This window comes from Mesorhizobium tianshanense, from assembly GCF_007830515.1.
GTDB classification, from domain to species: Bacteria; Pseudomonadota; Alphaproteobacteria; order Rhizobiales; family Rhizobiaceae; genus Mesorhizobium; species Mesorhizobium tianshanense.
In genome coordinates this window covers 1-107,848 of the sequence record NZ_VLKT01000027.1, presented here as the reverse complement: position 1 = coordinate 107,848, position 107,848 = coordinate 1, and the positions used below count along the sequence as shown (strand labels likewise).

General features: G+C 62.7%; 98 protein-coding genes, 1 tRNA gene and 2 pseudogenes. 53 read left to right on the top strand and 48 right to left on the bottom strand.

The window, feature by feature from the left end; genetic code table 11:
- Positions 1–556, top strand: a 556-nt coding sequence (locus IQ26_RS21460) for a galactosyltransferase-related protein (protein WP_240547190.1), incomplete at its 5' end; no start/stop codon positions are given.
- On the opposite strand, the gene IQ26_RS21455 is transcribed toward IQ26_RS21460, so the two are convergent.
- Positions 535–1,317 (bottom strand): glycosyltransferase, encoded by a 783-nt coding sequence (locus tag IQ26_RS21455; protein ID WP_145720344.1) that lies wholly within the window; start codon positions 1,315–1,317, stop codon positions 535–537. The two genes, IQ26_RS21460 and IQ26_RS21455, sit on opposite strands and share 22 nt — an antisense overlap.
- Positions 1,318–1,415: 98 nt before the next feature.
- Here IQ26_RS21455 and IQ26_RS21450 point away from each other — a divergent pair, with 98 nt between their 5' ends.
- Both IQ26_RS21450 and IQ26_RS39770 read left to right on the top strand, forming a co-directional pair.
- The gene (locus tag IQ26_RS21450; protein ID WP_145720343.1) at positions 1,416–2,396 is read left to right on the top strand and encodes a glycosyltransferase family protein; all 981 of its coding nucleotides are present in this window, start codon (positions 1,416–1,418) and stop codon (positions 2,394–2,396) included.
- A 412-nt stretch (positions 2,397–2,808) separates the two neighbouring features.
- Complete coding sequence (locus IQ26_RS39770; protein ID WP_145720342.1) at positions 2,809–2,961, top strand: hypothetical protein; 153 nt, start codon at positions 2,809–2,811, stop codon at positions 2,959–2,961.
- Between the two features lie 41 nt (positions 2,962–3,002).
- On the opposite strand, the gene IQ26_RS21435 is transcribed toward IQ26_RS39770, so the two are convergent.
- Positions 3,003–3,371 (bottom strand): DUF982 domain-containing protein, encoded by a 369-nt coding sequence (locus IQ26_RS21435; RefSeq protein ID WP_240547189.1) that lies wholly within the window; start codon positions 3,369–3,371, stop codon positions 3,003–3,005.
- Positions 3,322–3,987 carry a GntR family transcriptional regulator gene (locus tag IQ26_RS21430; RefSeq protein WP_145720341.1) on the bottom strand — a complete coding sequence of 222 codons (666 nt, stop codon included), beginning with the start codon at positions 3,985–3,987 and terminating at the stop codon, positions 3,322–3,324. The genes IQ26_RS21435 and IQ26_RS21430 overlap by 50 nt, the downstream gene beginning before the upstream one ends.
- A gap of 180 nt (positions 3,988–4,167) precedes the next feature.
- On the opposite strand from IQ26_RS21430, the pseudogene IQ26_RS21425 reads away from it, so the two are divergent.
- Together IQ26_RS21425 and IQ26_RS21420 are read left to right on the top strand one after the other, a co-directional pair.
- Positions 4,168–5,371, top strand: a pseudogene (locus IQ26_RS21425) (MFS transporter).
- Positions 5,372–5,412: 41 nt separating this feature from the next.
- A complete protein-coding gene (locus tag IQ26_RS21420) occupies positions 5,413–5,787 on the top strand; it encodes a DUF423 domain-containing protein (protein WP_145720340.1) in 375 nt (124 codons plus the stop codon).
- An 80-nt stretch (positions 5,788–5,867) separates the two neighbouring features.
- Here the strand turns inward: IQ26_RS21420 and IQ26_RS39765 are convergent, their stop codons facing one another.
- Together IQ26_RS39765 and IQ26_RS39760 are read right to left on the bottom strand one after the other, a co-directional pair.
- Positions 5,868–6,017, bottom strand: coding sequence for a hypothetical protein (locus IQ26_RS39765; RefSeq protein WP_167522703.1), 150 nt, complete (start codon positions 6,015–6,017; stop codon positions 5,868–5,870).
- A 62-nt stretch (positions 6,018–6,079) separates the two neighbouring features.
- A complete protein-coding gene (locus IQ26_RS39760) occupies positions 6,080–6,223 on the bottom strand; it encodes a hypothetical protein (RefSeq protein WP_145720339.1) in 144 nt (47 codons plus the stop codon).
- A gap of 145 nt (positions 6,224–6,368) precedes the next feature.
- On the opposite strand from IQ26_RS39760, the gene IQ26_RS21410 reads away from it, so the two are divergent.
- Positions 6,369–7,451, top strand: coding sequence for a LacI family DNA-binding transcriptional regulator (locus IQ26_RS21410; RefSeq protein WP_145720338.1), 1,083 nt, complete (start codon positions 6,369–6,371; stop codon positions 7,449–7,451).
- Between the two features lie 71 nt (positions 7,452–7,522).
- On the opposite strand, the gene IQ26_RS21405 is transcribed toward IQ26_RS21410, so the two are convergent.
- Complete coding sequence (locus tag IQ26_RS21405) at positions 7,523–8,752, bottom strand: OpgC family protein (RefSeq protein WP_145720337.1); 1,230 nt, start codon at positions 8,750–8,752, stop codon at positions 7,523–7,525.
- Between the two features lie 206 nt (positions 8,753–8,958).
- On the opposite strand from IQ26_RS21405, the gene IQ26_RS21400 reads away from it, so the two are divergent.
- Positions 8,959–9,630: an alpha/beta hydrolase gene (locus tag IQ26_RS21400; RefSeq protein ID WP_145720336.1), complete on the top strand. Its 672-nt coding sequence runs from the start codon at positions 8,959–8,961 to the stop codon at positions 9,628–9,630.
- Between the two features lie 158 nt (positions 9,631–9,788).
- Here IQ26_RS21400 and sthA read toward each other — a convergent pair whose 3' ends face one another.
- Positions 9,789–11,177 carry a Si-specific NAD(P)(+) transhydrogenase gene (sthA, locus tag IQ26_RS21395; RefSeq protein ID WP_145720335.1) on the bottom strand — a complete coding sequence of 463 codons (1,389 nt, stop codon included), beginning with the start codon at positions 11,175–11,177 and terminating at the stop codon, positions 9,789–9,791.
- A 205-nt stretch (positions 11,178–11,382) separates the two neighbouring features.
- Here sthA and IQ26_RS21390 point away from each other — a divergent pair, with 205 nt between their 5' ends.
- The 3 genes from IQ26_RS21390 to IQ26_RS21380 all read left to right on the top strand — a co-directional run bounded on the left by IQ26_RS21390 (position 11,383) and on the right by IQ26_RS21380 (position 13,783).
- Positions 11,383–11,853, top strand: coding sequence for an RDD family protein (locus tag IQ26_RS21390; RefSeq protein ID WP_145720334.1), 471 nt, complete (start codon positions 11,383–11,385; stop codon positions 11,851–11,853).
- 138 nt (positions 11,854–11,991) lie between these two features.
- Positions 11,992–12,756 (top strand): arginyltransferase, encoded by a 765-nt coding sequence (locus tag IQ26_RS21385; protein WP_145720333.1) that lies wholly within the window; start codon positions 11,992–11,994, stop codon positions 12,754–12,756.
- A gap of 130 nt (positions 12,757–12,886) precedes the next feature.
- Positions 12,887–13,783, top strand: a complete 897-nt coding sequence (locus IQ26_RS21380; protein WP_145720332.1) for a DMT family transporter — start codon at positions 12,887–12,889, stop codon at positions 13,781–13,783.
- On the opposite strand, the gene IQ26_RS21375 is transcribed toward IQ26_RS21380, so the two are convergent.
- A complete protein-coding gene (locus IQ26_RS21375) occupies positions 13,771–14,970 on the bottom strand; it encodes an AI-2E family transporter (RefSeq protein WP_145720331.1) in 1,200 nt (399 codons plus the stop codon). The genes IQ26_RS21380 and IQ26_RS21375 overlap by 13 nt on opposite strands.
- A gap of 255 nt (positions 14,971–15,225) precedes the next feature.
- Positions 15,226–17,478, bottom strand: coding sequence for a DNA topoisomerase IV subunit A (parC, locus tag IQ26_RS21370; protein WP_145720330.1), 2,253 nt, complete (start codon positions 17,476–17,478; stop codon positions 15,226–15,228).
- A gap of 281 nt (positions 17,479–17,759) precedes the next feature.
- Between parC and IQ26_RS21365 the strand changes: the two genes are divergently transcribed.
- Entirely contained in the window at positions 17,760–18,950 is a 1,191-nt protein-coding gene (locus tag IQ26_RS21365; protein ID WP_145720329.1) for a hypothetical protein, read from the top strand.
- 83 nt (positions 18,951–19,033) lie between these two features.
- Here the strand turns inward: IQ26_RS21365 and aspS are convergent, their stop codons facing one another.
- On the bottom strand, positions 19,034–20,824 hold the full coding sequence (gene aspS, locus IQ26_RS21360; RefSeq protein ID WP_162458033.1) for an aspartate--tRNA ligase: 1,791 nt from the start codon (positions 20,822–20,824) through the stop codon (positions 19,034–19,036).
- Positions 20,825–21,100: 276 nt separating this feature from the next.
- Between aspS and IQ26_RS21355 the strand changes: the two genes are divergently transcribed.
- The 4 genes from IQ26_RS21355 (at position 21,101) to rnd (ending at position 24,848) form a co-directional block, all read left to right on the top strand.
- On the top strand, positions 21,101–21,502 hold the full coding sequence (locus IQ26_RS21355; protein ID WP_145720327.1) for an MAPEG family protein: 402 nt from the start codon (positions 21,101–21,103) through the stop codon (positions 21,500–21,502).
- A 91-nt stretch (positions 21,503–21,593) separates the two neighbouring features.
- Entirely contained in the window at positions 21,594–22,097 is a 504-nt protein-coding gene (locus tag IQ26_RS21350; RefSeq protein ID WP_145720326.1) for a DUF3280 domain-containing protein, read from the top strand.
- Positions 22,098–22,370: 273 nt separating this feature from the next.
- Positions 22,371–23,618, top strand: coding sequence for an MFS transporter (locus IQ26_RS21345; RefSeq protein ID WP_145720325.1), 1,248 nt, complete (start codon positions 22,371–22,373; stop codon positions 23,616–23,618).
- A 72-nt stretch (positions 23,619–23,690) separates the two neighbouring features.
- Positions 23,691–24,848, top strand: a complete 1,158-nt coding sequence (gene rnd / locus IQ26_RS21340) for a ribonuclease D (protein WP_145720324.1) — start codon at positions 23,691–23,693, stop codon at positions 24,846–24,848.
- Between the two features lie 29 nt (positions 24,849–24,877).
- Here rnd and IQ26_RS21335 read toward each other — a convergent pair whose 3' ends face one another.
- The 3 genes from IQ26_RS21335 to IQ26_RS21325 form a co-directional block, all read right to left on the bottom strand.
- Positions 24,878–25,414 carry a hypothetical protein gene (locus tag IQ26_RS21335; protein WP_162458031.1) on the bottom strand — a complete coding sequence of 179 codons (537 nt, stop codon included), beginning with the start codon at positions 25,412–25,414 and terminating at the stop codon, positions 24,878–24,880.
- Between the two features lie 28 nt (positions 25,415–25,442).
- Positions 25,443–26,945 carry an IMP dehydrogenase gene (gene guaB, locus IQ26_RS21330; RefSeq protein WP_145720322.1) on the bottom strand — a complete coding sequence of 501 codons (1,503 nt, stop codon included), beginning with the start codon at positions 26,943–26,945 and terminating at the stop codon, positions 25,443–25,445.
- Between the two features lie 303 nt (positions 26,946–27,248).
- Complete coding sequence (locus IQ26_RS21325) at positions 27,249–27,524, bottom strand: hypothetical protein (protein ID WP_145720321.1); 276 nt, start codon at positions 27,522–27,524, stop codon at positions 27,249–27,251.
- A gap of 331 nt (positions 27,525–27,855) precedes the next feature.
- On the opposite strand from IQ26_RS21325, the gene IQ26_RS21320 reads away from it, so the two are divergent.
- A complete protein-coding gene (locus IQ26_RS21320) occupies positions 27,856–29,274 on the top strand; it encodes an MFS transporter (protein ID WP_145720320.1) in 1,419 nt (472 codons plus the stop codon).
- Positions 29,275–29,346: 72 nt separating this feature from the next.
- On the opposite strand, the gene IQ26_RS21315 is transcribed toward IQ26_RS21320, so the two are convergent.
- The gene (locus tag IQ26_RS21315) at positions 29,347–30,057 is read right to left on the bottom strand and encodes an RlmE family RNA methyltransferase (protein ID WP_145720319.1); all 711 of its coding nucleotides are present in this window, start codon (positions 30,055–30,057) and stop codon (positions 29,347–29,349) included.
- The gene (locus tag IQ26_RS21310) at positions 30,054–31,427 is read right to left on the bottom strand and encodes a Ppx/GppA phosphatase family protein (RefSeq protein ID WP_145720318.1); all 1,374 of its coding nucleotides are present in this window, start codon (positions 31,425–31,427) and stop codon (positions 30,054–30,056) included. The genes IQ26_RS21315 and IQ26_RS21310 overlap by 4 nt, the downstream gene beginning before the upstream one ends.
- Before the next feature lie 326 nt (positions 31,428–31,753).
- Here IQ26_RS21310 and IQ26_RS21305 point away from each other — a divergent pair, with 326 nt between their 5' ends.
- The 11 genes from IQ26_RS21305 to IQ26_RS21255 all read left to right on the top strand — a co-directional run bounded on the left by IQ26_RS21305 (position 31,754) and on the right by IQ26_RS21255 (position 40,582).
- Positions 31,754–32,686, top strand: coding sequence for a lysylphosphatidylglycerol synthase domain-containing protein (locus tag IQ26_RS21305; RefSeq protein ID WP_145720317.1), 933 nt, complete (start codon positions 31,754–31,756; stop codon positions 32,684–32,686).
- A 147-nt stretch (positions 32,687–32,833) separates the two neighbouring features.
- Positions 32,834–32,907 (top strand) — tRNA-Gln (locus tag IQ26_RS21300).
- Positions 32,908–33,251: 344 nt separating this feature from the next.
- Positions 33,252–33,452, top strand: a complete 201-nt coding sequence (locus IQ26_RS21295) for a hypothetical protein (RefSeq protein WP_145720316.1) — start codon at positions 33,252–33,254, stop codon at positions 33,450–33,452.
- Positions 33,452–33,823 (top strand): hypothetical protein, encoded by a 372-nt coding sequence (locus IQ26_RS21290; protein WP_145720315.1) that lies wholly within the window; start codon positions 33,452–33,454, stop codon positions 33,821–33,823. Before IQ26_RS21295 ends, IQ26_RS21290 begins: the two co-directional genes overlap by 1 nt.
- A 15-nt stretch (positions 33,824–33,838) precedes the next feature.
- Positions 33,839–36,184, top strand: coding sequence for a phage/plasmid primase, P4 family (locus IQ26_RS21285; RefSeq protein WP_145720314.1), 2,346 nt, complete (start codon positions 33,839–33,841; stop codon positions 36,182–36,184).
- Positions 36,185–36,605: 421 nt separating this feature from the next.
- Positions 36,606–36,959 carry a hypothetical protein gene (locus IQ26_RS21280; protein WP_145720313.1) on the top strand — a complete coding sequence of 118 codons (354 nt, stop codon included), beginning with the start codon at positions 36,606–36,608 and terminating at the stop codon, positions 36,957–36,959.
- On the top strand, positions 36,956–38,371 hold the full coding sequence (locus tag IQ26_RS21275; protein WP_145720312.1) for a hypothetical protein: 1,416 nt from the start codon (positions 36,956–36,958) through the stop codon (positions 38,369–38,371). Before IQ26_RS21280 ends, IQ26_RS21275 begins: the two co-directional genes overlap by 4 nt.
- Before the next feature lie 8 nt (positions 38,372–38,379).
- A complete protein-coding gene (locus IQ26_RS21270; RefSeq protein ID WP_145720311.1) occupies positions 38,380–38,898 on the top strand; it encodes a hypothetical protein in 519 nt (172 codons plus the stop codon).
- Positions 38,898–39,287 (top strand): hypothetical protein, encoded by a 390-nt coding sequence (locus IQ26_RS21265; protein WP_145720310.1) that lies wholly within the window; start codon positions 38,898–38,900, stop codon positions 39,285–39,287. Before IQ26_RS21270 ends, IQ26_RS21265 begins: the two co-directional genes overlap by 1 nt.
- 12 nt (positions 39,288–39,299) lie before the next feature.
- The gene (locus IQ26_RS21260; protein ID WP_145720309.1) at positions 39,300–40,019 is read left to right on the top strand and encodes a hypothetical protein; all 720 of its coding nucleotides are present in this window, start codon (positions 39,300–39,302) and stop codon (positions 40,017–40,019) included.
- Between the two features lie 2 nt (positions 40,020–40,021).
- The gene (locus IQ26_RS21255; RefSeq protein WP_145720308.1) at positions 40,022–40,582 is read left to right on the top strand and encodes a THO complex subunit 7 family protein; all 561 of its coding nucleotides are present in this window, start codon (positions 40,022–40,024) and stop codon (positions 40,580–40,582) included.
- Positions 40,583–40,591: 9 nt separating this feature from the next.
- On the opposite strand, the gene IQ26_RS21250 is transcribed toward IQ26_RS21255, so the two are convergent.
- Complete coding sequence (locus tag IQ26_RS21250; protein WP_145720307.1) at positions 40,592–40,924, bottom strand: hypothetical protein; 333 nt, start codon at positions 40,922–40,924, stop codon at positions 40,592–40,594.
- Positions 40,925–41,178: 254 nt separating this feature from the next.
- Between IQ26_RS21250 and IQ26_RS21245 the strand changes: the two genes are divergently transcribed.
- The gene (locus IQ26_RS21245; protein ID WP_145720306.1) at positions 41,179–41,370 is read left to right on the top strand and encodes a hypothetical protein; all 192 of its coding nucleotides are present in this window, start codon (positions 41,179–41,181) and stop codon (positions 41,368–41,370) included.
- Here the strand turns inward: IQ26_RS21245 and IQ26_RS21240 are convergent.
- Positions 41,367–42,545, bottom strand: coding sequence for a tyrosine-type recombinase/integrase (locus tag IQ26_RS21240; RefSeq protein ID WP_145720305.1), 1,179 nt, complete (start codon positions 42,543–42,545; stop codon positions 41,367–41,369). The two genes, IQ26_RS21245 and IQ26_RS21240, sit on opposite strands and share 4 nt — an antisense overlap.
- A 299-nt stretch (positions 42,546–42,844) precedes the next feature.
- On the opposite strand from IQ26_RS21240, the gene IQ26_RS21235 reads away from it, so the two are divergent.
- Both IQ26_RS21235 and IQ26_RS21230 read left to right on the top strand, forming a co-directional pair.
- Positions 42,845–43,333 (top strand): hypothetical protein, encoded by a 489-nt coding sequence (locus IQ26_RS21235; protein ID WP_145720304.1) that lies wholly within the window; start codon positions 42,845–42,847, stop codon positions 43,331–43,333.
- Positions 43,334–43,542: 209 nt separating this feature from the next.
- Positions 43,543–44,055: a hypothetical protein gene (locus IQ26_RS21230; protein ID WP_145720303.1), complete on the top strand. Its 513-nt coding sequence runs from the start codon at positions 43,543–43,545 to the stop codon at positions 44,053–44,055.
- A gap of 6 nt (positions 44,056–44,061) precedes the next feature.
- On the opposite strand, the gene IQ26_RS39170 is transcribed toward IQ26_RS21230, so the two are convergent.
- Positions 44,062–44,226, bottom strand: coding sequence for a hypothetical protein (locus IQ26_RS39170; RefSeq protein WP_156090942.1), 165 nt, complete (start codon positions 44,224–44,226; stop codon positions 44,062–44,064).
- Between the two features lie 24 nt (positions 44,227–44,250).
- Here IQ26_RS39170 and IQ26_RS21225 point away from each other — a divergent pair, with 24 nt between their 5' ends.
- Positions 44,251–44,808, top strand: coding sequence for a HEPN domain-containing protein (locus tag IQ26_RS21225; RefSeq protein WP_145720302.1), 558 nt, complete (start codon positions 44,251–44,253; stop codon positions 44,806–44,808).
- Between the two features lie 295 nt (positions 44,809–45,103).
- Here the strand turns inward: IQ26_RS21225 and IQ26_RS21220 are convergent, their stop codons facing one another.
- Positions 45,104–45,688 carry a hypothetical protein gene (locus IQ26_RS21220; RefSeq protein ID WP_145720301.1) on the bottom strand — a complete coding sequence of 195 codons (585 nt, stop codon included), beginning with the start codon at positions 45,686–45,688 and terminating at the stop codon, positions 45,104–45,106.
- A gap of 222 nt (positions 45,689–45,910) precedes the next feature.
- The gene (locus tag IQ26_RS21215) at positions 45,911–46,996 is read right to left on the bottom strand and encodes a phage major capsid protein (protein WP_145720300.1); all 1,086 of its coding nucleotides are present in this window, start codon (positions 46,994–46,996) and stop codon (positions 45,911–45,913) included.
- 300 nt (positions 46,997–47,296) lie between these two features.
- Here IQ26_RS21215 and IQ26_RS21210 point away from each other — a divergent pair, with 300 nt between their 5' ends.
- A complete protein-coding gene (locus IQ26_RS21210) occupies positions 47,297–47,611 on the top strand; it encodes a GYD domain-containing protein (protein ID WP_145720299.1) in 315 nt (104 codons plus the stop codon).
- A gap of 152 nt (positions 47,612–47,763) precedes the next feature.
- Here the strand turns inward: IQ26_RS21210 and metH are convergent, their stop codons facing one another.
- Entirely contained in the window at positions 47,764–51,573 is a 3,810-nt protein-coding gene (gene metH / locus IQ26_RS21205; RefSeq protein WP_145720298.1) for a methionine synthase, read from the bottom strand.
- Positions 51,574–51,623: 50 nt separating this feature from the next.
- On the opposite strand from metH, the gene IQ26_RS21200 reads away from it, so the two are divergent.
- Positions 51,624–51,938, top strand: a complete 315-nt coding sequence (locus IQ26_RS21200) for a hypothetical protein (RefSeq protein ID WP_240547188.1) — start codon at positions 51,624–51,626, stop codon at positions 51,936–51,938.
- Between the two features lie 49 nt (positions 51,939–51,987).
- Here IQ26_RS21200 and IQ26_RS21195 read toward each other — a convergent pair whose 3' ends face one another.
- A complete protein-coding gene (locus tag IQ26_RS21195) occupies positions 51,988–52,674 on the bottom strand; it encodes a D-lyxose/D-mannose family sugar isomerase (RefSeq protein ID WP_145720297.1) in 687 nt (228 codons plus the stop codon).
- A 144-nt stretch (positions 52,675–52,818) separates the two neighbouring features.
- Here IQ26_RS21195 and IQ26_RS21190 point away from each other — a divergent pair, with 144 nt between their 5' ends.
- Positions 52,819–53,877 (top strand): D-TA family PLP-dependent enzyme, encoded by a 1,059-nt coding sequence (locus IQ26_RS21190; RefSeq protein WP_145720296.1) that lies wholly within the window; start codon positions 52,819–52,821, stop codon positions 53,875–53,877.
- A 38-nt stretch (positions 53,878–53,915) separates the two neighbouring features.
- Here the strand turns inward: IQ26_RS21190 and IQ26_RS21185 are convergent, their stop codons facing one another.
- From IQ26_RS21185 to hutI, 8 genes are all read right to left on the bottom strand, one after another.
- Positions 53,916–54,680 carry a heme ABC transporter permease gene (locus IQ26_RS21185; protein ID WP_145720295.1) on the bottom strand — a complete coding sequence of 255 codons (765 nt, stop codon included), beginning with the start codon at positions 54,678–54,680 and terminating at the stop codon, positions 53,916–53,918.
- A gap of 99 nt (positions 54,681–54,779) precedes the next feature.
- Entirely contained in the window at positions 54,780–56,552 is a 1,773-nt protein-coding gene (locus tag IQ26_RS21180; RefSeq protein WP_145720294.1) for a glucan ABC transporter ATP-binding protein/ permease, read from the bottom strand.
- A gap of 360 nt (positions 56,553–56,912) precedes the next feature.
- Positions 56,913–65,474 carry a glycoside hydrolase family 94 protein gene (locus IQ26_RS21175; RefSeq protein ID WP_145720293.1) on the bottom strand — a complete coding sequence of 2,854 codons (8,562 nt, stop codon included), beginning with the start codon at positions 65,472–65,474 and terminating at the stop codon, positions 56,913–56,915.
- 245 nt (positions 65,475–65,719) lie between these two features.
- A complete protein-coding gene (locus IQ26_RS21170) occupies positions 65,720–66,307 on the bottom strand; it encodes a HutD/Ves family protein (RefSeq protein ID WP_145720292.1) in 588 nt (195 codons plus the stop codon).
- An 8-nt stretch (positions 66,308–66,315) separates the two neighbouring features.
- Positions 66,316–67,986, bottom strand: a complete 1,671-nt coding sequence (gene hutU / locus IQ26_RS21165) for a urocanate hydratase (protein WP_145720291.1) — start codon at positions 67,984–67,986, stop codon at positions 66,316–66,318.
- A gap of 40 nt (positions 67,987–68,026) precedes the next feature.
- On the bottom strand, positions 68,027–68,845 hold the full coding sequence (hutG, locus tag IQ26_RS21160; protein ID WP_407660230.1) for an N-formylglutamate deformylase: 819 nt from the start codon (positions 68,843–68,845) through the stop codon (positions 68,027–68,029).
- Entirely contained in the window at positions 68,845–70,386 is a 1,542-nt protein-coding gene (hutH, locus tag IQ26_RS21155; protein WP_145720289.1) for a histidine ammonia-lyase, read from the bottom strand. Before hutH ends, hutG begins: the two co-directional genes overlap by 1 nt.
- Positions 70,383–71,633, bottom strand: a complete 1,251-nt coding sequence (gene hutI, locus IQ26_RS21150) for an imidazolonepropionase (RefSeq protein ID WP_145720288.1) — start codon at positions 71,631–71,633, stop codon at positions 70,383–70,385. The genes hutH and hutI overlap by 4 nt, the downstream gene beginning before the upstream one ends.
- Before the next feature lie 99 nt (positions 71,634–71,732).
- On the opposite strand from hutI, the gene IQ26_RS21145 reads away from it, so the two are divergent.
- Together IQ26_RS21145 and hutC are read left to right on the top strand one after the other, a co-directional pair.
- The gene (locus IQ26_RS21145; protein WP_145720287.1) at positions 71,733–73,085 is read left to right on the top strand and encodes a formimidoylglutamate deiminase; all 1,353 of its coding nucleotides are present in this window, start codon (positions 71,733–71,735) and stop codon (positions 73,083–73,085) included.
- A pseudogene (hutC, locus tag IQ26_RS21140) lies at positions 73,082–73,816 on the top strand (histidine utilization repressor); the annotation flags it as partial. The gene IQ26_RS21145 and the pseudogene hutC, both read left to right, overlap by 4 nt.
- Positions 73,817–73,935: 119 nt before the next feature.
- Here the strand turns inward: hutC and IQ26_RS21135 are convergent.
- Positions 73,936–74,280: a RidA family protein gene (locus IQ26_RS21135; RefSeq protein WP_145720285.1), complete on the bottom strand. Its 345-nt coding sequence runs from the start codon at positions 74,278–74,280 to the stop codon at positions 73,936–73,938.
- A gap of 231 nt (positions 74,281–74,511) precedes the next feature.
- Here IQ26_RS21135 and aztA point away from each other — a divergent pair, with 231 nt between their 5' ends.
- The 5 genes from aztA (at position 74,512) to IQ26_RS21110 (ending at position 78,932) form a co-directional block, all read left to right on the top strand.
- On the top strand, positions 74,512–75,318 hold the full coding sequence (aztA, locus tag IQ26_RS21130) for a zinc ABC transporter ATP-binding protein AztA (RefSeq protein WP_145720284.1): 807 nt from the start codon (positions 74,512–74,514) through the stop codon (positions 75,316–75,318).
- Complete coding sequence (gene aztB, locus IQ26_RS21125; protein WP_145720347.1) at positions 75,318–76,193, top strand: zinc ABC transporter permease AztB; 876 nt, start codon at positions 75,318–75,320, stop codon at positions 76,191–76,193. The genes aztA and aztB overlap by 1 nt, the downstream gene beginning before the upstream one ends.
- Before the next feature lie 21 nt (positions 76,194–76,214).
- Positions 76,215–77,153, top strand: a complete 939-nt coding sequence (aztC, locus tag IQ26_RS21120) for a zinc ABC transporter substrate-binding protein AztC (RefSeq protein ID WP_145720283.1) — start codon at positions 76,215–76,217, stop codon at positions 77,151–77,153.
- Positions 77,154–77,274: 121 nt separating this feature from the next.
- The gene (zigA, locus tag IQ26_RS21115) at positions 77,275–78,477 is read left to right on the top strand and encodes a zinc metallochaperone GTPase ZigA (RefSeq protein ID WP_145720282.1); all 1,203 of its coding nucleotides are present in this window, start codon (positions 77,275–77,277) and stop codon (positions 78,475–78,477) included.
- Between the two features lie 116 nt (positions 78,478–78,593).
- Positions 78,594–78,932 (top strand): protein tyrosine phosphatase family protein, encoded by a 339-nt coding sequence (locus IQ26_RS21110; protein WP_145720281.1) that lies wholly within the window; start codon positions 78,594–78,596, stop codon positions 78,930–78,932.
- Here the strand turns inward: IQ26_RS21110 and IQ26_RS21105 are convergent.
- Entirely contained in the window at positions 78,929–79,396 is a 468-nt protein-coding gene (locus tag IQ26_RS21105) for an Lrp/AsnC family transcriptional regulator (RefSeq protein WP_077372472.1), read from the bottom strand. The two genes, IQ26_RS21110 and IQ26_RS21105, sit on opposite strands and share 4 nt — an antisense overlap.
- A gap of 141 nt (positions 79,397–79,537) precedes the next feature.
- On the opposite strand from IQ26_RS21105, the gene hppD reads away from it, so the two are divergent.
- The 3 genes from hppD to IQ26_RS21090 all read left to right on the top strand — a co-directional run bounded on the left by hppD (position 79,538) and on the right by IQ26_RS21090 (position 81,314).
- Positions 79,538–80,650, top strand: a complete 1,113-nt coding sequence (hppD, locus tag IQ26_RS21100; protein WP_145720280.1) for a 4-hydroxyphenylpyruvate dioxygenase — start codon at positions 79,538–79,540, stop codon at positions 80,648–80,650.
- Positions 80,651–80,715: 65 nt separating this feature from the next.
- A complete protein-coding gene (locus tag IQ26_RS21095) occupies positions 80,716–80,940 on the top strand; it encodes a type II toxin-antitoxin system Phd/YefM family antitoxin (RefSeq protein ID WP_145720279.1) in 225 nt (74 codons plus the stop codon).
- Positions 80,937–81,314 (top strand): type II toxin-antitoxin system VapC family toxin, encoded by a 378-nt coding sequence (locus IQ26_RS21090; protein ID WP_145720278.1) that lies wholly within the window; start codon positions 80,937–80,939, stop codon positions 81,312–81,314. The genes IQ26_RS21095 and IQ26_RS21090 overlap by 4 nt, the downstream gene beginning before the upstream one ends.
- Here IQ26_RS21090 and IQ26_RS21085 read toward each other — a convergent pair.
- Genes IQ26_RS21085 through hmgA form a run of 4 tightly spaced genes read right to left on the bottom strand, consistent with a single transcriptional unit; the run spans position 81,293 to position 85,102 of the window.
- A complete protein-coding gene (locus IQ26_RS21085; RefSeq protein WP_145720277.1) occupies positions 81,293–81,853 on the bottom strand; it encodes a DinB family protein in 561 nt (186 codons plus the stop codon). The genes IQ26_RS21090 and IQ26_RS21085 overlap by 22 nt on opposite strands.
- A 26-nt stretch (positions 81,854–81,879) precedes the next feature.
- Entirely contained in the window at positions 81,880–82,893 is a 1,014-nt protein-coding gene (locus tag IQ26_RS21080; RefSeq protein ID WP_145720276.1) for a fumarylacetoacetate hydrolase family protein, read from the bottom strand.
- Between the two features lie 23 nt (positions 82,894–82,916).
- Complete coding sequence (locus tag IQ26_RS21075; RefSeq protein ID WP_145720275.1) at positions 82,917–83,792, bottom strand: MBL fold metallo-hydrolase; 876 nt, start codon at positions 83,790–83,792, stop codon at positions 82,917–82,919.
- Positions 83,789–85,102, bottom strand: a complete 1,314-nt coding sequence (gene hmgA, locus IQ26_RS21070) for a homogentisate 1,2-dioxygenase (RefSeq protein WP_145720274.1) — start codon at positions 85,100–85,102, stop codon at positions 83,789–83,791. The genes IQ26_RS21075 and hmgA overlap by 4 nt, the downstream gene beginning before the upstream one ends.
- A gap of 145 nt (positions 85,103–85,247) precedes the next feature.
- On the opposite strand from hmgA, the gene IQ26_RS21065 reads away from it, so the two are divergent.
- Together IQ26_RS21065 and IQ26_RS21060 are read left to right on the top strand one after the other, a co-directional pair.
- A complete protein-coding gene (locus IQ26_RS21065; RefSeq protein ID WP_145720273.1) occupies positions 85,248–85,736 on the top strand; it encodes a MarR family winged helix-turn-helix transcriptional regulator in 489 nt (162 codons plus the stop codon).
- Entirely contained in the window at positions 85,733–86,272 is a 540-nt protein-coding gene (locus IQ26_RS21060; protein WP_145720272.1) for an MltR family transcriptional regulator, read from the top strand. Before IQ26_RS21065 ends, IQ26_RS21060 begins: the two co-directional genes overlap by 4 nt.
- A 17-nt stretch (positions 86,273–86,289) precedes the next feature.
- Here IQ26_RS21060 and tdh read toward each other — a convergent pair whose 3' ends face one another.
- Together tdh and IQ26_RS21050 are read right to left on the bottom strand one after the other, a co-directional pair.
- A complete protein-coding gene (gene tdh / locus IQ26_RS21055) occupies positions 86,290–87,324 on the bottom strand; it encodes an L-threonine 3-dehydrogenase (protein WP_145720271.1) in 1,035 nt (344 codons plus the stop codon).
- Between the two features lie 52 nt (positions 87,325–87,376).
- On the bottom strand, positions 87,377–88,564 hold the full coding sequence (locus IQ26_RS21050) for a glycine C-acetyltransferase (RefSeq protein ID WP_145720270.1): 1,188 nt from the start codon (positions 88,562–88,564) through the stop codon (positions 87,377–87,379).
- Positions 88,565–88,842: 278 nt separating this feature from the next.
- On the opposite strand from IQ26_RS21050, the gene IQ26_RS21045 reads away from it, so the two are divergent.
- Complete coding sequence (locus IQ26_RS21045) at positions 88,843–90,915, top strand: putative bifunctional diguanylate cyclase/phosphodiesterase (RefSeq protein WP_145720269.1); 2,073 nt, start codon at positions 88,843–88,845, stop codon at positions 90,913–90,915.
- 136 nt (positions 90,916–91,051) lie between these two features.
- Here the strand turns inward: IQ26_RS21045 and IQ26_RS21040 are convergent, their stop codons facing one another.
- Complete coding sequence (locus IQ26_RS21040; protein WP_145720268.1) at positions 91,052–91,480, bottom strand: MarR family winged helix-turn-helix transcriptional regulator; 429 nt, start codon at positions 91,478–91,480, stop codon at positions 91,052–91,054.
- 219 nt (positions 91,481–91,699) lie between these two features.
- Between IQ26_RS21040 and IQ26_RS21035 the strand changes: the two genes are divergently transcribed.
- A complete protein-coding gene (locus tag IQ26_RS21035) occupies positions 91,700–92,107 on the top strand; it encodes a hypothetical protein (protein WP_145720267.1) in 408 nt (135 codons plus the stop codon).
- A gap of 139 nt (positions 92,108–92,246) precedes the next feature.
- Here IQ26_RS21035 and IQ26_RS21030 read toward each other — a convergent pair whose 3' ends face one another.
- Entirely contained in the window at positions 92,247–94,292 is a 2,046-nt protein-coding gene (locus IQ26_RS21030) for an oxidoreductase (protein ID WP_145720266.1), read from the bottom strand.
- A 59-nt stretch (positions 94,293–94,351) separates the two neighbouring features.
- On the opposite strand from IQ26_RS21030, the gene queF reads away from it, so the two are divergent.
- Positions 94,352–94,813: a preQ(1) synthase gene (gene queF, locus IQ26_RS21025; protein ID WP_145720265.1), complete on the top strand. Its 462-nt coding sequence runs from the start codon at positions 94,352–94,354 to the stop codon at positions 94,811–94,813.
- A 29-nt stretch (positions 94,814–94,842) separates the two neighbouring features.
- Here queF and IQ26_RS21020 read toward each other — a convergent pair whose 3' ends face one another.
- The 5 genes from IQ26_RS21020 to IQ26_RS21000 all read right to left on the bottom strand — a co-directional run bounded on the left by IQ26_RS21020 (position 94,843) and on the right by IQ26_RS21000 (position 100,414).
- Positions 94,843–96,027, bottom strand: coding sequence for a mandelate racemase/muconate lactonizing enzyme family protein (locus IQ26_RS21020; protein WP_145720264.1), 1,185 nt, complete (start codon positions 96,025–96,027; stop codon positions 94,843–94,845).
- 11 nt (positions 96,028–96,038) lie between these two features.
- The gene (locus IQ26_RS21015; protein ID WP_145720263.1) at positions 96,039–96,590 is read right to left on the bottom strand and encodes a hypothetical protein; all 552 of its coding nucleotides are present in this window, start codon (positions 96,588–96,590) and stop codon (positions 96,039–96,041) included.
- 4 nt (positions 96,591–96,594) lie between these two features.
- A complete protein-coding gene (locus IQ26_RS21010; protein WP_145720262.1) occupies positions 96,595–97,074 on the bottom strand; it encodes a DUF3828 domain-containing protein in 480 nt (159 codons plus the stop codon).
- Positions 97,075–97,171: 97 nt separating this feature from the next.
- Positions 97,172–98,821, bottom strand: coding sequence for an ABC transporter substrate-binding protein (locus IQ26_RS21005; RefSeq protein ID WP_145720261.1), 1,650 nt, complete (start codon positions 98,819–98,821; stop codon positions 97,172–97,174).
- Between the two features lie 42 nt (positions 98,822–98,863).
- A complete protein-coding gene (locus tag IQ26_RS21000) occupies positions 98,864–100,414 on the bottom strand; it encodes a trimethylamine methyltransferase family protein (RefSeq protein ID WP_145720260.1) in 1,551 nt (516 codons plus the stop codon).
- Positions 100,415–100,506: 92 nt separating this feature from the next.
- Between IQ26_RS21000 and IQ26_RS20995 the strand changes: the two genes are divergently transcribed.
- A complete protein-coding gene (locus tag IQ26_RS20995; protein WP_145720259.1) occupies positions 100,507–101,409 on the top strand; it encodes a LysR substrate-binding domain-containing protein in 903 nt (300 codons plus the stop codon).
- Positions 101,410–101,429: 20 nt separating this feature from the next.
- Here the strand turns inward: IQ26_RS20995 and IQ26_RS20990 are convergent, their stop codons facing one another.
- Positions 101,430–102,419, bottom strand: coding sequence for a zinc-dependent alcohol dehydrogenase family protein (locus tag IQ26_RS20990; protein ID WP_145720346.1), 990 nt, complete (start codon positions 102,417–102,419; stop codon positions 101,430–101,432).
- 103 nt (positions 102,420–102,522) lie between these two features.
- Here IQ26_RS20990 and IQ26_RS20985 point away from each other — a divergent pair, with 103 nt between their 5' ends.
- Both IQ26_RS20985 and mutL read left to right on the top strand, forming a co-directional pair.
- Positions 102,523–103,425, top strand: coding sequence for a LysR family transcriptional regulator (locus IQ26_RS20985; protein ID WP_145720258.1), 903 nt, complete (start codon positions 102,523–102,525; stop codon positions 103,423–103,425).
- Between the two features lie 81 nt (positions 103,426–103,506).
- Positions 103,507–105,366 (top strand): DNA mismatch repair endonuclease MutL, encoded by a 1,860-nt coding sequence (gene mutL / locus IQ26_RS20980; RefSeq protein WP_145720345.1) that lies wholly within the window; start codon positions 103,507–103,509, stop codon positions 105,364–105,366.
- A 187-nt stretch (positions 105,367–105,553) separates the two neighbouring features.
- On the opposite strand, the gene IQ26_RS20975 is transcribed toward mutL, so the two are convergent.
- Entirely contained in the window at positions 105,554–106,447 is an 894-nt protein-coding gene (locus tag IQ26_RS20975) for a DMT family transporter (RefSeq protein ID WP_145720257.1), read from the bottom strand.
- A 90-nt stretch (positions 106,448–106,537) separates the two neighbouring features.
- Here IQ26_RS20975 and IQ26_RS20970 point away from each other — a divergent pair, with 90 nt between their 5' ends.
- Positions 106,538–107,464 (top strand): LysR substrate-binding domain-containing protein, encoded by a 927-nt coding sequence (locus IQ26_RS20970; protein ID WP_145720256.1) that lies wholly within the window; start codon positions 106,538–106,540, stop codon positions 107,462–107,464.
- Positions 107,465–107,594: 130 nt separating this feature from the next.
- On the opposite strand, the gene IQ26_RS20965 is transcribed toward IQ26_RS20970, so the two are convergent.
- Positions 107,595–107,848, bottom strand: a 254-nt coding sequence (locus IQ26_RS20965) for a group II intron maturase-specific domain-containing protein (protein ID WP_276316405.1), incomplete at its 5' end; no start/stop codon positions are given.

The window sequence follows — 107,848 nt, the reverse complement described above, 5'->3', positions numbered from 1 at the left end:
GATCTTCATTGACGGCGACTGCATCCTGCAGCCGGACTTCGTGGCTCAGCACCGCGCGCTCGCCAAACCGAACCACCTGGTCACCGGCAGCCGCATTCTGCTTGGCCGGGAGCTCAGCAGGGAGCTTTTGGCCGAAGGAAAATGGAACTATCAAGCCTTCCGCCAGAAGTCCCTCAGCTATCGCCTTACCGGCGAAATCTCCAAGGTCATACCGCTCTTCGCGCGTCTGACCTGGCGAAGGCCGTCGGACTATCGCTCCTTCGTCTGGCGACGCATCAAGGGCTGCAATCTCGCTTGCTGGAAAAGCGACGCACTTGCCGTCGGCGGATTCGACGAGACCTTCACAGGCTGGGGCTCGGAGGACATCGACTTCGTCTTCCGCCTGCAGGATAAAGGCGTCATTCGGCGTTCCGGCACGTGGGCGACGGAGGTGCTGCATCTCTGGCACAAGCCGGCCGATCCGAGCCGCGCGGAGGCGAACAAGAAGATCGTGCTCGACAGGATAGAGACTGCCCGCCTTCGCAACAAAGCCATTCAGACGCCAAACTCGGCATAAAGCTCCGCGAGCGGCGAACCGGCCGGCGGCGGCCTGCGCTTCAAATCACGCAGAGCCTCGTTCCAGAGATGCAATGTCAGCGTCTCCTCACGCAGTATCGCATCCAGCGAGAATGTCGGATCGTAGATGGCCTGCGCCTGCCGGAAATCCAGTGGGTAGAAGACTTCCCGCGGCAATGCCCGCTCGAACAGCCCGTGCTTGTGCGCCAGCGCCGTCAACGCGCCAGGGCCGAAGGTTCCCCAGGGAAGATCGGCCGGTTGAACCGGTAGGCCGATGAAGCGCTTAAATCGCGCCTTGCGCGCCCGCCGCATGCGTGTCCAGGGAGGGAAGTAACTGGTGCGGAACAGGCCCTCAAGCTCGGCCGTCATCGGCAAGTCGGACTTGAGATAAAGGATGGCGCCGTTGATCATGGTCTCGTCCTCGAGCCCGAACAGGCAATCCCCCTCGATATTCACCGGCTTCAGGCAAACCATGTCGAGGTCGGACCAAAGCCCGCCAGCGGTCAGCTGCAACCGATAGCGGAAATAGTCGGAGGCGAGCGCGTAGGAGCCGGTCTTGCGGTGGCGCAAGCGCTTCATCTTGCCAAAGGGTACAGTAAGCTCGCCATCAACGAGATCGACTCTGGTTGGAACATTGGCGACCGGCTGGTAGACGTGAAGACGCACGGCGTGGCGGCAGGCGAGCCAGGAGGCGATCGATAACAACTCGATGCGGCCCAGCCTGTCGCCGATCCAGAGCATGTTTACCGCCGGGGCTGCCATGTTGCCTATCTTTGTATTTTTCTCTATGCGGCATGAGGGACGTGCCGCGCTTGCGGAAAGACGGTTGTCATAGTCGATCCCGGAAGAAACTCAAACTCATGTCGTTGGTCAGCCGCAAATGGCGCTCATTCAAGCGCCGACACAGACTGCTCAGGCGCACCACTGTTTCGCCCACTACGCTCGTCTGGTGGGGAAGTTTCGAAAACGGCGGCGGCGCGACAATCGGCGATCTGCATGCGGTGGAGAACCTTTCGGCGGAGCTGTTCCGAGCCGGCCATGACCATGACGTACTGAGCCACCCGACACTTGGCATTGCCGGCCACCGTCAGATAAGCGACCTGTTCGACATGCGCCGCGAAATCGAAACGCTGGCTTTCGTCTGCGGCCCGATCGTTCAGGCCGACCAACTGGCCGACCTGCTCGACGTGCACCGGAACGCGAGGAAGATTGCGGTGGGCGTCAGCGTCATTTCCCGGCATCAGGACATGGCTGCCCGTTTTGACGCAGTATTGGCGCGCGACGGCCTGCCGAGGCAATCCTTCGATCTTGCTATCTCGCGCTCCCGGCCTTGCGCGGTGCCCCCGCCCGGCAAGCGGCTGAAAGCCGGGCTCTGCTTTCGGGGCGAGCAGCGGGATTACGGCAAGGGCATGACCGAATGGGTCAGAGCCGAGGGGCTCTTGTCGCAGTTGGCCGAAGCCTTCGGTCTCGAAACCGAACCGATCGACACCGTGTTGAGGTCCGGGAACGAGGCAGCGAAGATCGAGCGGCAGTTCGAGACCGTCGACCTCATCCTCACGACACGCCTGCACGGCTCGCTCTACGGCCTGTCAAAAGGCAAGCCTGTCATCGCCATCGACCAGATCAGGGGAACGGGCAAGGTGAAGCCGATCCTCGACCGCGTCGGCTGGCCGCTCGCCTACTCAATCGAGGAAGCCAATGAGTCTTCGCTCGCCGGCCAGATGCGTCGGATAATCGCCGAATGGCCGGTCGAGGCGGTGGCCAACTCCCAGGCGACGATTTTGGACCTGTCTTCTAAGGCTCGCGCCGACGCCGTGGCGCTGATTGCTCAATCCTGGTGACAATCTCGCTGACAAAGCCAATCCTACGCCATCCTTCCCGCTCTTTATCGCGCTTTCGAAATTAAGACACGCGGATCGATCCGTCCGAAAGCCTGGGCTGATCGAGCAGCCCTGCGAGCCTGCGGCGAAACAACGCCTGCGGTGCGATATCGCGCATGGCATTGCGCGCATAATAGAAGAGCTTCTGTGCGTTTCTTTGAAGCGTGGCCATCGGTCACTTGGTAAAAAGTCGGCTTGTTATTTGCACTCCGGCCTCTCCTACATCATTGTGCCAGCCGTCTTGCAAGCCCGAACCGCGTGGAGCCGGCCCTGCCGGCCGTCTATGGAGCCGATTGGCCTTTGCGGTGTTGTGTTTGTAGCCCAATGCTCCTAGGCAGGGCGAAGAGCCTTCAGGTCTGTGAAAGGAAAAAGTATGGCGCGAGCACCGAATTACGGTCAAGAACGCAAGGAACGTGACCGGCAGAAGGCCGCCAAGAAGGCGGAAAAGCTGGCGGCCAAGGTCGCAGCCAAGGAACGTTCGAAGCCCGAAGACGAGACCTCGTCCGAGACCGAAGCGGCAGAGTAAAACTGTCCGGCCCGCGAGGCAGACCGGATTTCGCTGCGCCTTCAGGCCGGCGCCTTGTCGGTGACGAAAACGTTCACTTCACGCGCGGCGGCGATGAAGGCGCGCCTTGCGGTCATCGCCGGTTTGTCGCCGGCCAGCGCATCGTGGCAGGCCTGCAGCGCTTCGCGATGCTTTGGAGTGCGCTTGCCGGGCCAGCTGTTGAGGAGGTAATCGGAAGCCTCCCGGGCGGTCCGCAAGAGCTGAGTGGCTCCCTCCGCGCCCGACTTGACGGTCACGGGTGTTTCAAATCGGTTGTTTTCCATCGCCGCTCTTACGCCATCGGCGCTCGCGAAGCGAGGGCCAAAGTGGCTGCCCGCGCAATCAGGCCGCGACGACGGCAAATCCCCTGGCGCGCAGGCCGCGCCGGTCATTGCGCAATGACGCCACCAGCCGGTCGCGGCTGCCGACGATATGGGCCGAAAGCCGGCGTGCTGCCTCACCGGCATCGCCGGCCCGGACCGCTGCCAAAAGGGCATGGTGCTCGGCCCAGGCACGGCCGAGTGCCGCCTCGTCGCGCACCTCCAGCCAGCGGGCGCGCGACAGGCGCGTCATGGCATCGCGGACCGCCCTGAACAGGAACTCGTTGCCGGACAGGCGTGCCAGCTCGATGTGAAAATCCATGCCGACGCGGTGCCATTCCTCGCGCGGAGTGGTGGCGTCACAGGAGTCCAGCATCGCCTCGAGGAGGTCGACGGCGCTCCTATCCTCCAGGGCACAGGTCAGCCTGAGTGCCGCGACCTCGACCGCCTCGCGGTAGACGGCGATCTGCTCGAGCTCGGCGAGATTGATGGGCGACACCGTCCAGCCGCGCCCGTCGCGGCAGACCAGGCCCTCCGTCTCGAGCCGCAGCAACGCTGCCCTGACCGGCGTGCGCGACGCTCCGAAGCGGCTTTCGATCCAGCGTTCCGTCAGCCGCTCGCCCGGACCGATCTCAAGGCCGAGGATCATCTCGCGAAGCTGTTTTTCGACATTCTGCATTTGTGACATTGTGGCTTCCGTTCCGCCCATTTGTTCTGGCAATCGGGTCGCTGGCCAGCGTTTGCCGATCACGTTTGAAAGGGCCGCATTGACAGCCGCCAGGCTTGCGTCCATGACGGATACCAGTTTGGTATCCCAAAATGGTATCCACGGCAAGTTTTCATGCGAGCTGGCCGGACAGGACGTGACATGCCGCAAGACAGCACAGTGCAAAGCACGCACAATATCCATTGGCGGCGCAATCTCGCCGTGTGCTTTGCCGGCTCGTTCAGCACGCTTGTCGCCATGACCCTGCTGCTGCCCTTCCTGCCGCTTTATGTCGAGCAGCTGGGTGCCGAGGGGCACGCTGCGATCGTGCAGTGGTCCGGCATCGCCTATGGCGCGACGTTCTTCGCCGCCGCGCTGGTGGCGCCGCTGTGGGGACGGCTGGGCGACCGCTACGGCCGCAAGCTGATGCTGGTGCGCGCCAGTTTCGGCATGGCCATCTGCATGTCGCTGACCGGCCTTGTGGAAACTGTCTGGCAATTGGTGCTGCTGCGCCTGCTGATCGGCTTCGCCGGCGGCTATTCCTCCGGCTCGACCATTCTCGTCGCCATGCAAACGCCGAAGGACCGGTCCGGCTGGGCGCTCGGCGTGCTGTCGGCCGGTATCACCGCCGGCGCCCTCGTCGGTCCCCTGCTCGGCGGCGCGCTGCCGCCCCTGATCGGCATCCGCGCCACCTTCTTGCTCGCCGGCGGCGTCATTTTCCTGGCGTTCATGGCAACGACTTTTCTCATCAAGGAGAACCCTCGCCCGACAGTCGACAAGGCAGCATCGACCGAGAAGCCGAAAGGCGGCTGGTCGCAAATTCCGGACAAGCGCCCCGTCGTCGCCATGCTGGCGACCGGCATGCTGCTGAGCTTCGCCACCATGTCGATCGAGCCGATCATAACGGTCTACGTCCAGCAGCTCATCGAGGACCAAAGCCTGTTAACATTGACCTCCGGCGTCGTCATGTCGGCGGCGGCACTTGGCGCCATCCTGTCAGCCTCGCGTCTCGGCAAGCTCGCCGACCGCGTCGGCCACTGGAACGTCATCATCGGCGCGCTGGCAACTCGTCGGCCTGCGCTTCCTGATGGGGCTGGCGCTTGGCGGTCTCTTGCCCTGCATCACCAGCGTCATCCGCCACAATGTTCCGGACGGCGTCGGCGGCAATGTGCTGGGACTGTCGATCTCGGCGCAATATGTCGGACAGGTCGCCGGGCCGCTGCTCGGCGGCTTCGTCGGCGGTCATTTCGGCATGCGCGCGGTGTTTCTCGGCACCTCCGTGCTGATGGCCGGCGGAGCGGCGTATAACTGGCTGGTCCAGTCGCGCCGCGAGCGCGACATGCTGGTGCAGGCGGGCGAGTCGTGACACCGTTTGCGAGCTATCACCAGTTCACGGAGACCAGAGACATGAGCACCGCCGAGCAATCAGCGAACGGCAGCGGCCGCATCCTCGTTTTTGCCGGCAGCCTGTGTGGCGCGGCCGGCGTTGCGCTCTCCGCCGCGGCGGCGCATCTCGGCGGCGCTTTCGTCAGCACGGCGGCGTCCTTCCTGCTCATGCATGCGCCGGTCTTTCTCGCCGTCGGGCTCGTCGGCGCAAACCGGATCCTGCGAACCGCAAGCCTCATCCTTCTTGTCGGGCTTGTCTTGTTTTGTGGCGATCTCCTCGCCCGGGACTTCCTCGGCTCGCGGCTTTTCCCGATGTCGGCGCCGATCGGCGGCACCTTGCTCATCGCCGGGTGGCTGGCGGTTGCCGCCTCGGCGCTGGTGCGCCCGCGCTCCTGAGGCGGGCCCGCACCCATCGAGGAGCTCGGTTGGTGTCCTAACCTCCCGGCCTCGCAGGCAGATCTCCCCCACAAACGCGGTCATTCTTGCCGGCGTTCGGGCCGGGCCGGCAGGTCGCGATTGCGCGCGGCCGGCGTGGTCAGGCGCTGCCTCTCCGGCCTGTCGGTGGCCGGCGAGATGCCCCAATAATTGCGATAGATATCTTCGAACAGCTGATTGATCGGATGCATGACCTGATCTCCTTATTCAACTTGAATCGATCCAATCGACAGGCATGAAAAAGCGCCGCCGATCAGCTCCGCTCGCGCTCCACGAGAAAACGCAGATCGCGAATCCACGGACCGGCGCCGCCGCGACGTCTCCGGGTCGCCGCGTTCGAGGTGATGCTCCAGTCGTTGCGATAGATGTCTTCGAACAGATAATTGACGGGATGCATGGCTCTCTCCCTTCCTGAATCGATCCAATCGAGCGTTGGCGGTGCACTTGGATCGATTCAAAAATATACTCCAGCCCGCCAATGTCAAGCAAAAATTTGAATCGATCCAACGAAGATGCTAGATAGGAATCCGGAGGCAGAAAGAATGGCGTCATCCACCGAAGGCAACACAAGACCGGTCCGGCTGGCCGACATCGCCAGGGCAGCCGGGGTTTCGCACGGCACCGCCTCCAACGTGTTCAGCCGTCCCGAGATCGTGCGCGAGGAAGTCCGCGAGCGGGTCAGGGCGGCGGCCGAGGCGATGGGCTATGCGGGTCCGGATCCCAAGGGCCGGCTGCTGCGCGCCGGCAAGGTCAACGCGATCGGCGTCGCTACGACCGAGCCGCTGTCCTATTTCTTCGACGATCCCTTTGCCCGCACGATGATGGCCGGGATTTCCGAGGCGTGTGACGCCACCGGCGCCGGCATAGCGCTGGTATCCGCCGGCAACGAGGAGAAGCTTGCCTGGAACATCCAGAGCGCGCTGGTCGACGGCTTCATCCTGTTCTGCATCGAGGGCGGCTCACGCCTCGTCGAACTGACGCGCGAACGCAAACTCCCCTTTGTCGCGCTTGAACTCGGCTTCGACGACGACACCGTTTCGGCAATCGGCGTCGACAATGTCGCCGGCGCCCGTTTGGCGGCGCAGCATCTCGCCGAGCTTGGCCATCGGCGCTTCGCCGTTCTGGCGCTGCCTTTCGCCGACGACAGCACCGGCCTTGTCTCGCCGGAGCGGATCCGCACGGCGGTCTACACCGGCACGCGCGATCGCCTCGTCGGCTATTTCGAGGCGCTTTCCCGGTTCGGTGTCGATACCGCCAAGGTGCCGGTCTACGAGACCGAGAACGACGAAGCCAGCACAAGGGCCGGTCTCGAAACGATCTTCGCCTCGGCGGAGCCGCCGACAGCCATCCTGGCGATGTCGGACCGGATGGCCATGATCGCGATCGAGTGGTTGGCCGCGCGGGGCATGGCGGTTCCCGACGACGTCTCCATTGTCGGCTTCGACGGCGTGCCCGACGCCGCACTTTGCGATCCTCCGCTCAGCACGGTCGCCCAGCCGATCGCCGAGATCGGCCGCAGGGCGGCGCGCACGATCCTCGATTTCGACGGCACGGTGCGGCGCGAGACGCTCGGCGTCGAGCTTGTCGTCAGGGCATCTTCCGGGCCGCCGCCCAAAACAGCTTGAGCCCAGACGCCTATCTATTTGTTTTAGCTGCATTTCTACGACGCCAAGTGTTTACACTTGGCTGCAAAATGCTACGGGTTGCTAGTCGCCATGCCCGCCACGCCGAAGGACGCATCGACAGGCGGCGCCTCGCCGCGCACCGGCTTGCTCTTGCCGCCAATACCCGACAGCCATTCGAGGTAATAGGCGAGCGCGAACTGCATGGCGATGCCGGCGGCGAGCAGCAGGCTGTCATAGGCAAATCCGCCCGGGTTGATCAGCTTCATCACCTGCGCCGCCATGGCGATCACCGTGCCGGCGATGAAAACCGGCAGCGATCGTTTGCCCAATATGGCGAGCGGATGATCGCGGCGCGTGCGGAACAGGTTCGAGACAGCGGGAAAGGCCACGATCAGATAGCTCACCGCCAGGATGTGCAGCAGCCTCGACAGCGACAGGAATGTCTTGTCGAAACCGGTCAGCACCACGGGCAGATCCAGCCACGACACCCGCCCCCACAGCGGGCTGTGTACCCAAACCAACGCCGCGACGACATAGGTTGCCGCCACGCCGACCAGCCAGCGATTGACCGGAATGCTGCCGCCACGCCTGATATGCAGCATGCCAGCCATGCCGATGGCGAAGAGGAACTGCCACGACAGCGGATTGAGGAACCAGAAGCCGGGCTCCGGATAATTCGGCGGGGCGATCTGGTAGATCCCGGCAACCAGCCACAGGACTCCGGAGAATGCGAGCGCCGGCAACGGCCTGTAGCTGACGAACAGCAGGAAGGCCGGCGCCATCAGCAGCAGCACTGAATAGACCGGCAGGATGTTGTTGTAGCCGAGCTGGTGACCAAGCGTGACGATGCCGATCAACGCTTGCGGCGCGTTGGAGATCAACGGCCCGACGTTGACCATCGTCAGCATGTCCGGCCGCTTCGCGAACACCGCCGCCGCGCAGAAGATGGCCACCACCGCCATCGTCGTGACGATGTGGGCGACATAGAGCACGCCAGCGCGGCGCCACAATTTCAGTGTCGCCAGGAGCCGGTTTCCGGGCTGGAACTTTGAGCCGTAGGCGAGCGCGACGGACATGCCCGAGATCAGCACGAAGGCCTCCGCGGCATCCGAAAAACCGAAATTCTTGTAGGTCAGGGTTTCGAAAACGGTGCCCGGCACGTGATCGACAAATATGATCAGCAGAGCGAGAGCACGGAACACATCGATACGCGTATCGCGTTCCTGGATACCCGTATCCTGAATACGCGTGCCGCGATCCGGGATACGCGTATCCCGTCCCTGTGAAATCGGCATGGTCATCGATAAAGGGCCTCAAAGCTGGTTGTTCATGCCCGCAGATCGATGCAACCGCCCGGCGCACCGCTTCAATTCCTGCCGCAGGAGGAATATCAGCGGAAAACGGGTTGAAATGCGCCCGGTTCAATCAACTTTGTAGGGGCTCGAAAATATTCCGTTTTGAAGCCGGCAAATTAAGAAAAATCGCATGAAATCAAAAGGATGCAACCATGGCGGAAAAACCTCCGGAAGATGGCTTTTTGCGGCGCGACCTGGCCTTTTCCTACCGGCTTTACCGACCCGCAAAACCAAGTGTCGAATGCCTTTTCCTGCTGCATGGATCCGGCGTCGACGAGACGACGATGGTGGCGCTGGCGCGGCAGATCGCACCGCGTGCCGTGCTGGTGGCGGTCCGTGGCCGAATCGCCCAGGAGGACGGTTTTCGCTGGTTCGGGCGGATCACGCCGACGCGCTTCGAACAGGAAAGCATCCGCATAGAGGCGGACGCTTTCGCGGGCTTCATCACCGAGGCCGCGAAGCGCCACGGCCTCGATCTCTCCCGAACGGTTTTTCTCGGCTATTCGAACGGCGCCAACCTGGTTTCGACCGTCATGCTGCTCAATTCCGGCCTCATCGAACGGGCAGCATTGCTGCGCCCGATGCCGGTGCTGGACGACGTGCCCCCGGCCGACCTCGGCAAGACGCGCGTGCTGATCATTGCCGGCGCCGCGGATTTGACCTACGCGCCCTTCGCGCCGGCGTTGGTCGCGTTGCTCAGCCGGCACGGCGCCGAGGTCGACGCCCGCATCATTGCCTCCGGCCATGAGATCGGCGACCGGGATGCCGAAATCGTCAGGCAATGGCTGGCAGGCCCAGCCATCGCCATTGCGCAAGCGAATTGACGAGCCGAGGACTTAGAGACTGTTTCGAAATTCGCTCTGGCGAGTCATATGGTGGTGGTTTCGAGAACCGGAGCGCAGCGGACATTTGGGTCCGTGAGCACCGGAAGCGCAGAAAACGCCATCAGATGGCCGCCAGAGTAGAGTTTCCAAACAGGCTCTTACCCTCGCCCCATCCGGTTCCAGGCATCTAGCCCGGCGATCTTGTAGGCTTCGGCCAGCGTCGGATAGTTGAAGGTGTTGTTGACGAAGAAATCGACGGTGCCGCCGAGATTGATGACCGCCTGGCCGATATGGATCAGTTCGGTCGCGCCCTCGCCGACGATATGCGCGCCAAGCAGCCGGCGCGTTTCGATCGAGAACAGAAGCTTCAGGAAACCGGTGTTGACGCCCATGATGTGGCCGCGCGAGGTCTCGCGGAAGCGCGCCACGCCGACCTCATACGCGCCGCCGCTCTCGCGCACCTGCTCCTCGGACTGGCCGACGGTCGAGATCTCAGGCACGGCGTAGATGCCGTAGGGAAAGGTTTGCGGCGGCGGCGGCAAGGGCTCGCCGAAAGCGTGGCAGGCGGCCACCCTGCCCTGTTCCATCGAGGTCGAAGCGAGGCTCGGAAAGCCGATGACGTCGCCGGCGGCATAGATGTTCGGCGCGCTGGTCCGGAAGGTCTGCGGATCGACCTTGATGCGGCCCCTGGAATCGGCCTCGATGCCGACCACGTCCAGCCCGAGCGCGCCGACATTGCCCGTGCGCCCCGCGGCATAGAGCACCATCTCCGAGCGTATGGTGCGGCCGTCGGCAAGCGTCACCTCGGCATAGTCGGGTTTCGAGGCGATCTCCTGGATGGCGCTGCCCAGCCGGATCGTCATGCCGCGGTCGCGCATCTGATGGATGAAATCGTCGACGATCTCGCGGTCGACGAAATCCAGGATGGTGTTGCGCGGCTCGACCAGCGTCACCGGCACGTCGAGCGCCGAAAAGATCGTCGCGTATTCGACGCCGATGACGCCGCCGCCGATCACCGTGAGTGTCCGCGGCAGGCGCTCGAGCTCCAGCATCTCGTCGCTGTCGAAGACACGGGTCTTGTCGAAGGGCACGTCGCGCGGCCGGTGCGGGCGGGTGCCGACCGCGATCAGCGCATGCGCGAAACCGACTTCGCTGTAGTCGCCGGCGTCCGTCGTCAGGCTCGCTCTGTTGGGACCGAGAAACTTGACCGCGGCGCGCGCGCTCCTGACCGTGTTGCGCATGAACTGGTGCTGCAGCACCTCGACCTCGTGATCGAGCGTCTTGTGCAGGCGCTCGATCAGATCGCCGACCGAAATGTCCTGCTTGACCCGGTAGCCGCGCCCGTAGAAGCCGCGTTCGCGCCAGCCGGAGAGATTGAGCACGGTTTCCCGCAGCGTCTTCGACGGGATGGTGCCGGTGTGCACGGAAACACCGCCAAGGCGCCGGCCCCTGTCGACCACCAGCACGGATCTGCCGAGCTTGGCCGACTGCACCGCGGCACGGCGCCCGGAAGGCCCGCTGCCGATGACCAGCATGTCATAGTCCATGTCGCCCCGCCCCTCGCCTGCACTCTTGTTGCGCTGCAGCAAACTAACGCCATCCGTGCTGCGAATTCAACCGATCCGGGCTACGTTCGGGCTGCTTCCTATCGCCTGCCGAAAACGACTCGATCTTGATTCCGCCGCAAGACTTCACCATTTCAAAACCAGGCGGCCCCGCACCCTATCCCGGGCCTGATTACGAGGAAATGACATGAGCGCGCGCGTTCTCGACGGCGAAATCATCACCACCAGGCTCGACGATGTCAGGGCCTATGACGGCGTGCGCACGCGGCGTGTCCTCGCCTTCATCATCGACTATTGCATCGTCGCGTTGCTCACCATCCCGTTCGCGATCCTGGTGTTCTTCCTCGGGCTCTTGACGCTCGGCCTCGGCTGGATGCTGTTTTCCGTTCTCGTGCCGGCCGTCGCCATCCTTTACATCTGGAACACGCTCGGCAGCGCCGACCAGGCCACGACAGGCATGAAGATGATGGGGATCCGGCTCGACCGTCTGGACGGCACCCGCATCGACGGGCTGACGGCCGTGGTGCATTCGGTGCTGTTCTGGGCCGGCAACGTCATCCTGACGCCGCTGGTCCTTCTGGTGACGCTGTTTGCCGACCGCAAGCGGACGCTGCACGACCTGCTGCTCGGCACGGTGGTCAGCCGCAGCGACCGCTGAGACAGCTTTTCACGAGTTCCCACGAGCGTTTATGCGCAAATATGAGGCATCCTGTCAGCCGCGCCTTCACAATCCTGTTGAATTTTTCGCCGTCCGCGCCAAAGGTAGAGAGATTCGCAGGAGTGTTTCCAAGGTTCGATGACGCACCATCCTACCCAGTCGCCGCAGTTCTTCCTGACCGCGCCGTCACCATGCCCGTATCTTGAGGGCCAGTTCGAGCGCAAGGTGTTCACGCATCTGGTCGGCGACAAGGCGCCGGAGATGAACGACCTGTTGACGCAAGGCGGCTTCCGCCGGTCGCAGAACATCGCCTACAGGCCGGCCTGCGAAACCTGCCGCGCCTGCGTTTCGGTACGCATCCTGGCTCAGGAATTCACCACCAGCCGCAACATGAGGCGGGTGATACAGCGCAATTCGGACCTCGTCGGCGCCATGCACGACGCACAACCCTCCACCGAGCAGTATTCGCTGTTCCGCAGCTATCTCGATGCCCGCCATCGCCGCGGCGGCATGTCCGACATGACGGTGCTCGACTACGCCATGATGGTCGAGGACACGCATGTCGACACCAAGGTCATCGAATACCGGCGCCGCGGCCCCGACACCTTCATCACCGGCAAGGGCCAGGGCGAACTGATCGCGGTGGCGCTCACCGACAAGATGGCCGACGGCCTGTCGATGGTTTATTCCTACTTCAATCCGGACTTCGAGGACCGCTCGCTCGGCACCTTCATGATCCTCGACCACATCGCCCGCGCCCGGGCGATGGGCCTGCCCCATGTCTATCTCGGCTACTGGGTCAACGGCTCGCGCAAGATGAACTATAAGATGCGCTTCATGCCGCAGGAGCATCTCGGCCCCAAAGGCTGGGAACGCTACGACCACGAAGCGGTTTCGCGCTGATCCGCTCTCTCGCCAATCATCCTTAAAACCGTTCCAAGGAGGATGCTGCTGGCTTTTCGGCCGTTTGGCCGGAGGGACAGACGCAGGCCAATCTTGCGCCGGCCTCCAAACTCATCGCGAGAATTGCCGCATGTCGTCTCACATCGACCACCAGAAGGGTCTTCTCATCTCCGCCATCGGCGGGCTGACGCTGACCGTCGACATTCCACTGATCCGGCTCGCCGACGGCGAGGCGTGGACGATCCTGCTGCTGCGCACCGGCACCACCTTGGTCGCGGCGCTGATCATCTGGGCTGTCTGGCGCTCGCTGAGCAGGAACGCGCCGCAGCTCATCCCCGGCTGGTCGGGCCTCGTCGTCGCCATATGCTACGGGCTGACCTCGGTCACCTTCGTCACCAGCATCTATCACACCACGACCGCCAACCTGGTCTTCATCCTGGCCTTCAACACCGTGTTCGCGGCGCTGCTGTCCTGGGTGGTCCTGAAGGAGCGGCCGCGACCGGCCACTGTGGTCGCGATGCTGGTCATGATCGTCGGCGTCGCGATCATCGTCGGCGATTCGATCGGCACCGGGCACCTGTTCGGCGATTTCATGGCGCTGTGCTCGGCTTTCTTCATCGCACTGGCCATCACCCTCTCGCGCGCCAGCGGCAAGGACATGGGATTCGCCTCGCTGATCGGCGTGATCCTGCCCCTTGGCGTCGCGGTGTTCATGGTCTCGAGCGAAGGCCTTCAGGTGAACGCGCCGTGGTGGATCATCTTCAACGGCGCCGTCATCATGCCGATCTCGTTCTTCTGCCTCGCCAACGGACCGAAATACATTTCCGGGCCTGAGGTGGCGATGTTCTACCTGCTCGAAACGGTGCTGGCGCCGGTCTGGGTGTGGATGGTCTTTGCCGAAACGCCGTCGCGCAACAGCCTGATCGGCGGCGCGATCCTCATCGTCACGCTGGTCGCCCATTCGCTATGGCAGCTGCATGAGGGGCGCCAGCGCCGAGCAGCCCTTGCGGTCAGTCACCCGGCCTGAGATTTCTTCTCGGCAACGATTTCGATTTGCGGCGGAGCACCTTCCAGCTCCGCCGGGGCAAGTTCGTCGGCCAATTCCACCTCGCGCAGCCATTCGCGCCAGATCGCGACCAGCAATGCCATCAGCACCGGACCGATGAACAGGCCGAGAAAGCCCATCGTCTTGACGCCGCCGATCAGGCCGAAAAAGGTCGGCAGGAACGGCAGCTTTATCGGGCCGCCGACCAGTTTCGGGCGCAATGTCTTATCGACGATGAACAGTTCGACGGTCCCCCAGATGAACAGCGCCAACCCGGCCATCAGCGAGCCGCTGGCGGCGAGATAGATCGAGACAAGCGTGAAGGACAGCGGGGCGCCGCCGGGGATCAGCGCCATGATGCCGGTCAGGGCGCCGAGCGTCACCGGCGACGGCACGCCGGCCAGCCAGTAGGCCACGCCCAGCACCACCCCCTCGCCGATGGCGATCACGGTCATGCCGGTCACCGTCGAGGAAATCGTCGCCGGCACGACGCGTGAAATCCGCTCCCACCTGGCCGGCAGGATGCGTTCGCCGAGACGGTCGACCTGCCCGGCGAAATGCTCGCCGTCGCGATAGGCAAAGAACAGCGCGATCATCATGAACAGCAGCGCCAGCAGAAGCCCGAAGGCGCTGCCGCCGGCGGCCAGCACGCCGCGATAGATGCTGCCGATGTTGGCGCCGCTGATCAGCTGGATCAGTTCGCCGATGCCGCCGGGATGGCCGAGATTGCGCGTCCATTGCTCGTTCAGCCAGTCGCCCACCACAGGCAGCGTGGCGATCCAGTGCGGCGTCACCGCGCCGTCACGGTTGGTTTCGATCGCCCAGCCGACCCATTCGCGGACTTCGTTGGTGGCGTAGGCGCCGGCGAGCGCGATCGGCACCACCAGGAAGGTGAGGATGAACAGGATCGCCAATGTCGCGGCGATCGTGCGGTTGCCGCCGACAGCAGCGAGCAGCCGCCGATAGAGCGGCCAGCTGGCAAAGGCGATGACCAGCGCAGCCAGAACGGGGACCAGAAAACCATGAAAGAAATAGACCCCGGCGGCGACGATCAGCACCAAGAGCCAGCGCGCCGCCGACAGCGGCGGAATGACGGCGGATCTGACCGGCGTCGACAGGCCGAACAGGCGCTGCTGCCCTTCCGGTTTCCGAATCCTAGCTTCCTTCAAATGCCCATCTCTCCCAAACGCATCCGCCCCGCTTCGTGTAGCGATGCTTATGCAGGATCATAGTGCAGCAATCGTGACGATAGTCCAAATGATTGGGGATCTCCCCCTCGAGGGGAGATGGCCGGCAGGCCAGAGGGGGTCGCCGCGCATGGAACGCCGGCGTCCTCAGTCCACAATAGGAGGTCGCGTCAGAACGTACCGACCCCCTCCGTCGCCTTCGGCAACATCTCCCCGTCGAGGGGGAGATTAGCGGCGCTACCCGAATTTCCCCGTCCTCGGGAATCCCTTCGGCACCATGCGGCCGGCCGAGGCGCGGGCGCCGATCCATTCGACCAGCTCGTCGCGCGATTTGATGAAGGTGCGGTCGGCCGAATCCTGCCAGGAGAGCCCGCTTGCTAGCGTGAAGGTCTTGAGGTCGAGGACGCCGCCATCCTTGTATTTCTGCAGGCGAACGCCCTTGCCGCGCCCCATCTCCGGTATTTCGGCGAGCGGGAAGACCAGCATCTTGCGGTTCTCGCCGACGATGGCGAGATGGTCGCCGGCGACCGGCACGCAGCGCTGGGCTTCGTCAGGCGCCTTGACGTTCATCACCTGCTTGCCCTTGCGGGTGTTGGCGACGACCTCTTCCTCCGGCACGATGAAGCCGTTGGCGCTGTGAGACACCAGGAGCAGCTTGCGCTTGGGATCATGGACAAAGGCGGTGACGATGTCCTGGTCGTTGTCCATGTCGACGATGATGCGGATCGGCTCGCCATGGCCGCGCCCGCCGGGCAGCCGGTCGGCGCCGATCGTGTAGAACTTGCCGCCGGTGGTGAAGACCAGCACCTTGTCGGTGGTCTGGGCGTGGAAGGCGAGCTTGAGGCTGTCGCCCTCCTTGAAGGTCAGGGCCGAATGATCGGTCAAATGACCTTTCATCGCCCTGAGCCAGCCCTTTTCCGAAACGACGACGGTGACCGGCTCGCGCTCGATCATGGCGTGGGCGATGTCGGTCAGGTCGTGTTCGGGCGCGTCGGCGAACTGGGTCCGGCGCTTGCCGAGTTCGGTCTCCGGTCCGAATTTCTCCCGGATGCTGGAGACTTCCCACTTGATAGTCGACCACTGCCTGGCGTCGGACGCAAGCAGCGCCTCGATCTGCTTCTTCTCGGTGGTGAGACCGTCGAATTCCTTGCGGATCTCGAATTCCTCGAGCTTGCGCAGGGCCCTGAGCCGCATGTTGAGGATGGCTTCGGCCTGGTTGTCGGTGAGCGACCAGCGCGCCATCATCACTTGCTTGGGCTCGTCCTCCTCGCGGATGATCCTGATCACTTCGTCGATGTTGAGATAGGCGATCAGATAGCCGGCGAGGATCTCCAGCCGCCTTTCGATCTCGCCGAGGCGATGCTTCGAGCGGCGGATCAGCACGTCGCGGCGGTGCTCCAGCCATTCCTTGAGCACGCCTTTCAGCGACAGCACATTGGGTATCTTGCCGCGCGACAGCACGTTCATGTTGAGCGGAAAGCGGCTTTCGAGCTCGGTCAGCTTGAACAGCGATTCCATCAGGATGCCGGGATCGACCGAACGGCTCTTGGGCACCAGCACGACGCGGATGTCCTCGGCGCTCTCGTCGCGGATGTCCTCGAGCAGCGGCAATTTGCGCGCCATCAGCAGCTCGGCGATCTTTTCGATCAGCCGCGCCTTCTGGACGCCGTAGGGGATTTCGGTGACGACGATGTTCCAGGTGCCCCTGCCCTGGTCCTCCTGGCTCCATGTCGCCCTGACCCGGAAACCACCGCGGCCGGTTTCGTAGGCTTCGAGGATCGAGGCACGGCTGTCGACGATGATGCCGCCGGTCGGGAAATCCGGACCTTGCACGAAGTCCATCAACGTGGTCACCGGCGCATCCGGATGCTCGATCAGATGCAGGGCGGCGTCGCAGAGCTCGGCGGCATTGTGCGGCGGGATCGAGGTCGCCATGCCGACGGCAATGCCGGACGAGCCGTTGGCAAGCAGGTTCGGGAACGCACCGGGCAGCACGACCGGCTCCTCGTCCTCCTCATTGTAGGTCGGCCGGTAGTCGACCGCGTCCTCGGCGATGCCGGAGAGCAGCTCGGTCGCCACATCGGTCATTCGCGCTTCGGTGTAGCGCATGGCGGCGGCGTTATCGCCGTCGATATTGCCGAAATTGCCCTGCCCGTCGACCAAGGGATAGCGCATCGAAAAATCCTGCGCCAGCCGCACCAGAGCGTCGTAGATCGACTGGTCGCCATGCGGATGGAACTTGCCCATCACCTCGCCGACGATGCGGGCGCATTTGGCAAACCCCTGGTCGGGGTTGAGTCTGAGCAGCCGCATGGCATGCATGATTCGGCGATGGACCGGCTTCAGCCCGTCGCGGACATCCGGCAGCGCCCGATGCATGATGGTCGACAGCGCATAGGCGAGATAGCGCTCTTCCAGCGCTTTCTTCAGATCGACCGGCTCGATGTTGTCGCCGCCGCCATCTCCAGGCGGCAAAAGCCTCTTTCCCATGGGCTGGGACTAGCCGAGCGGGTGATTCGCGGCAAGAGGCAAGGCCCCGTCTGCAACACGAACTGGACATGCGGCAGCGCCGACCAACATCAACCGGTTACATCCCGCTTCTATGGCAAAGCACGATGGACTGGGTTTGCGTTTCGTCGCGTTTTTCGACCATTGTGCGGATGAACGCCTTTTTCCCGTCCAGTTCGCCACGAAAGGGTGACGGCGCAAGGAATTCGAGAATAATTTAGGACACACTCAAAATACTTCAGGAAACGCTCAGGGAATTCGCGATGACGATCAAACGCTCGACACTCAACAAACTCGCTTTTTCGACCTTTTTGCTGACGCTGCCGCTGAACGCGGCCTTCGCGCAGGATGCGGCGGTCGCCGACCGGCTCAAGGCGGCTCTCGCCGCCCAGGGCGTCGACATCTCCTGGACCGGGGTGACGGGCGATGCCTCCAGCATGGTGCTGCAAGGCGTGGCCGTCAAACCGGCGGCCGAGAAGGAGGCGCTCAAGATCGGCGACGTCAAACTCGAAGGCGTCACCGAAGCCAATGGCGGTTATGAAATCGAAACCGTCTCGACTTCGGCGTTCCAACGCAGCGAGGACGGCGTGACGGTCGACCTCAGCCCCTTCATCATCCGCGACATGACGGTTCCCGCCGACGGCGCGACGGGTCCGCTGGGCTCGCTGATGATGTACAAATCGGCCGAACTCGAGAACATGACGGTCAAGGTGGCCGACAAGACCGCCTTCTCGATGGACGGGCTCGCCATCGAAATCACCCCGCCGGCCGACGGCAAGGCGATGGAGTTTTCCGGCACCACGGAAAGATTCAATGCCGACCTGACGCTGATCGAGGACCCGAAGTCCAAGGACGCGATCAACGCGCTCGGTTACCAGAACATCACCGGGAACCTTGCAATGGAAGGCACCTGGCAGCCTGCGGACGGCAAGATGGAGCTGTCGAAATACGACATTTCCGTCGACAATGCCGGAACGCTCGGCATGACCTTCGGTCTCGGCGGCTACACGCTTGACGTCATCAAGTCGCTGCAGGAGATGCAAAAGAAGATGGCGGCTCAGCCCGAAGGCGCCGACAAGTCGGCCGAGGGCATGGCCATGCTCGGCGTCTTGCAGCAGCTTTCGTTCACCAGCGCTTCGGTCCGCTTCGACGACGATTCGCTGACCAACAAGGTGCTGGACTATGTCGGCAAGCAGCAAGGCATGTCCGGCAAGGACATCGCCAACCAGGCCAAGGCGATCGTGCCTTTCGGCATGGCGCAGCTCAACAATCCGGAACTGACGGCGCAGGCGTCGGCTGCGGTCGGCAAATTTCTCGACGATCCGCAGAGCATCGAGATCCTGGCCGAGCCGCCGGCAGCGGTGCCGTTCGCAATGATCATGGCGGGCGCCATGTCCAATCCGCTCGACCTGACGAAGACGCTTGGCGTGACGGTCAAGGCGAACGAGAACTGACCGGAGCAGTCGCTTGAAAGCAAAAAGCCCGGCAGCAATGCCGGGCTTTTTTGTGAATCAACAGAATCGGTTGCGGGAGGTTTTTAAGCCTCTTTCTTGGTCACCGCGACGCGCAGCGACAATTCGCGAAGCTGCTGCGGGCTGGCTTCCGACGGCGCGCTCATCAACAGGTCGTAGGCCTGCTGGTTCATCGGGAACATGGTCACCTCGCGCAGGTTCCTGGCGCCGACCAGCAGCATGACGACGCGGTCGATGCCGGCCGCCATGCCGCCATGCGGCGGTGCGCCATACTGGAAGGCGCGGTAGAGGCCACCGAACCGCTCCTCGACCGTCTCGCGATCCAGCCCGACGATCTCGAATGCCTTGACCATGGTTTCGGGCAAATGGTTACGGATGCCGCCGGAGGCGATCTCGAAACCATTGCAGACCATGTCGTACTGGAACGCCTTGATCCCAAGCGGATCCTCGCCGTTGAGCGCATCGATGCCACCCTGCGGCATCGAGAACGGGTTGTGGCCGAAATCGACGCGCTTCTCGTCCTCGTTCCATTCGTAGAAGGGAAAGTCGACGATCCAGCACAATTCGAAACGGTCGCGGTCGACGAGGTTCAGCTCCTCGCCGGCGCGGGTGCGCGCCGCGCCCGCGAACGAGACGAATTTCTTCGGATCGCCGGCGACGAAGAAGGCGGCGTCGCCATCGGCAAGGCCGAGTTGAAGGCGGATCGCCTCGGTGCGCTCCTCGCCGATGTTCTTGGCGAGCGGACCGGCGCCTTCGAGCTTTTCACCCTCCTTGCGCCAGAAGATGTAGCCGAGGCCCGGCTGGCCCTCGCCTTGCGCCCAGGAATTCATGCGGTCGCAGAAGGCGCGGCTGCCGCCGGTCCTGGCCGGAATGGCCCAGACTTCGGCCTTCGGGTCGTTGGCGAGGATGTTGGCGAACACCTTGAAGCCGGAATCCCGGAAATGATCGGAGACCGCCTGCATCTCGATCGGGTTGCGCAGGTCCGGCTTGTCGGTGCCGTATTTGCGCATGGCGACGTCATAGGCGATGCGCGGGAACTCCTGCGTCACCGGCTTGCCGGCGGCAAAGGTTTCGAACACGCCCCGCATCACCGGTTCCATTGTCGCCAGAACGTCGTCCTGTTCGACGAAGCTCATCTCCAGGTCGAGCTGGTAGAATTCGCCCGGCAGGCGATCGGCGCGGGGATCCTCGTCGCGGAAGCACGGCGCGATCTGAAAATAGCGGTCGAAGCCCGACACCATGATCAGCTGCTTGTACTGCTGCGGCGCCTGCGGCAGCGCGTAGAAAGTGCCGGGATGGATGCGCGACGGCACCAGGAAGTCGCGTGCCCCTTCGGGCGACGAAGCGGTCAGGATCGGCGTCGAGAATTCGGTGAAGCCGACCTCGTTCATGCGCCTGCGCATCTCGGCGATGATTTTCGTGCGCGCCACGATGTTCTTGTGCAGCGTGTCGCGGCGCAGGTCGAGGAAACGGTATTTGAGACGGATATCCTCGGGATAGTCCGGCTCTCCGAACACCGGCAACGGCAACTCCTTGGCCGCCGACAGCACTTCGATCTCGCGCGCGAAAACCTCGATCTCGCCGGTCGGCAGGTTGGGGTTCGCCGTCTCGGCCAGACGCGCCTTGACCTCGCCATCGACGCGGATGACCCACTCGCCGCGCACGGTCTCGGCTATCTTGAAAGCCGGCGAATCCGGATCGGCGACGATCTGGGTCAGGCCATAGTGGTCGCGCAAATCGATGAACAGCAGGCCGCCATGGTCGCGCACGCGATGCACCCAGCCCGACAGGCGAACGGAAGTGCCGACGTCGCTCTTCCTCAACTGGGCACAGGTATGGCTGCGGTAACGATGCATTGTCATTGGTAAGTCCGGATGTTGGATTGCGGCCGAGGCATGGGCCCAGCCTGAAAATTTGCGCGAAAAGCACATGAGAGGCCGCCTTTGTCAAGGCAGACGGCGCTCAAGCAGCATCTCGGTTCGAATTTCGGCCTTCGAGCCAGGCTGTGTGAAAACGTGTCGCGCGATATTGAATGGTGCGGGGTTTGCTCTCTGCGGTGACCAGCCGGTGCTCTGGCCGGTACACGGTGCGCGGCGCGGGCAACGTCTGAAGAGCGGACAGGAGTGAGGTTAATGAGCTTCGAACTGGTGATGCTTGCAGCAAGCTGCGTGCTCTGTTTGATCCAAATTATTATTTCCTCCCATGCAGCCAGTCTCCAGCGAGGTTACCGCTGGACGGCCAGCTCTCGCGATGCCGAAATGCCCCCGCTCACCGGAGTCGCGGGCCGGCTGGAAAGGGCGCTTGGAAATTTCCTCGAGACGTTCCCGGTGTTTGTGGCCGCGGTCTTGCTTGTCCATGTGCTTGGCCGCGAGAGCGCGCTCAGCGAATGGGGAGCCGGTCTCTATCTTTCAGCCAGGCTGGTTTACCTGCCACTTTACGCAGCAGGCGTCCCCCTGCTTCGTTCTCTGGTCTGGAACGTCGCGTTCGTCGGAATTGTCCTGCTTTTGCTGGCGTCAGCCTGGCCCGAGCTATAGTGCCCGCACGCGACTGCCGTCCTCTGCTTTGATCGTGATTTGGGTGGCCAAGCCGTGTACAATGGCCGTCACATTGATGGGAGGGACTACCATGCGCATTCGCACATTGACTGTCCTGATGACGCTGCTCGTCGGCTCCTGCGCATTTGCGCACGCTCAGACAAAACCGATGTCGATCGAGGTGTTTCCCTTCGAACTGGAGGACAAGAGCGCTGGGGCAGGAATAATCCCCCCGGATGAGCACGACAGGCGCTATCTGTCCGAGTCGGCACAAGTTGCGAAGGACATGCTCTCCCAGTCCGGTCGCTTTACAATCGTCGATGCGCCAGCCGGGGATAAGCAGGCGGTTGCGCCGCACGGATTGCGCAACTGCGGGGGCTGTGAAGGCAAAATTGCCAAGGAGCACGGCGCGTCCCTTGCCCTGCTGGGCGTCGTAACGCGCGTCAACCGGACAGAGCATACCATGTTCATTCGCATCCTCGACGCTGGAACCGGGAGACCTGTTTTGCAGGGTTTTACCGATCTTCGCATGGGTGCGAACTACGCGTGGCCCCGCTCCGTGAAATGGCTGATGACAAACAGAATTCTGCGATAGGGCACGCCGGCGCCAAAAGCCCGTTGCGAGAAAAAGAACATCGACCTGCGGTCGTTAGCCCATCGATAGGCCGAGCATCCGGGCGATTGCCTGTCGCAAGGGGACGAGGACCGCCCGCCACACCAGCGCGCCATCGGGAGTGCGCAAGATCGATCCTATGCCGAAATTCAAACTGGGAAGCTGATTGCCGGTGCTGGCCCAATGCTGCCGGGAATTGCCGCTGGCATTGGCGCGGGCGATGGTTCAAGAAGGATCAACGACAGGCCTTCCTTCATGTCCTCCATCCGCCCGCTGATCCCGCTCCTCATTGCCGCCGGCATCCTGCTCGGCGGCAACGGCCTGCAAAGCACCCTGATCGCGCTACGCGGCGCGCAGGAGGGGTTTTCGGCCTCGACCGTCGGCCTGATGGGCACGTTCTATTTCGCCGGCTTCCTGCTCGGCTGCCTCGCCGTCACCCGCATCATGAAGGCCGTCGGCCATGTGCGCGCCTTTTCCGCGCTGGCGGCGATCGCTTCCGCCGGAACATTGCTTTTGGTGCTGGTCATCGACCCGGTCATGTGGTGCGCGGTGCGCTTCGCCGGCGGGTTCTGCTTCGCCGGCCTGTTCACCATCATGGAAGCCTGGCTCAATTCCGGGGTCGCCAACAAGGACCGCGCGCGGGTGCTGGCCATCTACAGGATGGTCGACATCGGTTCGGTCACGGGCGCACAGTTCCTGATCCCGATCGTCGGCGCCGGCGGTTTCGCCATCTTCGCCATCATGTCGATCATGATCACGCTCTCGCTGGTGCCGGTGTCGCTCGGCGACCGCTCCAACCCGACCCCGCCGGAGGACGTCAAGCTCGACCTGGCGCGAGTCTGGCGGATTTCGCCGCTCGGCTGCTTCGGCTGCATCGCCATCGGCGTCACCAACAGCGCCTTCCGCACCTTGTCGCCGGTCTATGCCGAACAGATCGGCATGTCGGTCACCGACGTCGTCACCTTCGTCAGCGTCGGCATCTTCGGCGGCGCCATCATCCAGTACCCGCTCGGCTATCTGTCCGACCGCTGGGACCGGCGTTCCGTGCTGCTGATAACGACATGCTGCGCGCTGTTTGCGGCGCTGGCGCTGGCTTTCGTGGCGGGGAGCGACCCGTTCCTCAACTTCGTGACCGTCTTCGTCTTCGGCTGTTTCGCCATGCCGCTCTACTCGCTGTCGGCTGCGCACTCCAACGACCGCGCCGACAAGGGCGAGTTCGTGCTGATCAACGCGTCACTGATGCTGTTCTATTCCTTCGGCGCCATTGGCGGGCCGTTCGCCGCCTCGACGGCGATGCAGTATTTCGGGCCAAGCGCGCTTTTCTTGTTCACCGCCGTCGTCTACGCCATCTTTGTCATCGTCATCCTGTACCGGATGCAGGTGCGATCCGGCGTGCCGGCCGGCAAACGCAGCCGTTTCATCGGCCTTTTGCGCACATCGACGATTTTCGCCCGGCTGGCCAAGCGCAACGATGATACCGACGGACCTGGCAAGCACCGATGACGGGCCTGCGGCTTGACGAAAGCCCGCGCGGCTGAAATTGAAGGAGACCTTACCTTTGCCAAAAGCGATTTGATGCACGTCATCACCACCCAGGAAGAACTCGAGACCGCTCTTGCAGCGTTTGAAAAGTCGGATTTCGTCACCGTCGACACCGAATTCATTCGCGAGACGACGTTTTGGCCGATTCTGTGCCTGATCCAGATGGCGGCGCCCGGCGTGACGGCGCTGATCGATCCGCTGTCACCCGACATCGACCTGAAGCCGTTCTTCAGGCTGATGGCCAACGAGGCCGTCGTCAAAGTCTTCCATGCGGCGCGCCAGGACATCGAAATCATCGTCCATCTTGGTGATCTGGTCCCGCATCCGGTGTTCGACACCCAGGTGGCGGCGATGGTTTGCGGCTTCGGCGACAGCGTCTCTTATGACCAGCTCGTCCAGAAGATCACCGGCGCCCGGCTCGACAAGTCCTCACGTTTCACCGACTGGCGCCACCGGCCGCTCTCCGACAAGCAGCTCGACTACGCGCTTGCCGACGTCACCCACCTGATCGAGGTCTACCTGCATCTCAGCGCCGAGCTGGTGCGGGAAGACCGCGCCCACTGGCTGAACGAGGAGATGGAGGTGCTGACCTCCCGCAAGACCTACGATCCGCATCCGGAGGACGCCTGGAAGCGGCTGAAGATGCGGCTGCGCAAGCCGCAGGAGCTGGCGATCGTGCAGGCGGTGGCGGCATGGCGCGAGCGCGAGGCGCGCGAACGCGACGTGCCGCGCGGCCGGGTGCTCAAGGACGATGCCATCTACGAGGTGGCGCAGCAGGCGCCGCGCGATGCGGCGGCGCTCGGCAAGCTGCGCACCACGCCGAAAGGCTGGGAACGCGCGGCGACGGCAACGGCGCTGCTTGGCGCGGTCAACGCCGCGCTTGCTTTGCCCAGGGAAGACATGCCGAAGCTGCCGAAGAGTTTTCAGCCGCCCGAAGGCTCCAATGCCGCCGCGGAATTGCTGAAAGTGCTGTTGCGGATCGTCGCCGAAAAGGAGGGCGTCGCTTCGAAGGTGCTGGCCTCCAGCGACGACATCGACCGCATCGCCGCCGAGGGCGAAGCCGCCGACGTGCCGGCCTTGCAAGGCTGGCGGCGCGCCGTGTTCGGCGAGGCCGCGCTCAAGCTGGTGCGCGGCGAGATCGCGATCAAGTTCGACAAGCGCAAGATCGCGCTGTTCGACGTGCAACCCTGACATTTTGTCTGGGCATCGGATTGCCCTGCTCAGCGCTGTTTGTGACCGGCCAGATGGAAAACCGCGATGACGATCACCGGTATCGCCAGAAGCGCGAATTTGGTGACGATCAGCGCCGAGGCGAAGGACAGCGAATCCGGATTGGCCGACTGGAAATCGGAGAGCAGGCGGGCGACCGCGATGTTCTGCGCATAATCGGCAAGCGTGTAGGGCAGTACCAGGACAAGCGCGAACAGCGACTGGAGCTGCGCGGGCTGAGCCCGGAAGTTCTTCAGCCGCCGGCCCGTGGCCAGGATCAGGCTGACCAAGGTCAGCGACAGCAGCGCCGGGAACAAGAGGTCGAAGGTCAGATAGTGCCAGACGAGAATGATCTCGCTGCCGCGCCGGCCGAGCGCCGTCAGCCAGGCCATGCCCTCATCCGGGGTGAAACCGGTGAAGCGCATGTCGAGCGACGGCAGGCTACCGCTCAACTGACGGAAATAGAGGAACTCCATCGCCGTCATGGCGGCGAAAACCACGACGCAGACAAAACACAGTGCTGCAGCGTGGCGTGACAGCCGCAGCATCGTTGCCGTCAGGCTTCGCGCGAGCTGGTCAGGCTCCGCCGGGGTAATTCGGGCTTTCGCGGGTGATCGTGACGTCATGGGCGTGGCTTTCACGAAGTCCGGCGTTGGATATGCGCACAAAGGTGGCGCGTTCGCGGAAATCGGCAAGGTCGCGACCGCCGACGTAGCCCATAGCGGCTTTCAGGCCGCCCGCGAGCTGGTGCAGCACGCCAGACACCGGTCCCTTATAGGGAACCTGCCCTTCGATGCCTTCCGGCACCAGTTTCAGCGTGTCGCGCACCTCGGCCTGGAAGTAGCGGTCGGCGGAGCCGCGGGCCATGGCGCCGACCGAGCCCATGCCGCGATAGGCTTTGAACGAGCGGCCCTGGTGCAGGTAGACCTCGCCCGGGCTCTCGTCGGTGCCGGCCAGCAGCGACCCGATCATGGCGGCACTGGCGCCGGCGGCAAGCGCCTTGGCGAGATCGCCGGAATATTTGATGCCGCCGTCGGCAATGACCGAGACGCCCGATTTCTGCGCCGTCTCGACCGCCGACATGATCGCCGAAAGCTGCGGCATGCCGACGCCGGCGACGATGCGGGTGGTGCAGATGGACCCCGGCCCAATTCCGACCTTGACGGCGTCGGCGCCGGCGTCGATCAGCGCCAGCGTGCCTTCCGACGTGGCGACGTTGCCGGCCAGGATGCGGACCGAATTGGACAGCTTCTTGGCCCGTGTCACCGCGTCGAGCACGCGTTGCGAGTGACCGTGTGCGGTGTCGATCACCAGAAGGTCGACGCCGGCGTCGATGAGGCGCTCGGCACGCTCAAAACCGTCATCGCCGACGCTGGTGGCGGCCGCCGCGCGCAAGCGTCCCTGCGCATCCTTGGTGGCGTGCGGGTTGAGCTGTGACTTCTCGATGTCCTTGACGGTGATCAGCCCGACGCAATTGCCTTCTCTGTCGACCACGACCAGCTTTTCGATGCGGTGCTGGTGCAGGAGCCGCTTGGCCTCGTCCTGATCGACGTTCTCCTTGACCGTGATCAGGTTCTCACGGGTCATCAGCTCGTAGACTTTCTGCGTCGGGTCGGAGGCGAAGCGCACGTCGCGGTTGGTCAGGATACCGACCAGCCGTCCGACCGTATGCCCGCCGGCGCCGCCATTCTCGACCACGGGAATGCCCGAGATCGAGTAGGTGCGCATCAGCCCCAAGGCGTCGGCGAGCGTCGCATCGGGGCCGATGGTGACGGGGTTGACCACCATGCCGGATTCGAACTTCTTCACTTGCCGCACCTGCTCGGCCTGTTCGGCCGGCGAGAAATTGCGGTGGATGACGCCGATGCCGCCGGCCTGGGCCATGGCGATGGCGAGGCGCGCCTCGGTGACGGTATCCATGGCGGCGGAGAGGATCGGCACGTTGAGGTCGATGTCGCCGGCGATGCGGGTGCGGATGTCGGTCTCGCCGGGCATGACTTCGGAATGACCCGGCTGCAGCAGCACGTCGTCAAAGGTCAGCGCCAATGCGCCCGTGGACGTTTCGATAATTCTTGCCATGGCCAGCCCTCGGAATGCATGAAAAGCGCTGGACCGGATGGACAGCGCCGACTCGTATCTTCCCTTTCAGGATTGGCGCTGGCTCGTAACACGTCCGATCGCCGATGAAAAGCCGATTTGCTTGTGCATGGCAGGGCTGCGGGCTTGGCTCAATGCATGCCGCGGTGTCGGATTGGTGACCGACATTCGCCGCGGCTCTGCGAGCGCAAGGGTTGAATGTTGCCTGGACAGAGCGGCGGGAAGAGACGCGCGGCTCGGGTAGCGGGTCAGTTGAAATTTGAGCGTCGTCAGGCGATGATTGGCCTAATAATAATCGTAAACGCGGCGCTTGCCCCGCTTGCACTTGATCTCTTCCTTGTATTCGTCACCTTCCCACTTGCGCTCGATCTTGCAGTTGCCGCGCCGATATTCCTCTTTGTAGCTGTAGCGTTCCCGCTTCTGCTCATAATCATCTTCGTATTGGTAGCGGCCCTGCCATTTGCCATGGCCGCTCTCGTCCTTCCACGGATCGGCAGCAGCCACACTGATGCCTCCGACGATTGCCACCCATGCGGCAAGTATGGTGCCTAGTATCTTCATGGCGCATCTCCCTTAAAGGGGTTTAACCCGGTTAATCCGGTTCCGGTTCCCGGCGCATCCGCGCTCGTGATCCGGTGCAAGTTTGTCCTTGCTTTATGACGGCAGTTATGCTAGGAATTTATTCATAGTGCTGATTTGCGCCAGCGACCCGCCGTCAAGGCGGGTTTTTTATTTGGGTGCCATTCTTCGCAGGGTTCCGTACTGGCACGGCTGCCAGGGTCGCGCAAATGTGACGGCAAGTTAAGGCGACATCCGACCCAACCCGTGATAACCGCCTGCCTGTCGGCTTGCCCCCGGTCGGTTGCGCAACGTTCAAGTCTGGACGCGTTCCATGAACCGCACCATTCCGCTTATCCTGGCGGTCGCCCTTTTCATGGAAAACATGGATTCGACCGTTATCGCGACCTCGCTGCCGGCGATCGCCGTCGACATCCAGACCAGCCCGGTGGCGCTCAAGCTGGCACTGACCGCCTATCTGGTGTCGCTCGCGGTGTTCATTCCGATCAGCGGCTGGATGGCCGACCGCTTCGGCGCCAAGACCGTGTTTCGCGCGGCGATCGCCGTGTTCATCGTCGGTTCGGTCGCTTGCGCCGTGTCCAATTCGCTGCCGGCTTTCGTGATATCGCGCTTCGTGCAAGGCATTGGCGGCGCCATGATGACACCGGTGGGGCGGCTTGTGCTGGTGCGCGCCACGCCGAAAAGCGAGCTTGTCGCCGCCATGTCCTGGCTGAGCATTCCCGCACTGGTCGGGCCGCTCGTCGGTCCGCCGGTCGGCGGCTTCATCACCACCTATCTCACCTGGCACTGGATCTTCCTGATCAACGTGCCGATCGGGCTGATCGGCATCTGGCTCGCCACGCGTTTCCTGCCGGAAACCGAATCGGCGCGGACGCCGCCGCTCGACTTCACCGGCTTCGTGCTGAGCGGGCTGGCGGCATCGGGCATCGTGTTCGGCCTGTCGGTGGTCAGCCTGCCGGCCTTGCCGCCGATTGCCGGCTTCCTCACCGTGGCTGTCGGGCTGATTTCGGCCGCGCTCTACCTCCTGCATGCACGCCGCGCCAAGAATCCGCTGCTGGCGCTCGAGCTGTTCCGCAATCAAGTGTTCCGCTCCTCGGTCCTCGGCGGCGGACTGTTCCGCATCGGCATCGGCGCGGTGCCCTTCCTGCTGCCGCTGATGTTCCAGATCGGCTTCGGGCTGACGCCGTTCCAGTCGGGAATGATCACCTTCGTGGCGGCGATCGGCGCCATCGGCATGAAATTCGTCACCGCGCTGATCTTCAGGGTCGCCGGGTTCCGCCGCGTGCTGATATCAGGCTCGCTGATCGCGGCGGCGTCGATCGCCATCAACGGCCTGTTCACGCCGGACACGCCCTATCTGCTGATCCTCGCCGCCCTGCTCGCCGGCGGCTTCATCCGCTCGATGTTCTTCACCGGCATCAACGCGCTCGCCTATGCCGAGATTTCGGCCGCCGACACCAGCCGGGCTACGCCGATCGCCGCGGTGTTCCAGCAACTGTCGATCGCGCTCGGTGTGGCGCTGGCCGGCGGCGTCCTGGAAGTGTCGACGACAATCCGTGGCGGGCCGCTGACGCTCGCCGACTTCCACATCGCGTTCTTCATCGTCGCGGCCGTGTCGGCGGCCGCATCGGCGTCGTTCATACGGCTGGCGCCCGATGCCGGCAACGCCGTATCGGGACATGGCGGGCTGACGGCGGGCAAGGCGCTGGAGGTGAGCCCGCCGGGGAGTTGAGGGCGGAGCGGTGCAGGACCCTTGATGCCGGCGGGACAGAGGGGGGCGCGAAGGATCGCTACGGGGCGGTTTTCACCCTGCGCCGTTTCCGCCCTTAAAATCCTTCGCTAACAAATATAGCTCCACCGACTCATCGCGCGAGGCCGGCGGCTTGACGTGGTGGACCGAGCGGAAATTCTGCTTGAGCCTGGCGAGCAATTCGTTTTCGGCGCCGCCCTGGAAAGTCTTGGCGAGGAAATGGCCGCCCGGCTTGAGCACCGAAAGGGCGAAATCGGCCGCCACCTCGCACAGATACATGGTGCGGATGTGGTCGGTCCGGCGATGGCCGGTGGTGGGTGCGGCCATGTCGGACAAGACGATGTCCGGCCGGCCGCCCAGCGTGTCGGCGAGCTTCTGCGGCGCCTGCGGGTCGAGAAAATCCATCAGCAGCACAGGCGCGCCGGGCACCGCATCCATTTCGAGATAATCGATGCCGACGACATGCGGATGTTCGGCCGTCGATTTGGTGCGCGCGGCGGCGACCTGGCACCAGCCGCCGGGTGCCGCGCCAAGGTCGATGACCTTCATGCCGGGCTTGAGCAGATGGTGCTTGTCGTCGATCTCGATCAGCTTGTAGGCCGCGCGCGAACGATAGCCGTCGGCCCTGGAGCGCTGGACGTAGGGATCGTTGATGTGGCGCTGCAGCCAGCGGCGCGACGATTCCTTCAGGCCGCTCTTCTTCTTGACCCGCGTCTTCAGCACGCGAATGCCGGCGGAGCCTGGCTTTTCCGGTTTCTTGGTCATTGCCGGCCACGCCCGCTATTGCGCCAGACGCCGTCGTCGGCCATCAATTCGCTCAATATGCCCTCGCGCAGGCCGCGGTCGGCGACGCGCAGCCTTTCCGACGGCCACATCGCGCGGATCGCTTCCAGGATGGCGCAGCCGGCCAGCACCAGGTCGGCGCGATCGGCGCCGATACAAGGGTTGGCGACGCGCTGCTGGAAATCCCAGCCGACCAGCCTTTCGACCATGCGGTCGACGCTGTCGCGGTCCATCCACAGCCCGTCGACCCGGCGGCGATCATAGCGTTCCAGGTCAAGATGAACGCCGGCCAGCGTCGTCACCGTGCCCGAAGTGCCGAGCAAATGGAATTTCGGGCTGGCGAGCACATGGCTCAGCCGGTCGCGCCCGTCGAAGGCGTGCAGGCGCACAGCCACATCCTCGACCATGGCGGCGAAAACCTCGCGCGTGACGGTGCGGCCGCCGAAGCGCTCGGCCAGCGAGACGACGCCGACCGGCAGCGACGTCCACGAGACGATGTGGTTGGCGAGCCTCGGCGAGCGGTGGCCGGTGAGGTCGATCAGCGCGATTTCCGAGGAGCCGCCGCCGATGTCGAACAGGACGACGCCTTGCGTGTCGCGCTCGACCAGCGAGCCGCAGCCCGAAACCGCCAGCCGCGCCTCGGTCTGACGGTCGATGATCTCGAGCTTCAAGCCCGCCTCGCGCTCGACGCGGTCGAGGAACTCGGCGCCGTTCGCGGCCGTGCGGCAGGCTTCGGTGGCAATCAGCCGGGCCTTCCTGATCTTGCGGCTGCGCAACTTGTCGCCGCAGATCTTCAGCGCCTCGACCGCACGGTCCATCGCGGGCTGCCCGAGCCGGCCATTGGCGGTGAGGCCCTCGCCCAGCCTGACGATGCGCGAGAAGGCGTCGATGACGCGGAACTGGCCATGCCGCGTCGGGATCGCCACCAGCAGCCGGCAATTGTTGGTGCCGAGGTCGAGCGCGGCAAACACCGGCAGCTCCTGCAGCGGCGGGCGGCGAACGCCCTGCTCCGACCTGCTCGGCGCAGCTGACGGCAAGGGCGCGATCGTCGCCTCGGGCGGATGGCTGGCTGGAGCGCCGGTGGTGGGCGGCGACAGTCCGGCCGCTGCGAACTGAGCGTCATCGCGCGCGAAAACCTTGCGGCCGCGCCGACGCTTGCGCCGCTTCCTGGTCTTGGCCTTTTGATTCTGGCCATTCTGGTGCTGGGACGCGTCGCCTGCCTGGCCGGACCAAGGCTGCACCGGGCGGCCATTCTGCCGGCCGGCGGATGGGCTTGCCTGGCCTGAAGGCGGCGGCGAAGCCGTTGACACGCCCACTTCCGGCGCGCCGGCGCCGGTGTCGTGGTCTTCCACTTCAGTTCCTTCCGGCGCCGCGCGAACCGGAGACCGGACGCAGCAGGCGCTTTCACATGTTTTAAGTTGCCGCCAGACTAGCAGCGCCGGGCTGGATCACCAAGAGCGGTCCGGGCGAATTTTGGAGTGGCATAGTCTCGCTTGCCCGATGATGGCGCGAAGGATCGCCACGCTTTCCTTCTCGCCGCAGCGCGCCTTCTCGGTTGAATAGCCGGCTTCGATAAGGCATTCCTGAAATGAAGGGGATGGAACATCCGGAATCGCGCACAGTTCTCCTGAAGCGAACCGAAAATGGGCAACGGGCTGCAACGCATGATCGTCGCATTATGAACTGGAGGCGCTATTTCTGGCCGGTCGTCGGCATTGCGGCGGTCGTCTTCTCGCTGTGGCTGCTGCTGCATGAGCTGCGCGGCATTTCGCTCGACGACGTCTGGGACGGCATCGTCGCCATCCCTGCCCGCGGCTGGCTGCTCGCCGCGCTGAGCTCGGTCGTCGCCTATGCGTCGCTGGCCGGCTACGACCACATCGCGCTCCTGCATATCGGCAAGAAGGTTTCTTGGCTGTTCGTCACCCTGTGCTCCTTCACCACCTACGCGCTGTCGCACAATATCGGCGGCTCGGTATTTTCGGGCGCGGTGATCCGCTACCGCGCTTATGGCACCAGGGGCCTGACCGGACAGGATGTCGGCATTCTGGTGGCGATCTGCTGGATCACTTTCGTGCTGTCGACGATCCTCGTCTCCGGCCTCGTGCTGGTCTTCGAGCCGGAGATTATCGACCGGTTTTCCGGCGCGTCGCACCATGGCCTGGCCATCGCCGCGGGCCTCGCCATGCTGCTCCTGGTGGCGGCCTATGTCTTCGGCAGCTGGCTGCATCTCAGGCCGCTGAAGATCGGCAGCTTCCAGATCCATTATCCGGCGCTGCCGATCGTCGCGCGGCAATTGCTAATCGGCCCGATCGAGCTCCTGGCAGCGGCGGCGATCATCTACTTCGTCCTGCCCGCTGCCGGCAACCCAGGCTATTTCGTCGTGCTCGGCGTGTTCCTGGTGTCGTTCTCGGTCGCGCAGATCTCGCATGCGCCGGGCGGGCTCGGCGTGCTCGAGGTCGTCTTCCTCACCGGCCTGTCGCATATGGACCCGGTCGGCGTGCTGGCAGCACTCCTGGTGTTCCGGCTGTTCTACCTGATCATCCCGCTGGTGATCGCGCTCGGCGTGGTGCTGTATTTTGAGCATTCGCAGCTTGGGCGGGATGGGGATTGAGGCGCGAAAGACCTGGCGACTGAACGCCGCGATTAAAACGCTGCGATTGAAAAGGCCGGGCAGGCTTGACTATTTTCCGGCGGCGGCTACAAGGCACGCGCGGCGACATCGTCGCCCTGCCCGCGCGGTTTTCGCAACCGCGCCTGCTGGGGAATAGGTTAACGGTAGACCCACGGACTCTGACTCCGTTAGTCCTGGTTCGAATCCAGGTTCCCCAGCCACTCTAACCCCTTGTAAATGCAGCGCTTTTAGCTTCATCCGATGAAATTCCCTTGTTGCAGTGGTTTTGCAACAAACCCCAATAAAAACAATGAGGGGGCCATGAAGCCCTAACAGCCCCCTGCAACTGAAGTGCAACCAAGAGGGGCGGCTCTCCCCGCTGCGTTAACCCTACCCCCTCGCGGTGCTATTTCGCCCTTGTGGGCTATCCTTAAAAATGCGTTAATGCGGCCTCAGCCCCTCATTCTTGGGCACCAAAGACAGGCCGTAACCAGCTTACAACGGCGCAAGCGCAACCAGCGCTGACTGTCTTTGCACGTCGGCGCTTCCACGGAGAGAGCCGACTATGAGAACCATCAAACAGGCAGAAGACCACGACATCGTTTGGACGCTTGAAGCGATCGGCAAGATCATCAATCGTGACAAGCGGGCGGTTGAATACCTCATCAATCGTTATCCCAATTTCCCGGTGAAAAAGGCTGTCGGCGGCTACGTGGCCAGCCGCAAGGCGCTGCTCGCCTTTCTCCTTGAGAAGGAGGATGCGTGATGGCTGACACCAATCTTATCAGCCGCACCGTTATCCCGGCGGCACCCGGCACATTCCTTTTATCGTTTCAGTACGGTGAGGAGCCGATAAGAACCCCTGTGGTCGCGTGGCTCGTCGTGCTTACCTCCTATGGGACCAAACAGCCCGACGAGGTTATGCACGGCGCTGAGCCCATCACAGTCCACTTGGGTGACTCTGGGCGAGATGGAACGCAGACGATCCTCTTCCCAACCGGCCAAGTCATAGAGCCGATGTGCAGAAGCTACGACACTGAAGCAGATTGGCTTCAGGACGCGCGCGAGCGTGCCGATAAAGAAAACGCCGGCCTCGGGGATGAAGGCCGGCGTTCAGGAGAAGGCATGAGCACTTAAAAGCACGTCCCGAGCTTGGGCAATGCTCGCAAAACACTACCCTACTTCAACCCTGAATTGCAATTGATTTCAGTGAGTAGGGCAATGACACAACAATCAGCTACCATCGATATTGATGGCACCCGATCAGCCGCACGCAGATACATGGGACTCGGCTGGGTGCCGATTGCCTATCAGCATCAGACTAAGGCACCCCTCGAAAAGAACTGGCAGAAGAAGACGCTCGACAAGATCGATGTCGACAAGGCCTTCACCGGCAATAGTTCAAACGTGGGCGTATTGCTTGGGACGCCCTCAGGCAATCTAGTAGACGTTGACCTCGACAGCCCCGAGGCGATAGCGCTCGCCAAAGAGTTTCTGCCGCCAACTCCGGCACAATTTGGCCGCCCCGCTACGCCCGAGGCGCACCGGCTCTACAGGGCGGTTGTCCCCGCCACTGTGCCCTTCACCTACAACGGCAAGAAGGACGGCATGCTGGTCGAGCTTCGGTCTACAGGCGGGCAGACAATGTTCCCGCCGTCCGTCCATCCTTCAGGGGAACGACTTAGCTGGACCGAAGAGGGTCAGCCATTTGAGATAGAGGGTGAATTCCTTCTTCAGTGCGTTCGATGTCTCGCGCTTGCCTCCCTGATCATGCGGCACTGGCAGGATGGGCTGCGCAACGTGCTGGGCCTTCGCGTGCCTGGCGCTTTGCTAACGCACGGTTGGTCGGAGGCGGAAGTTGAAAAACTGATCCGCAAAGTAGCGACCAAGTGCGGCGACGATCCAGCGGCGATTGAAAAGTCTATCGGCCGCGTCAAAGCTACGGTGAAACGTCTTGCTGGTGGCAGGGCGTGCACCGGCATTCCGAAGCTGGCTGAATCGCTCAACATCAACCCCGACACGCTTCGGTCATGGATCGATATGCGGCCCGAGGATGAGCGGGGCATACTGTCATCAAGCGAGCCGATCTATGTCGCTCGCCAGTTCGCCAAGACGCTAGATGATGTTTGGCACTGGCGGGGTGACTTCTACCGCTGGACGGGAAGCTGGTGGGTGCAGATGGATGACGAGGAGGTTCGGGGGCGGATTTATACCTGGCTGGAAACAATCAGGGTGCTGGAAAAAGGGAAGCCCGTTCCATTCAAGTCCACGCGCAATGCAGTTGGCGACATCCTCGCCGCACTGGCCGGCGTCAGACAATTGCCCAATATGGTCGAGACACCATTCTGGATCGAAGCCAAGAGCGACGACCCCTCGCCTGCCGACCTGCTTCCGTTCAAAAATGGGAGCTTCGACTTGCGCACATACACCCTGCATCCACCGCAGCAACGCCTCTTCGCGCTGCATGGCGTTGAATGCAATTACGACGTGGCAGCGAAAGCGCCGACATGGGCCAAGTTTATGCACGACGCATTTCCCGACGACCATCAGTCAATCGAGTGCATTGAGGAAATCATGGGCTATTGCCTGACCGCCGACACGTCGCAGCAGAAGGCTTTCGCCTTCATTGGCGAGAAGCGCTCAGGTAAGGGCACCATCGGGCGCGTAGCGAGAGCGGCGGTTGGCGTGAGCAGATACGCCAATCCAAAGCTGTCGGACTTCAGCGAGCCGTTTGGCATGGAAAACTTGGTCGGAAAGTCCCTCGCCGTCATCTCCGACGCGAGGGGGCAAGGGCGCTCAAACCCTCATGCGGCGGTTGAGAACATCCTGTCAATTACCGGCGAAGACCCGCAGTCGATCAACCGCAAAAACAAGACGCGCTGGAACGGTGTCCTATCCACACGCCTCATCATGATGGCGAACACCGTTCCGAAGCTCAAAGACGCGTCCGGAACCATCACTACCCGCTTCATCATGATCGAGTTCCGCCAGTCGTTCTATGGTCACGAGAACACCAACCTCACCAACGAACTGATTGCCGAGTTGCCGGGCATCATCAACATCTGGATCGAAGGGCTAAAGCGGCTGCGAGCGCGAGGACGTTTTGAGCAGCCTGAGTCAGGCCAAGAATTGCTCGACTTGATGGACGAGAACACAGGCGTGGTGAAGCGCTTTGTCGAGGAAATGTGCACCGTCGGCCCCGACTATGTTGTCAGCAAGAAGCTGTTCAACATGGAGTTGAACGACTGGTTGAGAGATCGGAACCATCACGTCATGGCAGATGAGACTATCGGGGCTGACTTGTATGCGCTGCAATTGGGCATCAAAGCCAGCAAACCACGCGTGGGCGGGCAGCATACTCCTCACTATGCCGGGATCACCCTGACGGAGATGGTTCCGAAGGGCGGTAAGCTGACGCCAAATCAGGCTGCGATGGTGTTCCGGGACTCAGGTGAGATGCCTCCGGACGAGGTGATCAATCCGCCTATCCCCTTCTAGCTGTGCCGGGGGTGCCGGGGGTACTCCAAGTCGTTAGCGCTATTGCACTGCGCGTTGCAAAAAAAAAAAAGCATTTCCCTACATGTAACGACTTGGAAAGTCCTAGGCACCCCCGGCACAGCGCGCGGTTCACCCCTGTTTATTCCAGGATAAAAAACAGATGCTGAATCGCCACTTTTTCTTGCTGATGCCCCTCGGGCTAAGTTCCAAGGCAGGACTAGAATACTACTCATCCTCAAGTGTGATGTCAGCCGCCGCTAAGTGATTCCAAACAAAGCAGAAAATAACGGCAAAAAGTTCCAGTTGCAGTGCAGTTGCAGCGCGCCCTAAGCATTGCAGCTACTTCAAGCCCCTGCAAACAAGCAAGCAGATAGCTAAGCGACAACACATGAGCAGGATTAGGAACGCTATCAAGAAGCCCATGGCTCGCAGCGCCACGACGAATGGCACTGCCGTCCTGCCCAACGTTGACGGACGCTCCATCTGGGTGCGCCGCCTGTCGGACTTGATGGCGCTGATCACCCACGACTTGGGCGGCGAGGACGCTATCAGCGAAATGGAGCGCGGTCTCATCCAGCGCATCGCCACCCAGCAGGTCGCGATAGAGAAGCTTGAAGCGTCGTTCGCACAGGATGGAGCAGCAGACGACAAGCAGCTTGATCTGCACCAGCGCCTCTCCAACACGCTTCGACGCAATCAGGAGGCACTGGGGCTGAAGCGCCGGTCCAAGGACATCACTCCGACACTCGACGCCTACCTCGCGAGGCAGGCATGAACATCCTGCAAGCGTGTGCCGACCCCAACCTGTTCGCCCCATGGTTCAGGAGGCGCGACACGTACACGGCATGGTTCAGCTTCCTCGCCGCGCTGTTCGCACTGCCCTTGGACGACGCCCAGCTGCGATTGTACCGCGAGCATACGGGCAGAAGCGCACCGCCGGAGCAAGCGTCAAGCGAGGCTTGGCTCATCGTCGGGCGGCGTGGTGGCAAGAGCTTCATGATGGCGCTTATTGCCGTCTACCTCGCGTGCTTTCGCTCCTACCGCGAACACCTGGCTCCTGGTGAGCGGGCAACGGTGCTGGTCATCGCCGCTGACAGGAAACAGGCTCGCATCATCGTCCGCTATGTGCGGGCAATGCTTGAGGGCATCCCCCTGCTGGCCAAGCTGCTCGTGAACTCGAATGCGGAAAGCTTCGACCTGTCGAACAGCGTCACGATTGAAATTGGCACCGCCAGCTTTCGCTCCACCCGCGGATACACGTTCGCCGCCATAGTGGGTGACGAAGTTGCGTTCTGGCGGACGGGCGACGATTCCGCCAACCCTGACTTTGAAATTCTCGCCGCTGTGCGCCCCGGACTGGCGACGATTCCGGGCAGCATGTTGATCTGCGCCAGCTCACCATATGCGCGGCGCGGTGCGCTGTTCGATGCTTGGAAGCGCTACTGGGGCAAGGATCAGACGCCGCTGGTGTGGCGCGCACCAACACGGGCAATGAACCCAACGCTGCCCCAAACTGTCGTGGACGAGGCGATGGAGCGGGACGCCGCCAGCGCTAAAGCTGAGTACGGGGCTGAGTGGCGTGAGGACATCGAGGCCTTTGTCAATTTGACAGTTGTTGAGCGGTGCATACGCACCGACCTGCCCGTACGAAAGCCTGAAAGGGCGCGGCTCGGAAGCTATGTCGCATTTGTTGATCCAGCAGGTGGCAGTGGGTCGGACTCGTTCACACTGGGTATCGCGCATCTGGATGGCGACATGGCAATACTGGACGCACTGCTTGAGGAGAGGCCGCCATTCTCGCCCGACAGCGTGGTGAAGAAGTTCGCCGACTTCCTCAGCACGTACGACATCAGCAGTGTTGAGGGCGACCGATACGCTGGCGAATGGCCGCGTGAAGCGTTCCGCAAGCGGGGCATCGAGTACCGGCTGGCGGATAAGACGCGCTCGGAATTGTATCTCGCGCTGCTCCCTGCCCTGAACAACGAGAGCGTCGATCTTTTGGATAACCCGAAGCTGGTCAACCAGCTTGTGGGACTTGAGCGACGTGTGGCGCGAGGGGGGCGTGAGAGCGTCGACCATCCACCAGGGGGCCATGACGACCTCGCAAACGCGGCGGCTGGCGTCATCAACATGGTGACGCGCCCCAGCCTGCGGACGGTCACCATTACCACAGCCATTCCGATTTAGAGGCAACCATGCGAGCAGGCGACATCATAAAATCAAAGCGCGGGCACAGGTGGATTGTCGGCTATGCGGTCGAGGACGGCGTTTATGAGTGTCTTGGCAGCGGTCGCCACCTGTTTCTGGTCAGGGACAATGGCACCGAACTGTTGATGACGTTGCGCCCCGAATGCGACCTTAAGAAAGGCTACCAGCGCAACGACTTCGAAGTCGGGTACAGTTCAGCGCGCTACGGGTCGGACAGCAGCGTGACATTGTCAAAGGAAAACGCGCTCTATTTCGCCGTTCCTGCGCCCTTGCCCACCCATCCGTTTGTTGAGACGACGATTGACGGCAAAATGCTAGCGAAAGCACCAAGCGCCCTCGCCGAATTGTTCGTCAGCGTACAGCGCGATTTTGATGACGGTCATTCGGAACATCTCACCATGTGGCGTTGGCAATTTGCGTTGCTGATCGAACGCGACAGGCAGGGAAAGCCGCCCATCGATTTCACGCTGTGTGAGGGGCGCATAGCGCTCCCGGAGGAAGTCTGATGGCCGCAACTGCACAGGTTGGCGACATCGTGCACGTGTCGGAAGCGGCAGCCGGGTTGCGGTGCAGATGGGTAGTGCTGGGTTTTGTTTCCAGCGGCCAGGGGCGCGATGCGAAGCTGGTCCGCAAAAACGCGCACGGAACATACTCCAACTGCCAGAAGAGGCCGGAAATACTAACCCTGGTAGAGAGGCCGGTCTTTAGGTCGGGCGACAAAGTGTCGGTCGACGGAAATCGCGGCGTGTTCATGAGCCGTGAAGCTGACGGCGCTGCGCGGGTGATGCTGGCAGCACGACGGAAGCAGTTCACCGGTATCGGCCTCATTGAGATCCAAGCTGCCGTTGCGAGGATGAACTACGCCTTGTTCGTGATCGAGAATCGAAAACTCTGAAGGAGAAAATACATGGCACTGCACGTCCCTATTGACCTTGATGAACGCTTTATCGACCGGTGTGCTGAAACTGATCCCCTGACGCGCACACCTATCGCCGACCCTGTGCTTTCAGGGCTGTCCAGCGCCGTGAAGCTGGCCCGCGAGCAAGCGACCAGCCTCGCGGCCTATGAGGCGGCCGCGCTCGCCGACAAAACGCAGACGCCCGAAGCCAATGTGCTGCGAATTGCCGCTGCTGCGGGCAAGACCGGCGAGCGGGTTGCTGCGCAATTGGACGCCGCGCGCACGAGAGCAAAGGCGGAGATCGCCAACATCGAAAAGCGCACCGGCGCACCACCGCCGCCAAAGGACGCCATTGCGCTCGCAATGGAGGCTGAAATCAGGACGCGCCTCGCCAACATGACGCCCAAGCAGCGGGGCGCCGCCATTGCTAAGGCAAAGGCTGAGAATAACGAAACGATCATCGCTGCCGTGTTGCGCGGGCCAGCTATTCTTACCGGGCTGGGTGCGTCCCAGCTGGAGGGCGTCCGCCATCACTATCGGCAGCGCTTCCATGCGGCTGATTACGCCCGCCTTGCGCGGCTGACCAAGGCACTGGACGCCATGGAGAAGTCAGGACGGCTGTTTGTCGGCCTTGTCCGTTCAGCGGCAGACTCGCAAGCTGCAAGACTGGCCGCGACCAACAAGGCGCTGCTCGAAGAAGCCGCCGCTGCCCACGCAAGGGAGGCATGATCATGGACAAGCGCGCATTGTTTCTTGAAGACGGCAGCTTTGCCGCTCCTCGAACCGTCAGGAACATCGAGGATGTGCCCGAAACCCATCGCGACTGGTATCTGCCGGAGGCTGGCAAAGAGGATGGTCGCTACATTCTCAATCATGAAATCTGGAAAAAGGTGCGCGAGCCCTACGAACGCGAAGTCGAGCGGATTGAGAAAGCGATGGCCGATCTAAAGGCCAAGCATGAAACGGATCTGGAGCGCGAAAAGCAGGTGCGGAAACGGGAGAAGATCGACGCCACTCTGCGAAGCACTTGCGAGGACGCTGGCATCCCGGCTGGGCTGATCGAGGGCGTTATCGCATTGCTGTCCGAGGAGAGCACGTTCGAGGTTGATGATAGCTACGAGTTCGGTGGCGTGGTCATCGCCAACAGCAATGGCACGTTGAACTCGGTGGAAGCTCTGGTGGAGAACTTTCTCGACAGCGACGAGGGCGCAGCGTTCCGTGGGAAACGCCGCGCCGCTCCGTCTGATGGCTATTTCGCCAGTCTCATTGCTGGTCTGAAGGAACGTCGATGAGCAAAACGATCATGACTGTGACGCCGAAGAGTTGGTGGTGGCAGGTGATGCAGAAACGGCAGAGGGCGCGGCGCTGACGCTCGCTCCCTTGCCAAATGCAAGCGTCTTGGCCTTGGTCTTCTTCGGCGGAACGACCGAATAGGTCATCGCGCCGTCTTTCATGACGCCTGTGATAGCGACGCCCGACCGCTTCACGTCGCCGATCAAGCTGTAAGCGGCCTGCTTGCTGATCGATAGCGCGTCGGCAATTGCAGCGACGCTAACGCCGCCAACAGTCAGCATTTCCAGCACGATGGATTTCTTGGTCTGCGGCTTGGCGGGGGTCTCTTTGCTCTTGGACATAACCTGTTCTCCTGTCTGACACGTCCTTGTTGGACGAAGACAGGTGTAGGACAATTTTCCTATGTGGTAGACGCATGCGCAGTTGTCATCGGACTTTTTGCTAGGCGGCCCTACAGCGCGAGGGCGCACTTACCTGCACACTTGGGCGGCGCGCATGCTTGTCACGCTACGGGCGGCGGCTTTGGCCGAGCGTCCCCCTAAACCTCAAGTTAAGGAGCACCGGCTTAGAAGGCGGAAAACGGAGCACTTCGCCAATGGCCAAAATGACTGACGACCAGCGGATAGAAAAGCTGATCAGAAAATTGCATGAAGTCATCGCCGAACTTGCGGCACTTGACCATCCTATGTGGCCCGCACAAATGGATGGTCTGAAAAAGGCTGTCTTCGATCTGGAAGAGCGGATGGCGAATGACCGTGGCATGTTCCACGAGCCGACGAATCGCTAGTAAAGAGCCGCCTCCGCCGCAGCGAGTTCCGCACTCGCATCGCCCTTCGGGAACAGGTGGCCGTAGACGTCCAGCGTCATCACGATAGACGAGTGCCCCAAGCGCTCCTGAACGAGCTTCGGAGCGAGGCCAAGCCCGTGATCCTCCTTCGCGTTAATGCAGTATGACGCATAGTAGTGACGCAGCGCGTGGAGCCCGGTGTACTTCGGCGCCACGATGGGATTGCCCTCGTCGTCCACTTCGCTGGTTTTGACAGTCACCCCAGCGCTGATTTGAGCCGGGTGCAGCCAATCCTTGATGATGTTGGCGTGGTTCATGACGTTGTCACGCTGGAGGGTGCTATCAACCTCGCGCGGCAGACTTGGAAAGACCAGCTTTCGCGACGTGCAGGCGAGCTTCCATTCGCGCAACTCTGCAATCAATTTATCCCCGATTGGCAACGTCCGAATGCCGCTGCTGGACTTGGGCGAGCCAAGCTTCCCGTAAGCGTCTGCGCGCTGGGTGACTTCAATAGTGCCCTTCGCGAAGTCAATCGCATCCCAAGAGAGACCGCGCAACTCGCTTGCCCGCATGCCAGTGAGAGCGGCGGTGCGCAGGAATACGCGCGCCCTGCCCTCCTTGGCATTGTCCAGCATGCGCTTCACTTCGTCGGTGGTGGGGATATCGACGCCGACCTTGAGACGCTTTTTGTGCCGACCATCCTTTGGCTTGCTGTCGCGCCCCATCTCCTTCACCGCGTTGAAGATGACCTTGCCCTGCTTTTGGGCGTTTGACAGCAACGCACCAAGGCTTACCCGGACCGCACGCACCATAGGCTCCGAAAGGCCCTGCTTGCGCAGCTTGGCGAGGAAATCATAGACGAACGGCACGCCGATCTTGTTGAGCTTAATCTTTCCAATGTTGGGGTAGATGTGGTGCTTCAAGTGCCCGGCGTATTGATCCCGCGTGCTGCGCTCAAGATCAGCGCACGCTTCCATCCATAGCTCCCCGGCTTCCTTAACTGTGATTGAATCGATGTCGGGAACATGCGTGTTCCCCTTTAGCTCCATGAGGATCTTTGCCTCTGCAGCCTTTGCCTCACGCTTGGTCCGATAGAGCATTTGGTGGCGCTTGCCGTTGCCATCAAAATAGTCGTGGCACCACTTGTCCGTTCCCTTACGCTGTCGCACTGACATAGTAGTTCTCCTGTGTCTTGGAGAAGCACACTAACGGATTTCAGTGCAACAATGCAACGGCGAAGCCATCGCCTTATCCTGAAAGCGTTTTTAGTGCAACTGAACTGCAACAAAATCGCCAAAAAGCAGAATACAAACAACGGAGTTGCAAATACTCTGACTCCGTTAGTCCTGGTTCGAATCCAGGTTCCCCAGCCACTTGATTTCATTAGCTTTTTCGCCATTTCCCCAAAATCGAAAATATCTTTGAATAGGGTAGGAATAGGAAATTCCCGGCCTTTTGTGGCATCCTTGCCGCCATGTCGCCGCAAGCCCGCCTCCGCCCCACCGTTGTCGACAACCCGTTTTTTGCGCGCGGCCATCCGATCAGCGCCAGCAACCCGCGCACGATCCCGGCCGCCGTCAATGTCCGCGAATCGGCCGTCGTCATGCTGGCCTCGCGCGGCACGCTCGATGCGGCGCAGATCAAGGCAGCCGAACGATTCCGGGCGTTATGGGAGGTGCTGGACGGCAAGGGAGCGTCCGGCATTGATCCGGCTCGCATCGTCGTTGATGGCGGGAAAATGCCGGACGGCATCAGCCAGCGCCAGATCAATGCTGGGCAGGAATTGCGGAAATGCCGGGCGCTGCTCGGCTTGCGCGGCTATCAGCTCGTGGCGCTTGTTTGCGGGCAAGGTCATGCCCTGCACGAGATCGCGGCCAGCAAGCGCGAAAGGCTGACAGCCGCCGACATGTTGCGGTGGTGCCTGGACGATCTCGCCGCCGCGTGGGGCATGGCAAGCGGTTAAGAGGCCCGTCGGCGGCGTTTGATCGACCGGCGGGCACCTTTTTCCCGTGTGATGGCACGTTGTAGCTATAGACTCGTGCTACACGGGATCATGCGGCCTATATTCGACCCTTGGCTGCGCGAGTCGCGCATGAGAGGGGCAACTAGGTGCCGGTTCCATTACATAAGAATTGCGCTGACAGACTGGTTGCGCTGCTAACCGACGCACTTGTGTCAGTCAGAATCGACAACCGAATCTTTGTCGACTACAGCTCGACTTCCTCCCTTAGGGCCATTGACGCTGTCCTGCCGACTTCAGGCAAACCCAAGCAGCAACTGGACAGCATTTTTGAGGACGACGAGCGCTTGCGCGCATTCACGATCGACTGGATTTCGCGCAAGCTTAAAGATAGTCAGATTTATGAGAGCGGGGTGAACGGCGAGTTCTTGTCTTCGCTAGCGGGCTTCGGGGATTCGAGTGAAATCGCCCGGAACATAGTTGCGGACTTTGTCGCGCTGCCTTACGATTACATCGTCTCGCTGCCTCTGCCGGCATCGTTCGATCAGTTGGCAAGTTCTCTTGCCGACAGTAAGCGAGCCAACCCCAGAGTTCATAAAATCGACGAAGATTTCAGGGCGAAATTCAGACCATCTGACGCCGTCAGCGAAAAAGAGCCAAATCCGTTCGGCTCAATTTTTGCAGTGATGCAGCCGCGAATGCCGGAAGATGGTGTTTGCCTTTAGATCGATTCAGACGGCTTTGTCGATCAATATGGGATCAGTCTGACTGCGGCGCACGCTATTGAGCAGGCGCGGTCGTTCTTTGGCCTCGGTCTTGCTGTTGCCCTTTTCCAGGTCGGGCAGCAAAAGACGGCGCCGATTTTTGGTCGCGTTCGAAAACAAATCTTCGTCCATCGGGTCGATGGGGAAAGAGTCTATTTGGACACGGCATTCGAAATCGATCCCGAATTCTCGGATTTCGTCGAGCGGGTGGAAATCGTTGGCGCAAACGACAAGACCTCAGAGATGAATTGGAGAGCATTCACCAACTGGAGTCTCGAGCGGATCGGAGCCATCTTTGGTGCGGGCACGAGGAGCATACGGATTCGCCGTGCTGGGCGTTGGCTGTTCGATAGCTATGCTGGTTCGAACCAATTGTTGGCGTTTGTACAAGCAATGGTCGCCCTTGAGATTCTTCTCGGGGACAAAGAAGCGTCCGATCTAACAGGTCTCACCGAATTGTTGAGCAATCGATGCGCTTATCTGCTGGGCGAAACCCAATCGGAACGGCACGAGATTCTGCAGAAGTTCCGGGCGATCTACCACGTGCGATCTCAGATCGTTCACAGCGGCAAGAGCCGCTTGACCGATAAGGAGCAGGTGCTTTTTTTCGAGCTTCGCGGCTTGTGCAGGAAGGTTCTCGCGAAGGAAATGCAGCTCCTCCTTACCCCCCCGAGACCGCATTTCGGCGGCGCTGCACCGGGGGGCGCCACTTAAGCAATCACCTGTAGGATAGCTGACATCCGGGGCCGAACTCACTTGCTTTTGGCCATCCAGCAGATTTTGCCTCCACAGAGGTAAAAAACTCCGATTTTGCATCCACAGACTAAAAAACTCGATTTGCATCCACAGCTTCTAAAAACTCCGAGGCTCGATTTTTCCAGCGGAGAAAAAATTCCGCGAATGGGCTGCGCGCCGGCCCGCCGGGCGGCGGCCTTGGCAACTTATTTGCCGCCCCCCCTTGGGGAAACTTCAAGGCCAAGGGCCCGCCAAATGCTCTAGATTGCTATCTCTACTCCACGTGATCGATGAATTGCATGCTTCTGTCTCCGCGCGTCAACGTTTCGAAGACCTCCAGTTTCGATCGGGCCAACAGGTCTTCCCAGATGTCGTTCACGTCGTCGTAGGCACGGGCGAGAAAATCCTTGTTGACGAATGTCTCCCAGTCGGGATGCATCAACCCGCGCTGGTCCAGTTCGTCGGGCGTGGCGACAACCTCCTCGTCAAAGTAAAGATCGAGGGGCTTGCCGTGGGCCAGCGTGTCCCGGAATTCCTTGAGTTCCTTGACGCTAAGGTACGGCCTCGTCGTGAAGTCCGGCGTTATTCCAACGTGGGCGCAGATGGTTTCGACTTTCACCAGCGCGGGCGCTCGCTCCCTCCAGCCTTTGACTAGGCGGTCCCCCAAAAAGTTCAACTTGGCCTCGATGGCGAATGCCAGCATCGTAAGACCGGCCATTATCTCAAGGCCGACGCCCTCACGGTCGTCATTTGCGATCCGCTGCTCAATCCGCGCTTTGAAGTAGTAGGCCGCGTTCGCAAGGTCGTTGTGGATGTAGATGTGGCGACGCGCTTGCAGCCGCACCTTAACTTTAGTCATTCAGTTCCGATCCTGATCGCCAAGCTGATTCAAGAGGGCAGTATTGTAATAATTCGTGGACTGCGAAAGGTAGTTTACGGTCGCAAGCTCCCGAAGTCCAAGAGCATTGATAGTCCGAGAAGGGTCGGAACCCGTATTCCGCCTCGTGCGATAGCGGCCGGTGCGATCGCCTCACACCAGCCGCCGCTCGGCGAGCCTCATTGTCATGGGTGCTCGCCGATATCAGGCCACGTTGCCGAAGTCGCCATAGGTCAGTGCCGTCGCCTGCTTGACGGCAAGGCCGATCCGCTCCTCGGCGAGGATCGCCACCAAGTTTCTAACGAAGAAATCGGCATGCTCGGTGCTGACCTCGACGCGCGCGGCCCAGCGATCGTACAAGGTGCCGGCTTGCTGGTAGCTGCCGACAAGGAACTTATCGACGGCCATCGCTTGCGTTGCCACGACAGGCAGGCCGAACAATGCCGGCGTGATCACCGCTTGTGGATCGCCAAGGATATAGCGACCATCGGCGTCTTTCAGAAGGCGCATGCGCATCCAGTCCGACGGATGCATGACGATGCCGTCCGCCGGAAAGTCAGCCAGCGCGTTTTGCAGGATAGCCAGGCCGATCGTGTCGAGCATGGTCGGGGTGGTGATGACGAACGGCGCCGCGAAGGCCGTGGCGTTCGTGACAAGGCCGTTGAGGTTGCTGCCGGTGCCGTCGCCGTTGAGCAACTGCGCTTCCTCGGCGAGCGCCAGCCCATAGCGTAGTTCGCCGTCGATGATATCGCGGAGCTGAGGCACATCGTCGATCACTTGCCGACTCGCCGGAATCCAGTGAGCGATGACTTGCGTCGGCAAGGTGCGCAGAACGAAGGCCAGCGCCGATTCAGGCTTCGCCGCGCCCTCGGCTACGGTCGCGGCGTTGTTAGTCCGGCCGGTCTGCGCCGGATACTCGACGGCATTGGACGAGACAGAAACGACCGGAAGGAGATCGCGGACAGCCATGCGGCGGCGCGGCATCATGGCCGGGGCATCGCGCGTCGGAACACCAAGGCTGCCGCCGGAGGCAGGATCGTTGGTCAGCGTCGTTTTCATGTCGACGCGAAAGCGGCCCGGCCGGCTGTGTTCGTCGCGGAAGGCTTCCAGCCCTTTGTGCTGCGTGAACTGCTCGCCCCATGTCTCCGGCTTGGCAGGCTCCCAGCCGCTTCCCCGCGCAAGTTGCTGACGGATTTCGGCGAGCTGGCCCTTGAGTCCGGAAATGTCTTGATCGGTGCCGCCCAGGCGCCGGAGGGTTTCTTCGGCCGTGCGTCGGCTGACGATTGGCATCCGCCATTGGAACGCGGCTCATGCTGCGCCACGAATCCGAGCTCCTGGTCGCGTTCGACCTTGGCCACGCCGAAATAACAGCTTTCGGGATGCGACCGCCCTTGGCCTTGCCGTATGCATTCGGCCCGGTGTCGGGCGTATAGATCTGCCCGATTGGGATTGTCATTATATTAGTCTAGGCGCATATTGACGATGCAGCGGGCCTCCACGTGCCCCTGTAATTAATGAAAAGAGAAATAATTCTCGTGTTGTTCAAATATTTTGCGCCTCACGAAACAATAAAATTTGGAGGAATGCCCGATGAAAGTGACTGTATTGGCAAACTACGCACCCCATGCTGCTAAAGGATTGATGCAGGGCTCAGACCGGGAAGCTGCCATCAAGGCGCTTTTTGAAAGCGTCGGCGGCAAAGTGGCCAGCATGATGTTTACTCGCGGCATCTATGACATTGTCATCAACGGTGAGGTTCCGGACCAATCTGCTGGGATGGGCCTAACGCTAGCGGTGCGAGCAAGCGGCTCGGTGACCGATCTCGTCGTTCTTGAGGAACTTGATATGAAAGCCGTGCTCGCGGCTGCCAACAAGGCTGCCGGCGCTTATAGGCCCGCCGGGTGATTTGGAATCACTGAACACATGGGCAGCACGGTTTCATTTGATACGCCGTGCTGCCTTCCGGGGACCCCCTATGTTTCCCGATTGCCGACATCGCGACCGATCTTCCACATGGGTCATCAGCTCTTCCGGAAACGGCTGCATGACCCGCGGCCCTACGCGGCCGCATCCAACCCCTGCCCCGGCACATAGTTGAGTATAGGCCCGAGCCAGCGCTCGACTTCGGCGAGCGGCATACCTTTGCGCCGCGCATAGTCCTCGACCTGGTCGCGTTCGACCTTGGCGACGCCGAAATAATAGCTTTCGGGATGCGACAGGTAGATGCCGGAGACGGAGGAGCCCGGCCACATCGCAAAGCTTTCGGTCAGGCTCACGCCCGCATTGTGCTCGCCGTCGAGCAGGCGGAACAGCGTCGCCTTCTCGGTGTGATCGGGCTGCGCGGGATAGCCGGGCGCCGGGCGGATGCCGCGATAGGGTTCGCCGATCAGCGCGTCCGGCGCCAAGTCCTCATCGGGTGCGTAGGCCCAGAACTCCTTGCGCACGCGTTCATGCATGCGCTCGGCGAAGGCTTCGGCGAAACGGTCGGCCAGCGCCTTGACCATGATCGACGAGTAATCGTCGTTCGCCCGCTCGAAGCGTTCGGCGATCGCCGCTTCCTCGATGCCGGCGGTGACGATGAAGCCGCCGAGATAGTCGGCCTTGCCGCTGTCGGCAGGCGCGACGAAATCCGACAGCGCGACGTTCGCCTTGCCGTCGCGCTTGGTCAGTTGCTGGCGCAGCGTGAAGAAAGTCGCCAGCTCCCGCGAGCGCTTGTCGTCCGCGAACAGCCTGATGTCGTCGCCGACGGCGTTGGCCGGCCAGAAGCCGATCACGCCCTTCGGCGCGAACCATTTTTCCGCAATGATCTTCGCCAGCATCGCCTTCGCATCCTCGAACAGCTGGCGTGCCGCCGGCCCTTGGGCCTCGTCTTCGAGGATCTTGGGGTAGCGCCCCTTCAGCTCCCAGGTCTGGAAGAACGGCGTCCAGTCGATATAGCGCGCGAGCTCGGCCAGATCCCAGCCTTCGAAGACTTTGTGGCCGAGGAAGGACGGTTTTGGCGGCTCGTAGGCCGACCAGTCGATCCTGTGGGCGTTGGCCCGCGCCTTGGCTAGCGGCAGGCGCAGCTTGTCGGCTTCGCCGCGCGCATGCGCATCGGCAACCTTCTTGTATTCGGCGCGAACGTTGTCGACATAGCCGGCCTTGGCCTCGTTCGACAGCAGCGCCGAGACCACGCCGACCGCGCGGCTGGCATCGGCGACATAGACCGTCTGGCCCTTGGCATAGCGCGGATGGATTTTTACCGCCGTGTGCACGCGGCTGGTCGTCGCGCCGCCGATCAGAAGCGGAATGTCGAAACCTTCGCGCTCCATCTCGGCGGCCATGTGCGCCATCTCGTCGAGCGAGGGCGTGATCAGGCCGGACAGGCCGATGATGTCGACCTGCTGCTCGCGCGCCGTCTGCAGGATCTTCGCCGCCGGCACCATGACGCCGAGGTCGATGATCTCGTAATTGTTGCAGGCCAGAACCACGCCGACGATGTTCTTGCCGATGTCGTGGACATCGCCCTTCACCGTCGCCATCAGGATTTTTCCGGCGGTCTGGCGCTCGCCAGTGTCGATGCCATTGGCGGCGTTCGCCAGCTTCTCCGCCTCCATGTGCGGCAGCAGGCCGGCAACCGCCTGTTTCATGACGCGGGCGGACTTCACCACTTGCGGCAGGAACATTTTTCCCGCGCCGAACAGATCGCCGACGACATTCATTCCTGCCATCAAGGGACCTTCGATGACATGCAGCGGCCGCTCGGCGGCAAGTCGCGCTTCGTCCGTGTCCGCGTCGATGAATTCGGTGATGCCGTTGACTAGCGCATGCGATATGCGCTGCTCGACCGGCCAGTCGCGCCAGGCGAGATCGCGTTCCTGCGCCTCCTTGCCGGCCGTGCCCTTGAAGCGTTCGGCGAGTTCCAGCAGGCGCTCGGTCGCCGTGCCGCCGCCCTTCGGCTGACGGTTGTTGACGACATCCTCGCAGGCTTCGCGCAGTTCCGGATCGATGGTGTCGTAGACGGCAAGCTGCCCGGCATTGACGATGCCCATGTCCATGCCCGCCTGGATGGCGTGATAGAGGAACACGGCGTGCATGGCCTCGCGCACCGGCTCGTTGCCGCGGAACGAGAAGGACAGGTTCGACACGCCGCCCGATATGTGGACATGCGGCAGCGTCGCGGTGATCTGCCTGGCGGCCTCGATGAAGTCGACGCCGTAATTGTTGTGCTCGTCGATGCCGGTGGCGATGGCAAAGACGTTCGGATCGAAAACGATATCCTCTGGCGGGAATCCGGCCTGCTCGGTCAAGAGCTTGTAGGCGCGGGTGCAGATCTCGACCTTGCGCGCCTGCGTGTCGGCCTGACCGTCCTCGTCGAAGGCCATGACGACCACCGCCGCGCCATACGCGCGGACGAGCTTCGCATGGTGCAGAAAGGCTGCTTCGCCTTCCTTCATGGAAATGGAGTTGACCAGCGGCTTGCCCTGCACGCATTTCAAGCCGGCCTCGATGATCTCCCATTTGGAACTGTCGATCATCACGGGAACGCGGGCGATATCAGGCTCGGCTGCGATCAGGTTGAGGTATTCCACCATCGCCTTCTTCGAATCGATCAGGCCCTCGTCCATGTTGATGTCGATGATCTGCGCGCCATTGGCGACCTGGTCGCGGGCGACTTCGAGCGCTGCGACATAGTCGCCCGCGGTGATCAGCTTCCTGAATTTTGCCGAGCCGGTGACGTTGGTGCGCTCGCCGACATTGACGAACGGAATCTCGTCGGTCAGCGTGAACGGCTCGAGGCCGGACAGGCGCATCTTCGGTTCGATGTGAGGAACCGCGCGCGGCGGATATTTCTTCACCGCCGCCGCGATGGCGCGGATGTGGTCGGGCGTCGAGCCGCAGCAGCCGCCGACGACATTGACCAGGCCGTCGCGCGCGAACTCCTCGATCTGCGCGGCCATGAACTCCGGGCTCTCGTCATAGCGGCCGAATTCATTGGGCAGGCCGGCATTCGGATAGGCGCAGGTAAAAGTGTCGGCGACGCCTGATATTTCGTCCAGATGCGCGCGCATGGCCTTGGCGCCCAGCGCACAATTGAGTCCTACCGTGAACGGGTTGGCGTGACGGACCGAATGCCAGAAAGCCGTCGGCGTCTGGCCGGACAGCGTGCGGCCAGACAGGTCGGTGATCGTGCCGGAGATCATCACCGGCAGATGCACGTTCTTCTCGATGAATACCTCTTCTGCTGCGAAGATTGCCGCCTTGGCGTTCAGCGTATCAAAAATGGTCTCGATCAGAATGATGTCGGCGCCGCCGTCGATGAGACCGCGCAGCTGCTCGCCATAGGCAAGGCGCAATTCGTCGAAGGTCACGGCGCGATAGCCGGGATTGTTGACGTCCGGCGACATCGAGGCGGTGCGGTTGGTCGGCCCCAGCGCGCCGGCGACGAAGCGGCGCTTACCGTCCTCCTGCTCGGCCCTCAGCGCTGCCCGGCGCACCAGCCGCGCACCGTCGCGGTTCAGCGCGTAGACCGCATCCTCCATGCCGTAATCCGCCTGGGCGATCGCGGTCGAGGAGAAGGTGTTGGACTCGAGGATATCCGCCCCGGCGATGGCGTAGCGATAGTGGATCTCCTCGATCGCCTTGGGCTGCGTCAGGATCAGCAGGTCGTTATTGCCTTGCTGATGGCAGGCGCAATCGGCGAATTTGTCGCCACGGAAGTGGTTCTCGTCAAAACCCAGACCCTGGATCTGCGTGCCCATGGCGCCGTCGAGGATGAGGATGCGTTCGCGCGCCGCCGCCGTCAGCGCCGCAAGCACTTCCGACCCGTCGGGCTTGGCCGCGACGGGGCCGAACAGGTCGTCCAGCGATGAAGGGTTTTGCGACATTTTTCATCCTTAAGGCGACAGTCGCGCTTAGATCACATAAAGACATATTTATGTCAATATACGCTATTGCCACGCCCAGGGCAAATCGCTTCAGGTTTAGTGGCCCCCCGTCTTCCAGTGTTGACCGCAAGACACGCGAGCCGGTCGCGGCGACAACGACAGCCAAGATCATCTATCGCGGCTACGAACTGGGCGCGGCCTTCACCTATGTCGGGCTGAAGGCCAATGTGCTCGAATTCATGCCGCCGCTGACACTGACCGAGGACGAGGTCGCCGAGGGCGCGGCCATCGTCGACCAGGCGATCGCCGACGCGACGGCGGGCAAGGTTTCCGACGCGGATGTCGCTTCCTTCATGATGTGGTAGGCGGGACTGCGGGACCGTAGCCCAAACCGCGTCCAACTATGCTGATGGTCTACCCCACCCACTTCTCGTAGTCGGACACGAGCAGGTGCAACGGCGAAACATCCTCGTCGATGTCGGCGAAGCGGCCGATCGGTTCGCGGAAGACATTGTCGGTGAGATCGTCGTTGACGGTCGACACCTCGCCGATCAGCACGTCCTTGCCCTCGGCCCAGAAGGCATGCCAGACGCCCGGCAGAAGCGTGACGCTCTGGCCTGGGTCGAGCTTCAGGAGCCCGCCCGCCGGCAGCCGGTGGATGGTTCCGTCGACAGGCACCGATACCTCGGCCTTCGGATCGATGCCGCCATCGCGATCGTGCATGAACAGTTCCAGCACCAGCTTGCCACCACCACGGTTGATGATGTCTTCGGCCTTGATGTTGTGGCGGTGCATCGGCGACAGCTGGTCCTTGCGCGAGATCATGATCTTCTCGGCATAGAGCATGCCCATGCCCTTCTTCATGTCCTCGTAGCGACCGTTGCGAACGGTGAACAGGAAGAGGCCGAGTTCGCTAAACTTACCCTGCCCGTAGTCGGTGATGTCCCAGCCAAGCCGGGAGGAGAAGATGGCCGACGAATCCTGCCGGCGCGCCTTCATCTCTTCCGGGCTCCAATAGGCGAAGGGCGGCATGATGTAGCCGAACGAGCGAATGAAGGCGTCGGCATCGCGGATGATGTCGTTGACGGTGGAACGTTTCATGGTCGTGATCCCTTCTTCAGGCGGCGACTACTGCGAATAGCCGAACGCCGGTCCGGTGTCGACGTAAACTGCGTGAGCTGGCCTCATGACATCCGGTCCGATCAGGGCCATAAGTTCGAACGAATTCCTGACGGTGACAACCCCATGCGCAGCATAGATGACCTCGATACGCCGGCAATCCTGATCGATGTCGGGCGCGCCGACGCCAACATCGCGCGGGCGCAAGCCCATGCCGACCGCCACGGGCTGAAGCTCAGGCCGCACATCAAGACCCACAAGCTGCCTTACTGGGCAAAGAAGCAGATCGCGGCGGGCGCAGTAGGTATCACCTGCCAGAAGATCGGTGAAGCCGAAGTGATGGCCGATGCCGGCCTCACCGACATTTTTCTCCCTTACAACATTCTGGGCAGGGCCAAGTTGGAGCGCCTCAAGGCGCTGCACGGCCGTGTGACGCTGTCGGTGACGGCTGACAGCATGGAAACGCTTGGCGGTCTCGCCGCCACCTTCACCGATCCCGACCACCGGCTGCCGGTGCTGGTTGAATGCGACACCGGCATGGGCCGCTGCGGCGTCCAGTCGGCCAGCGAGGCGGTCGCACTGGCCAGAGAGATCGACAGGGCCAAGGGGCTGGCCTTCGGCGGGCTGATGACCTATCCGGCGGCCGGCCGCGCCGCCGAGGCCGAGACGTGGCTCGCCGATGCGCGCCAGGCGCTCGCCGCATCCGGTCTTGCCTGCGAACGCATCTCCAGCGGCGGCACGCCAGATATGTGGCGCTCGGGCGAGGACAGCGTCGTCACCGAATACCGGCCCGGCACGTATATCTATCTCGACCGCTATCAGGTCGCCAAAGGCGTCGGAAGTCTCGACGATTGTGCGCTGACGGTGCTGTCGACGGTGGTCAGCCATCCGACGCCGACGCGGGCCATCCTCGATGCCGGCAGCAAGGCCTTGTCCAGCGACACGCTGGGGTTGCCCGATTTCGGCGAATTGCTGGGCGTTCCGGGCGCCACCGTCACGGGCCTCAGCGAGGAGCACGGCAACATCACGCTTTCCGGCGGCCCCAGGCTGCGTATCGGCGAGCGCGTGCGCATCGTGCCCGACCATTGCTGCGTCGTCACCAATCTGTTCGACGAGGTCCACCTGATCGCCGGAGAACGGGTGCTGGAGACGTTGCCGGTGGCGGCGCGCGGCCGCATGGGCTGAGCCCGTCACCTAAGCGTCCTCCCTCGGAAAGGTCGATATCAGGCTGGTGGCCGTTCGGCCTGCCTCGCCGCGATGCGGCGCATGGAAATGACACGGCGCCGCCGGATTTCGGTGCGCATCGCCATCAGATGCAGCGCGAAGAACAGCACGGTAAAGCCCAGAGCCATAACCAGCAACGGCCGCAACAGGCTGGGATCGATGGTCGGTCCGCCGAGCCGGAACACCGAAGCTGGCTGATGCAGCGTGTTCCACCAGTCGACCGAGAATTTGATGATCGGGATGTTGATGAAGCCGACCAGGGTGATGATTGCGGCGGCCCAGGCGGCACGTGCCGCGTCGTCGAGTGCCCGCGTCAGCGCGATGACGCCGAGATACATCAAAAACAGTACGAAGACCGAGGTCAGCCGCGCGTCCCATACCCACCAGGTGCCCCACATCGGCTTGCCCCAGATCGAACCGGTGATCAGCGCGAGCGCTGTAAAGACGGCGCCGATGGGCGCCGCCGATTTCAGCGCGACATCGGCCAGCGGATGGCGCCATACCAGCGTGCCCAACGCGGAAATCGCCATCAGCGTGAAACACATCATGGCCAGCCAGGCGAAGGGCACATGGATATACATGATGCGCACGGTGATGCCTTGCTGGAAATCCTCCGGCGCCGTGAAGCCCATATAGAGCCCGGCGGCCAGGATGAGTGTGGCGCTGGTCGCCAGCCACGGCACCACCTTGTCGGCCAACCCGACAAACCGTGTCGGGTTGGCGAAATCCATCCAGCCGCTGAGGCGTGAAGTCATATCACTCATGCGGCTTTACATAAACCGGCGATGCGTTTGGGGCAACTACAGCGCCGTGTGTCGTAGGCGGGGCTTTCCCTTCTCCCCCGGGGGAAGAAGGGAAAGAGTTCAGGCGGCCTCGTCCGTGATGGTGCGGCTTAGGCGACGGACTTCCTCGTCGTTGAGCAGGCCGCCGGCGCGCAGCAGGCTGGCAAAGCGGCCATTGCGCATCGACAATTCGGCGAAGCCACCCATTTCGACCACCTTGCCCTTGTCCATGAACACGACCAGATCGGCATCGCGAACAGTGGTCAGGCGGTGGGCGATGATGAAGGTGGTGCGGCCGCGCCGCAACTCATCGATCGCTTCCTTGACGCGGTCTTCCGTCTCGACATCGAGCGCGCTGGTCGCTTCGTCGAGCACCAGGATGGGCGAATCCTTCAGCACGGCGCGCGCGATCGCGATACGCTGGCGCTCGCCGCCTGAAAGCTGTCCGCCGCGTTCGCCGACGACCGTGTCGTAGCCGTTGCTCTTCGACAGGATGAAATCCTGCGCGGCGGCGGCATTGGCGGCGGCGTGGACCTCATCATAGGTCGCCTCGGCGCGTCCGACGCGGATATTGTCCTCGATCGAGCGGTTGAGCAGGCCCGCATCCTGGAACACGGTGGCGATCGAGTGGCGCAGCGACTTACGGGTCACCGAGCGGGTATCGATGCCATCGATCAGGATACGGCCGCTGGACGGCGCAAAGACGCGCTGCAAAAGATTGATGAGCGTCGTCTTGCCTGCGCCCGTCGGACCGACGATGGCCACGGTCTGGCCAGCGTGGACCTCGAATGACACGTCGTGCACGCCCTGCCCCGAATTGGCGAATTCGAAGCTGACGTCTTCAAAGCGCACATGACCAGTGACGTTGACGAGGTCGCGCAACCCATCCGGTTCGGCGGCGTCGGCCGCAGAGTCCTCAAGGCGATAAAATTCCTCGAGCTTGGCCCTAGCTTCCGAAATCTGGTTGGCGAAGGCCGACATCTGGTCGAGCCTGGCAATCAGCAGCGTGGCAAAGCCCGTAAAGGCGATGACGTCACCGATACGCAATTGGCCATGCATGACCAGATAGGAGCCGATCAACAGCACGACCATCATCGAAATGGTCGACGACAGGCGGTGCAGAGCGTTGGCCAATGCCCACCAGTCGAGCACCGGATACTGGGCATCGAGCAGATTCTTGACATAGCGCTTCAAGGCGTCGGTCTCGTGGCCGATGCGATTGTAGCTCTGCAGCACGGCGACGTTGCTGACCGAGTCACTCACATGCGCGAACACCTTGTGGAAGTGCCGCTCCACGGAGGCCTGGCCTTCCTTGGTACGGCGCATCACCAGCCGCCCGATTCCGACGTAGAGCGCGCCCAGCGCCAGCAGGACCATCGACATGCGAACATCCATGCTGAGCGCCGTCGGCACCAGCAGAACCAGCGCGACGGCGGTGGACAGATGCTGCCTCATGAACTCGAGCCAGAGGCTGAACAAGGTCTCGACCGCGCGCAGAAGCGTATGCAGAGAATTGGAGGTGCCGCGCTGATGATGCCACGCAAGCGGCATGGTGATCACGCGTTCGAACGACTCGCAAAGGACATCGCTGCGCCGCGCATGGGCAAAGCGGTCCGCACCGCGCGCCACCAGAACGAAGGCGACGATGTTGAAGGCGCCGATACCAGCCCACAGCCCGAGCGTCGAGAAGACCGAGCCGCCGTCCGAAATAGCATCGATCACCCGTCCGAACATGATCGGCTCAAGGATGGCGATGATGGCAAGCGCGACATTCGCCCCGCAGATAAACGCCACGCGTTTTCTGTCGGCAGCGAGATAACCGAGCGCTCTCCAGTAGATTTGCAGAAGGGACACTTCAGCTACTCCGGCAAATTGTTATTGTGCACCGCATCATTTTCTGACTCGTACCTGTTGACGTGTCGCGAAACAATGCCCGTGTACCTCTTCAGTTCCCATTTCGCGAACAAAAGATAGCGACGTTCCGAAATCTGCCGTGATCACCTAACGGTTTGAGAAAAAAGGTAAAATGTCAGCCTTGCGGCAAAATCGTGGCAGGCGGGAAGCACTGCCGCAATTTTAATCAGCAAGTGGTTATGTACGTATCCCGAAAGCCTGTACCGGCTTTTCGGAAAGCTCATGCGCAATAGAATTGGTAGAGCATCCTTAAACAACGCGCGTCCTCAAGACGTGCAAAGACGCTCCAAATCCTTGAAACTACGCCGGTATCCTGACGACCACTTCAGACTTTTCGCCGGCTTTCGGTTCGAAAGACGGAGCCTTCGTCCTTTTACCATTTACCTCAAGCGAGATGGCTTTGGCCTTGGTGTCGCGGATAACGCGAACCCTGAGCTCGGCCCCCAGCACCTTGAGCGTTGCCGCATAACCGTTCCAATGGCTGGGGAGTTTCGGCCTGAACTGAATGCGCTCTCCCCTGCGTTCAATGCCGAGGATGCCTTCGACCGCCGCGCGATAAAGCCAACCGGCCGAGCCGGTATACCAGGTCCAGCCGCCGCGGCCGCCCTTGCCTTGGCCGGCGTAGACGTCGGCCGCGACGACATAAGGCTCGACGCGGTAGGTCTGGGCAGCGGCCTCGTCGAGCGCGTGGTTGACCGGATTGAGCATCGAGAAACAGCGGTAGGCGTCGTCGGTGCGTCCCATTTCGGCGAGTGCGATGACGAACCATGTCGCCGCATGGGTGTACTGGCCACCGTTTTCACGGACACCCGGCGGGTAGCTCTTGATGTAGCCCGGGTTCTGTTCCGTCTTGGAGAAGGGTGGGGTGAAAAGCTTGACGATCTTGAGCTCGTCGTCGACGAGCATTTTCATCGCCTGCTGCATCGCCGTGGTCGACCGCGCCGGATCGCCCTCGCCCGACAGAACGCTCCACGATTGGGCAATCGAGTCGATCTTGCACTCCTTCGAACCGCGCGACCCCAGCGGCGTGCCGTCATCGAAGCTGCCGCGACGATACCATTCACCATCCCAGGCCGTGCTTTCCAGCGCCCGCTTCAGCAGGTCGGCGTGTTTTGTCCAGGCTTGCACGTGCTTGGTGTCGCCTTCCGCCTTGGCGACAGCCGCAAAGTCGCCCAACGTCTTCAGCAGGAACCAGCCCAGCCAGACGCTCTCACCCTTGCCGTGCTCGCCGACACGGTTCATGCCATCGTTCCAGTCGCCACCGAGGATCAGCGGCAGCCCGGCGGGACTGCTGCGCTTGACGGCAAGGTCGAGCGCGCGCGCGCAATGATCATAGAGCGAAGCGGTCTTCTTCGAGACCTCGGGGGTGAAGAAGGCGTCATGCTCGCCTTCTTCCAGCGCCTGCCCTTCGATGAAGGGCAGTTGTTCCCTGAGGATCTCGGTGTCGCCGGTCACCAGCAAGTAGTGGGCCGTGGCATGGGCGAGCCAGACCACATCGTCGGAAATCATGGTGCGGACGCCTGCCTCGCTGCGCGGCAGCCACCAATGCTGCACGTCGCCTTCGGGGAATTGCCGCCGCGCCGCGTTGAGGATCTGGTCGCGCGCCAGTTTCGGATCATGGGCAAGCAAGGCCAGCGTGTCCTGCAACTGATCGCGGAAGCCGAAGGCACCGCTCGCCTGGTAAAAAGCGGAGCGGGCGCGGATGCGGCAGGCAAGGCTCTGATAGGGCAGCCAGTGGTTGACCATGGCGTCGAGCGCCTTGTCCGGGGTCTCGACCTGGATGGTGTCGAGGAACCCTCGCCACGTGCGCTCGTTGTCAGCCAGCCGCTGATCGAAATCCTTGCCGCTATGATGCTGCACCAGGGCGCTGGCTTCCTCGGCAGAGGCTGCATCGCCGAGCAGCCACAGCAACGTCACGTCGCCGCCGGCAGGGATGTCGATGTCCCGTGCAATTGCAGCACAAGGATCGTCGCCGGCCTCGACGCGGCCCGACAGGCTGGCGCCGCTGAGCACGGCCTGCGGAAGGTCGCTGGTGCCGTGCCGACCGATGAACTCGCCGCGGTCGGCCGTGACCGACTGTGCCGCGCTGTCGGCGGCCAGGAAGGCGATCCGCTCGCTGAAGTCGAGCCCGTAGGGATGTTGCGCCAGCAACGCGCCCGTCGCGGCATCCCTGGATGGAACGATCGTCGCCGCCGTGCGCGAACGATGGCTGCCAAGAACCCATTCCGCATAGGCATAGACGCGCAGGCGCGCCGGCACCGAACCCGAATTCTGGATTCGCAATCGGGAGATTTTCACCGGATCGACCGGATCCACCACATGGGTAAGGTCCATCGACAGCGGCCCGCGCTTCGAACGGAAAGTCGAAAAACCCTGCCCGTGCCATGTTTCGTAGGTCATGGCGGGATCGCGCACCACGGCCGCCATCGGCGAGAACGCCCGGCCACTGGCATGATCGTAAATATAGATGCCCTCGCCGGGCCGGTTGGTGACCGGATCGTTCGCCCACGGCGTCAGTTGATAGTCGCGGCTGTTTCGGCTCCAGGTGAAGGCAGCGCCTTCAGCCGAAACATGGAAACCGAACGAGGCGTTGGAGACGACGTTGATCCAGGGCTGCGGCGTCGTGCGCCGGCCAGCAAGGCGCACGACATAGTGGCGTCCGTCGCCCTCGAAGCCGCCAAAACCGTTCCACTGGTTGAGCCCGCTGCCGTCGGCACTGCCTTCGAGCGAGGCCTGGGTAGCCCATGTCTGTGGTGGTGGTGAAGACGGTTCGCGAAGCCCTGCGGCACCCGCCGGCTGCAGGGCGTCTCGCGCTTGCAGCGCAGCGGCCTCGGCGCGCTCGATCTGATCGAAGATGGTACCGTTGCGCGTGTGCAGGACGACGCGGGCGACGGCGAGCAGCGTCTTGTAGGTCGTCTCGTCCATCAGGTCGCGGCGCACTGCGAAGATGTGCTGGCGGGGTCCGAGTTCCTTGCCACGCAGGCGACTGTTTTCGCACAGCGTCTCGACCGCCCGTTGCAGATCCTGCACGTAGGATGAAGCCTGCTCGTTGACGACGACAAAGTCGATCATCATGCCGCGGGCGCGCATATATTCCTGAAAGCGGAGCGCCTGGGCGACGATTTCGAGGTCGGCGACATCGCCGATCCTGACCAGGAAAATCGGAAAGTCGCCGGATATGCTGGTCGGCCACAGGCCGGACTGCTTACCGAGTCCGGAGGCGATCGATTCGGCCGGAAGGCGCAGGAACGGATCGGGATAGATCAAATAGCGCGCCAGCTTCTGCACATTGGCGGCATCGGCCAGGCTGAGGCCGAGATGACGGGTCTGCACCTGCGAGCGGGTCCAGGCGAGCATCGCCTGGCGGGCGAAGGCTTCCGGATGATCGAGCCGCGCAATGGCTTCTTCGAGCTCGGCACGGTTGGCGCCGACGGCAGTCCAGAAGGTCAGCGAGATCTTCTTGTTCGCTGGCACGCGCACCTGCCGGCGAAGTGCTGCAACCGGATCCAACGTGAAGCCGGAATGGCCGCCAAGCTTGGCGCCGGGATCGAAGGCGGCTGCCTCGGCAATGGTGCGGCCGCGGCCGATAAAGGCCCGCCGGTCGGTCTCGGCCCCGGCGTCGCGCGCCGACCCAGACGGGTCGGTGACGAAATGCACCATAGTGACGTCAGGCTCGTTCGTTTCCCGCTTGCGCCTTGTGGCGAAGATCGCTGCGTTGTTCGCAGCGATTTCGGTTTCCACGAACATTTTCGAGAAGGCCGGATGCGCGTTGTCGGATACGTCGGAGCCCAGCACCAGTTCGGCAAAGGAGGTCACTTCGATATGCCGGTCGACCGCGCCGTCATTGTAGAGCGTCACCCGCCGGCCTTCGCCGTTTCCCTCCGAGATGACGATGCATTCGACCTCGGAACGCAACGATCCCACCGATTTGACGAAGCTCGCCTTGTCGTCGGAGAACAGCGTCTGCACCTCTTCGTTGGTGGCACGCTTCGGCTCGGCGGTGGCCGACCACCAGTCGCCGGTGCCGGCATCGCGCAGGAAAATGTAGGAGCCAAGGCGATCCTCGGTCGGATCTGGCTGCCAGCGCGTGACGGCAAGCTCGCCCCAGCGGCTATAGCCGGAGCCGGTCGCGGTGACCATGACCGAGTAGCGGCCATTGGACATGACGCTGGTCGAACGCAGCGCCCTGAGCGGGTCGAGCACGATGCGCGTATCAGGGCTCTCGACTTCCGTTTCGTCCTTCGACCGTTCGTCGGCCTCGGTCCTGACGGTGGCGGTGGGGATGTCGCGCGGCGCTCTTTCCTGCAGCAGCAACTCGGCCGACTCGATCACCGGATCGCTGTGGAAGCGGTCGCGCAGGCGTCCTTCGAAGATGGCGTCGGCAACGGCGGCGATCGACATGCCGGAATGGTGGGCCATGTAGTTCAGCACGACGGCATGGTCGGTGCCGTCCGGCACGCGCTGCGGCGTGAAATCGACCGCATCGTAAAAGCCGTGCCGGCCAAGGGCGCCGATCTGCCTCAGCCTGGCCAGGTTCTGCACCGATTCACGCGGGGTGAACTGGGCCGCCAGCACGGTCGCGTAAGGCGCAATCACCGTGTTCTGACCAAGACCTCGCTTCAGGCCCAACCCGGGCACGCCGAAATTGGTGTACTGGTAGGTCAGTTCGCGGTCGCGGGCGTTGTAGGCGGCTTCCGAGATTCCCCAGGGCACGTTCTTCGAGCGGCCGTACTGGATCTGGCGCTTGATGATGAGCTTGCTGGTCTGGTTGAGGATGCTGCCCTGCGGCTCCTTCATCACCAGCGGGGGCATCAGATACTCGAACATCGAGCCGGACCAGGACATCAGCGCGCCCTGGAACCCGATCTCGACGATCGGGCGGCCGAGGTGGAACCAGTGCTCCGTCGGCAGATCGCCCTTGGCGATGGCGAACAGGCTGGTCAGCCGCGCCTCTGAAGCCAGGAGGTCGTAGCAGCTTTCGTCGAGCTGATGCTCCTCGACCCGGTAGCCGATCGACAGGAGCTTGCGTTCCTTCCGCATAAGGAAGGAGAAATCCATCTCGAAGGCGAAGCGGCGCGTGCGCTCGCGCAACGACAGAAGCTTGGCCCGCAAGGCTTCGACGGCATTGTCGTCGCTATGCGCGTCATGGACATGCGCCTCGCAGGTGGCTTCCAATCTCGCCGCCCAGTCGGCGATGATGTCGCTCTGTGTCGATGCGGCCTCGGTATGGATGGCGATGGCGAGCTTGCGGATCTCGCCGGCCAGAACGGCGAGGTTGATGGTGCGGATCGACGCCATCTCGGGTTGGGCCTTGATCGATTCGACCGCCCGCCGCATGCCGTCGAGGCGATCGGCGAGCCGTTGGCGCAACGGCCGCAACTGGCGGCGGTCGTCAGGCAACGCCGCCAGGCTTTCGTCGAGGATCGTCACCGTATCGAGGATGCCCTCGAAGTCGCCCTGCAGGTGGACTGCAGGCGCTTCCGCCCATTCGGCGCAGGCAGCCGCCACCGCCACCAGATGGCCGGCGAGATTGCCGCTGTCGACGGCGGAAATATAGAGCGGATAGAGCGGCTTCAGCGTCGTCGTGTCATACCAGTTGAAGAGATGGCCGCGCTCACGCGGCATGCTCTCGATGGTCGACATCGTGGCGTCGATGCGCGAGGTGGCATCGGACAGGCTGATCCAGCCGAAATCGCGCGCCGAAATCACGGACAGGAGATAGACGCCGATATTGGTCGGCGAGGTGCGGGGCGCCACGACAGGCGCCGGACTTTCTTGGAAATTATCGGGCGGCAGATTGTGGTGCTCGGCCGTCACGAAGGTCTCGAAATAATGCCATGTACGCCGCGCGACCGTGCGCAGCGCATGGATGTCGGCCGCCGATATGCGCAAGCGATCCTCGGTTTCGGCCGAGCGGCTGATCCAGAAGGCGAAGGCCGGCGAGCCGATCCAGAACAGCGCGAAGAAGAAGGCCACGAAAGCGCCGGTGGAATCGGCCAGAACCGGAATGGCGAGGCCGACGACGCCGACAATCACCGCGCCATACATCATGCCGTAATAGGAGCCGAGATCGTTGTCGCCGTTCTTGTGCGCCTGTGAGGCAGTGCGCCATTCCAGCAGGTTCTGCCGACTGACGAACAGGCGGTAGAGCGTACGGATGATGGCATCACCCATCATCCAGGCCAGATGCGCCATCAGCACGATCTTCAGGGCCACCAGGGCGGTGCCGAAGACAACGTCGCGAGCCAATGCCGAGAAATGACCGCGCGGCGTCTGGTCGCCGCTTTTCGGCAGGATGGCGTGGACGATGTCGAACGTCGGCGCCATGAAGAGCGTGAGGATCAGCAGCGCCTGCCACTGCGCGGCCTGCGTGAAGGGCAGCAGCGTCCAGCCTGCGATCGCCGCCATCACCCAGAAGATCGGCGTCAGCGAGCGGCGCAGATTGTCGACCATCTTCCAGCGCGACAACGCCGGCACGCCGGAGCGTGGATCGAGAAGGAAGCCCAGAAGCTGCCAGTCGCCGCGCGCCCAGCGATGGTGGCGCGATGCGTCGACCGAATAGCGGGTCGGATAATCCTCGACCAGTTCGACGTCCGTGACCAGCGCCGCGCGCGCCAGAGCGCCTTCGAGCAGATCGTGGCTGAGGATGGTGTTTTCCTCGATGCGGCCCTTCAGCGCCGCTTCGAAGGCGTCGACATGATAGAGGCCCTTGCCGGTGAAGGAGCCGTCGCCGAAGACGTCCTGATAGATATCCGAGACGGCAAAGACGTAAGGATCGAGGCCGCGATTGGCGGAAAAGACCCGCTGGAAGAAGGATGCGTCGTCGCCGCTGGTCAGCGAGGCGGTGATGCGCGGCTGCAGGATGGTGTAGCCAGCGGTGACAAGGCGCTTTGCCGCATCGAAATGCGGGCGGTTGAGCGGATGGCAAAGTTTGCCGACCAACGCGGCGACGGCATCGCGGGTGGTGCGCGTGTCGGCGTCCAGCGTCATCACATGGACGACGTTTTCCGGCAACGGCACATCCAACGGCAGGAAGGTGGTGTCGCTGTCGCCGCGCAGCAGAAGATTCAGTTCGTGCAGCTTGCCGCGCTTGCGTTCCCAGCCCATCCAGGCGCCTTGGGATTCATTGTAGAGCCGCCGGCGGTGCAGGACGTAGAAACGCGGCGCGCCTTCGCTGGGATAGCGGGCGTTCAGCCGCGCGATCTCGTCGCGGGCATATTGGAGGATCTCAATATCCGCCGCATCGATTTCGGTTTTGCTGTCCGGCCAGTCCGAAAGCAGCGCGAAATGGATTTCGTCCGCCGTGTTGGCCAGGTGATGCACTTCGATGTTGCGGATGTTCTCCTCGACGTCATCGCGCGAGCCGATCAGCGACGGCACCACCACCAGGGTGCGCGCCTCGGGCGGCATGCCGCGTCTGTAGTCGTAGCCGACGAGGCGCGTCGGCTTCAGGAACAATGAGACGACAGTGTTGAAGAACGCAAGCGCGCCTTCGCTGGCCGGCACGGCAAACAGCGCCAGCATCAAGACGATCGACGGCACGGACAGGCCGAGAGTGGCAAGGGCGTTGCCGGAGAGGATCAGAAGCAGGACCGTCAGCGCGAACACCGGCACGACAATGCCCAGCCATCCGGTCTTGCGGAACGCCCGTTTGATCGTGACGCTGACGGTCGGCCGATAGCCGATCGCCTTTTCCAGCTCCAGCCGGCGCGGGCCGACCAGGAAGAACCCGACATCGGTGTGAGCGGTCGGACCGGTGCCGGTGGCATCGTTGACAGCGGCGTGGCCGGCGAGTTCGATGGCCTTTTCGGCGACGCGGAATTCGGAACGGTCGGAACGGCGCGCCAATTCCTCGATCGCGGTCCGATATTGGTCGCGCGAGAAGAAATCGAGCGTGGCGAAGTCGGTGCGCTCGCGCAGCAAGGTGTCGATGCGGCTGACACCTTCGAACCAAACCGTCCAGTCGATATCGTTGATGAGTCTGAGGCCGCGGATGATGTTACCAGTGGTCACATTGCCGCCGGACAGCGTGCGATGCTCGCTGATGATGATTTCCTCGGCATCCGAGCCGGACTTTTCAAGCTCGTTCTCCAGCCATTCCAACGCCCTGCCGGCATTTTGCGACCCGTCGCGCAGCCGGTAGAGCAATTGGGTGGCAAAGGTGGTGTCCTGGGCATGGGGGACGTAGCTCGACAGGATTGCCTGACGGTCGGCGCTGTCGTCGATCGCCAGCACGCGATCGGCAACCTCGTTGGCAATCTGGCGCATCTGCCGGGTGCGATTGACCCGGACCGCGATCCGGCGAAGATTTTCGATCAGAACGAAGCGCAGCAGCGACGGCAGCGCCCAGAGCTCGCCGATCTTCAGCGGCTCGATGGACTGAAAGCCTTCGACGATCGCCTTGAACATGGTCGCCGAGACGGAACTGTCCGAATGCGCGACATAGGTCCAGGCCAGCGCAAGCGCGCGCGGCACGCTGGCGCCGTCGGACAGTTTCAGGGTCGGCAACTGTCGATAGAAACGGCGCGGCAGGTCGCGTTTGACTTGAAAGATGGTTTCCTCGACCAGATAGTTGTTGTCGAGCAGCCATTGCGCCGCCGGGGTGATCGTCTCGCCTCTCGCCTGCGCGGCGTTGGTCGAGCGGTAGACTTCGAGGATCTTCCTGGCGCTGTCGCGTATGCGTGGCTGGAAATCGAACGGCTCCAGCCCGAACAGATCCCTGACGTCGCCCTGAGCGAGGCTTGTACCCAGCGTGCGCAGGCGCTCTTCCGGCAGAAAATTGGAGCGTATCGGCTCTTCGGTGATGGCCGGGAAGCCCGCGCTCGTTTTTTCCATTTGGGTGGGGTTTGTCTGGATATTCATTGAAAATTCCGTATGGGGGACGCATAGCGGCGTCACCGCCACGGCAATGTCCCTAAAACCGATTCAAATGCAATTGGTTGCATCGAAACATGGGCCGAAAGTCTGTTTTCGCACCACAACGCCAGACGATCGCCCCCTCGCTTCCGTCAGGACGTGATCGACGGAAGGATTCAGGCTTTTTCGTGATGTGGACTTCAGCTTACGGCATATTCCGCCGGTGTCGCGATCATGTTTCGAAACAGGCGTTAATCGTTTGCGGCTACGCGATCGATGCGGATGACGAACAGCGTCGCCGTTCGGGCAGGCTCCAGGCGCCGTTTCTTGGCGTCCGGCCCGAGCCACAGCGTGTCGCGCGGTCCGATGCGGACAGGCGCCGCGCCGGCCACCGTGATCTCCCCGTCAAGACACAGGACGAGGGTCGCATCGGCCGCCGACTGGATGTCCGTCTGAGCCGAAATCACCACGCGCTCGACAGTGTGGGTCATCCGTCCGCGCCGCGTCATGACGTTGAGATCGGTGATCGGACCGGCGACCAGCGCCGCCTGCGTCGGCACATCGGCAGGAAAGGAAAGCGGGGCGGAAGCCTTGGTCACCGTAGCCGCCGGGCGGCCGGCGATATCAAGAATAACCCCCTCGCCTCCCAGCACGGCCAAGGTTCGGTCCACTCCGGTAAAACCCGAGAAAGGCCCGCCGCTGTCGACGCGCGCCATCGAGACGCGCCAGTCGAAATCGTCGAGCCCGGCACCTGCCGGCGAGACGGCGATTTCCGTCGTCACCCCGCCGCCGTTCTTCCACGGCATGGACCGGTATTCGGCTGCCCGGAGGATGCGCAAGGCGCGGCTCAGCCGAGGATGCCGGGCAGGTTGAGCTGGTGCTCCCTGGCGCAGTCGATGGCGATGTCATAGCCGGCATCGGCGTGGCGCATGACGCCGGTCGCGGGGTCGTTCCACAGCACCCGCTCCAGGCGTTTGGCCGCTTCACGTGTGCCGTCGGCGACAATGACCATGCCGGCATGCTGCGAAAAGCCCATGCCGACGCCGCCGCCATGATGCAGCGACACCCAGGTTGCGCCGGAGGCGGTGTTGAGCAGCGCGTTGAGCAACGGCCAGTCGGACACGGCGTCCGAGCCATCCTTCATCGCTTCCGTCTCTCGGTTCGGCGAGGCGACCGAGCCGGAATCGAGATGATCGCGGCCGATGACCACCGGCGCCTTGAGCTCGCCCTTCGCCACCATTTCGTTGAAGGCGAGGCCAAGCCGGTGGCGGTCGCCGAGACCGACCCAGCAGATGCGCGCCGGCAGACCCTGGAAGGCGATGCGCTCGCGCGCCATGTCGAGCCAGTTGTGCAGATGGGTGTTTCCGGGCGTCAGTTCGCGCACCTTGGTGTCGGTCTTGTAGATGTCCTCCGGGTCGCCTGAAAGGGCTGCCCAGCGGAACGGGCCGATGCCGCGGCAAAACAGCGGGCGGATGTAAGCCGGCACGAAACCCGGGAAGGCAAAGGCGTTCTCGAATCCTTCCTCCTTCGCCACCTGGCGGATGTTGTTGCCATAGTCGAGCGTCGGCACGCCGGCGTTCCAGAACGCCACCATAGCCTCGACATGTTCGCGCATCGACGCGCGCGCCGCCTTTTCGACCGCCTTCGGGTCGCTGGTGCGCTTCTCTCGCCATTCGGCGAGCGACCAGCCCTTGGGCAGATAGCCGTTGAGCGGATCATGCGCCGACGTCTGGTCGGTGACCATGTCGGGGCGCACGCCGCGCCGCACCAGTTCCGGCACGATGTCGGCGGTGTTGCCGACCAGGCCGACCGATTTCGCCTCGCCGGCCCTTGTCCAGCGCTCGATCTTTTCCAGCGCCTCGTCGAGCGTGTCGGCGCGTTCGTCGACATAGCGGGTGCGCAGCCTGAAATCGATGCGGTCGGGATCGCATTCGATCGCCAGGCAGCAGGCGCCTGCCATGACCGCGGCCAGCGGCTGGGCGCCGCCCATGCCGCCCAGGCCGCCGGTCAGGATCCATTTGCCCCTGAGATTGCCGCCATAATGCTGGCGGCCGGCCTCGACGAAGGTCTCGTAGGTGCCCTGCACGATGCCTTGCGTGCCGATGTAGATCCACGAGCCGGCCGTCATCTGGCCGTACATCATCAGACCCTTCTTATCGAGCTCGTTGAATTTCTCCCATGTCGCCCAGTGCGGCACCAGGTTGGAATTCGCGATCAGCACGCGCGGCGCATCGGTGTGCGTCCGAAACACGCCGACCGGCTTGCCAGACTGCACCAGGAGCGTCTCGTCATCTCCAAGCGTCTTCAGAGAGGCGACGATACGGTCGAAATCGTTCCAGGTGCGCGCCGCCCGGCCGATGCCGCCATAGACGACCAGTTCGTTGGGGTTTTCGGCGACGTCGGGATCGAGATTGTTCATCAGCATGCGCAACGGCGCTTCCGTCAGCCATGTGCGGGCGTTGAGCTCGCTGCCGCGCGGACTGCGGACTTCGCGGATGTTATGACGAGGATCGGTCATGGTGTCACTGTCCCTTTCGAATGAGCTGTGCGGAGGAGCGTCAGCGCCCGGCCCAGGCAATCGCGCTTTCCAGAATCCGCTGCAGCGTGGCGCGGATCGGCGCGGCGAATGCGGGGTCGTAAGGCACCGGCCAATTGTCGGGCGTCCCCTTGCCCTCGGGCTCGCGCATATAGCCGCGGTTGGAGAGTTCCATCTGCAGCGTATGGACGTTGTTTTGCGGCTGGCCGAAATTGCGCGTAATCCAGCCACCCTTGAAGCGGCCATTCACAACGTATGTCTCGCCGGTTTCGGCGAGAATCTGGCCGACCGTTGCCTGCAGGGCCGGATCGGCGCTCTTGCCGTCATTGGTGCCCAAATTGAACACCGGCAACGTGCCCTCGAACAGGCGCGGCAATACCGAGCGGATCGAGTGGCAGTCATAGACGACGGCCCTGCCATGAGCACCCTTTATCCGCGCAACTTCTCCTGCAATTTCGCTGTGATACGGGAAAAAAAAGCGACGGCTCCGATGTTCTATCTCTTCAGCGTCTGGTTCCAAGCCGGGGCGATAGAGCGGATCGCCGTCAAACGTCTCGGTTGGGCAAAGACCGGTAGTGGTTTGGCCGGGATACAGAGAAACACCAGACGGATCGCGATTGACGTCGATGACGCTGCGCGAGATCGACGTCCGAATAACGCTGGCGCCAAGATCAGCCGCAAAGTCATAGAGTTGTTCGATCCACCAGTCCGTGTCGCGACGTGCGAGCCACGGCGAAACGAACCGATCTTCCAAACCAGCCAAATCGGTGCCGGTATGCGGCAAGCTGACAAGCAGCGGCTTGGTTCCCTCGTGGACGGTAAGCCAGTCGCGTTCGTTCATCATGCCGCTCCAGAAATTGCCGGCAGCGCCACCGCGCCTGCCGCCTTGATCGCCGCGCCGCTGCGCACCATGGCGATGGCCTTTTCCATGTCGGGGTGGAAATGCCGGTCATTGTCGAGATGCGGCACTTCCGCTCTGACCAGCCTGCGCACAGCCTCAAGTGCGGCACTCGACGTCAGCGGCGCATGGAAATCGCAGCCTTGCGCGGCGGCCAGCAATTCGATGCCGATGACGGCCGTCGCATTCTCGACCATGCCGATCAGCCGGCGCGCGCCGTGCGCTGCCATCGAGACGTGGTCCTCCTGGTTGGCCGAGGTCGGGATCGAATCGACGCTGGCCGGATAGGCCTTCTGCTTGTTTTCCGAAACGAGGGCCGCCGCCGTCACCTGCGGAATCATGAAGCCGGAGTTCAAGCCGGGCTTCGGCGTCAGGAAGGCCGGCATGCCCGACAGCGCCGGATCGACCAGCATGGCGATGCGCCGTTCCGACAGCGAGCCGATCTCGCAGACGGCGAGCGCGATCATGTCGGCGGCGAAGGCCACCGGCTCAGCGTGGAAATTGCCGCCGGAAAGCGCTGTGTCGTCCTCGGCGAAGATCAGCGGATTGTCGGTGACGCCGTTGGCCTCGGTGCCCAGCGTGTCGGCGGCCTGGCGCAGCACGCTGAGTGCGGCGCCCATCACCTGCGGCTGGCAGCGCAAGCAGTACGGGTCCTGCACGCGCTCGTCGCCGAGCCGGTGCGATTCACGGATGGCGCTGCCGGCCATCAGGTTGCGCAGCGCCTCAGCCGTCTCGATCTGGCCAGGATGCTTCCTGAGCAGATGGATGCGCGGATCGAATGGGGCGTCGGAGCCCTTGGCGGCGTCGGTCGAAAGCGCGCCGGCGACAAGCGCCGACTGATAAAGCACTTCGGCGTCGAACAGGGCGGCCAGCGCATAGGCGGTCGAAAACTGTGTGCCGTTGAGCAGCGCCAATCCTTCCTTGGCGCCAAGGATGACCGGCTCCAGCCCGTGCGAAACAAAAGCGACCTTGGCCGGAACGCGGCCATGCGGGGTAAAGCACTCGCCGACGCCGATCATCACCGCCGTCATGTGCGACAGCGGCGCGAGATCGCCGGATGCGCCGACGGAGCCTTGCGCCGGCACCACCGGGATGACGTCGTTGGCCAGCATCGCTTCCAGCAACTCGATGGTCTGTGGCCGCACGCCGGAAGCGCCCTGCGCCAGGCTGGCCAGCTTCAGCGCCATCATCAGCCGGCAAACAGCAACCGGCATCGGTTCGCCGACGCCGGCGGCATGCGACAGCACGATGTTGCGTTGAAGCGTCTCGAGGTCGGCGGCGGGAATGCGGACGCTGGCCAGCTTGCCGAAACCGGTGTTGATGCCATAGACCGGCTCGCCCTTGGCAACGATCCGCGCAACCGCCTCGGCGCTGGCCTTGATCTTCGGCCGGCAGGCAGCGTCCAGCTTCGGCACGGCACCACGATAGACTTCGCGCCAGTCGGCCAGCGCTGCGTTGCCCGGCTTGAGTTTAAGTTCGCTCATCGTCCTCTCCAGATGCGGGCATGCAGCGGGTTGAAGCCCATGCGGTAGACGAGCTCGGCCGGGCGCTCGATGTTCCAGATCGCCAGGTCTGCCGATTTTCCGGCCTCCAGCGTACCGGTCTTTCCGAACAGCCCCAGCGCGCGGGCAGCCTCGCGGGTGACACCGGCGAGGCATTCCTCCACGGTCAGGCCAAACAAGGTCGCTGCCATGTTCATGGTCAGCAGCAGTGAGGTCAGCGGCGAAGTGCCGGGATTGCAGTCGGTGGCGACCGCCATCCTGACGCCGTGCTGACGAAACAGTCCGATCGGCGGCTTCTTGGTCTCGCGGATGAAATAATAGGCGCCTGGCAGGATCGTCGCCACGGTTCCGGCCGTGGCCATCGCCGCAGCACCCGCCTCGTCGGTGTATTCGAGATGGTCTGCCGACAGCGCGCCATAGCGCGCCGCGAGTTCGGCGCCATGCAGATTGGACAGCTGGTCGGCATGGAGCTTTACCGGCAGGCCCGCTGCCTTCGCCGCGTCGAACACCCGAGAAATCTGCTCCGGCGAAAAGGCGATGCCCTCGCAAAAGCCGTCGACGGCATCGGCCAAGCCCTCGGCAGCGACGGCCGGCAAAATCTCCTTTGCGACCAGATCGCTAAAAGCGTCCTTGTCGCCTTTCGCTTCGGGCGGCAGGGCATGAGCGCCGAGGAAGCTCGTCCTTACTGTTACCGGACGGTGTTCGCCCAGGAGCCGCGCGGCGCGCAGCGATTTCTTCTCGTTTTCGATGTCGAGCCCGTAGCCCGATTTGATCTCGATGGTGGTGAGGCCTTCGGCGATCAGCGCATCGAGGCGCGGCAGCGACTGCGCAACCAGTTCGTGCTCGCCGGCAGCGCGCAGCGCCTTGACCGAGGAAACGATGCCGCCGCCGGCCTTGGTGACCTCTTCATAGGTGGCGCCGGCAAGCCGCATCTCGAATTCGTTGGCGCGGTCGCCGGCATGGACCAGATGGGTATGGCAGTCGATCAGGCCTGGCGTGATCCAGCGGCCTTCGCAATCGACAATCTCGCCCGCTTTGCCGAATACTGTGGGGCCAAATGCCGCCAGCATGTCGGCTTCTGGGCCGGCATAAACGATCAGGCCATCGCGCGCGGCAATCGCGCCGTGTTCGACGATGCCAAGTCCAGCGGCGCTTTCGGCCATGGTCGCCAGGCGTGCGTTGCGCCAGATGCGAATCTTCCCTGCCCGATCTTTGCTCTCTCCAGCCATCATCTTTTCCGTTTCAATCGGTGGCGATTATGTATATACATATTGAAGTTCGTTGCAAGTGCTATCATCATACCGCCAGATGGGATTTTGGAGAAAAACGTGACGACGATCTTTGCGGAACAGGCGCTTCTGCCCGACGGCTGGCATTCCGATACCCGGATCGTCATCGCTGAAGGCCGCATCGCGACGGTCGAGCCGGACGCCACATCCCAGCCCGGCGACGAACGCCATGCCATCCTGCTGCCAGGCATGCCGAATCTGCACAGCCATGCCTTCCAGCGCGGCATGGCCGGCCTTGCCGAGTTGCGCGGGCCCTCCGCCGACAGTTTCTGGAGCTGGCGCGAGGTGATGTACCGCTTCGCCCTGTCGATGACGCCGGAACAGGTCGAATCGGTCGCGGCCCAGCTCTATGTCGAGATGCTGGAGGCCGGCTTTTCGCGCGTCGGCGAGTTTCACTATCTCCACCACGACCGCGACGGCCGGCCCTATGCCAACATCGCCGAGATGGCCGAGCGCATCACTGCCGCGGCTGTCGACACCGGCATTGGGCTGACACTGCTGCCGGTCTTCTATGCGCATTCCTCCTTCGGCGGCGCCGCGCCGAATGAAGGCCAGCGGCGATTTATCAACGATATGAATCGGTTCTCGCGGCTTGTTGAGAAATGCCGCGAATCCGTCCGCAGCTTGAATCAAGCCGTCGTTGGCGTCGCCCCGCACAGTCTGCGCGCCGTGACGCCAGATGAATTGGAAAACATCGCGGCACTAGTGCCGGACGGACCGATCCACATCCATGTCGCCGAGCAAGTGAAGGAGGTTGAGGACTGTCTTGCCTGGTCCGCGGTGCGGCCGGTCGAATGGCTGCTCGCCAACGCCAAGGTCGATAAGCGCTGGTGCCTGATCCACGCCACCCACATGACCGAGACCGAGACGGCGGCCATGGCGAAGAGCGGAGCGATCGCCGGCCTCTGCCCAATCACAGAGGCCAATCTCGGCGACGGCACCTTTGCCGCACCTTTGTTCAAGCAACATGGCGGCCGCTTCGGCGTCGGCTCCGATTCAAACGTGCTGATCGGCCTGCCGGACGAATTGCGGCAGCTCGAATATTCGCAGCGCCTCGCCCACCGCGCCCGCAACGTGCTTGCGGTCGCCAGTGGCTCGACCGGCCGTGCGCTGTTCGATGCGGCACTCGACGGCGGCAGTGCCGCCCTTGGCGCAGGACCCTCGCGGATCGCCGCCGGTGCCTCAGCCGATTTCGTCTCGCTCGATGGCAACCACCCTTCGCTTGCAGGCAAGACGGGCGATGCGGTGCTCGACGTCTGGATCTTCGCCAACGGCACCAAGGTCGATTGCGTCTGGGTGCATGGCAAGAAACTGGTCAGCGGCGGCAGGCATACAAGGCGCGATGCCATTGCCGAGCGTTTTCGCAAGGTGATGGCGGCGCTTTCGGCATGAGCACGATCGAGACAATGGATGTGGATGTCGGCGAACCTCTCTCGCTGCACCAGCGCATCCTGTCCGACATCAGCGAGCGGATCCTGTCCGGCGCATGGGCGCCCGGTCACCGCATCCCGTTCGAGCACGAACTGACGGCCGAGTACAAATGTTCTCGCATGACGGTCAACAAGGCACTGTCGCAGCTCGCCAAGGCCGGGCTGATCGAGCGCCGCCGCCGCTCCGGAAGCTTCGTCCGGCGGCCGCAATCGCAGGCCGCGGTGTTGGAAATCCACGACATCAGGATCGAGGTCGAGGCGCTCGGCCTGCCCTATCGCTACGAGCGTGTGGCGCGACACAAAAGGCGCAGCAGCGCCGAGGATCGCGCCTTGCTGGAACTCGCCGCCGCCGGACCGGTTCTGGCGCTGGAGTGCCGGCATTTCGCCGGCAAGCGGCCGTTCGCCCACGAACAGCGGCTGATCAACCTTGCCGCGGTGGCCGAGGCCGCCGACGAGGAATTTCATGCCATGGCGCCCGGGCCTTGGCTGATCGCTCGCGTACCTTGGAGTGCCGCCGAACACCGCATCCGCGCCTTTGCCGCCGACAAACACATTGCGACGGCACTCGATATCGAGGCCGGCGCGCCGTGCCTGGTGGTCGAGCGGCGGACATGGAGCGCCGAGCACCCCGTCACCCATGTCCGTTTCACCTACCCGGCGGACAGCCACATGCTGGTGGCAAGGTTTACGCCTTCGCAGGGAGGGGAGGGTCGCGGAGCAAGTGCCGCAAAGCGGCACTTTGTGACGCGGGGTGGGGTCGGTGCAACCTCGCCCGACCCCACCCCTCGAGGGGGAGGGTAAAGCGCCGCGCCTCAAATCGCCGCGGTAACGATGATCTCGACCAGATATTCCGGTCCGGCAAGCTTGGCTTCGCCGGTGGCGCGGGCCGGGGTGTGGCCCTGCGGCACCCACTTGTCCCACTCCGCGTTCATCTCGGCAAAGGTGCCCATGTCGGCCAGCCAGATGATCGCCTGCAGGATCTTGGTCTTGTCGGTGCCTGCCTTGGCCAGCAACTCATCGATGGCCGCCAGGATTGACTTGGTCTGCTCGCCAACGCTTGCGCCAGGCGTTCCGACCTGACCGGCCAGATAGACGGTGTTGCCGTGGATGACGATCTGGCTCATGCGCGGGCCTACATCGATGCGACGAATGCTCATGGGACGTTTCCTTCTCTTGTCGGTCGCGCCTCTTTAGAGTCGCGGTCGGTCTCGGGCAAGGTCGCCTGAGCGAATCCTCTTGAGCCAACAGGCGCAAGGAAAAGGCACGAGACAATCTCCTCGGTCGCCGCACTTCCGCCCGATTGGCTTGTTGACTAATGTAATAACATCACATATCCAGTCGGCCGCCGCCTGCAGCCGCGCGGATCGTAGTCGCCCACGGATCGTCACATGACCCAAACCTGCCTGACCTTCCGCGACCTGACGCTGGGCTACAACAGCCATCCGGCGATCCATCATCTCGACGGCACGATCCGCCGGGGATCACTGACCGCCGTCGTCGGCGCCAACGGATCGGGGAAGTCGACCCTGATGAAAGGCATCGTCGGCGTGTTGAAGCCGATGGCCGGCACGGTTGTCCGCGCGCCCGGCGTGCGCGCCGCCTATCTGCCGCAGCAGTCGGAGCTCGACCGCTCCTTTCCCGCCCGGGTCGTCGATCTGGTTTCGCTAGGGCTGTGGCCGCGGCGTGGCCTGCTCGGCCGCCATACCAGGGAAGATCGCGCTGCGGTCAGCCAGGCGCTGATGGCCGTCGGCCTCGGCGGCTTCGAAACGCGCCCGATCGACACGCTGTCCGGCGGCCAGTTGCAGCGCACGCTGTTTGCCCGCGTGCTGTTGCAGGACGCCGACCTCATCCTGCTCGACGAGCCGTTCAACGCCGTCGACACCAAGACGGTCGGCGACCTGATCGCGCTGATCAAGCGCTGGCATGGCGAGGAGCGCACCATCATGGTGGTTGTCCACGATCTGGAACTGGTGCGCCAGAATTTCCCCGAGACGCTGCTGCTGGCGCGCCAGCCAATCGCCTGGGGCGAGACCAAGGAAACGCTGCGGCCGGAAAACCTGTTGCGCGCGCGCCACTTCCACGAAGCCTGGGAGGAGAACGCGCCCTGGTGCGAGCCCGACAGCCACGAGCACGGTGATCACGCTCACGACCATGGGCACGACCATCATCACGGTTCCGGACCGAGGGCGGCATGATGGAAACGCTCTACGGGTTTTTCATCGCTCCGTTCGCCGATTTCGCCTTCATGCAGCGGGCACTTTTCGGGTCGCTAATGCTGTCGCTCGGCGCCTGCCCCGTCGGCGTGTTCCTGATGCTGCGGCGCATGAGCCTTTCGGGTGACGCCATGGCCCACGCCATCCTGCCGGGTGCCGCCGCCGGCTTCCTGTTCTATGGGCTGGAGATCTTGCCGATGACCATCGGCGGGTTGATTGCCGGCATCATCGTGGCGCTCGGCGCCGGCGCCGTCTCGCGCTTCACCATCCAGCGCGAGGACGCCTCGATGGCGGCCTTCTATCTGATTTCGCTGGCCATCGGCGTGCTGATGGTGTCGATCCGCGGCTCCAGCGTCGATCTCATGCATGTGCTGTTCGGCACCGTGCTGGCACTCAACAATGAAGCGCTGACGCTGATCGGCGGCATCGTCCTGGTCACGCTGGTCAGCCTCGCCATCTTCTGGCGGGCACTGGTCGCCGAATGTCTCGACCCGCTGTTCCTGCGTTCGGTCAGCCGGCTGGGCAGCCCGGTGCACTTCATCTTCCTTGGCCTCGTCGTGCTCAACCTCGTCGGCGGCTTCCAGGCGCTCGGCACGCTGCTTTCCGTCGGGCTGATGATACTGCCTGCGGCCGCCGCGCGCTTCTGGACAATGCGCGTCGAACCGATGTGCGTGCTGGCGGTGCTGATCGGCTTTGCCTCCTGCGTCGCGGGGCTGCTCTTGTCCTATCACGCGTCACTGCCTTCCGGCCCGGCCATCATCCTGTCCGCCGGCGTCGTCTATTTCGCCTCGATCCTGTTCGGCACGCGCGGCATCCTGCGCGCCCGTATCGTCCATCACCGCCACAGAACCGCCTGATCCCAACAAAGGAGACCGTCCATGCTAAAATCGATCCGCGCCGTCTTGGCAATGAGCGTTATAACATTAACAGCCTTTGGCGCGTCGTCGGCCATCGCGGAACCGCTGAAAGTGGTCGCAAGCTTCACGGTCATTGCCGATTTCGCCAAAAATGTCGGCGGCGACCGCATCAATCTGACCACCATCGTCGGGCCGGACGGCGATGCGCATGTCTACGAGCCGAACCCGGCTGACGCGGTGGCCATGGCCGGGGCGGATGTGGTGCTGGTCAACGGCCTGCATTTCGAAGGCTTTCTGCAGCGCCTGATCGACGCCAGCGCCACCAAGGCGACAATCGCCGTTCTGACCAGGGGAGTCACACCGATCAATTTCAAGCCGGAATTCGCCGATGCCGACGCCCATGAAGACGCAGATACCGGCGGCGAGACGGCTACCGATCCGCACGCCTTCCAGTCGATCGCCAATGCCAAGATCTACGTGAAGAACATCGCCGACGCTTTCTGCACCGCCGACGCCGACGGTTGCGACAGCTACAAGGCCAACGCCGTCGCCTATACCGAGAAGCTCGACGCGCTCGAGGGCGAAGTGCAGGCGGCGATCCAGTCGATCCCGAAAGAGAAGCGCGTCGTCATCACCTCGCATGATGCCTTCGGCTATTTCGAAAAGGCCTATGGCCTCACCTTCCTGGCCCCCGAAGGGGTATCGACCGAGTCGGAGCCTTCCGCCGCCGACGTCGCCAGGCTGGTCAGCCAGGTGAAGCAGGACAAGGCGGCGGCGGTCTTCATCGAAAACATCACCAACGCACGGCTGATCGAGCAGATCGCCAGCGAGACTGGCATCAAGGTAGGAGGCACGCTCTACTCGGATGCATTGTCGCAGCCCGACGGCCCAGCCTCGACCTATATCGACCTGATGCACAACAACATCGCCCAGATCAAAGGCGCGATCCTCGGAAGCTGAGGCCCGCACCACCAGGAAAAAAGCGGAGCCAGACTCCGCCTTTTTTGGGCGATAATTTGTTATGTAATAACATATCGCACTATCAAACCCGTTTCAACCGCGGCCAACCTTCGGATACGACATGCTTCAGACTTCCAAACGCCTCCCTGTCACTGTGCTCTCCGGCTTTCTCGGCGCCGGCAAGACCACGCTTTTGAACCACATATTGTCGAACCGCGAAGGTCGGCGCGTCGCCGTCATCGTCAACGACATGAGCGAGATCAACATCGATGCCGAGCTGGTGCGCGACGGCGCCGACCTTTCGCGCACCAATGAGAAGCTGGTGGAAATGTCGAACGGCTGTATCTGCTGCACATTGCGCGACGATCTGCTTAAGGAAGTCCGCGCGCTCGCCGAACAGGGCCGCTTCGACTATCTGCTGATCGAATCCACCGGCATTTCCGAGCCGCTGCCGGTCGCCGCGACCTTCGATTTCCGCGACGAGAATGGCGACAGCCTTGCCGATGTCGCCCGCCTCGACACGATGGTGACGGTGGTGGACGCGCTCAACCTGCTCAAGGACTATTCCTCCTCGGATTTCCTGCGCCAACGCGGTCAATCGCTCGGCCAGCAAGATAGCCGCGCGCTGGTCGACCTTCTGGTTGAGCAGATCGAGTTCGCCGACGTAGTGGTGCTGAACAAGATCGGCGCGGCAAGCACACATCAGCGCGACATGGCGCGCCTGATCGTGCGCGCTCTCAACCCCGACGCCGAGATCGTCGAAGCCGATTTCGGCAAGGTGCCGCTCGACAAGGTGCTTGCCACCGGTCGCTTCGACTTCGACAAAGCGCAGCAAAATCCGCTCTGGTTCAAGGAGCTCAACGGATTTCGCGACCATATCCCCGAAACGGAGGAATATGGTATCCGCTCGTTTGTCTATCGGGCGCGAAAACCGTTCGAGCCCGCCCGATTCCAGGCCTTCATTGACCGTGCATGGCCGGGCGTCGTGCGCGCCAAGGGCTTTTTCTGGCTCGCCACCCGACCGCGTCACGTCGGCGAGCTGAGCCAGGCCGGCGCGCTGGTCAGAACCGAAAAGCGCGGCTTGTGGTGGGCGTCGGTACCATCGGGCCAATGGCCCGACCATCTCGAATGGCGGGAGAGCATGCGGCGCTATCTCGATCCCGTCTGGGGCGACCGGCGCCAGGAGATGGTCTTCATCGGCTGCGAGCCGATGGACGAAGCCCGCATCCGCGCCGAACTGGACGACTGCCTGATCGAGGCCAAGGCCTTCGAGCCCGAACTCTGGCGCGGACTGCCCGACCCATTCCCAGACTGGAAAGCCTGAGCTGGATTCTCCGCCGGAAATGTCTATCTGCACGAGTGGGATTTCATTCTGCGCGGATTGCCGGCCTCGTCGGGGAGTGGCAAGACTGTCGCCAAACCAAATTGCGAGGACAGGACATGGAATATCGTCAGATCAGTGAGGACTATTCGGTCTCGGGCCAGATCCAGCCCGAAGAGGTCGCCGCCATCAAGGCCGCCGGCTTCAAGAGCGTCATCTGCAACCGACCGGATGACGAACAGCCCGGCCAGCCTTCGGCGGACAGCATCAAGGCGGCGGTCGAAGCCGCCGGGCTCGCCTTCCGCTACATCCCCGTCATCAGCGGCCAGATCACGGCCGACAATGTCGAGGATCAAGCCGAGGCTCTGGATGAGTTGGAAGGCCCGGTCTTCGCCTATTGCCGTTCCGGTGCACGCTGCACCAACCTCTACGGGCTGATCCAGCAGTCGAAGGGTTAGATCGGCAGCGCTCCGGTTTCCTTCAGCGTTTCGAGCACGATCGCCGTCTTCACATGTTGCACGGATTCGTGCGGCAAGAGCACGCCGTTGACGAATTCCGACAGCGACTTCAGGTCCGGCGTCACCACCTTCAGGATATAGTCCATCTCGCCCGTCAGCGCGTGCGCCTCCTGCACCTCCGGCAGCCGCGCCACCAATTCGCCGAAGCGCTGCGCATTGTCGCGATTGTGAGTAGCGAGCGTTACCGATATGACGTTGACCAGCGAGAAGCCGAGCTTGTCGCGGTCGAGCACGGCGCGATAGCCCCTGATATAGCCGTCCTCCTCCAGCCTCTGACGGCGGCGCGAACATTGCGACGCCGACAGGTTCACCCGTTCGGAAAGATCGTTGTTGGTCAGCCGTGCATCGCCCTGCAACAGAGCCATTATCTTGCGGTCAAACTGATCAACGCGCGCATCATCCATGGATTCTTTCCCATATGTGCACAGTTCGCGCATCACCTAATCATTTCAAGCGTTTGAATGCAAGCACCATGCGCCCGCTCCGCGCTATCATTGCGTCGAAATGGCCTTTTCCGGCCACGCCAACTTTTGGAGGACTATGCCATGGGCCCCTTCCCGCACGACGCCCCGCCCGCAAAGATAAGCAAGGCCAACCCTGCCGGCACCGACGGCTTCGAGTTCGTCGAGTTTGCGCATCCCGAGCCGGAAAAGCTCGCCGAGCTTTTCACCCGCATGGGTTATGTGCCGGTGGCCAAGCATCGCACCAAGAACATCACCGTCTGGCGGCAGGGCGACATCAACTATGTCGTCAATGCCGAACCCGGCTCGCATGCGATGAAATTCGTCGACAAGCACGGCCCCTGCGCGGCCTCGATGGCCTGGCGGGTGGTCGACGCCAAGCACGCGTTCGACCATGCCGTCGCCAAGGGCGCGAGACCTTATGAAGGCACCGACAAGGCGATCGATGTGCCGGCAATCGTCGGCATCGGCGGCTCGCTGCTTTATTTCATCGAGGTCTACGGTGAGAAGGGCTCGGCCTACGACGCCGAGTTCGACTGGCTGGGCGCGCGCGACCCGAAGCCGGAAGGCGTCGGCTTCTATTATCTCGACCACCTCACCCACAACGTCTATCGCGGCAACATGGACAAATGGTGGGATTTCTATCGCGACCTGTTCGGCTTCAAGCAGATCCATTTCTTCGACATCGACGGTAAGATCACCGGGCTGGTCAGCCGCGCCATCACCTCGCCCTGCGGCAAGATCCGCATCCCGCTTAACGAGTCCAAGGACGAGACCAGCCAGATCGCCGAGTATCTGAAGAAGTACAATGGCGAAGGCATCCAGCACATCGCCGTCGGCACGGACGAGATCTACGGCGCCACCGACAGGCTGGCCGCCAACGGGCTGAAGTTCATGCCCGGCCCGCCCGACACCTATTACGACATGTCCCATGGCCGGGTGCACGGGCATGACGAGCCGATCGAGCGCATGAAAAAGCACGGCATCCTGATCGACGGCGAAGGCGTGGTCGACGGCGGCACGACCAAGATCCTGCTGCAGATCTTTTCAAAAACCGTGATCGGCCCAATCTTCTTCGAATTCATCCAGAGGAAGGGCGACGAAGGTTTTGGGGAAGGCAATTTCCGCGCTTTGTTCGAATCGATCGAGCAAGACCAGATCAAGCGCGGCGTGCTGAAGGTGCAAGCGGCGGAGTAGGCGGATGCGCCCTCCTTGCGGTTCGATCAATTATGACCTAAATTCTGGTCATAAAGGATCAGCCCATGAACATCTCTATCGCCGAAGCCAAAGCGAAACTGTCGGAACTTGTCAGCCGGGCGCAAGCCGGTGAAGAGATCGTGCTCACCCGGCACGGCAAGGTCGCTGCTCGCCTCGTACCGCCAGCATCGGCCGACCTTCTGCCTCGCATCGGCGCTTTGAAGGGTAAAATCTGGATCGCAGACGATTTTGACGAACTCGGTCCCGAATGGGACGAGTACGTTAAATGACGATCGGCCCATTTCTCGCCGACACGCAAATCATCCTTTGGTCGATTGCGGACAATCCTCGTCTTCGCGAGCCGCATCGTGCCATTCTGGCGTCAGATGCGGTCGTCTTTGCCAGCGCGGCCAGCGTTTGGGAGATCGCCATCAAGCGCGCTATCGGAAAGCTCGAAGCTCCCGATGATCTGGCAGCGCTGCTTCCGCAGATGCGCTTTCTTCCCCTCACTATTACGTTTCAACATGCGCAAAGGGTTGGCGGTCTGCCTCATCACCACGGTGATCCATTTGACAGGCTTCTCATCGCGCAGGCGCAAGTGGAGGAACTAACCATTCTGACGGCTGACCCGCATTTCGCCCGTTACGATGTCGCCTTGGCCTGATTGCTTAGTTCCAGCCGCTCGACCTCCGCCTTCCTCAGCTTCAAATCGTAGTCGAGCAAAAACTCGTCGAGTTGCGGCGGCGCAACCGAGGTGCCTGACAGCATCGCATGCACCTGGCCGCGATGATGGATGTCGTGCAGGAAGACATGGGCGAGGATGTCGCCGATGCGCTCGGGGATCATGCCGTCCTCGCGCCGGTCAGTGATGACCCTTCGGTCGAGATCGTCCGCTGAGAGCCGATCGCAAAATGCGATCAGCCGCCGGTCGGATGCAGCCTGGGCGGCAAACAGCGCCTGTGGTTCATCGAACGGCACGAAATCGTCATGGGCCGCGGCGCCAACGCCGCCCTCTTCGAGAAAATCGAGATAGAGATAATCGACCGCCAAGATGTGATTGAGGGTTGCCTTGATCGAGGGGAAGAAGCTGGTTCGCTCGGCCTCGAATTCACCGGGCTTAAGCTGCAGCACGGCGCGATAGAGCCGGTCGTTCGACCAGAGATTGTTGCCGGCCATGCGTCGGAAATGATCGACTAGGTTCATCCTTTTCGAACTCCTCCCCTCGCATCTTATCTGGCGTATTCTTCGACCTTCTGCTCGATCGCACCAAAGATCGAATGTCCGGTCCTGTCCTTCATCTCGATGCGCACGGTGTCGCCAAAGCGCAGGAATGGCGTTTTCGGCGCGCCAGCCTGGATCGTCTCGATCATGCGCAATTCGGCAATGCAGGAATAACCGGCGCCGCCCGCCGAGACAGGCTTGCCCGGGCCGTCGTCGAGCTTGTTGGAGACCGTTCCCGAACCGATGATCGTGCCGGCGGCCAGCGGCCGGGTTTTCGCGGCATGCGCAATCAGCGCCGGAAAATCGAAGGTCATGTCCACGCCGGCGTCCGCCCGGCCGAAAGGCTTGCCGTTGAGATCGACCAGCAGCGGCAGGCTGACCTTGCCGCCATCCCAGGCATCCCCAAGCTCGTCCGGAGTCACCGCGACGGGCGAAAAAGCAGAGGACGGTTTTGACTGGAAAAAGCCAAAGCCCTTGGCAAGCTCCGGCGCGGTAAGGGAGCGCAGCGTGACGTCATTGACCAGCATGACCAGCCGGATCGCGGCTCTTGCCTCGTCAAGGTCTGCCCCCATCGGCACATCGTCGACGATGACGGCGACTTCCGCCTCCATGTCGATGCCAAATTCCTCGTCGGTCATGCGGATCGGGTCGCGCGGCGCGATGAAGGCGTCCGAACCGCCCTGATAGATCAGTGGATCGGTCCAGAAGCTTGCCGGCATCTCGGCGCCGCGCGCCTTCCGCACCAGTTCGACATGGTTCACATAGGCCGAGCCGTCAGCCCACTGATAGGCGCGCGGCAGCGGCGAATGGGCGTCATGCTCGTGAAAGCGGTCTGACGGCACGGCATTGTTCTCTAGCGATTCCGCTATTGTCGCGAGATGCGGCGCGATGCGGCTCCAGTCGTCGAGCGCCGCCTGCAGCGTCGGCACCAGAAACGAGGCATCGGTGAACCGCGTCAGGTCGCGCGAGACGACGACCAACTTTCCGTCACGCGTCCCGTCCTTCAATGTGGCAAGCCTCATGCGGTTTCCTCTCCTGATGCGGCTTAGTCGCCGCTTAGCTGTACAACAAGGCCGTCGCGGGCGATCGTCAAGTCACCGGCCCATGTTTTCCTGACGGCGGCGATCCAGTCGACCTCGCCGATCTCGGGATCGTCGGCCGGAATGAGGTGGTTGAGCACCAGTCTGCCTGCCCCGGCATCGGTGGCGATGCGTCCCGCTTCTTCGGCAAAACTATGGCTGGCGAGCAGATGTTCCCTCAGCCGGGCGCCGTTGCCGGTTTTCGCGACAAGCCGCTCGATGCCTTCTTCCAGCATGGCTTCATGGACGAGTATGTCGGCGCCTTTGGCAAAATCGGCCAAAGGCGGAAAGAATGCGGTGTCGGCGGAGAACACGACGCTTTTCCCGTCATGCTCGAAGCGCAGCGCAAAGCAGTCGGTCACCGGCGGATGGTCGACGCGCAGCGCTGAAACTTTCAGGCCGCGCTCCTCCATCACCCGGCCTTCGCCGAACTCAACGATCGAAACCATGTCGAGAATATCCGGCCGGCCTTCGTCGGCGATGCGGATCTCGATGTCGAATTCCATCGCCTGGCAAAAACGCCGCCAGTAATGGCCGGTGCCGGGCGGGCCGAACACGGTGACCGGTGTCGCCAGGCCCGCCGTCCAGGCGGTGTGGATCAACGGACCGAGTTCCAGCACATGGTCGGAGTGCAGATGCGTGATGAAGACCAGATCGAGCGCCTTCAGGCTGATGCCGGTGTCGGCCAGCCCGCGCGTCACGCCAAGCCCGCAATCGACGACGATGGTGCGGCCGCCGAATTCCAGCAGCGACGAACTCGGCCACGGCCCGCCCGGCCGGAGCGCCGGGCCGCCCTTCGAGCCCAACAGCACCAGCCGATCCCGCGTTCGCTCTACGCTCAAGACCAATCGCCCTCGGGCGTGCCGTTGAACCGCTTCTTCAGATCGGCCCAGCAGTCGATGTAGTTGTCCTGCCGGGTTTCGAGCTCGGCGGCGTAGCGGGTCAGCATCTGCGGGAATCGCGTCTCGAACATAAAGGCCATGGTGTTGTCGAGCTTGACCGGTTTCAGATCCGCGCGCGAGGCTTTTTCGAAGCCAGACGCGTCAGGTCCGTGGGCCAGCATCAGATTGTGCAGGCTGATGCCGCCGGGAACGAACCCCTCCTCCTTGGCATCGTACTGACCGTGGATCAGGCCCATGAACTCGCTCATGATGTTGCGGTGATACCAGGGCGGGCGGAACGTGTCCTCGGCCACCAGCCAGCGCGGTGGGAAGATGACGAAGTCGATGTTGGCGGTGCCCTCCTCGCCGCTCGGCGCGGTCAGCACCGTGAAGATCGACGGATCGGGATGGTCGAACAACAGTGCGCCGACCGGCGAAAAGGTCGCAAGATCATATTTGTAGGGCGAATAATTGCCGTGCCACGCCACCACATCCAGTGGCGAATGGCCGATCTCGGTGACATGGAACTGCCCGCACCATTTCACGATCAGCCGGCAGGGCGTCTCCTTGTCTTCGAACCAGGCGCAAGGCGTCTTGAAATCGCGCGGATTGGCCAGGCAATTGGCGCCGATCGGGCCACGATCCGGCAGCGTCAGCTTGGCGCCGTAATTCTCGCAGACATAGCCGCGCACTTCGGCATCGACCAGTTCGACCTTGAACACGAGGCCGCGCGGCAGCACCGCGATCTCGCCCGGTCGCAATTCGATGACGCCCATTTCGGTGACCAGGCGCAGGCTGCCGACCTGCGGCACGACCAGCAGCTCGCCATCGGCGTTGAAGAAATGGTCGTCGGCCATCGAGCGGTTGGCGACATAGACATGCGCCGCCATGCCGGTCTGGCCAAGCACGTCGCCGGCGGTGGTGATCGAGCGCATGCCGGCGATGAAGTCGGTCGGCTCCTTCGGCACCGGCACCGGGTTCCAGCGATACTGGCCGAGCGCCAGTTCATGGTCGCCGACATTGGGCGCAGTCTTCCACAACGGATAGCTCGCCGCCTTGAAGCGCCCGGTATGCTTGACGCTTGGCCGGATGCGGTAGAGCCAGGAGCGTTCATTGGTGCCGCGCGGCGCGGTGAAGGGCGAGCCGGAAAGCTGCTCGGCATAGAGGCCATAGGCCGGCCGCTGCGGCGAGTTCCGTCCCTGCGGCAGCGAGCCGGGCAAGGTTTCGGTTTCGAAGTCGTTGCCGAAGCCCGGCATGTAGGAAAAGGTCATCCGATCCTCCTCGATTAACGCTGCCAGAGCGTCCTTTGCGCGTCAAAAAGAGGACGTGCGGCGCTCTGGGATTGACCAAATTGGTTTCATTTGTAACCATCGAAAATGTAACTATCAACCGCAGCGTCTGCCGGGATACAAAGTCATGGACGTCCTGGAACTGGAAAGTTTCCTGCCCTACCGGCTGTACCGCCTCGCCGATGCGGTCAGCCGCGAATTCTCGCGAGTCTACAAGGACCGTCACGGTCTGACGCGCCCGGAATGGCGCACGCTGGCCGGTCTCGGCCAGCACGGCACGATGACCGCGACGGAGCTCGGCGAGCAATCGGCCATGCACAAGACGAAGGTTTCTCGAGCCGTCGCCGAGCTTGAACGGCGGCGCTGGCTGACCCGAACTCCGGATGAAAAGGATCGGCGGGTCGAGCATCTCACCCTAACCAGAGCAGGCCTTGCCGCTTATGGCGAGATGGTGCCGCTGGCGAAAGCCTTCGAGGTGAATTTGATGTCAAAGTTGACCGAGGGGGATATGGCTGCCCTGATAAAAGGGCTAGCTTCAATAGAGTCAGCATCGAAACAGAAATTGCAAACTCCAACAACTCTTCCAACCCTTGTTGCGGCGGGTGAGAAAAAATGACGGACGACACAGAAGGGAACCGTTGGAAGGAGTGGATGGAAGAATTTCAAAGTGAGTCGGATCGTGCATGTGCAGTGTTAGGACCGGCCTTTTTGGACGATCAATTGCGTGAATTACTGAAATCTTTTTTGGTGGACGATCAAAGGGTTGCAGACCTGTTCGCTTCGTCAATGGGTCCGCTGGCAAGCTTTTCATCAAGGATTGAAATGGCTTTTGCGCTAGGTTTTCTAGCGCCTCGCGAAGTCCGTGATCTGAATCTGATAAGAAAAGTTCGAAATGAATTTGCTCATCAGCTAGCCGGTACTTCCTTCGTTTCGCCAAAGGTCGTTTCTTGGTGTTCCGAGCTGGCGCAGTGTGATGTCTTCAGTTGGACAAAAGACACACTTTCAAGCCGGAACAGATTTGTCCTTAGCATAGTGATGTTGGCTAATTGGATTTCGATCCGCAGACTCGGCATCCAAAATACTAGGCGAACCGTTCAGCGCGAACCAAAACATCAAAAAGCCAAATTGGGAAATTTACCTTCACTGCCGTAGTGAATATTTTCCTACACCTACCAGTCCATCACCACTTTTCCCGAATTGCCGCTCTTCATCGCCTCGAAGCCGGAAATATAGTCATCGATGCCGATGCGGTGGGTGATCAGTCCGCTGACATCGAGCGGCCCCTGCACCAGCGCGATCATCTTGTACCAGGTCTCGAACATCTCGCGGCCGTAGATGCCCTTCAGATGCAGCATCTTGAAGATGACCTTGTTCCAGTCGATCTCGAAGCCGGTCGGCGCGATGCCCAGAATGGCGATCTTGCCGCCATTGTTCATGGTGTCGATCATGTCGCGGAAGGCGGGCGCCGCACCCGACATCTCCAAACCGACGTCAAAACCTTCGGTCATGCCGAGCGCCGGCATGATATCGCGCAGCTTTTCCTTCGACGCGTCGACCACATGCTGGACGCCGAGTTTTTTCGCCAGCGCCAGCCGTACCGGGTTGATGTCGGTGATGACCACTTTTCGCGCGCCGACGCATTGCGCGACGAGCGCGCCCATGATGCCGATCGGCCCAGCGCCGGTGACCAGCACGTCCTCGCCGACCAGATCGAAGGACAAGGCGGTGTGAACCGCATTGCCCAAGGGATCGAAGATCGCGGCGATCTCGTCGGGCACGTCGTCGGGGATCGGCACGACATTGTGCTGCGGGATCGCCAGATATTCGCCGAAGGCGCCCGGCCGGTTGACGCCGACGCCGAGCGTGTTGCGACACAGATGCCCCCTGCCCGCCCGGCAGTTGCGGCAATGGCCGCAGACGATGTGGCCCTCGCCCGAAACGCGCTGGCCAACCCTGTACTCGGTTACCGCCGCGCCGAAATCGGCGACCGTGCCGACGAACTCATGGCCGGTCACCATCGGCACCGGTACGGTCTTCTGCGCCCACTGGTCCCAATTGTAGATGTGGACGTCGGTGCCACAGATCGCTGTCTTCCTGATCTTGATCAGAACGTCGTTGGGGCCGATCTCCGGCACCGGCACCTCTTCCATCCAGATGCCCGGCTCGGCCTTGGCTTTGACCAGCGCCTTCATCATGTTCGACATTCTTTTGTCCCTTGAATCTCTTGATCCGGAGCAGCTTTTCGGTTCCGGCCGTTCAGGAAATCACGCCGAGTTCGCGCCCGACTGCGCCGAACGCCTCGACCGCGCGGTCGATGTCGGCGCTGGAATGGGCGGCCGACATTTGCGTGCGGATGCGCGCCTGGCCCTTCGGCACCACCGGAAACGAGAAGCCGATGACATAGATGCCGCGCTTCAGCATGCGCGCCGCCATCTCCTGCGCCAGCGTCGCGTCGCCGAGCATGACCGGGATGATCGGATGGTCTGCCCCTGCAAGCGTAAACCCGAGCTTACCCATTTCAGACCGGAACCGCGCGGCATTGTCGTACAGCCTGTTGCGCAATCCGTCGCCGTCTTTGATCAGTTCAAACACCCGAATCGAGGCGCCGGCGATCGCCGGCATCAGTGTGTTGGAAAACAGATAGGGGCGCGAGCGCTGCCGCAGCCAATCGACCACCTGTCTCTTGCCCGATGTATAGCCGCCGGACGCACCGCCCAGTGCCTTGCCGAGCGTGCCGGTGATGATGTCCACCCTGCCCTCGACGCCGCAATGCTCGGCCGAGCCGCGGCCGTTCTTGCCGACGAAGCCGACCGCATGGCTGTCGTCGACCATCACCATCGCATCGTACTTCTCGGCGAGATCGCAAATGCCCTTCAGATTGGCGATGATGCCGTCCATGGAAAAGACACCGTCAGTAGCGATCAGCCGGAAACGGCAATCCCTTGCATCCTTCAGCCGAGCTTCTAGATCGGCCATATCGTTGTTGGCGTAGCGGAAACGCTTCGCCTTCGACAGCCGCACGCCGTCGATGATCGAGGCGTGGTTCAGCGCGTCGGAGATGACCGCATCCTCCTCGCCGAGCAGCGTCTCGAACAGGCCGCCATTGGCGTCGAAGCAGGAGCCATAGAGGATCGTGTCCTCCATGCCGAGGAAGCCGGAAATCGTCGCCTCGAGTTGCTTGTGCTCTTCCTGCGTGCCGCAGATGAAACGCACCGACGCCATGCCATAGCCATAGCGGTCGAGTGCCTGCTTGGCCGCGTCGCGCAATTCGGCACTGTCGGCGAGGCCAAGATAGTTGTTGGCGCAGAAATTCAGCACTTTCTCGCCACCCACCTCGATCTCGGCCGACTGCGTCGAGGTGATAACCCGCTCGGATTTATAGAGGCCGGCCGATTTCAACGCTTGAAGCTCGCTGTCGATATGGGAGAGGAATGCCGCGCTCATGATCAGGCCCTGTTGAGATTGAATGGACTGTCGCCCCACGCGCGCGAAAAATCCACCGCAAAAGCGACCGCTTCGGTGGCGCGGCGACCTGTGGCCAGAATACCGCGAATGAAGGATGTTCAAATGCAGACGCGGCGTGAAAGAACACGATAACCATTTCGCGAGCTTTCCATCGCTGCTGCCGTCGCCAGCCTGCCGACTTCCAAAGCTGTTAACACTTTCAAGCCAATGGTTCTCACACCCAAACAATCTGTCGGCGAGAGGGACCGCCCCAGAAAATGTCGCAGCAACCGGTGCAAACTCTTTCAGGCAGGCTCATACTGTTGATCAAGGCCGGCTATTGGCTGGCGCTGCTGATCATCGCCGCCATGGTGATGGCCTCGTTCATCCTTCTCCAGCAGATGATGGCTGCCCAGCGATACGACGAAGCGCTGCTCGATGTTGTCGGCACGCAAAAGGCGCTGTCGCAACGCATTGTCTTCCTTGCCAACGCGGCAGGCGCGGCTTCGCGCGACCAACAACCGGCTCTGGTCACCGCACTCAAACAGGCAACGGCGGAGTTCGAGAGAAACTACGATCTTCTGCTCGAGCGGGTCGTCGCCGACCCGGCGTCACCGGCAAGATTCGATCCAAAATCAGTCGAAAGCGTACTTTTCGCCAAGCCGTTTCATCTCGATTACTTCTCGGTCGGGCTTGTCGCCAATGGCGAACGCTTGGTTTCGGCGTTTGAATCGCGACTCGGCATGGCCACCAATGGCGGCTACAAGGGCGGCGGCGAACGCGTCAACCTCGACGCTTCCATCGCCAATGCGACTCTGTCGGGCTATGCGGCGCTCGGCCAGCGCATCAGCGCCCATGCCGACGCGCGATCGGAAAGGCTTCTCGATCTCCATCGAACGCTGTTCTACATCACCATCGGCGTCATCGTACTGGTGGCACTTTTCATCTTCAGGCCAATGTCGAACGCCATTCTGCGCAAGACGCATGAACTGGTCGATGCCCGCAATTCCATGGCGTTCATCGCCGTGCATGACGGCCTTACCGGCCTGCACAACCGCACCTTCCTGACCGATCATTTCGACACGCTGATCAAGGGAGCACAGCGTCGGCGAGAACGGCTTGCGGCGGTCCAGCTCGACCTCGACCGGTTCAAGCAGATCAACGACACGCTTGGCCACGCCGCCGGCGACTATGTGCTGGTGGTGACGGCGCAGCGCATGCGCGATTCCTGCCGGGCGTCGGATCTCTGCGTGCGTCTCGGCGGCGACGAGTTCGTGATGATCCTCAATGGTGCCGGCGGCACCGAGGACATCAACATGGTCGCCAAGCGCGTCCTGATGCAGATCAACGAACCGATTGTCTTTCGAGGCACGACCATTCACCCAGGCGCCAGTGCTGGCATTGCAGTCTATCCGGTCGACGCCGACAATGCGCAGGATCTGCTCGTCCATGCCGACCTCGCGCTCTACTCCGCCAAGAAGGTGGGTGGCGGCAGTCTCTCGTTCTTCTCCGAGGCGTTGCGGCATGAACTCGATAACCGCAAGCAGCTTGAGCATGACATCAGGATCGCCATCTCGGAGAAGGCGTTCCAGGTCTACTTCCAGCCGCAGGTTTCGCTCTCGGACGGCACGATCGGCGGCATCGAAGCGCTGGTTCGGTGGAAACACGCCGAGCGCGGCATGATCGCACCGGGCGATTTCATTCCCGTCGCCGAAAAGTGCGGCCTCATGGCCGAGATCGGCCGCATCGTCATCGCCAAGGCAATCAGCGAGGCGGCCGAGTGGAACCGCGCGGGTATCGCCTTCGGACGGCTCGCCGTCAACGTGTCCGGTACTGAACTGCGTCAGCCCGATTTCGACTCCTTCCTCTTCGATACGCTGGAAAAGGCTGGCCTGCCGCCAGAAAAACTGTCGCTGGAAATCGTCGAATCCGTCATTCTCGACGACGAGAAGACTGGCATCGCCGCTAAGCTGCGCCACATCCGCGCCGCCGGCGTCCATCTTGAACTCGACGATTTCGGCACCGGCTACGCGTCGCTCAGCCACGTCAACCCGAACGAGATCGACCGGCTGAAGATCGATCGCCGCTTCGTCCAGAACATCAATGAGAACGGCGACAACAGCAAGATCGTGCGGGCCATCACCGAACTCGCCCGCGGCCTTGGCATCTCGATCGTCGCCGAGGGCGCCGAAACCGAGGCCGAGCTCGATTCGCTGATGGCGATCGGCTGCGACCAGGTGCAGGGTTACTCGATCGCCTTCCCGATGCCGCAGGACAAGGCACGCGAATGGCTAGTCGCGAGGGCGCCGAGGAAAGCCAGGCTGACTGTGCTGCAGGGAAGCCTGGCGTAGGGCGCCAACCTTGACAAGTCTGCCCGGGAATGGCGGCCCGGCCCTGATCAAAGCACTGGGGCTGCGCGGCTACAGCTTCGGCGCGACCTCCGGCTATGACGGCTGAACGCATTCGCTAGATTTCGGACTACGCCAGCTAGCCTTCGATATTCGCCCGCAGCGCCGCAAGCACTTCCGCGAACTCCGCCAGCCTCTCGTCCGACAATCCGGCCCGCAGCCGCTTGTCGAAGGCAAGTGCTGCTGTCCGCAATTTGAGGAACAGCGCCTCTCCGGCTTCGGTCAGTTCGACCTGGTGAACACGGCGGTTGATGGGATCGCGGCGCCGGGTCAGCAGGCCTTGCGTCTCCATCGCGTTCAGATGATGGGTCAGCGTCGCGCCCTGGATGCCGATCATGCCGGCGAGCTCGCGCTGGTTGGCGAGTTCCCGCGACTTGATTGACAGCAGCGTGACCCAGACCGGCAGCGTGCCGCCCGCCTCGACTAAGGCGGCGTCGAAGGCCTGCGCGACCAGCTTTGCGGTGCGGCCGAGATTCATTCCGACTGGCGGGCGGTCAAAAGGCGTCATGATCCGACACTAATGCATGTCGTGCAAAAGTGCGCAGCGGTTTTGCGATAACGACATGCATAAAAACAAGACCTTAAAGCGCGTCGCATGAATCCGTTCAAACGCGACGCGCTTTAGCAAGGGAAAGCCCGATGGAACTGGCCCATGCCATTACATTGACATCTAATCATTTGATATCTAACATTATGAATGGCGGTGGGAAAAGGAGGAAATGCGGTCATGCAATATGTTTACATCATCGTCCTCGGCCTTCACGTCATGGCCGGTGTGTTCTGGGCCGGAACGACCATCACGGTCGCCCGCGATCCGGAGATCAGGATCGAACGGTTCTTCCGGCCGCAAATGGGCGCGGCCGGCCTGGTTTTCCTGACCGGCATACTGCTTTGGTATTTCTTCCACGAAGGCCTTTTCGGCTCGATGGAAAAGGTGCTGGCGCTCGGCATCGTGACGGCCCTGATCGCCGCCGGCGTGCAGGGCGCGCTGGTCGGCTCCGCCAGCAGGCAGCTTGCCGGCACTGACGCGGCGACGGAAACCCGGCTGCGCGCGAAAATGACGAAAGGCGAACGCATCGCCGGCGGGCTGCTGGTCATCACCGTGCTCTGCATGGCGACTGCCAGGATGTTTTGAGCGGCCTCGCCCTCACAGGTCACAAGATCGTACGGTGTCCGGCAGCAGGCCGGCGGCGTGCGCGGCGCGCAGAACGGACCGAAGTGCCCTGGTGGCTCTCCGTACGGAGGTTCGGCTGCGCGCCACCAGTCGACAGTCCTCAGATCCGCAACCCAAATCTGATGCCGTCATAGATGGCGGCGTGGATGTTGCGTGATGCCACCGCATCGCCGATCCGGAAGAGGACGAAACCCGCCTGCGGACTGCGTGCCGGAAAAATGTCGCCACCGTTGACCAACCGCTCGTAATCCACCGCGCCGCCATTCTTCGACAGCGGCTTCAGCGCCAGATAGAGATCATCGAGCGGCAGCGTGCCGTGCTCGACCACCACCTGGTCGACCCGCCGCTCGCCACGCCAGCCGTCAGCAAAGTCCGAGCCGAGCTCCGCAACCAGCTGATTGCCCTCGCGCCGCACCGAGCGAAGCCGCGTGTTGATGGTGATGGTGACACCCTTTTCCTGGAAGGCGCGCATGTAGGGCACGTGGTTCATGCCGCCCATTTCCGGGGCGAAGAAGCGTTCTGGCGAGACCAGCTCCAGTCGCGCACCGCTGTTGGCAATCAGCTCGGCCGCGCCCATGCCTTGATGGCCGCCATTGTCGTCGTAGAGCAGCACGTTTTCGGCCGGCTTGACACTGCCGGCCATGATGTCCCAGCTCGACGTGACGAGGCTGTCGCCCGCTGCGAGCGGTGGGTTCTGCGGCAGGCCGCCGGTGGCGATCACCACCACATCGGGCGACAGCGCCAGAATATCGTCCTTCTCCGCCCAGGTGTCGTAGCGGATCTCGACGCCGAGCCGGTCGAGTTCGGCCAGCCGCCAGTCGATGATGCCGATCAGCTCCTTGCGGCGTGGATTTTGCGTCGCCAGCCGCACCTGGCCGCCGGCCTGGCTCGACGCTTCCAGCACCGTCACCTGGTGCCCGCGCTCGGCCGCGACGCGCGCCGCCTCCAGACCGCCGGCCCCGGCGCCGACGACGACCACGTTCCGCTTCGGTCCCTCGGTCCTCGGGATGATGTGCGGGATATCAGCCTCGCGGCCGGTCGCCGCGTTGTGGATGCACAGCGCCTCGCCGCCCTCATAGATGCGGTCGAGGCAATAGGTGGCGCCGACGCAAGGGCGTATCTCGTGCTCACGGCCCTCCATCACCTTGCGGACGATGTGCGGGTCGGCGATGTGGGCGCGGGTCATGCCGACCATGTCGAGCTTGCCGGTGGCGATGGCGTGGCGGGCGGTGGCGACGTCGGAAATGCGCGCCGCATGGAAGGTCGGGAATTTCGTCGCCGCCCTCACCTCGCCGGCGAAATCGAGATGCGGCGAGGAGCGCATGCCGGTCACTGGGATGACCCTGGTCAGCGCAGCATCGGTTTCGATCGAGCCGCGGATGATGTTGAGGAAATCGACCTTGCCGGAATTCGCCAGCCGCCTGGCGATCTCGACGCCTTCCTCTTTCGGCAGGCCCTTCTCGAAATCCTCGTCGGCGACCATGCGGATGCCGACGACGAATTTCTCGCCGACCGCCGCCCGCACCGCATCGAGCACCATACCGGTGAAGCGCAGCCGGTTGTCGAGCGAGCCGCCGAAATCGTCGTCGCGCTGGTTGGTGGCCGGCGACCAGAAGCCGTCCATCAGGTGGCCGTAGGCCTCGAACTCGATGCCGTCGAGGCCGGCGGCCTGGCAGCGCTGGGCGGCGGCGGCGTAGTCGGCGACAATGCGCTCGATGTCCCAGTCCTCGATTGTCTTGGGGAAGGCGCGATGCGCCGGCTCGCGCACCGGCGAGGCCGAAAGCACCGGCAGCCAATCGGCCTTGTTCCAGCCGGTACGGCGGCCGAGATGGGTGATCTGGATCATCACCTTGCAGTCACGCTCGTGGCAGGCATCGGCGAGTTCAGCGAGCCACGGCACGATGCGGTCCTCATAGACATGCAGATTGCCGAAGGCGGCCGGGCTGTCGCGCGAGACGATCGCCGAGCCGGCGGTCATGGTCAGCGCCATGCCTCCCTTGGCCTTTTCGGCGTGGTAGAGCCGGTAGCGCTCTTTCGGCATGCCGTCCTCGGAATAGGCCGGCTCATGGCTGGTCGACATGACCCGATTCTTCAGCGTCAGGTGTTTGAGCTGATAAGGCTGGAGAAGCGGATCGTTGCTGGTCATCGTCTTCCTGCTGTTTCAAATTGTGCTAATGAGCGGCAAAAATTCAAGGAGTTGCCGCCATGACCATCACCAAAAACCTTACCCAGCTCGGCACCCACGTCGAGGCGCCACGGAGCCCCGAAGCGGCAGTCCTGGAAACGGTGCCGTTTTCGCGCGGCGACGGGCCGCCGGCCATCGTTCGCTTCACCTGCCCGGAATTCACCTTGCTCTGCCCGGTCACCGGCCAGCCGGATTTCGCCCATATCGTCATCGACTATGCGCCAGACACGCTGCTGGTGGAATCGAAGTCGCTCAAGCTGTTCATGACCTCGTTTCGCAACCATGGCGCCTTCCATGAAGAGTGCACCGTGATGATCGGCCGCCGCATTGTCGCCGCGACCAAGCCGTTGTGGTTGCGCATCGGCGGCTATTGGTATCCGCGCGGCGGCATTCCGATCGACGTGTTCTGGCAGACCGGCGCGCCGCCGGAAGGCGCCTGGCTGCCCGACACCGGCGTGGCGCCCTATCGCGGGCGCGGGTAAGCCTGAGTTTCTAAGGAAAATATGTTGCATCAGTTGAGCGGCAGCCGCCGGTAGCGGCCGGGATTGTTCGGGTCGCTGAAGTGGCCCATCGGCCCGTGCTCGGCGAAATGCGCTGACCAGCGTTTCATTGCCGCCGGGTCGAGCTCGACGCCCAGCCCGTCACCTTCCGGCACGCGCACTGTGTTGCCTTTCTGCCGGAACGGACCATCCTTGACGACATCGCCGATCTGCCAGGCAAACAGCGATTGCGATGCCTCGGTGATCCACGGCGTCGCCGCCACGACGTGCAGATAGGCCGATGTCATGATGCCGAGATCGTTCGAATAGCACCAGAACCCCTTGCCCATCGCCTCGCAGGCGGCGATGAATTTCAGGGTCTTCGACAAGCCGCCGAGTGCCGCGAAATTGCAGACGAAGTAGTCCGGCGCGCCGAGCGCGACGGCCCGTCTGAGATCCGGGATGTGGGTGGAGAACGGTATGCGCGAGTGCTGGCGCAGCGCCGCCATCTCCTCGAAGGTCGCGACCGGATCCTCGTAGTTGCGGATATTGAACGGCTCGATCTCGCGCAGCACCCAGCGCGCAGTGGTCAGCGACCACTGCATGTTGGAATCGAGCTTGATCTGCGCCTTCTCGCCGAGCGCCTCGCGCAGCATCCGCACCGTCCGGATCTCGAGCTCGGGATCGCCCATGATCAGCTTGCCTTCGAAGATCGTCGAGCCATGCTGCTCGCGCATTTTCAGACAGTAGTCGACGATGGCTTCGGGGGTCATCTCGCCGCCTGATCCATCCTGTGCGGGACGAAAGGCGAAATATTCCGAAAACGGGATGTCCTTCCGCACCGCGCCGCCGAGCAGCTTGTAGAGCGGCATGCCGAACACCTTGCCCCTGATATCCCACAGCGCCAGTTCGACGGCGCCGAACGCCACGGAGGCGGCATTCTCGCCGGTGTTGGCGGTGATCTGCCATGGCGGCACGCAGCGCGCCTCGCAGTCGGCGATGTCGAGCGGATCGGCGCCGATCAGCGCCGGCGCGATCTCGGCCTTGATGACCTCGCCGAAATGCCACCACGGCGCCTCGCCCAGCCCGACCACGCCTTCGTCGGTCTCGACCTCGACGATCGACTTCGAGGCGCCGCCGTAAAGCCCAGCCGTCCACCAGAACGGAGCATCGAGCGGAACGTTGACATGGGTGACGCGGATGTTGGTGATCTTCATCTGTTCCCTTCTCACTCGCACTGGTATTGGCTGAGCGACCATTCGCCAGTCACCGACAGAAGGTCCGTGACCTTCCAGTCACCGTCGACTTTCCTGAATTTCCATTCCAGCCGGTGCGGATTGCCGGCGACGACGAAGGCGACGACGACGTTGGCCGCGTCGCCGCGGATCGCTTCGATCGTCTTCAGGCTCCTGTCAATTTCGGCCTTGTCGTACTGCGCATTGTCGAGCGCCATGTTGGGATCGAGGCATTCGCCCTGCCCCGACTTGCGCAGCGCATCGCTCTTGTCGAGCACCGACTTCGCCGGATCGGTGAAGTGGCTGCGCTGAGCCGGATCGAGCTCGAGCCCGACATGCTCGTAGAACGGTTTCACCACCGCCGTCGGCGAACCTGGCTGCACGGGCGGGTTATCAGCCGGTGACGAGGCGGCCGGCGGCGCTGCAGGTGCCGCAGTGTCGGCCGGCGCGCTTGCGGGCGGTGCGCCGAACAGGTCCTGAGCAGCGGCGTTGCTCAACCCCGCCGCCAGCAGGCACACAGTCGCCAGGGCTAGGGCGCGGGCCATGACATCACTCCGGCGCCTGGCCAGCCAGGCATTCGAGCGCACTCAGCGTCCAGCCGCTGGTCTTCGAGGTGATGTCGGCGATCTTCCACTGGCCGTCGATCTTCCTGAGCGACCAGACCATTTCGCGTTTTGAATCATCGCCTTCCGGGAAAAGGCTGAACGTCGCGGTCACTTCCGCGCTGTCACCATCCAGCATTTCAGCAAGCTTCAACGTCTTCGCCACGGTCTTCTCGTCATAATCCTGCGCATCGAGGCCCGGGGCGAAATCAATGCAAGGGACTTCATCCGGAAGGTTCTTTGCCGCCTGGTCGTTGAGGTCGAACAGCTTGGTCACCGGCTCGGTGAAACGGTCGCGGTATTTCGCGTCGGCCTCGAATTTGACCTCGGGCACGTAGAAGAACTTCACTGCATTGGAAGCCGGGCCGGCAAACGCGGCCGCGGGCGCTGCGATCGAGAGGGCGGCGGCAAGCACAGTCAGTCTCATCCGATAATCTCCAGGCTTTCGTGGTGGAACCGTTCCATACCACGAATCCTGCATCCCGGCCTTTTTTGCTGCCCATGAATCCCCTGGGCGCGCTAGCTCAGGCGTTCAGCCAGACGTTCTGGAGATCCATCTCGAAAGTCTGGTGGACAGCGTAATTCTTCACCTTCTTGTCCATGTGGCTGTACAGCTTCTGCCAGAACGGCTGAATGATGACGCCCGAATCCTGCAGGATCTGCTCGACGTCCTTCATGACCTCGCGCCGCTCCTCCACGTCGACGAGCGACAGGGCCTGCTTGAGCTTGGCGTCGAAATCAGGATTCGAGAACGCCGTCTCATTCCAGGCCTCGCCGGTGCGATAGCCGAGCGCCAGCACCTGAACACCGAGCGGGCGCATGTACCAGATGGTCATGGAATAAGGGTATTTCGTCCAGTCGTTCCAGAAGGTAGACCCTGGCAGCACCGTCCGCTTCACCTTGATCCCGGCATCGCGCAGCTGGCCGGCGATCGCGTCGCCGGTGTTCTTTTGCCAATCGTCCTCGACGGTGATCAGCTCATGCTCGAAGTCGGCCTGTCCGGCGTCGGTCATCAGCTTCTTGGCGCCCGCCGCGTCGCGCGTCTTCTTGGGCAGCGGGTAGTATTCCGGATGGATCGGGCTGACGTGGTGGTTTTCACCGACGGTCCCTCGCCCGGCGTAGCCAAGTTCGAGCACCTCATTGTTGTCGACAGCCATCTGGAGCGCGTTGCGGACCCGTTGGTCGTCGTAGGGCTTGTGCGTGATATTGGTCCGGGCAACGAGCGTCGTCGCTGTCGCGACCTCCGATTTCACCAGATCCATCTTGTCAAGGATGTCTATGAAGTCTGCGGGTGTCTCGAAATTGACGTCGATCTCGCCGGACTCGAATGCGTTCACCGAGGCATTGAAGTCGGTGCCGTAGTCGATGAATTCGACACTGTCGAGCGGCGCTTCGCCGCCCCACCACTTGCCATTCTCACGGCGCTTGACGACCGCATTCTGGCCGACCGAATAAGACACAAGTTCGAAAGGCCCGGTGCCGATCGGCTTGGCGAGCGGATCGGCGCCGTCGGCATCGAAATTGCGGTGGACGACGAGAGCCGGATAGTCGGTGAAGTTCGGGATCAGCGAGATATCCGGTTCTTTCAGCGTCAGCTTGACCGTGTTGTCGTCGACCTTGGTGATCGCCCCTTCCCTGGCCTTGCCGGTTTTTTCGTCGATCAGCGCGCCGACGCGGGCGGCCATGGAATTGCCGGCGGCACCCTTCTCGCACCAGCGCGTCAGATTGTAGGCCACAACATCGGCGGTGAAAGCATCGCCGTTGTTCCAGGTGACGCCCTTGCGCACGTGCAGCACATATTCGGTGGCGTCGTCGTTGACGTCCCAGCTTTCGAGCAAGACCGGCTCGAACGTGAATTCGCGCGTATAGCGCACAAGCGGCTCGAGCCAGCAGCGCGAGATGTTCGCAAGTTCCACCCAGTCGTAAGTGCGCGGGTCCTTTTGTGCCTTCACCGACATCGAAACGCGCAGCGTCCCGCCCTTCTTCGGCTCTTCGGCCAAGGCGCGTCGCGGCACGGCAAGACCGATCATGCCGTAGGCAAGGGCCGTCGATGCGCCGAAGGCGCTTGCCAGCGCCAGGAACTCGCGCCGGTCCATACGACCCGCACGCGCCTCTTCCGCCATTGCCTCGATGGCGCGCGGCACGCGATCGCCGTTGCTTCTGAAGAATGTCATTTTTTCCTCCCGTCTGGTTCCGTCAGGTCTTCGCCTGTCCTATTAACTAACGCTGTCCGGCAGCTTCTCCTCGCGTCGCGCGATCAAATCCTCGAGACCTTCGGCGATGCCCTCGTCGAGCTTCGGCTCCTCATAGTCAGCAAGCATGTTGCGCGCTTTCTCGCGGCCGCGGGTGTCGTGGTCCTTTGCCCCTTCGGCCTTCCACTGTTCGTACGAATTGAAGTCCATGATGCTGGGCATGAAGAAGGCGGACTCGAAATGTTCGAGCGTGTGTTGGGTGCCGAGGAAATGGCCCTGCGGCCCCACCTCGCGGATCGCCGCCATCGCTTCCTTGAAATCGTCGAACGGAAGCCCGCCGGCATATTTGTACCAGCCGACGAGCTGTTCGCAGTCCGTCGCGAATTTCGAATAGCCGCAGGTCAGGCCGGCCTCGAGCCATCCGGCGGAGTGCCAGATGTAATTGGCGCCGGAAAGAATGGCCGCATGCATCAGCATGTTCGCCTCGTAGCCCGCCTGGGCGTCGTTCAGCTTCGACCCGACATGGAAGCCCGAGGTGCGCCAGGGCAGTTTGTATTTCCGCGCCAGTGCTCCCATCAGATACATCATCTGGGCCGCCTCCGGCGTGCCGCCCATGGGAGCGCCGGTCTTCATGTCGACCGTGACCATGAACTGTCCGTAGATCTGCGGCGAACCCGGACGCAGGAGCTGCGTGAACGCGATACCCGCCAGCGCTTCCGCATTGACCTGCGCGACCGCGCCGACCGCAGAGGCGGAAGTCGAGGCGCCGCACAACGCGAAAGGAGCGAGGATCAGCGGCTGGTTGTGACGCGCATAGACCTTCATCGCGTCCAGCATGGTGGCATCCCACACCAGCGGCGAATTGCAGTTGGTGATCGACACCAGCACCGGATTGTCGCGGACATAGTCCTCACCGAACACGATGCCTGCCATCGCCATCGTGTCTTCCGCTCGATCCTTGGACGTGACAATGCCCATGAACGGCTTGTCGGAGTGCTTCAGCGCCGAATGGATGATGTGGAGGTGACGCTTCGGCACCGGAATTTCCATCGGCTCGCAGATGATCGAGCTCGACGAGTGCAGCGCCGGCGCCATGTAGGCGAGCTTATGGAAATTGTTGAGGTCGGCGAGCGTGCCATAGCGCCTGACGTTGTCGAGGTCGCGCACGTAAGGCGCGCCATACATCGGCACGAAGATCGAGTTGTTGCCACCCACGCGCACCGAACGCTGCGGATTTCTCGCATTGAGCGTGAACTCCGACGGGACCTTCGATACGAGCTCCATCAGGAGGGCGCGGTCGATGCGGACCCTTGTGTCCGAGACGTCGGCTCCCGCGGCCTCCCACATCGCAATGGCCTCGTCGTCGCGGAACTCGCATCCCACCTCTTCAAGGATCGAGAGCGACTCCTGGTGGATCAGCTCCACCGCCTCGTCCGGGACCATCTGATAGACCGGGATCTTACGGACCAGGGTCGGAAACGACGCCATGGGCGTTCCCCGCAGCGCCTTGCGCCCCAGGCGGCCACCCGCCCGACGGCTGGCGTGTTCGGTCACTTCGGCGGCCGGTGCGTTCATGGCAACTCCATCCTCCCAGAGACAGTCAATCTAGCGAGACGAAATATCGCTGTGACGCTGGAAAATCCTGATCTCTTGTATAAGGTCAGCTTATGCGAAACCTGCGCCACCTGCTGCCCTCCGCCGGCAGCCTGATCGTTTTCGAGGCCGCCGGGCGGCTGTCGAGCTTCACCGCCGCCGGGCGGGAGCTCGGGATGACGCAGGCTGCCGTGTCCTACGCGATCCGCGGCCTCGAAGAGCAGCTCGGCGCGAAGCTGTTCCAGCGCCGTCATCGACAGGTCAGCCTTACCGAAGCCGGCGACCGCTTCCACGCCGACGTTTCGCTCGGCCTGTCGCATATCCGCAAGTCGGCGGAAGATCTGCGCCTGCAGGCGACCGGCGGACATGTGACGCTTGCCGCGTCGACCGCTTTCGGCTCGTTCTGGATGATGCCGCGCCTGCAGCAGTTTCGCGACGAATTGCCGGGTGTCGACCTGCGCATCCAGACCGCCGACCGCGATCTCGACATCATCGCCGAAGACATCCCGCTCGGTGTTCGCGGCGGCGAACCCAAGGAATGGCCGGACTATCATTCGCTGCCGCTGGCCGATGAGGAAATCTTCCCGGTCGCCGGCGCAAGCTATGTCGCGCGGTTCGGGCTGCCCGACACCGTCGAGGCTCTTGCCGCGCATCGCCTCATTCATCTCGAAGAACCGTTTCGCGAGGCGGCGAGCTGGGAGGAATGGTTCGCCTCTGCCGGGGTCAACATCGCCGATGCCGGGCGCGGCTTGCGCATCAACGACTATGCGCTGGTGATCCAGGCGGTCATGGAGGGGCAAGGCATTGCGCTCGGCTGGCGGCACCTCGCCGCGCGGCTCCTGGCATCGGGACTGCTGGTGCGCGTCACCGGCCACACAATGACGACCGGCAAGGGCTTTCATGTCATCTGGCCGAGGAACCGCGAGCTCAGCGACAATGCGCGCAAGGTGCGGGACTGGCTGGCCGCGCAGGCGTGAGAGGTTACATCACTGCTCGGTCAAACCGTCACGACAATCTTGCCGAATTGTTCGTTCGACTCGAGAAAGCGATGCGCATCGACGATCTGGTCAAACGTAAAGGCTCTGGCGATTACCGGCTTTAGCGAACCTGACATCAATCCGTCGAGAATGAACGCCTTGGCAGCCTCCAACTTCGCCGGATCGCCGGTGATTTCATGGACGAGATAGCCGCGCAGCGTCAGTGTCTTCGCCAGCACGGCGTACAGCGGGAACGGCGTCGGCTCGGGGCTCAAGCCGCCATATTCGATGAGAATGCCACCTCGTGCCATCGCGGCCGTCAGAGGCTCGAAAATCGGGCCGCCGACTGCGTCAAACACCACTCGGATGTCCTCCGGCCCGGCGATTTCCTTCAGCCGGGCCTCTAGATCTTCCTCCGCTGAAGCGATGACATGAGCGGCGCCGATCTCCTGCAGTGCCTGCTTCTTGGCAGATGTCCGAGTGACCGCGATCGGGGTCGCGCCAACCATATTGGCAATCTGGATCGCGGCAAGTCCGACACTGCTCGACGCCGCGGTGATGACGACAAAGTCCTGCCTGCGCAGCCTGGCGATGTCGATCAGCGCGCCATAGGCAGTGAGGTATTGCATCCAGACGGCTGCCGCCTCTGCCCAGCTGAGCGATGGCGGGTGCTTGACCACGAGCGCGGCGGGATATGTGGCGATCTCGCCATAGGCAGGCCAGCGGGCCATCGATAATGGCGGAACGACACTGACGGCCTCACCTGGCGCGAACCCGTCCACGCCTTCGCCGATCGTTTCGATGATACCCGCGGCCTCAAGGCCAAGACCGGAAGGCAATGGTGGCGTCTGGATATAAGTGCCCGAGCGCAGCAATGCCTCGGCCCGGTTGAGGCCCAACGCCTTGACCCGCATCTGAATCTCCCCCCAACCCGGCCCTGGAATATCGATATCCTCGATGCGCAGAACCTCGGGACCACCAAGCTCATGGAAGCGAACAACGCGCGGCATCCAGTGTAACTCCAAAACATTTGAACCGAATATACTATGCCAGCGAGCGCATCGCGGATAAATTGCCTTGAGAGCAGAACAGTAGAAACTGGAAGTTTCGAATATGGATCGCCTTACGAGCATGGCCGTGTTCGTCAAAGCCGTCGACCTGGGCTCGTTCGCGGCGGCGGCTGCCGCTCTCGATCTGTCCGGACCGATGGTCGGCAAGCATGTCCGGTTCCTGGAGGAGCGTCTGGGCGTGCGCCTCATCAACCGGACCACTCGCCGACAGAGCCTGACAGATTTCGGGCGCGCCTATTATGAGCGCTGCCGGATGGTGCTCGCGGAGGCCGACGCGGCGGATGCCCTCGCGGCCGATCAACTTTCCGAACCACGCGGAAAGCTGCGTGTCATCATGCCTGTGCACTTCGGCCGGCGCTGCATTGCGCCGATCCTGCTGGAGCTCGCGCGACAATATCCTGCACTGGAGCTTGACCTGTCGTTCAGCGACAACATCGCCGATCTTGCAGGGGATGGCTGCGACCTTGCCATCCGAACCGGCAATCTGGAGGATCAGGCCGGAGTGATGGCCCGTCGCATCGCGCGCCAGCGCATGGTCGTCTGCGCGTCGCCATCCTACCTCGAGATGCACGGGTCGCCGCGTCTGATAGAGGATCTCGGCGGGCACCAGGCCATCCTCTACCGCCGTTCTGGCCGTGTGGTTCAACCGTGGCTGTTTCCGCGCAATGGCGAGCCTGCGGCGGAGGTCATGCCGGTCAGCCGGTTGCGGCTCGACGATCTCGATGCGATCGCCGATGCTGCGGCAGCCGGCATGGGGCTTGCCTGGCTTCCATACTGGCTTGTCCGCGAGCGCATTCAGACCGGCGCGCTTGTCGTGCTGTTGCCGGATCAGCCGGGATTTCTTTACGACGCCTATGCGCTATGGCTGCAGACGCCTCACTTGCCGCTCAAGGTCCGTCTCGCTGTGGATGCGCTGGCGGCAACACTGCCCAAGCTCATGACGTGACATGCAGGACCGCGGTGAGCGGCGCGGATTCCGCAATTCTGCCCCTCCCGCATGGGCCGCGAATCCGCCTATAGTGCCCGCATGCCCATCCGCCAGCTTTCCGAAACGATGATCAACCAAATCGCCGCCGGCGAAGTCATCGAGCGTCCGGCAAGCGTGGTCAAGGAACTGGTCGAGAACGCACTCGATGCGGGTGCTGCCAGGGTCGAGATCGTCACTGCCGGTGGCGGGCTGAACCTGATCCGTGTCACCGACGACGGCTCGGGCATTCCCGAGCAGGAACTGGTGCTGGCGATCGCACGCCATTGCACCTCGAAGCTCACTGAGGACATCCACGACATCCGCTCGCTCGGCTTTCGCGGCGAGGCACTGCCGTCGATCGGCTCGGTGGCGCGGCTGTCGATCCGCTCGCGCACGGCCAACGGCGACAGCGCCGCCGAGATCGGCATCGAGGGCGGCCGCGTGTCCGCGGTCAAGCCGGCGGCCGCCAATCGCGGCACCACGGTCGAGGTGCGCGACCTGTTCTTCGCCACGCCGGCGCGGCTCAAATTCATGAAGGGCGAGCGCGCCGAAAGCTCGGCGATAGGCGACGTGGTCAAGCGCATTGCGATTGCCTTCCCCGCCGTGCGCTTCACGCTGGCCGGCTCCGACCGTTCGACACTGGAACTGCCTGCGGCCGACGACAGCCCTGAAGGCCGGCTGCGCCGCGTCGCGCAGGTGATGGGCGCCGACTTTCCCGACAATTCCATCGCCATCGACGCCATGCGCGACGGCGTGCATCTCGCCGGCCACGTTTCGATCCCCTCCTTCAGCCGCGCCAACGCGCTGCAGCAATACGCCTATGTCAACGGCCGGCCGGTGCGCGACAAACTGATCGCCGGCGCCATCCGCGGCGCCTTCGCCGACGTGCTGCCGCGCGACCGCCACGCGGTGACGGTGCTGTTCCTGACGCTCGATCCGGCCATCGTCGACGTCAATGTCCATCCGGCCAAGGCCGACGTCCGCTTCCGCGATCCGGGACTGGTGCGCGGACTGATCGTCGGCGGCATCCGCGAGGCGCTCTCCAATGCCGGCATCCGTGCCGCAACCACCGGGGCAGCCGGCATGATGGCGGCGTTCCGGCCGGGCGCGGCGTCCTATGCGCATTCAGGACCGGCCAACGGCCACCGCAGCTACGAAGCGGCCTACCGGGCCTCCGGTGCCGCCGGTTTCGACCCTTCCCGCTCGCCGCAGCGGCCGCTGGATATGGAATTTGCAAATGGCGGCTTCGGCGAAAACGGCCAGGCGGCGTTCGACGCCGGACCGCTTCACAGCGCCGACGCGCGGGCCGGGCAAGACGACGCGGCGGAGGCGCTGCTCGGCATGGCGCTGGGCGCAGCACGCGCGCAGGTGCATGAGAACTACATCGTCGCCCAGACCACGGATTCGCTTGTCATCGTCGACCAGCATGCGGCGCATGAACGGCTGGTCTACGAGGCGCTGAAGAACGCGCTGCAGTCGCGCGCCGTGCCGTCGCAGATGCTGCTTCTGCCCGAGATCGTCGACTTGGCCGAAGAGGATGCCGAGCGGCTTGCCATGCATTCCGAAACGCTGGCCCGCTTCGGTCTCGCCATCGAGCGCTTCGGCCCGGGTGCGGTCGCGGTGCGCGAGACGCCGTCGATGCTCGGCGAAACCAATGTCCAGCAGCTGGTGCGCGACCTTGCCGACGAGATCGCCGACAACGACACGGTCGACACGCTGAAGGAGCGGCTGGACAGGATAGCCGCGACCATGGCCTGCCATGGCTCGGTGCGTTCCGGCCGCCTGCTCAAGCCTGAGGAGATGAACGCGCTGCTGCGCCAGATGGAGGCGACGCCGGGCTCCGGCACCTGCAACCACGGGCGTCCGACCTATATCGAGCTGAAGCTCGCCGATATCGAGAGGCTGTTTGGGCGGCGGTGAGGAGTTCGTAGGGCGCAGACCCCCACCCGGACCTTCGGTCCGACCTCCCCACAAGGGGGAGGTAGGGAGCCGAGCCCTTACCCTCCCCCTTGTGGGGAGGGTCGCTGCGAAGCAGCGGGGTGGGGGTACGAAAAGAGCCGCCTCAGGCGGTTCTTTTCGAGTCAGGAAATGACTCCAACTCTCTGATTCATCTCTTCAAATTCACAACGATCACGCCACCCAGCGCCAGCGCGCCGCCGATGATGCCGAGCAGCGTCGGCACTTCGCCCAGCCAGAAGAAGCCGATCAGCGTCGCCACCGGCGAAACCAGGTAGAGGAAGTTCGAGGCGCGGGCTGCAGGCAGACGAGAAAGTGCGGTTGCCCAGGCGGCGTAGGCGATGAGGCTTGGCACGATGCCGAGAAAGAGGACGGCGCCGAGGCCGGCGGTATCGGCGACCGCCGCCTGCGCCAGGCCGCTCGGCAGGAAAGGCAACAGGCAGAGCGCGCCGAGCACCATGTTCGAGGCCGAAATGGTCAGCGGATGGTGGCGGGCAAACAGCGGCTTTTGGACGATGGTGTTGACGGCCGAGCACAGCGCCGAGCCAAGGATCAGCAGGGCGCCATAGTCGAAGCGAAGCCCCTGCCCTTCGCCCATCGCGATGATGCCGATGCCGGCGAAGGACAGGAATGTGCCGGCCCAGGCCAGGGCTGAGAAGCGTTCGCCGAGCAGCGCCATTGCCATGATCGCGGTGAAGATCGGGCTGACATTGATGATGAAGCCGGCAGCACCAGCAGAAACCGTCAGCTCACCGTAGTTGAGCATTACCGTGTACAGCGCAACGAAGACGACGCCGCCGACCGCAAAGCGCCACAACTCGTCGAGCTGGGGCAGCGCCGGCCGCTTGACGGCGAGGAAGATCGCCGCCGGCACCGCCGCGATGGCGAAGCGCAGCGCGCCGAGTTCCAGCGGCCCGAAAGCGACGAGGCCAGCACGGATCGCCGGGAAGGCGGAAGCCCAGCCGACCACCGTCAGCGCCACCGCGATGGCCGCCGTGGTATCCGTCCGCTGTGTCGAATTCAACGTGCCGGTGTAAGCGCTCATCTCGCTGTCCTCGCTCTTCGATGCCATAGAGACAGGAAACGCTACTACCGGCCGGTTGACAAACGACCAAATCGAGAGTGAGCTGTGATTATGGTTCACAGCTCAGACGCGATGTTGCCGCTCGAAACCCTGCGCGCCTTCGACGCCGCGGCACGGACGGGCAGCTTTTCGGCCGCCGCCGAAAAACTCAACCTCACCCATGGCGCCGTCAGCCGGCAGATCGCCAAGCTCGAGGACTGGCTCGGGCTCAAAGTGTTCGATCGCGGCGCACGCGGCGTCTCGCTAACCATCGAGGGCAACCGCCTGCATCTGCGCACCACTGAGGCCTTCGCCTTGATATCAAGCAATTCGGACCGCTGGGTCGAGCCGCGCGGCACCGCCGTGGTGCGGCTGACCTCTATCCCCTCGGTCAGCGGGCTCTGGCTGATGCCGCGCATGGCGGCGCTGGAAAACAACCCGTCCAAGCTGCGCATCGTCCTCGACATCGATATCCGCCAGGCAGACCTCGCCGACGAGGGTATCGATCTGTCGATCCGTTGCGGCCGCGGCCGCATCCCGGGCCGCGTCTCGGTGCAGCTTTTCGAGGAACATGTCTTCCCGATCGCCTCGCCGGACCTCGCCAAGGAGATCGGCTGTGGCGACCCTGCCCGGCTGCTCAAATTCCCGCTGATCAACGATTCGGATGCCTCGGCCTGGCGCGCCTGGTTTGGTGCGCAGGACATGGACTATCGCCCGCGTCCGCAGGACCGCCGCTTCGAGGACTACAATCTGGTGCTCGATGCTGCAGCCCATGGCCTCGGCATCGCGCTGGCGCGGCCGCCGATGACCAAGCATCAACTGACGTCAGGCCGCATCGTCACTGTCGACGACCGCACTGTCCTCAGCCCGATATCCTACTGGCTCGACCGGCCGATGGGCCGACCGCGCGCCGCCGCAGCCGAGCTTGCCCGGCGTATCGCGCTCCAGGCCGGGCTGGTTGCGGGGAAGATCGAGGATTTCATTGCGGCCGAGCAGTAATGTGGCGGGCATCCACTTTGCCGGCTTGAGGGATGGCACTGAGGCCTGAAATCGGGATAGGGGGGAACCTTGCGGTTCCTCCCCTCCCACACCACCCTGCGTACGGGCCCGTACAAGGCGGTTCGGTTGGTTATGCGGCATTGGCAGGGGCGAGGAAAGCGAGGCCGATGCTTGCGAGGAAAGCGTTCGGCAGGGCAATGGCGAGCGCTGGGCTGTTGCTGATGCGCCAGGGACCATGCGCGCTGCCGGCGGTTTGTGCCGCCAGCTCGTGCCCGACGCCCCGGCGACGCAGCTCCGCAAAGCGGGTGCGCCCGCGCTTCCATTGCTTCCATGCAATGGATCGAAGCCTTCGCCTGATCCACTGGTCGAGGCTGCGCAACACCG

Excerpts from the sequence above, each read along its gene's own strand:
- IQ26_RS21455 (WP_145720344.1), bottom strand. The coding sequence starts at position 1,317 with ATGGCAGCCCCGGCGGTAAACATGCTCTGGATCGGCGACAGGCTGGGC.
- IQ26_RS21450 (WP_145720343.1), top strand. The coding sequence starts at position 1,416 with ATGTCGTTGGTCAGCCGCAAATGGCGCTCATTCAAGCGCCGACACAGA.
- IQ26_RS39770 (WP_145720342.1), top strand. The coding sequence starts at position 2,809 with ATGGCGCGAGCACCGAATTACGGTCAAGAACGCAAGGAACGTGACCGG.
- IQ26_RS21435 (WP_240547189.1), bottom strand. The coding sequence starts at position 3,371 with ATGACCGGCGCGGCCTGCGCGCCAGGGGATTTGCCGTCGTCGCGGCCT.
- IQ26_RS21430 (WP_145720341.1), bottom strand. The coding sequence starts at position 3,987 with ATGTCACAAATGCAGAATGTCGAAAAACAGCTTCGCGAGATGATCCTC.
- IQ26_RS21420 (WP_145720340.1), top strand. The coding sequence starts at position 5,413 with ATGAGCACCGCCGAGCAATCAGCGAACGGCAGCGGCCGCATCCTCGTT.
- IQ26_RS39765 (WP_167522703.1), bottom strand. The coding sequence starts at position 6,017 with ATGCATCCGATCAATCAGCTGTTCGAAGATATCTATCGCAATTATTGG.
- IQ26_RS39760 (WP_145720339.1), bottom strand. The coding sequence starts at position 6,223 with ATGCATCCCGTCAATTATCTGTTCGAAGACATCTATCGCAACGACTGG.
- IQ26_RS21410 (WP_145720338.1), top strand. The coding sequence starts at position 6,369 with ATGGCGTCATCCACCGAAGGCAACACAAGACCGGTCCGGCTGGCCGAC.
- IQ26_RS21405 (WP_145720337.1), bottom strand. The coding sequence starts at position 8,752 with ATGACCATGCCGATTTCACAGGGACGGGATACGCGTATCCCGGATCGC.
- IQ26_RS21400 (WP_145720336.1), top strand. The coding sequence starts at position 8,959 with ATGGCGGAAAAACCTCCGGAAGATGGCTTTTTGCGGCGCGACCTGGCC.
- sthA (WP_145720335.1), bottom strand. The coding sequence starts at position 11,177 with ATGGACTATGACATGCTGGTCATCGGCAGCGGGCCTTCCGGGCGCCGT.
- IQ26_RS21390 (WP_145720334.1), top strand. The coding sequence starts at position 11,383 with ATGAGCGCGCGCGTTCTCGACGGCGAAATCATCACCACCAGGCTCGAC.
- IQ26_RS21385 (WP_145720333.1), top strand. The coding sequence starts at position 11,992 with ATGACGCACCATCCTACCCAGTCGCCGCAGTTCTTCCTGACCGCGCCG.
- IQ26_RS21380 (WP_145720332.1), top strand. The coding sequence starts at position 12,887 with ATGTCGTCTCACATCGACCACCAGAAGGGTCTTCTCATCTCCGCCATC.
- parC (WP_145720330.1), bottom strand. The coding sequence starts at position 17,478 with ATGGGAAAGAGGCTTTTGCCGCCTGGAGATGGCGGCGGCGACAACATC.
- IQ26_RS21365 (WP_145720329.1), top strand. The coding sequence starts at position 17,760 with ATGACGATCAAACGCTCGACACTCAACAAACTCGCTTTTTCGACCTTT.
- aspS (WP_162458033.1), bottom strand. The coding sequence starts at position 20,824 with ATGCATCGTTACCGCAGCCATACCTGTGCCCAGTTGAGGAAGAGCGAC.
- IQ26_RS21355 (WP_145720327.1), top strand. The coding sequence starts at position 21,101 with ATGAGCTTCGAACTGGTGATGCTTGCAGCAAGCTGCGTGCTCTGTTTG.
- IQ26_RS21350 (WP_145720326.1), top strand. The coding sequence starts at position 21,594 with ATGCGCATTCGCACATTGACTGTCCTGATGACGCTGCTCGTCGGCTCC.
- IQ26_RS21345 (WP_145720325.1), top strand. The coding sequence starts at position 22,371 with ATGTCCTCCATCCGCCCGCTGATCCCGCTCCTCATTGCCGCCGGCATC.
- rnd (WP_145720324.1), top strand. The coding sequence starts at position 23,691 with ATGCACGTCATCACCACCCAGGAAGAACTCGAGACCGCTCTTGCAGCG.
- IQ26_RS21335 (WP_162458031.1), bottom strand. The coding sequence starts at position 25,414 with ATGCTGCGGCTGTCACGCCACGCTGCAGCACTGTGTTTTGTCTGCGTC.
- guaB (WP_145720322.1), bottom strand. The coding sequence starts at position 26,945 with ATGGCAAGAATTATCGAAACGTCCACGGGCGCATTGGCGCTGACCTTT.
- IQ26_RS21325 (WP_145720321.1), bottom strand. The coding sequence starts at position 27,524 with ATGAAGATACTAGGCACCATACTTGCCGCATGGGTGGCAATCGTCGGA.
- IQ26_RS21320 (WP_145720320.1), top strand. The coding sequence starts at position 27,856 with ATGAACCGCACCATTCCGCTTATCCTGGCGGTCGCCCTTTTCATGGAA.
- IQ26_RS21315 (WP_145720319.1), bottom strand. The coding sequence starts at position 30,057 with ATGACCAAGAAACCGGAAAAGCCAGGCTCCGCCGGCATTCGCGTGCTG.
- IQ26_RS21305 (WP_145720317.1), top strand. The coding sequence starts at position 31,754 with ATGAACTGGAGGCGCTATTTCTGGCCGGTCGTCGGCATTGCGGCGGTC.
- IQ26_RS21295 (WP_145720316.1), top strand. The coding sequence starts at position 33,252 with ATGAGAACCATCAAACAGGCAGAAGACCACGACATCGTTTGGACGCTT.
- IQ26_RS21290 (WP_145720315.1), top strand. The coding sequence starts at position 33,452 with ATGGCTGACACCAATCTTATCAGCCGCACCGTTATCCCGGCGGCACCC.
- IQ26_RS21280 (WP_145720313.1), top strand. The coding sequence starts at position 36,606 with ATGGCTCGCAGCGCCACGACGAATGGCACTGCCGTCCTGCCCAACGTT.
- IQ26_RS21275 (WP_145720312.1), top strand. The coding sequence starts at position 36,956 with ATGAACATCCTGCAAGCGTGTGCCGACCCCAACCTGTTCGCCCCATGG.
- IQ26_RS21270 (WP_145720311.1), top strand. The coding sequence starts at position 38,380 with ATGCGAGCAGGCGACATCATAAAATCAAAGCGCGGGCACAGGTGGATT.
- IQ26_RS21265 (WP_145720310.1), top strand. The coding sequence starts at position 38,898 with ATGGCCGCAACTGCACAGGTTGGCGACATCGTGCACGTGTCGGAAGCG.
- IQ26_RS21260 (WP_145720309.1), top strand. The coding sequence starts at position 39,300 with ATGGCACTGCACGTCCCTATTGACCTTGATGAACGCTTTATCGACCGG.
- IQ26_RS21255 (WP_145720308.1), top strand. The coding sequence starts at position 40,022 with ATGGACAAGCGCGCATTGTTTCTTGAAGACGGCAGCTTTGCCGCTCCT.
- IQ26_RS21250 (WP_145720307.1), bottom strand. The coding sequence starts at position 40,924 with ATGTCCAAGAGCAAAGAGACCCCCGCCAAGCCGCAGACCAAGAAATCC.
- IQ26_RS21245 (WP_145720306.1), top strand. The coding sequence starts at position 41,179 with ATGGCCAAAATGACTGACGACCAGCGGATAGAAAAGCTGATCAGAAAA.
- IQ26_RS21240 (WP_145720305.1), bottom strand. The coding sequence starts at position 42,545 with ATGTCAGTGCGACAGCGTAAGGGAACGGACAAGTGGTGCCACGACTAT.
- IQ26_RS21235 (WP_145720304.1), top strand. The coding sequence starts at position 42,845 with ATGTCGCCGCAAGCCCGCCTCCGCCCCACCGTTGTCGACAACCCGTTT.
- IQ26_RS39170 (WP_156090942.1), bottom strand. The coding sequence starts at position 44,226 with ATGGACGAAGATTTGTTTTCGAACGCGACCAAAAATCGGCGCCGTCTT.
- IQ26_RS21220 (WP_145720301.1), bottom strand. The coding sequence starts at position 45,688 with ATGACTAAAGTTAAGGTGCGGCTGCAAGCGCGTCGCCACATCTACATC.
- IQ26_RS21215 (WP_145720300.1), bottom strand. The coding sequence starts at position 46,996 with ATGCCAATCGTCAGCCGACGCACGGCCGAAGAAACCCTCCGGCGCCTG.
- IQ26_RS21210 (WP_145720299.1), top strand. The coding sequence starts at position 47,297 with ATGAAAGTGACTGTATTGGCAAACTACGCACCCCATGCTGCTAAAGGA.
- metH (WP_145720298.1), bottom strand. The coding sequence starts at position 51,573 with ATGTCGCAAAACCCTTCATCGCTGGACGACCTGTTCGGCCCCGTCGCG.
- IQ26_RS21200 (WP_240547188.1), top strand. The coding sequence starts at position 51,624 with ATGTCAATATACGCTATTGCCACGCCCAGGGCAAATCGCTTCAGGTTT.
- IQ26_RS21195 (WP_145720297.1), bottom strand. The coding sequence starts at position 52,674 with ATGAAACGTTCCACCGTCAACGACATCATCCGCGATGCCGACGCCTTC.
- IQ26_RS21190 (WP_145720296.1), top strand. The coding sequence starts at position 52,819 with ATGCGCAGCATAGATGACCTCGATACGCCGGCAATCCTGATCGATGTC.
- IQ26_RS21185 (WP_145720295.1), bottom strand. The coding sequence starts at position 54,680 with ATGAGTGATATGACTTCACGCCTCAGCGGCTGGATGGATTTCGCCAAC.
- IQ26_RS21175 (WP_145720293.1), bottom strand. The coding sequence starts at position 65,474 with ATGAATATCCAGACAAACCCCACCCAAATGGAAAAAACGAGCGCGGGC.
- hutU (WP_145720291.1), bottom strand. The coding sequence starts at position 67,986 with ATGACCGATCCTCGTCATAACATCCGCGAAGTCCGCAGTCCGCGCGGC.
- hutG (WP_407660230.1), bottom strand. The coding sequence starts at position 68,845 with ATGAACGAACGCGACTGGCTTACCGTCCACGAGGGAACCAAGCCGCTG.
- hutH (WP_145720289.1), bottom strand. The coding sequence starts at position 70,386 with ATGAGCGAACTTAAACTCAAGCCGGGCAACGCAGCGCTGGCCGACTGG.
- hutI (WP_145720288.1), bottom strand. The coding sequence starts at position 71,633 with ATGGCTGGAGAGAGCAAAGATCGGGCAGGGAAGATTCGCATCTGGCGC.
- IQ26_RS21135 (WP_145720285.1), bottom strand. The coding sequence starts at position 74,280 with ATGAGCATTCGTCGCATCGATGTAGGCCCGCGCATGAGCCAGATCGTC.
- aztA (WP_145720284.1), top strand. The coding sequence starts at position 74,512 with ATGACCCAAACCTGCCTGACCTTCCGCGACCTGACGCTGGGCTACAAC.
- aztB (WP_145720347.1), top strand. The coding sequence starts at position 75,318 with ATGGAAACGCTCTACGGGTTTTTCATCGCTCCGTTCGCCGATTTCGCC.
- aztC (WP_145720283.1), top strand. The coding sequence starts at position 76,215 with ATGCTAAAATCGATCCGCGCCGTCTTGGCAATGAGCGTTATAACATTA.
- zigA (WP_145720282.1), top strand. The coding sequence starts at position 77,275 with ATGCTTCAGACTTCCAAACGCCTCCCTGTCACTGTGCTCTCCGGCTTT.
- IQ26_RS21110 (WP_145720281.1), top strand. The coding sequence starts at position 78,594 with ATGGAATATCGTCAGATCAGTGAGGACTATTCGGTCTCGGGCCAGATC.
- IQ26_RS21105 (WP_077372472.1), bottom strand. The coding sequence starts at position 79,396 with ATGGATGATGCGCGCGTTGATCAGTTTGACCGCAAGATAATGGCTCTG.
- hppD (WP_145720280.1), top strand. The coding sequence starts at position 79,538 with ATGGGCCCCTTCCCGCACGACGCCCCGCCCGCAAAGATAAGCAAGGCC.
- IQ26_RS21095 (WP_145720279.1), top strand. The coding sequence starts at position 80,716 with ATGAACATCTCTATCGCCGAAGCCAAAGCGAAACTGTCGGAACTTGTC.
- IQ26_RS21090 (WP_145720278.1), top strand. The coding sequence starts at position 80,937 with ATGACGATCGGCCCATTTCTCGCCGACACGCAAATCATCCTTTGGTCG.
- IQ26_RS21085 (WP_145720277.1), bottom strand. The coding sequence starts at position 81,853 with ATGAACCTAGTCGATCATTTCCGACGCATGGCCGGCAACAATCTCTGG.
- IQ26_RS21080 (WP_145720276.1), bottom strand. The coding sequence starts at position 82,893 with ATGAGGCTTGCCACATTGAAGGACGGGACGCGTGACGGAAAGTTGGTC.
- hmgA (WP_145720274.1), bottom strand. The coding sequence starts at position 85,102 with ATGACCTTTTCCTACATGCCGGGCTTCGGCAACGACTTCGAAACCGAA.
- IQ26_RS21065 (WP_145720273.1), top strand. The coding sequence starts at position 85,248 with ATGGACGTCCTGGAACTGGAAAGTTTCCTGCCCTACCGGCTGTACCGC.
- IQ26_RS21060 (WP_145720272.1), top strand. The coding sequence starts at position 85,733 with ATGACGGACGACACAGAAGGGAACCGTTGGAAGGAGTGGATGGAAGAA.
- tdh (WP_145720271.1), bottom strand. The coding sequence starts at position 87,324 with ATGTCGAACATGATGAAGGCGCTGGTCAAAGCCAAGGCCGAGCCGGGC.
- IQ26_RS21050 (WP_145720270.1), bottom strand. The coding sequence starts at position 88,564 with ATGAGCGCGGCATTCCTCTCCCATATCGACAGCGAGCTTCAAGCGTTG.
- IQ26_RS21045 (WP_145720269.1), top strand. The coding sequence starts at position 88,843 with ATGTCGCAGCAACCGGTGCAAACTCTTTCAGGCAGGCTCATACTGTTG.
- IQ26_RS21040 (WP_145720268.1), bottom strand. The coding sequence starts at position 91,480 with ATGACGCCTTTTGACCGCCCGCCAGTCGGAATGAATCTCGGCCGCACC.
- IQ26_RS21035 (WP_145720267.1), top strand. The coding sequence starts at position 91,700 with ATGCAATATGTTTACATCATCGTCCTCGGCCTTCACGTCATGGCCGGT.
- IQ26_RS21030 (WP_145720266.1), bottom strand. The coding sequence starts at position 94,292 with ATGACCAGCAACGATCCGCTTCTCCAGCCTTATCAGCTCAAACACCTG.
- queF (WP_145720265.1), top strand. The coding sequence starts at position 94,352 with ATGACCATCACCAAAAACCTTACCCAGCTCGGCACCCACGTCGAGGCG.
- IQ26_RS21020 (WP_145720264.1), bottom strand. The coding sequence starts at position 96,027 with ATGAAGATCACCAACATCCGCGTCACCCATGTCAACGTTCCGCTCGAT.
- IQ26_RS21015 (WP_145720263.1), bottom strand. The coding sequence starts at position 96,590 with ATGGCCCGCGCCCTAGCCCTGGCGACTGTGTGCCTGCTGGCGGCGGGG.
- IQ26_RS21010 (WP_145720262.1), bottom strand. The coding sequence starts at position 97,074 with ATGAGACTGACTGTGCTTGCCGCCGCCCTCTCGATCGCAGCGCCCGCG.
- IQ26_RS21005 (WP_145720261.1), bottom strand. The coding sequence starts at position 98,821 with ATGACATTCTTCAGAAGCAACGGCGATCGCGTGCCGCGCGCCATCGAG.
- IQ26_RS21000 (WP_145720260.1), bottom strand. The coding sequence starts at position 100,414 with ATGAACGCACCGGCCGCCGAAGTGACCGAACACGCCAGCCGTCGGGCG.
- IQ26_RS20995 (WP_145720259.1), top strand. The coding sequence starts at position 100,507 with ATGCGAAACCTGCGCCACCTGCTGCCCTCCGCCGGCAGCCTGATCGTT.
- IQ26_RS20990 (WP_145720346.1), bottom strand. The coding sequence starts at position 102,419 with ATGCCGCGCGTTGTTCGCTTCCATGAGCTTGGTGGTCCCGAGGTTCTG.
- IQ26_RS20985 (WP_145720258.1), top strand. The coding sequence starts at position 102,523 with ATGGATCGCCTTACGAGCATGGCCGTGTTCGTCAAAGCCGTCGACCTG.
- mutL (WP_145720345.1), top strand. The coding sequence starts at position 103,507 with ATGCCCATCCGCCAGCTTTCCGAAACGATGATCAACCAAATCGCCGCC.
- IQ26_RS20975 (WP_145720257.1), bottom strand. The coding sequence starts at position 106,447 with ATGAGCGCTTACACCGGCACGTTGAATTCGACACAGCGGACGGATACC.
- IQ26_RS20970 (WP_145720256.1), top strand. The coding sequence starts at position 106,538 with ATGGTTCACAGCTCAGACGCGATGTTGCCGCTCGAAACCCTGCGCGCC.